At 52.5% G+C, this 86765-nt stretch carries 89 protein-coding genes and 1 pseudogene; 61 read left to right on the forward strand and 29 right to left on the reverse strand.

The window, feature by feature from the left end; translation table 11 throughout:
• The 3 genes from CW267_RS10470 to CW267_RS10480 all read left to right on the forward strand — a co-directional run.
• Positions 1-701, forward strand: a 701-nt coding sequence (locus tag CW267_RS10470; protein ID WP_308149054.1) for a transketolase-like TK C-terminal-containing protein, incomplete at its 5' end; no start/stop codon positions are given.
• Positions 702-938: 237 nt separating this feature from the next.
• Entirely contained in the window at positions 939-2567 is a 1629-nt protein-coding gene (locus tag CW267_RS10475; RefSeq protein WP_023322319.1) for a long-chain fatty acid--CoA ligase, read from the forward strand.
• On the forward strand, positions 2564-4288 hold the full coding sequence (locus CW267_RS10480) for an aldehyde dehydrogenase family protein (protein ID WP_064160823.1): 1725 nt from the start codon (positions 2564-2566) through the stop codon (positions 4286-4288). The genes CW267_RS10475 and CW267_RS10480 overlap by 4 nt, the downstream gene beginning before the upstream one ends.
• A 44-nt stretch (positions 4289-4332) precedes the next feature.
• Here CW267_RS10480 and potD read toward each other — a convergent pair whose 3' ends face one another.
• The 4 genes from potD to potA are packed head-to-tail and all read right to left on the reverse strand — an operon-like array spanning position 4333 to position 8135.
• Entirely contained in the window at positions 4333-5379 is a 1047-nt protein-coding gene (gene potD, locus CW267_RS10485) for a spermidine/putrescine ABC transporter substrate-binding protein PotD (protein WP_023297371.1), read from the reverse strand.
• Entirely contained in the window at positions 5376-6161 is a 786-nt protein-coding gene (potC, locus tag CW267_RS10490) for a spermidine/putrescine ABC transporter permease PotC (protein ID WP_012968557.1), read from the reverse strand. Before potC ends, potD begins: the two co-directional genes overlap by 4 nt.
• Positions 6158-7015 (reverse strand): spermidine/putrescine ABC transporter permease PotB, encoded by an 858-nt coding sequence (gene potB / locus CW267_RS10495; protein WP_008806020.1) that lies wholly within the window; start codon positions 7013-7015, stop codon positions 6158-6160. Before potB ends, potC begins: the two co-directional genes overlap by 4 nt.
• The gene (potA, locus tag CW267_RS10500) at positions 6999-8135 is read right to left on the reverse strand and encodes a spermidine/putrescine ABC transporter ATP-binding protein PotA (protein WP_012542217.1); all 1137 of its coding nucleotides are present in this window, start codon (positions 8133-8135) and stop codon (positions 6999-7001) included. Before potA ends, potB begins: the two co-directional genes overlap by 17 nt.
• A gap of 257 nt (positions 8136-8392) precedes the next feature.
• On the opposite strand from potA, the gene pepT reads away from it, so the two are divergent.
• Both pepT and CW267_RS10510 read left to right on the forward strand, forming a co-directional pair.
• A complete protein-coding gene (pepT, locus tag CW267_RS10505; protein WP_016160629.1) occupies positions 8393-9625 on the forward strand; it encodes a peptidase T in 1233 nt (410 codons plus the stop codon).
• A gap of 165 nt (positions 9626-9790) precedes the next feature.
• Positions 9791-10282 (forward strand): REP-associated tyrosine transposase, encoded by a 492-nt coding sequence (locus CW267_RS10510; RefSeq protein ID WP_008806023.1) that lies wholly within the window; start codon positions 9791-9793, stop codon positions 10280-10282.
• Positions 10283-10537: 255 nt separating this feature from the next.
• Here the strand turns inward: CW267_RS10510 and CW267_RS10515 are convergent, their stop codons facing one another.
• The 3 genes from CW267_RS10515 to phoP all read right to left on the reverse strand — a co-directional run bounded on the left by CW267_RS10515 (position 10538) and on the right by phoP (position 13882).
• Positions 10538-11659, reverse strand: coding sequence for a cupin domain-containing protein (locus CW267_RS10515; RefSeq protein WP_012542214.1), 1122 nt, complete (start codon positions 11657-11659; stop codon positions 10538-10540).
• A gap of 85 nt (positions 11660-11744) precedes the next feature.
• Positions 11745-13211, reverse strand: coding sequence for a two-component system sensor histidine kinase PhoQ (gene phoQ / locus CW267_RS10520; protein WP_046622359.1), 1467 nt, complete (start codon positions 13209-13211; stop codon positions 11745-11747).
• Positions 13211-13882 carry a two-component system response regulator PhoP gene (gene phoP, locus CW267_RS10525; RefSeq protein ID WP_004150807.1) on the reverse strand — a complete coding sequence of 224 codons (672 nt, stop codon included), beginning with the start codon at positions 13880-13882 and terminating at the stop codon, positions 13211-13213. The genes phoQ and phoP overlap by 1 nt, the downstream gene beginning before the upstream one ends.
• A 283-nt stretch (positions 13883-14165) precedes the next feature.
• Between phoP and CW267_RS10530 the strand changes: the two genes are divergently transcribed.
• Both CW267_RS10530 and CW267_RS10535 read left to right on the forward strand, forming a co-directional pair.
• Positions 14166-14972, forward strand: a complete 807-nt coding sequence (locus tag CW267_RS10530) for an AraC family transcriptional regulator (RefSeq protein ID WP_046622358.1) — start codon at positions 14166-14168, stop codon at positions 14970-14972.
• A gap of 83 nt (positions 14973-15055) precedes the next feature.
• Positions 15056-15418, forward strand: a complete 363-nt coding sequence (locus CW267_RS10535) for a cupin domain-containing protein (RefSeq protein WP_012542212.1) — start codon at positions 15056-15058, stop codon at positions 15416-15418.
• Between the two features lie 54 nt (positions 15419-15472).
• Here the strand turns inward: CW267_RS10535 and purB are convergent, their stop codons facing one another.
• Genes purB through rluE form a run of 5 tightly spaced genes read right to left on the reverse strand, consistent with a single transcriptional unit; the run spans position 15473 to position 19831 of the window.
• The gene (gene purB, locus CW267_RS10540) at positions 15473-16843 is read right to left on the reverse strand and encodes an adenylosuccinate lyase (protein WP_004176557.1); all 1371 of its coding nucleotides are present in this window, start codon (positions 16841-16843) and stop codon (positions 15473-15475) included.
• 3 nt (positions 16844-16846) lie between these two features.
• Positions 16847-17488, reverse strand: a complete 642-nt coding sequence (gene hflD, locus CW267_RS10545) for a high frequency lysogenization protein HflD (RefSeq protein WP_004140557.1) — start codon at positions 17486-17488, stop codon at positions 16847-16849.
• 54 nt (positions 17489-17542) lie between these two features.
• Positions 17543-18649: a tRNA 2-thiouridine(34) synthase MnmA gene (gene mnmA, locus CW267_RS10550; RefSeq protein WP_012542211.1), complete on the reverse strand. Its 1107-nt coding sequence runs from the start codon at positions 18647-18649 to the stop codon at positions 17543-17545.
• A gap of 56 nt (positions 18650-18705) precedes the next feature.
• Positions 18706-19164, reverse strand: coding sequence for an NUDIX hydrolase (locus tag CW267_RS10555; protein ID WP_008806030.1), 459 nt, complete (start codon positions 19162-19164; stop codon positions 18706-18708).
• Positions 19165-19180: 16 nt separating this feature from the next.
• Positions 19181-19831: a 23S rRNA pseudouridine(2457) synthase RluE gene (gene rluE, locus CW267_RS10560; protein ID WP_023339894.1), complete on the reverse strand. Its 651-nt coding sequence runs from the start codon at positions 19829-19831 to the stop codon at positions 19181-19183.
• Between the two features lie 240 nt (positions 19832-20071).
• Here rluE and icd point away from each other — a divergent pair, with 240 nt between their 5' ends.
• The gene (gene icd, locus CW267_RS10565; protein ID WP_008806032.1) at positions 20072-21322 is read left to right on the forward strand and encodes an NADP-dependent isocitrate dehydrogenase; all 1251 of its coding nucleotides are present in this window, start codon (positions 20072-20074) and stop codon (positions 21320-21322) included.
• 117 nt (positions 21323-21439) lie between these two features.
• On the opposite strand, the gene CW267_RS10570 is transcribed toward icd, so the two are convergent.
• From CW267_RS10570 to CW267_RS10595, 5 genes are all read right to left on the reverse strand, one after another.
• The gene (locus tag CW267_RS10570) at positions 21440-22567 is read right to left on the reverse strand and encodes a site-specific integrase (protein ID WP_032418030.1); all 1128 of its coding nucleotides are present in this window, start codon (positions 22565-22567) and stop codon (positions 21440-21442) included.
• Positions 22548-22793: an excisionase gene (locus CW267_RS10575; RefSeq protein ID WP_012542206.1), complete on the reverse strand. Its 246-nt coding sequence runs from the start codon at positions 22791-22793 to the stop codon at positions 22548-22550. The genes CW267_RS10570 and CW267_RS10575 overlap by 20 nt, the downstream gene beginning before the upstream one ends.
• 52 nt (positions 22794-22845) lie before the next feature.
• On the reverse strand, positions 22846-24984 hold the full coding sequence (locus CW267_RS10580) for an exonuclease (protein ID WP_100781324.1): 2139 nt from the start codon (positions 24982-24984) through the stop codon (positions 22846-22848).
• Positions 24985-25125: 141 nt separating this feature from the next.
• On the reverse strand, positions 25126-25464 hold the full coding sequence (locus CW267_RS10590) for a hypothetical protein (protein WP_072123312.1): 339 nt from the start codon (positions 25462-25464) through the stop codon (positions 25126-25128).
• A gap of 159 nt (positions 25465-25623) precedes the next feature.
• Positions 25624-25818 (reverse strand): DUF1482 family protein, encoded by a 195-nt coding sequence (locus CW267_RS10595; RefSeq protein WP_099217174.1) that lies wholly within the window; start codon positions 25816-25818, stop codon positions 25624-25626.
• Between the two features lie 389 nt (positions 25819-26207).
• On the opposite strand from CW267_RS10595, the gene CW267_RS10605 reads away from it, so the two are divergent.
• Entirely contained in the window at positions 26208-26522 is a 315-nt protein-coding gene (locus tag CW267_RS10605) for a hypothetical protein (RefSeq protein WP_040234937.1), read from the forward strand.
• 281 nt (positions 26523-26803) lie between these two features.
• On the opposite strand, the gene CW267_RS10610 is transcribed toward CW267_RS10605, so the two are convergent.
• On the reverse strand, positions 26804-27193 hold the full coding sequence (locus tag CW267_RS10610; protein ID WP_032429384.1) for a helix-turn-helix domain-containing protein: 390 nt from the start codon (positions 27191-27193) through the stop codon (positions 26804-26806).
• 109 nt (positions 27194-27302) lie between these two features.
• Between CW267_RS10610 and CW267_RS10615 the strand changes: the two genes are divergently transcribed.
• The 5 genes from CW267_RS10615 to CW267_RS10635 are packed head-to-tail and all read left to right on the forward strand — an operon-like array spanning position 27303 to position 30852.
• Positions 27303-27530 (forward strand): helix-turn-helix transcriptional regulator, encoded by a 228-nt coding sequence (locus tag CW267_RS10615; RefSeq protein WP_072041862.1) that lies wholly within the window; start codon positions 27303-27305, stop codon positions 27528-27530.
• A gap of 2 nt (positions 27531-27532) precedes the next feature.
• Complete coding sequence (locus CW267_RS10620; RefSeq protein ID WP_100781326.1) at positions 27533-28087, forward strand: toxin YdaT family protein; 555 nt, start codon at positions 27533-27535, stop codon at positions 28085-28087.
• Between the two features lie 44 nt (positions 28088-28131).
• A complete protein-coding gene (locus CW267_RS10625; RefSeq protein ID WP_074439630.1) occupies positions 28132-29151 on the forward strand; it encodes a DnaT-like ssDNA-binding domain-containing protein in 1020 nt (339 codons plus the stop codon).
• On the forward strand, positions 29063-29608 hold the full coding sequence (locus CW267_RS10630) for a replication protein P (protein WP_227521835.1): 546 nt from the start codon (positions 29063-29065) through the stop codon (positions 29606-29608). The genes CW267_RS10625 and CW267_RS10630 overlap by 89 nt, the downstream gene beginning before the upstream one ends.
• A 14-nt stretch (positions 29609-29622) precedes the next feature.
• Positions 29623-30852, forward strand: a complete 1230-nt coding sequence (locus tag CW267_RS10635) for a DNA cytosine methyltransferase (RefSeq protein WP_227521836.1) — start codon at positions 29623-29625, stop codon at positions 30850-30852.
• Here the strand turns inward: CW267_RS10635 and CW267_RS30020 are convergent.
• Together CW267_RS30020 and CW267_RS10640 are read right to left on the reverse strand one after the other, a co-directional pair.
• Positions 30813-31817, reverse strand: coding sequence for an O-methyltransferase (locus tag CW267_RS30020; RefSeq protein ID WP_133124644.1), 1005 nt, complete (start codon positions 31815-31817; stop codon positions 30813-30815). The two genes, CW267_RS10635 and CW267_RS30020, sit on opposite strands and share 40 nt — an antisense overlap.
• Positions 31810-33312: an ATP-binding protein gene (locus CW267_RS10640; protein WP_165787433.1), complete on the reverse strand. Its 1503-nt coding sequence runs from the start codon at positions 33310-33312 to the stop codon at positions 31810-31812. The genes CW267_RS30020 and CW267_RS10640 overlap by 8 nt, the downstream gene beginning before the upstream one ends.
• 351 nt (positions 33313-33663) lie before the next feature.
• Here CW267_RS10640 and CW267_RS10645 point away from each other — a divergent pair, with 351 nt between their 5' ends.
• From CW267_RS10645 to CW267_RS10670, 5 genes are all read left to right on the forward strand, one after another.
• Entirely contained in the window at positions 33664-33897 is a 234-nt protein-coding gene (locus tag CW267_RS10645) for a DinI-like family protein (protein WP_100781329.1), read from the forward strand.
• 44 nt (positions 33898-33941) lie between these two features.
• Positions 33942-34199, forward strand: a complete 258-nt coding sequence (locus tag CW267_RS10650) for a hypothetical protein (RefSeq protein ID WP_227521837.1) — start codon at positions 33942-33944, stop codon at positions 34197-34199.
• A 40-nt stretch (positions 34200-34239) separates the two neighbouring features.
• A complete protein-coding gene (locus CW267_RS10655; protein WP_032418037.1) occupies positions 34240-34632 on the forward strand; it encodes a DNA-binding protein in 393 nt (130 codons plus the stop codon).
• 199 nt (positions 34633-34831) lie between these two features.
• On the forward strand, positions 34832-35863 hold the full coding sequence (locus CW267_RS10665; protein ID WP_100781330.1) for a DUF968 domain-containing protein: 1032 nt from the start codon (positions 34832-34834) through the stop codon (positions 35861-35863).
• Positions 35864-35875: 12 nt separating this feature from the next.
• Positions 35876-36223 (forward strand): antiterminator Q family protein, encoded by a 348-nt coding sequence (locus CW267_RS10670; protein ID WP_100781331.1) that lies wholly within the window; start codon positions 35876-35878, stop codon positions 36221-36223.
• Here the strand turns inward: CW267_RS10670 and CW267_RS10675 are convergent.
• Positions 36220-37437, reverse strand: coding sequence for a hypothetical protein (locus tag CW267_RS10675; protein ID WP_131876676.1), 1218 nt, complete (start codon positions 37435-37437; stop codon positions 36220-36222). The genes CW267_RS10670 and CW267_RS10675 overlap by 4 nt on opposite strands.
• On the reverse strand, positions 37430-38581 hold the full coding sequence (locus tag CW267_RS10680) for a nucleoid-associated protein (protein WP_100781333.1): 1152 nt from the start codon (positions 38579-38581) through the stop codon (positions 37430-37432). The genes CW267_RS10675 and CW267_RS10680 overlap by 8 nt, the downstream gene beginning before the upstream one ends.
• Positions 38582-39435: 854 nt before the next feature.
• On the opposite strand from CW267_RS10680, the gene CW267_RS10685 reads away from it, so the two are divergent.
• The 4 genes from CW267_RS10685 (at position 39436) to CW267_RS10700 (ending at position 41882) form a co-directional block, all read left to right on the forward strand.
• Positions 39436-39651: a class II holin family protein gene (locus CW267_RS10685; protein WP_021462597.1), complete on the forward strand. Its 216-nt coding sequence runs from the start codon at positions 39436-39438 to the stop codon at positions 39649-39651.
• Entirely contained in the window at positions 39651-40148 is a 498-nt protein-coding gene (locus CW267_RS10690) for a lysozyme (RefSeq protein ID WP_023159886.1), read from the forward strand. The genes CW267_RS10685 and CW267_RS10690 overlap by 1 nt, the downstream gene beginning before the upstream one ends.
• Positions 40145-40495, forward strand: coding sequence for a hypothetical protein (locus CW267_RS10695; RefSeq protein WP_041168977.1), 351 nt, complete (start codon positions 40145-40147; stop codon positions 40493-40495). Before CW267_RS10690 ends, CW267_RS10695 begins: the two co-directional genes overlap by 4 nt.
• 949 nt (positions 40496-41444) lie before the next feature.
• Positions 41445-41882 (forward strand): hypothetical protein, encoded by a 438-nt coding sequence (locus tag CW267_RS10700; protein WP_065888617.1) that lies wholly within the window; start codon positions 41445-41447, stop codon positions 41880-41882.
• 38 nt (positions 41883-41920) lie between these two features.
• Here CW267_RS10700 and CW267_RS10705 read toward each other — a convergent pair whose 3' ends face one another.
• The gene (locus tag CW267_RS10705; protein ID WP_032749552.1) at positions 41921-42145 is read right to left on the reverse strand and encodes a hypothetical protein; all 225 of its coding nucleotides are present in this window, start codon (positions 42143-42145) and stop codon (positions 41921-41923) included.
• Between the two features lie 178 nt (positions 42146-42323).
• Between CW267_RS10705 and CW267_RS30495 the strand changes: the two genes are divergently transcribed.
• The 31 genes and pseudogenes from CW267_RS30495 to CW267_RS10855 all read left to right on the forward strand — a co-directional run bounded on the left by CW267_RS30495 (position 42324) and on the right by CW267_RS10855 (position 77059).
• Positions 42324-42488 (forward strand): hypothetical protein, encoded by a 165-nt coding sequence (locus CW267_RS30495; protein WP_162838183.1) that lies wholly within the window; start codon positions 42324-42326, stop codon positions 42486-42488.
• Positions 42472-42834: an HNH endonuclease gene (locus CW267_RS10710; RefSeq protein WP_032428746.1), complete on the forward strand. Its 363-nt coding sequence runs from the start codon at positions 42472-42474 to the stop codon at positions 42832-42834. The genes CW267_RS30495 and CW267_RS10710 overlap by 17 nt, the downstream gene beginning before the upstream one ends.
• Complete coding sequence (locus CW267_RS10715; protein WP_023289183.1) at positions 42786-43109, forward strand: hypothetical protein; 324 nt, start codon at positions 42786-42788, stop codon at positions 43107-43109. The genes CW267_RS10710 and CW267_RS10715 overlap by 49 nt, the downstream gene beginning before the upstream one ends.
• On the forward strand, positions 43106-43537 hold the full coding sequence (locus tag CW267_RS10720; protein ID WP_014907818.1) for a hypothetical protein: 432 nt from the start codon (positions 43106-43108) through the stop codon (positions 43535-43537). Before CW267_RS10715 ends, CW267_RS10720 begins: the two co-directional genes overlap by 4 nt.
• Before the next feature lie 247 nt (positions 43538-43784).
• A complete protein-coding gene (locus tag CW267_RS10725) occupies positions 43785-44219 on the forward strand; it encodes a phage terminase small subunit P27 family (protein ID WP_012542168.1) in 435 nt (144 codons plus the stop codon).
• Positions 44219-45940, forward strand: coding sequence for a terminase large subunit (locus CW267_RS10730; protein ID WP_012542167.1), 1722 nt, complete (start codon positions 44219-44221; stop codon positions 45938-45940). Before CW267_RS10725 ends, CW267_RS10730 begins: the two co-directional genes overlap by 1 nt.
• Complete coding sequence (locus CW267_RS10735) at positions 45934-46113, forward strand: hypothetical protein (RefSeq protein ID WP_017898992.1); 180 nt, start codon at positions 45934-45936, stop codon at positions 46111-46113. The genes CW267_RS10730 and CW267_RS10735 overlap by 7 nt, the downstream gene beginning before the upstream one ends.
• Positions 46113-47372, forward strand: a complete 1260-nt coding sequence (locus tag CW267_RS10740) for a phage portal protein (RefSeq protein ID WP_012542166.1) — start codon at positions 46113-46115, stop codon at positions 47370-47372. Before CW267_RS10735 ends, CW267_RS10740 begins: the two co-directional genes overlap by 1 nt.
• A gap of 36 nt (positions 47373-47408) precedes the next feature.
• Positions 47409-48329 (forward strand): S49 family peptidase, encoded by a 921-nt coding sequence (locus CW267_RS10745; RefSeq protein ID WP_064147921.1) that lies wholly within the window; start codon positions 47409-47411, stop codon positions 48327-48329.
• Positions 48330-48406: 77 nt separating this feature from the next.
• Positions 48407-49693 (forward strand): phage major capsid protein, encoded by a 1287-nt coding sequence (locus CW267_RS10750; RefSeq protein WP_100781334.1) that lies wholly within the window; start codon positions 48407-48409, stop codon positions 49691-49693.
• Positions 49694-49751: 58 nt separating this feature from the next.
• Positions 49752-50012, forward strand: a complete 261-nt coding sequence (locus tag CW267_RS10755; RefSeq protein ID WP_080930068.1) for a hypothetical protein — start codon at positions 49752-49754, stop codon at positions 50010-50012.
• Positions 49993-50310: a head-tail connector protein gene (locus CW267_RS10760; RefSeq protein WP_100781335.1), complete on the forward strand. Its 318-nt coding sequence runs from the start codon at positions 49993-49995 to the stop codon at positions 50308-50310. The genes CW267_RS10755 and CW267_RS10760 overlap by 20 nt, the downstream gene beginning before the upstream one ends.
• Positions 50307-50645, forward strand: a complete 339-nt coding sequence (locus tag CW267_RS10765; protein ID WP_014228910.1) for a head-tail adaptor protein — start codon at positions 50307-50309, stop codon at positions 50643-50645. The genes CW267_RS10760 and CW267_RS10765 overlap by 4 nt, the downstream gene beginning before the upstream one ends.
• Positions 50626-51006, forward strand: a complete 381-nt coding sequence (locus CW267_RS10770) for a hypothetical protein (protein ID WP_100781336.1) — start codon at positions 50626-50628, stop codon at positions 51004-51006. Before CW267_RS10765 ends, CW267_RS10770 begins: the two co-directional genes overlap by 20 nt.
• A gap of 4 nt (positions 51007-51010) precedes the next feature.
• Positions 51011-51424, forward strand: a complete 414-nt coding sequence (locus CW267_RS10775) for an HK97-gp10 family putative phage morphogenesis protein (RefSeq protein ID WP_181940492.1) — start codon at positions 51011-51013, stop codon at positions 51422-51424.
• Between the two features lie 20 nt (positions 51425-51444).
• Entirely contained in the window at positions 51445-51924 is a 480-nt protein-coding gene (locus CW267_RS10780; RefSeq protein WP_049013950.1) for a hypothetical protein, read from the forward strand.
• Positions 51925-51938: 14 nt separating this feature from the next.
• Complete coding sequence (locus CW267_RS10785) at positions 51939-52283, forward strand: hypothetical protein (protein ID WP_016160678.1); 345 nt, start codon at positions 51939-51941, stop codon at positions 52281-52283.
• A gap of 228 nt (positions 52284-52511) precedes the next feature.
• Positions 52512-55508 (forward strand): phage tail tape measure protein, encoded by a 2997-nt coding sequence (locus tag CW267_RS10790; protein WP_100781337.1) that lies wholly within the window; start codon positions 52512-52514, stop codon positions 55506-55508.
• A complete protein-coding gene (locus CW267_RS10795) occupies positions 55508-55858 on the forward strand; it encodes a phage tail protein (RefSeq protein ID WP_044650396.1) in 351 nt (116 codons plus the stop codon). Before CW267_RS10790 ends, CW267_RS10795 begins: the two co-directional genes overlap by 1 nt.
• Positions 55859-55870: 12 nt before the next feature.
• Complete coding sequence (locus CW267_RS10800) at positions 55871-56230, forward strand: hypothetical protein (RefSeq protein ID WP_100781338.1); 360 nt, start codon at positions 55871-55873, stop codon at positions 56228-56230.
• A gap of 92 nt (positions 56231-56322) precedes the next feature.
• A complete protein-coding gene (locus CW267_RS10805; RefSeq protein WP_100781339.1) occupies positions 56323-57072 on the forward strand; it encodes a phage minor tail protein L in 750 nt (249 codons plus the stop codon).
• 2 nt (positions 57073-57074) lie between these two features.
• Positions 57075-57782: a C40 family peptidase gene (locus tag CW267_RS10810; protein ID WP_012542161.1), complete on the forward strand. Its 708-nt coding sequence runs from the start codon at positions 57075-57077 to the stop codon at positions 57780-57782.
• Entirely contained in the window at positions 57772-58371 is a 600-nt protein-coding gene (locus CW267_RS10815; protein WP_100781340.1) for a tail assembly protein, read from the forward strand. Before CW267_RS10810 ends, CW267_RS10815 begins: the two co-directional genes overlap by 11 nt.
• Before the next feature lie 1959 nt (positions 58372-60330).
• A complete protein-coding gene (locus CW267_RS10820) occupies positions 60331-71022 on the forward strand; it encodes a DUF1983 domain-containing protein (RefSeq protein ID WP_227521838.1) in 10692 nt (3563 codons plus the stop codon).
• Between the two features lie 61 nt (positions 71023-71083).
• Positions 71084-72508 carry a tail fiber domain-containing protein gene (locus CW267_RS10825; RefSeq protein WP_100781342.1) on the forward strand — a complete coding sequence of 475 codons (1425 nt, stop codon included), beginning with the start codon at positions 71084-71086 and terminating at the stop codon, positions 72506-72508.
• A 422-nt stretch (positions 72509-72930) separates the two neighbouring features.
• Positions 72931-73989: a diguanylate cyclase gene (locus tag CW267_RS10830; RefSeq protein ID WP_100781343.1), complete on the forward strand. Its 1059-nt coding sequence runs from the start codon at positions 72931-72933 to the stop codon at positions 73987-73989.
• A gap of 356 nt (positions 73990-74345) precedes the next feature.
• Complete coding sequence (locus tag CW267_RS10835; RefSeq protein WP_100781344.1) at positions 74346-75038, forward strand: EAL domain-containing protein; 693 nt, start codon at positions 74346-74348, stop codon at positions 75036-75038.
• 5 nt (positions 75039-75043) lie between these two features.
• The gene (locus tag CW267_RS10840) at positions 75044-75367 is read left to right on the forward strand and encodes a hypothetical protein (RefSeq protein ID WP_100781345.1); all 324 of its coding nucleotides are present in this window, start codon (positions 75044-75046) and stop codon (positions 75365-75367) included.
• A 317-nt stretch (positions 75368-75684) separates the two neighbouring features.
• Positions 75685-75852: pseudogene (locus tag CW267_RS10845) on the forward strand (isocitrate/isopropylmalate family dehydrogenase); the annotation flags it as partial.
• A 398-nt stretch (positions 75853-76250) separates the two neighbouring features.
• Positions 76251-76589, forward strand: coding sequence for a hypothetical protein (locus tag CW267_RS10850; protein ID WP_032730034.1), 339 nt, complete (start codon positions 76251-76253; stop codon positions 76587-76589).
• A complete protein-coding gene (locus CW267_RS10855) occupies positions 76586-77059 on the forward strand; it encodes a hypothetical protein (RefSeq protein WP_100781346.1) in 474 nt (157 codons plus the stop codon). The genes CW267_RS10850 and CW267_RS10855 overlap by 4 nt, the downstream gene beginning before the upstream one ends.
• A gap of 337 nt (positions 77060-77396) precedes the next feature.
• Here the strand turns inward: CW267_RS10855 and CW267_RS10860 are convergent, their stop codons facing one another.
• From CW267_RS10860 to CW267_RS10875, 4 genes are all read right to left on the reverse strand, one after another.
• Entirely contained in the window at positions 77397-78110 is a 714-nt protein-coding gene (locus CW267_RS10860; protein ID WP_012968544.1) for an ArsR/SmtB family transcription factor, read from the reverse strand.
• Entirely contained in the window at positions 78107-78499 is a 393-nt protein-coding gene (locus CW267_RS10865) for an amino acid-binding protein (protein ID WP_012542152.1), read from the reverse strand. Before CW267_RS10865 ends, CW267_RS10860 begins: the two co-directional genes overlap by 4 nt.
• Positions 78492-78815, reverse strand: a complete 324-nt coding sequence (locus CW267_RS10870; RefSeq protein WP_008807712.1) for an antibiotic biosynthesis monooxygenase family protein — start codon at positions 78813-78815, stop codon at positions 78492-78494. The genes CW267_RS10865 and CW267_RS10870 overlap by 8 nt, the downstream gene beginning before the upstream one ends.
• A 136-nt stretch (positions 78816-78951) precedes the next feature.
• Positions 78952-79425: an OsmC family protein gene (locus CW267_RS10875; RefSeq protein WP_046622288.1), complete on the reverse strand. Its 474-nt coding sequence runs from the start codon at positions 79423-79425 to the stop codon at positions 78952-78954.
• Between the two features lie 321 nt (positions 79426-79746).
• Between CW267_RS10875 and CW267_RS10880 the strand changes: the two genes are divergently transcribed.
• Positions 79747-80292 carry a cysteine hydrolase family protein gene (locus CW267_RS10880; protein WP_100781347.1) on the forward strand — a complete coding sequence of 182 codons (546 nt, stop codon included), beginning with the start codon at positions 79747-79749 and terminating at the stop codon, positions 80290-80292.
• 44 nt (positions 80293-80336) lie between these two features.
• Here the strand turns inward: CW267_RS10880 and CW267_RS10885 are convergent, their stop codons facing one another.
• Entirely contained in the window at positions 80337-80528 is a 192-nt protein-coding gene (locus CW267_RS10885) for a DUF1272 domain-containing protein (RefSeq protein WP_072023763.1), read from the reverse strand.
• A 53-nt stretch (positions 80529-80581) separates the two neighbouring features.
• The gene (locus CW267_RS10890; RefSeq protein WP_064160807.1) at positions 80582-81775 is read right to left on the reverse strand and encodes a zinc-dependent alcohol dehydrogenase; all 1194 of its coding nucleotides are present in this window, start codon (positions 81773-81775) and stop codon (positions 80582-80584) included.
• Positions 81776-82385: 610 nt separating this feature from the next.
• On the opposite strand from CW267_RS10890, the gene CW267_RS10895 reads away from it, so the two are divergent.
• The 6 genes from CW267_RS10895 to cydB form a co-directional block, all read left to right on the forward strand.
• A complete protein-coding gene (locus CW267_RS10895) occupies positions 82386-82571 on the forward strand; it encodes a general stress protein (RefSeq protein WP_004150795.1) in 186 nt (61 codons plus the stop codon).
• Positions 82572-82660: 89 nt separating this feature from the next.
• Positions 82661-83155, forward strand: coding sequence for a ferritin-like domain-containing protein (locus CW267_RS10900; RefSeq protein ID WP_008807707.1), 495 nt, complete (start codon positions 82661-82663; stop codon positions 83153-83155).
• A gap of 26 nt (positions 83156-83181) precedes the next feature.
• Entirely contained in the window at positions 83182-83688 is a 507-nt protein-coding gene (locus CW267_RS10905; RefSeq protein ID WP_008807706.1) for a ferritin-like domain-containing protein, read from the forward strand.
• 16 nt (positions 83689-83704) lie between these two features.
• Positions 83705-84592: a manganese catalase family protein gene (locus CW267_RS10910; RefSeq protein ID WP_043875502.1), complete on the forward strand. Its 888-nt coding sequence runs from the start codon at positions 83705-83707 to the stop codon at positions 84590-84592.
• A 55-nt stretch (positions 84593-84647) separates the two neighbouring features.
• Positions 84648-86054 (forward strand): cytochrome ubiquinol oxidase subunit I, encoded by a 1407-nt coding sequence (locus tag CW267_RS10915; protein WP_012542145.1) that lies wholly within the window; start codon positions 84648-84650, stop codon positions 86052-86054.
• The coding region (gene cydB, locus CW267_RS10920) for a cytochrome d ubiquinol oxidase subunit II (RefSeq protein WP_101148625.1) at positions 86051-86765 on the forward strand (715 nt) is incomplete at its 3' end. The genes CW267_RS10915 and cydB, both read left to right, overlap by 4 nt.

Consider the following 86765-nt stretch of genomic DNA (forward strand, 5'->3'; position numbering starts at 1 on the left):
CCTCCACCTTCCTGATGTTCGTGGAATACGCGCGTAATGCGGTACGTATGGCCGCGCTGATGAAACAGCGTCAGGTGATGGTCTACACCCACGACTCCATCGGTCTGGGTGAAGACGGCCCGACTCATCAGCCGGTAGAGCAGGTGGCTTCCCTGCGCGTGACGCCGAACATGTCCACCTGGCGTCCGTGTGACCAGGTTGAATCCGCGATTGCGTGGAAATATGGCGTAGAGCGTCAGGACGGCCCGACCGCGCTGATCCTCTCCCGTCAGAACCTGGCGCAGCAGGAGCGTACCGCAGAGCAGCTGGCAAACGTCGCTCGCGGCGGTTACGTGCTGAAAGATTGTGCCGGCCAGCCGGAGCTGATCTTCATCGCCACCGGTTCCGAAGTGGAGCTGGCAGTGGCCGCGTGGGACAAACTGACTGCCGAAGGCGTGAAGGCGCGCGTGGTCTCCATGCCGTCCACCGACGCGTTCGACAAGCAGGATGCCGCTTATCGCGAATCCGTACTGCCGAAAGCCGTTTCTGCCCGCGTCGCGGTAGAAGCCGGTATCGCGGACTACTGGTTCAAATACGTTGGCCTGAACGGCGCTATCGTTGGCATGACCACCTTCGGTGAGTCTGCGCCGGCTGAGCAGCTGTTCGAAGAGTTCGGCTTCACCGTCGACAACGTGGTCGCTAAAGCGAAAGCGCTGCTGTAAATCCCCACTGCTATCGCCCGGCCCGCTGCCGGGCGATAGCCGCCCTAAGCAATGACCTGCCTGTTATGATTTCGTCTTTTTCCTCCTGAATCATTTCTTACTCTATTTTGTGCGTGACCGCTGATTTCTGTACGTTTTTTTGTGCAGACCGGCAAATGTAGACCAGATTCAATAGGCGCTCGCACGATCGCGCCGCGACCCTGTTCCCTGCCGGAAGTCTGTAAAGGAGACCCCGTAATGCCGTCACCGATGATTTATCAGGATCTCACCACTGCCGCGCTGCTCGGCCATGCGGCGCAATATCACAGCGAGACCGAGATTGTCTCGGTGAGTACTGGCGGTGAGCAGGAGCGCAGCAGCTGGGGGGAGGTGGCCAGCCGCGCTCAGCGGCTGGCGTCGGCGCTGGCGTCGCTGGGGCTGCCGCCAGGCGCCCGCTGCGCTACCCTGGCATGGAACAATCGCCGCCACCTGGAGATCTATTTTGCCGTCGCCTCCGGCGGCTGGGTGACACACACTGTCAACCCGCGGCTGTCGGTTGACCATCTGCGGTATATCCTCAACGACGCTGCCGACGAAGTGCTGTTTTTTGACCAGACCTTTCTGCCACTGGTGGCGCAGCTGCTGCCGCAGCTGCCGACGGTGAAACACATCGTGCTGATGGAACCCCGCAGCGAAGCGGCGCTCAGCCAGTTGCCCTCATTGCTGTTTTTTGACGATCTGTTGCAGCAGGGGACAGTAGACTATCGCTGGCCGCAGCTCAATGAACTGACCCCAGCTTCGCTCTGCTACACCTCGGGAACTACCGGCCGGCCGAAAGGGGTGTTGAATACCCATCGTTCGCTGGTCCTGCACGCCCTGAGCGGCAACCAGCCGGACGCCGCCGGCATATCGGCGAAGGACAGCCTGTTGCCGGTGGTGCCGATGTTCCATGTCAACGCGTGGGGGACGCCGTTTATCGCCGCCATGGTCGGCGCGCGGCTGGTGCTGCCGGGGCCGCACCTCGATGGCGACAGCCTGCTGCAGCTGCTGGCCGCCGAGAAGGTAACGGTGGGGTTTGGCGTGCCGGTGATCTGGGCCGGCTTGCTGGCGGCGATGCGCCGGACAGAGGTCCGGCTGCCTGAATTTAAACGTGCACTGGTTGGCGGCTCCGCGCTGCCGCCGTCGATGGCCGAGGCCTTTCAGCGTGATTACGGCATTGAACTGACCCACGCCTGGGGAATGACCGAAACATCGCCTATCGGCACCATCAACACGCCGTTGAGCAAACATGACGCGCTCCCGGCACAGGAGCAGCAAAAGCAGCGCGCCGGTCAGGGGCGGCCCATATTCGGCATCGAACTGCAGGTAGTGGACGTGGATGGCGAACCGTTGCCCCGGGATGGTCAAAGTCAGGGGTATCTGCAGGTCAGAGGGCACTGGGTGGTGGAGCAGTACTATGGTCAGGACGCGAGCGCCCTGACCGCGGGAGGCTGGTTTGATACCGGCGATATCGGTACGCTCGACGCCAATGGTTATCTGGTGATCTGCGATCGGGCAAAGGATATTATCAAGTCCGGTGGCGAGTGGATCTCCACCGTTGAGCTGGAGAATATCGCCATCGCGCATCCGGCGGTGCGCAGCGCGGCGGCCATCGCCGCCCGTCATCCGCGCTGGGACGAGCGGCCGGTGCTGCTGTGCGTTCGCGCGGAAGGGGGCGAAGTGGAAGAGACCGATCTGCTGACCTGGTTTGAGACGCGGGTACCAAAGTGGCAGATCCCGGACCGGGTGATATTTGTCGACGCGCTACCGGTCAGCGCCACGGGTAAGGTGCTCAAAAATCAACTGCGCCAGGCCTACGGAGAGATTTTAATGAGTGAGGGAAAATGAGCCATGCGCGACCCGGTCTGACGACCTGCTCTCAGTATGATGCTGCCCTGTACGCCTTGTCGGCGGCGCGCCAGCGTTGGGCGGAAACCTCGGTGAACCGTCGTCTGGCGCTGCTGCGCCAGATCAAGGATGCCCTGGCTGGTATTGCCCCGGCGTGGGTGGCCGCCGCGGCGGCGGCCAAAGGGCTGCCGGCGGGCGATCCGCTGGCGGGGGAGGAGTGGCTGGCGGGCCCCTGCGCGCTAATGGTCGGCTGCAACGGGCTCATCGCCACCCTGGAGCAGCTGGAAGAGAAGACCTTTCTGCGGCGGATCCCGCTGCGGACGCTGGCGGACGGCCGCCTGGCGCTGCGGGTGGTGCCCGGCACGCTCTGGGATCGACTGTTGCTGTCTGGGGTTCGCGCTGAGATATGGATGCAGCCAGGCGTCACCCGGGCCCATCTTGACCGCTATGCGGCGCGGGCATACGACATCCCGCCGGCCGCGCGGCAGGGCAAGCTGGCGCTGGTGCTTGGCGCCGGCAATGTGGCCTCGATTGCGCCACTGGATGTGCTACACAAGCTGTTTATTGAAAATCAGGTCTGCCTGCTGAAGCTCAACCCGGTGAATGATTATCTGCACGATCTGCTGGCCCAGGCCCTGGCACCGCTGATTGCCATGGATGCGCTCCGCATCGTCACCGGCGACGCCCAGGCGGGAGCATGGCTGACCAGCCATCCCGCTGTCGATGAGATCCATATCACCGGCTCTCGCGAGACCCATGACGTCATCGTCTGGGGCGACGGTGAAGCGGCTCGCCAGCGTCGGGCCGCCGGGACGCCGCTGAACCCGCGTCGGGTGACTTCGGAGCTGGGCGGCGTCAGCCCTACCATTATCGTACCCGGGCCGTGGAGCGAGGCGGATATCGCTTTTCAGGCGCAGCAGCTGGCGACGCAGAAGATGAACAACGGCGGGTTTAACTGCGTGGCCAGCCAGGTGCTGATCCTGCAGCAGGGCTGGGAGCCAGCGACGGGCTTGCTGAATCAGCTGTACCGACTGATCGCCGCGAATACCCGCCCGGACTACTACCCCGGCGCTGAAAAACGGCTAACCGACTTTCGCCTGCGCGCCCGCCAGCCGCTGGAGATAGCGCGCGGCGACGCGCTGCCGTTGATTGTGGCGAACACCGACGATGACCCGGCGCTCTGTCAGCAGGAGGTCTTTGGCCCGGGGCTGTCGGTCACTCGTCTTGAGGCCGACAGTGCGGAAAGTTTTCTGCGCCAGGCGATCGGCTATGCGAATCAGCGGCTGCAGGGCACGCTGGGGGCCAATATTGTGATCCATCCGCGCACCCGCAAAGCGATTGGACGTAAGCGTTTTAACGCGTTAATCGCTGAGCTGCGCTACGGCACGGTGGCGATCAACTGCTGGAGCGGGGTGGCCTTCCTGTTGGCCTCTTGCCCGTGGGGCGCGTTTCCCGGCCACACGCTCGACGATATTCAGAGCGGGCGGGGCAAGGTGCATAACAGCTTTATGCTGGAGAAAACCGAGCGCACGGTGATTGAGGCGCCGTTTCGGCCGTTTCCGCGCAGTCTGTGGCATGGCGAACTGACGCTGATGCCCCTGCCGCCCTGGTTTATTACCCACCGGGGGCAGGAAGCGGTGGCGCAGAAGCTGGTGGATTTTTATCATCGGCCGCGCTGGCGCAAGCTGCCGGCGATCCTCTGGCGCGCGCTGAGGGGCTAAGGTGAGAGCAAAAAAAGGCGGAACCGCGGTTCCGCCCTGCGGGATTAGCGGCCCGCTTTCAGCTTCTGGTAATACTCTTCATAAATGGCGCTGGCGCTGCCGACGTCATTCTGCCATTCGCCTTTCTCAATGGTCGCAGCGTCCGGATAGAGCGATTTATCGTTGGCCACTGCCGGGCTGAGCATTTTGCGCGCCGCCAGGTTTGGCGTGGGGTAGCCGATGGTTTCCGCGACCTGTTTGGCGACATCCGGGCGCAGCAGGAAGTTAATCAGCTTCAGCGCGCCGTCGACGTTTTTGGCATTCGCCGGGATCGACAGGCTGTCCATCCAGAAGATGCCGCCTTCTTTCGGCCAGATCACCTCCAGCGGGGTACCGGCCTGGCGTGCGACGTAAGCCGAGCCGTTCCATACCATTCCGAGGTTCACTTCGCCTTCCATATACGGGTTCGCCGGGTTATCGGAGTTAAACGCCGCGACGTTAGGCATTAACTTTTTCAGCTCGTTATAGGCGGCTTCAATCTCTTTCGGGTCGGTGGTGTTGCCGGAATAGCCCAGCTTACGCAGCGCCATCTGGAACACTTCGCGCGCGTCGTCGGTCAGCAGCAGGCTGCTTTTGTATTCCGACTTCCACAGGTCGGCCCAGCTGGTGATGGTTTTCGGATCAATCGCATCGCTGTTGACGCCGATAGCCGTCGCCCCCCAGATATAGGGAATGGAGTAGTCGTTATTCGGATCGAACGGTTTGTTCAGCATCTGCGGATCGAGGTTGCTGAAGTTAGTCAGCTTACTCTTATCGATCTTCTGCAGCATCCCTTCTTTACGCATCTTGTCGACGAAGTAGGTCGACGGGACGACCAGGTCGTACGCGCCGTCTTTATAGGTCTTGAGCTTGGCATACATGGTTTCGTTCGACTCGTAGGTCGAATAGATGACCTTGATGCCGGTCTCTTTGGTGAACTGCTCCAGCAGGCCCGGCGGTACGTATTCGGTCCAGTTATAAAAATAGAGCGTTTTGCTATCGTCCGCGTGCGCGGCGCTCATGCCGATTGCCAGAGCGCCGGCTGCGAGCAGGTGGCGTGACCATTTTTTCATTTTAACGTCCCCTGAGTTTTATCACGTGCAATTAACTGACTGGCGATGACCATCACCAGCGACAGAACCAACAGAATCGTGGCCAGGGCGTTCACCTCAGGCGAAACGCCAACCTTGACCATCGAATAGATCTTCAGCGGCAGAATTTCATATCCCGGACCGGTCACGAACGAAGAGACCACCACGTCATCCATCGACAACGTGAAGCTCAGCAACCACCCGGCGGCGACCGCCGGCAGGGCCAGCGGCAGGATGATTTTGCGCAGGATGGTCATCTCGCTGGCGCCCAGATCTTTCGCTGCCTCCAGCATCCGCACATCAAAGCCTTTCAGTCGGGAGAACACCGTGACCACCACAAACGGCAGGCAGAAGGTGATATGCGAAAACAGCAGCGACCAGAAACCAAGCTGAATACCGATCAGCATAAACAGCACCAGCAGGGAGATGGCCATGACAATATCGGGCGACATCATCACCACAAACAGCATGCCGCTGACGAACGGCTTGCCGCGAAAGCGGTAGCGGTACAGCGCCACGGCGGTCAGCGAGCCGATAAGGGTGGCGAAGGTTGCCGACAGCACCGCCATGGTCAGGGAATGCTGGGCGGCCTGCAGCAGGCTATCGTTGTTCATCAGCAGGCTATACCAGTCGGTGGTGAACCCCTGCCAGTTGATACCAAAGCGCGACCGGTTAAACGAGTTAACGATCAGAATAATAATAGGGATGTAGAGATACGCGTAGATGGCGGTCATAAAGCCGCCGCGCAGCAGTCGACCGATCATTCCAGCTCCACCTTTTTATTCAGCAGGCGCGCCGCGCGCCAGTAAATCAACAGCATCAGGCCCATCACCAGGGTTAAGGTAATGCTGGTAGCCGCGCCGAACGGCCAGTCGCGAATATTCAGGAACTGACTCTTGATCACGTTGCCGATCAGCAGGTTCTTGGCGCCGCCCATCAGGTCGGAAACGTAGAACAGCCCCATCGCCGGCAGCATCACCAGCAGACAGCCGGCGATGATCCCCGGCATGGTCAGCGGGATGATAATGCGGATAAAGGTCTGCAGCTTGCTGGCGCCGAGATCTTTCGCCGCTTCCAGCAGCGGGCGATCCAGTTTCTCAATGCTGGAGTAGAGCGGCATCACCATAAACGGCAGCAGGATATATACCAGGCCGATAATCACCGCCGAGGGGGTGAACATAATGCGTATCGGCGTGTCGATCACCCCTAACCACAGCAGGAACTCGTTCAGATAGCCTTTGGTACTGAGGAAAATCTTCAGCCCGTAAATACGGATCAACGAGTTGGTCCAGAAGGGAACGATCAGCAGAAACAGCAGCAGGGGGCGCACCTTCTGCGGCAGCCGGGCGAGGAACCACGCAAACGGGTAGCCCAGCGCCAGGCAGGCGAGGGTCGCCAGCAGCGCCATGTTCAGCGAATGCAGCAGCACGTCGTAGTAGAGCGGATCCAGCAGCCGCGAGTAGTTGTCCAGCGTGAAGACCAGCTTGACGAAGTTGGCGTCGTCGCGGGTCAGAAAGCTGGTGGCGATGATCATCAGGTTGGGCAGGAAGACAAACAGCACCAGCCAACCGACGATGGTGGCGATCACCACATTCTGGAATTTACTGGAGTTCTTCATCGGCCAGCACCACCTCCCAGCTCTCCACCCAATTGATAGACATTTTCTGGTCAAGAGAGTGGTCGAAATCCGGGTCGTCTTCGTTAAAGAACTCGCTGACCATCACCATTTTGCCGTTTTCCAGCTCGACCACCGACTCAAGGGTCATCCCCTTATAGTTACGCTCTCGCACATAGCCGATCAGGCCGTCGGCGTCGCTGTTGTGGTGGATCTCATCGACGCGCAGATCTTCCGGGCGCAGCAGGACGTGCAGACGCTGGCCGGCCTCCACGGCAAAATTGACGGTGATATTGCACTCACGTCCTTCGACGTTGGCGCGCACGCGCTGCTCGTCGAGGCGCTCGATCACGGTGGCGTCGAAGATATTGATCTCGCCGATAAAGCTGGCGACGAACAGGTTTTTCGGCTCTTCGTAGATCTCTCGCGGGGTGCCGTCCTGTTCGATTTTGCCATCGCGCATGACCACGATGCGATCGGACATGGTCAGGGCCTCTTCCTGATCGTGGGTCACGAAGACGAAGGTGATCCCGAGCTTACGCTGCAGCGCTTTCAGTTCGTTCTGCATCTGCTTGCGCAACTTGTAATCCAGCGCCGAAAGGGATTCATCGAGCAGCAGCAGGCGCGGTTTGTTAACCACCGCGCGGGCGATGGCCACGCGCTGCTGCTGGCCGCCGGAGAGCTGGTGCGGTTTGCGCTGGGCAAAGTCTTCCAGCTGCACCATCTTTAAGGCATCCAGAACCCGCGGGGTGATTTCCGCCGCCGGGGTTTTCTGCATCCGCAGGCCAAAGGCGACGTTCTCGAATACCGTCATATGCGGAAACAGGGCGTAGCTTTGAAAGACGGTATTGACGTGGCGGTTTTCCGCCGGGACATGGGTGATATCGTGATCTTCGAGATGGATCCGTCCGCTGTCGACGTTTTCCAGGCCGGCGATAAGGCGCAGAACGGTGGTTTTACCGCAGCCAGAGGGGCCAAGCAGGGTGAGAAACTCACCATTGTTGATGGTCAGGTTAAGGTTATCGATGACCGTTTTACCATCAAAGCTCTTGCGAATTCCCGCCAGTTGCACCAGCGGCGAACGCGAACGCGGTTGTATATTCAATTTTTGACTCTGTCCCATGTAGACGCAACGGAAACTTCCGACCGCTGCGGGGTTTGTGATTAACCACCTTTGGGGTTGCACTTTTTTAATAAGGGCCAGCATTCTACGGCAAACAAGGGTAATCGCCAATCCTTGATACGCCTGCATAGTCTACCTTTACACCATAACGTCGGTTCCGTTATTAAATTTCGCTTTACGGGCTAAGAATGACCTGACGCAATATTTGTCTTTTCTGGCTTATGAATAATGTTGTCACAAAAGAAGAGGGTGGCTACATGGATAAATTGCTTGAGCGTTTTTTGCAGTACGTTTCTTTGGACACGCAGTCGAAGCCTGGCGTTCGTCAGGTCCCCAGCACGGAAGGGCAGTGGAAGCTGTTACGCCTGTTGCAGGCGCAGCTGGAAGAAATGGGACTGATCAAGGTAACGCTGAGTGAAAAAGGGACGGTAATGGGAACCCTGCCCGCCAACGTGGAGGGCGATATCCCGGCCATCGGCTTTATCTCTCACGTCGATACTTCCCCGGATTTCAGCGGTAAAAACGTTAATCCGCAGATTGTCGAAAACTATCGCGGCGGCGATATCGCGCTGGGTATCGGCGATGAGGTGCTCTCCCCGGTGATGTTCCCGGTTCTGCATCAGCTTTTGGGGCAGACGCTGATCACCACCGACGGGAAAACGCTGCTGGGGGCGGACGACAAGGCCGGCATCGCCGAGATCATGACCGCGCTGGCGACCCTGCAGGCGAAAAACATCCCTCATGGCGATATCCGCGTGGCCTTCACCCCCGATGAAGAGGTCGGAAAAGGGGCGAAGCATTTCGATGTCGAGGCCTTTGATGCCCGCTGGGCCTATACCGTCGACGGCGGTGGCGTGGGGGAACTGGAGTTTGAAAACTTCAACGCCGCCTCGGTGACCATTAAGATTGTCGGCAATAACGTGCATCCCGGCACCGCAAAAGGGGTGATGGTCAATGCGCTGTCGCTGGCCGCGCGCATTCATGCCGAAGTGCCGGCCGACGAGGCGCCGGAGACTACCGAAGGTTATGAAGGCTTTTATCACCTCACCAGCATCAAAGGCAGCGTGGATCGGGCCGAGATGCACTACATCATCCGCGATTTTGACCGCAAGCACTTTGAGGCGCGTAAACGCAAGATGATGGAGATCGCCAAAAAGGTCGGCAAGGGGCTGCACCCGGACTGCTATATCGAGCTGGTGATCGAGGATAGTTATTACAACATGCATGAGCAGGTGATCGCCCATCCGCACGTGGTCGATATTGCCCGCCAGGCGATGGTGGACTGCGATATTGAACCGCAGATGAAGCCGATCCGCGGCGGCACCGACGGCGCGCAGCTCTCGTTTATGGGACTGCCGTGCCCGAACCTGTTTACCGGCGGCTACAACTATCACGGCAAACATGAGTTTGTCACCCTGGAAGGGATGGAGAAGGCGGTGCAGGTGATCGTGCGTATCGCCGAGCTGACGGCAACACGAAAAGGGAAATAGCCTTCGCAACCAGGCCGCTCATTCTGCTTGTCGCACAAGATGCCGGATGGCGGCTTCGCCTTATCCGGCCTACGGTTCAGCCGGAGACCGCAGAACCCGTAGGCCCGGCAAGCGCAGCGCCGCCGGGCAAAAGCGATAAGGCTAATACTGAGGAGGGAACCTCACATGTCTGATTATCGTCGCAGTTATATCCCCGGCGGCTGCTGGTTCTTCACCGTTAACCTGCAAAATCGCCACAGCGATCTCCTGACGCGGCATATTGCTCATCTGCGTGCCGCTACAGCGTTTGTTAAAAGCAAAAAACCTTTTCTGATTAACGCCTGGGTGGTTTTACCAGAGCATATGCACTGCATCTGGACCCTGCCTGAGGGGGATACCGATTATTCCGGTCGCTGGCGGGATATTAAAAAAATGTTTACCCGAGCGCTGGCGCAGCGCCATATCTGGCAGCCGCGCTTCTGGGAACATGCCATCCGTAATGAAGAAGATTACCGGCGGCATATGGATTACGTTTATATCAATCCCGTTAAACACGGTCATGTCCGTCGGGTGCAGGATTGGCCGTATTCGACCTTTCATCGCGATGTGCGCCGGGCATGGTATCCGCCAGATTGGGCGGGTGAGGTAAGCGAATTTGATGCAGGCGAGAGGCGATAATGCTCGGGTAAGACATTGCCGCCATCGAAACCACAAAGTGCCGGATGGCGGCTTCGCCTTATCCGGCCTACGGTCCAGCCGGTGACCGCAGAACCCGTAGGCCCGGCAAGCGCAGCGCCGCCGGGCGGTGAACAGCAGAGCGGGTGCCGGTCTTTATGCCGGATGGCGGCTTCGCCTTATCCGGCCTGGAGTCCAGCCGGTGACCACAGAACCCGTAGGCCCGGCAAGCGCAGCGCCGCCGGGCAGGATGATGGCTCAGTCGCCAAAGAACCAGTAGCCGCTGTTGACCAGCGCTGCCAGCATGGCGAGGAATGACGGATCTTCCAGCGCATCGCCAAAATGGTCGGCGCGCAGCGTCAGATGGGTGGCTAAGGCGTCCAGCGCCGGGCGGTGCGGGGAGTTGATCTTCTCGCCATTGACGAACACCTCGCCGTCAATGCGCAGCACCCGCAGGCCACCCAGGCGTTCCAGGGTATCGCCCTGCTGCAGGGCATCGTAAATCTCATCTGGCTGATACGGCGGCTCCGGCGGTGCGACGTCGAGCTCATGACGCGACTGGGTGATAAACTCGCCAAACCACTGTTTAAAGTGCTCTGGTTGATTAATCAGCCCCAGCATCATCTCGCGCAGGCGGTCGAGTTCGACGGGTAAAATATCCGCCGGATGGTCGCGGGACGGCACGTCCGGATCGGCGTAGCGCTGGCTGCCCAGTTCGCGCTGGAGAACGTAGTCGGCAAAGCCGCTGAACAGCTCGCGGGCATTCGGCGCGCGATAGCCGACCGAATAGTTGAGCGAGTTTTCCAGCGAATACCCCTCATGCGGGAATCCTGGCGGAATATAGAGAATATCCCCCGGCTCCATCTCTTCATCGATGATCGCCTCGAAGGGGTCAACCTGCAGCAGGTCCGGATGCGGGCAGTGCTGTTTCATCGGCACCTTTTCCCCGACGCGCCAGCGCCGACGGCCGGTGCCCTGAATGATAAACACATCATACTGATCCAGATGCGGACCGACGCCGCCCCCGGGTACCGAGAAGGAGATCATCAGATCGTCGATACGCCAGTCCGGCAGAGCGCGGAACGGATGCATCAGCGCCGCTGAGGGTTCATGCCAGTGGTTAACCGCCTGCACCAGCAGGGACCAGTTGTTTTCACTCAGGTGATCGTAGCTTTCGAAGGGACCGTGACTGACCTGCCATTTTCCATCCTGATGGCTGACAAGGCGGCTATCGACCTCGCTCTCCATGGCCAGTCCAGCCAGTTCGTCCGGGCTTAGGGGGTCGATAAAATTGGCGAAGCCGCGCTTCAGTACCACCGGCCGTTTTTGCCAGTAGCGTTCGATAAAGTCGGGCCAGTTAAGCGTTAATTGATAATCCATATTGATATTCCACTGCAGGTGTCTGACAGGGATTATAACGGATGCGGCGCCCCGGCGATGCAGGCGCCGTTAAAAAACTCAATGATTAACCCTGTTTATCTTCCATCAGCTGGCGGCCAAACACCACCTCCATGCAGGCGCCGCCGAGCAGGCTTTCGCTGGCGATAATCTCCCCGTCATATTGCTCGACGATTTCGCGGGCGACGGAGAGCCCCACACCCTGGCCGGGGCGCAGCGTATCTGCCCGCTGGCCGCGGTCGAAGACGGCGCGGCGCTGGCTCTGCGGGATCCCCGGGCCATCGTCTTCCACCAGAATATGCAGATGGCTGTCGGTGGTTTGGCGCACGGAAACCTCCACGAACTCCAGACAGTACTTACAGGCGTTATCGAGAACGTTACCCATCACTTCCATAAAATCGTTCTGCTCGCCGACAAAAGTGATCTCCGGCGAGATGTCGAGCGAGATATTGACCCCTTTGCGCTGATAGACCTTGTTGAGAGCGGAGGTCAGGCTATCAAGCAGCGGGGCGATCGGATGCAGCTCCCGGCTCAACAGGGTGCCGCCGCTGCGCATGCTGGCGCGATGCAGATAGTAACCAATCTGCTGCGAGATGCGGCTTATCTGCTCCAGCATCACCGGCTCCGCCTCATCGACGCTAATCTTCTCGCCGCGCAGCGAGCGCAGGGTGCTCTGCATCACCGCCAGCGGCGTTTTCAGGCTGTGGGTGAGATCGGTGAGGGTGGTGCGGTATTTGTCATAGCGTTCACGCTCGCTGCGAACCAGGCGGTTAAGGTTGCTGACCAGCCGGGTCAGCTCGCGGGTGGTGTTGGGATTGAGCTTTTCGCGGTGGTGCTCCTCCAGCTCACGTACCTCTTTCGCCAGCGACTCGATAGGCCGCAGGCTCCACCATGCGGCGACCCACAGCAGGGGGATCACCAGCAGCAGGTTGGCGGCCAGCACGTAGATAAACCAGCTCCACACCATATAGCTGCGCTTGAGCTCCACCGGGATGGTATCGACCACCACAATGCTGAGCTGGGGCATTTTGCTGGTGGCCGGATAGAGGTTGATCGCCACCGAGTGGGTCATCTCCGAATCGTCGCCCTGCTCGCGGATGGCGTCCAGCTGTTCCTGAATCTCGTGGTTGTTGCGCAGCAGCATGCTGCTGCTGTCGACATCGGCTTCGATCTCATGGAAACCATTGCGCTTCAGCCATTCCGGTTGAATGCGTTTCGCCAGCCAGGGGACATTGCGCTGTGCCCACAGCAGTTTACCCTTCTCATCGTAGATAAGGGTCACCGTCGGGCTTTCCATATTCAGGTTTTCCGGGATATCAACGTCAATAGCGCCGTTCTCCCATTTCGCCAGCATATAAAAGAGATTGCTCTCGCCGCGCAGCAGGCGGAAGGTGGTTTTATCAAAGCTGACGCTGTAGCCCACCAGCGCCACCATGCCATAGGCCAGGGAGAGCACCAGTACGACCCCGGCGGTCGCCAGCAGGAAGCGAACCCGTAATGACAGGGGGAAGATATGCCGCAACAGTCCCTTCATCAGCGCAGTTCGAACAGATAGCCCTGGCCGCGCACCGTGGTGATGACGTCCTGCGGGTATTCAGCCTGAATTTTCTTGCGCAGCCGGCCCATCAGTACGTCGATGGTATGGCTCTCACGCAGTTCGGCATCCGGGTAAAGCTGGAGCATCAGGGAATCTTTGCTGACCACTTTGCCGCGGTTGCGGATCAGGGTTTCCATAATGGTGTACTCAAAGGCCGTCAGCTTGATCGGCTGATCGTTGACTGACAGCTCGCGCCGGGAGAGGTCGACCTGGAACGGCGGCAGGGAGATCACCTGTGAGGCCAGGCCGCTGTTGCGGCGCAGCAGCGCCTGCATGCGGGCGGCAACCTCTTCAATATGGAAAGGCTTGGTGACGTAATCATCCGCCCCGGCGCTCAGCACTTCCACTTTATCCTGCCACCCTTCGCGGGCGGTCAGCACCAGCACCGGCAGCGACACATCGTGGCTGCGCCAGCGGCGGATCAGCGATAGTCCGTCTTCATCCGGCAGGCCGAGGTCGACGATGGCGATATCCGGGAGATGTTCGCCCAGATAGTAGTCCGCTTCCCTGGCATCTTCCGCCGCATCGACCTGATGGCCCAGCTCCTGCAGCTGAACTTTGAGGTGGTGACGCAGCAGGGCGTTATCCTCAACCACGAGTACGCGCATGACTGTTCTCCCTTCCTGTGTTGATAGTAATCTGACGCTCATTATATACGCAAAATATAAACAGCTGTTAAATAAAGCTTTTTATACCAACGGCGCATAACACCGCCAGGCAGGTCAGCCTTCGGCGATGCCCTTTGCGCATAGTGCATGGAACTCCTTCATTCTATGCGTAATTTCAGCAAACGCCCAGCGGCAGAGCGCGGGCAGAGCGCGGGTTGGTGATGTTAATTTTTTGTGTAATAGTGCTGGGATCACCTCTCAATGACGCCGCAGGTTATCCATTATGTCTCAGCAGAAAAGTGCGGACTGGGTCAGGCTGGCGCAGTCGCCCAGTCAGACGGAACGCATCGAAGCCTTCTTCGGCGGCCACGGCTATGAGCCCCACCGGCATGATACCTATGCTATCGGCCAGACGATCGCCGGCGTGCAGAGCTTTCACTATCGCGGCGGACTCCAGCACAGCCTGCCCGGCGGAACGATGGTGCTTCACCCGGACGAAATACATGACGGCGAGGCGGGCACCGAGGCGGGGTTTCACTACCGCATGGTCTATATCGAACCGGCGCTGATCCAGAAGATACTCGGCGGCAGGCCACTGCCGTTTATTCCCGGCGGCCTGTCGGCGGATCCGCGCCTGCGGTGCGCCGCGCTGCCGTTATTAAAAGCGGTCACGGACACCTTCGAGCCGCTGGAGGAAGAGGATGCTCTGTACGACCTGGCGCAGACCCTGGCTGTGGTCGGCGGACAACGTTCCCGTCGCCAGGCGTTTGATTATCAGGCGGCGGAGAGGGCCCGGGAGTATATCCATGCCTGTTTTATGCAGGATATGACCCTCGACACCCTGTCGCAGGTCAGCGGCCGGGACCGCTGGAGCCTGAGCCGGGATTTCAGAACGCTGTACGGCACCAGCCCGTGGCGTTACGTCATGATGCGCCGGCTCGATTTTTGCCGCCAGCGGATGCGCGCCGGGGAGCGTCTGGTGGATATTGCCGCCGACGCGGGGTTTGCCGATCAGAGCCACATGACGCGCCAGTTTATCAGCCGCTTTGGTCTCTCTCCGGGCCGCTGGCTGCGGGCGATCCGCGGCTAGCGCGGTTCAGGTTGCACAATCGTTCAAGCGTGACCGCGGCGAGGCGAACTATGCTGACTGCCTTTATCACAAGGAGACAGCCCATGTATCAACTCGTTAATCTTGCTCAGAAATTTTCCCTGTTCAGCGAACAATGGCAGCCCAAAGTGGTGGCTGAGATGAACGACTATCAGTTCAAGATCGTGCGCATCGCCGGCGATTTTATCTGGCACAGCCACCCGGAAACCGATGAGACATTGATGGTGGTGGAGGGGGTATTACGCGTGGACTTCCGCGACGGACATGTGCTGGTGAAGGCCGGGGAGATGATCGTCGTGCCGCGCGGGGTGGAACATAAGACCTCGGCGGAGACGGAAGCGAAGCTCATGCTGATTGAGCCGCGCGGCGTACTGAATACCGGCCATGAGGGCGGCGAGCGGACGGCGGTGAACGACGTCTGGATCTGATTGCTTTCCGGCGACAAAACGCCCCTCTTTCCGGCGGAAAGAGGGGCAGGGCGATTATTTCAGCTCGTCAACCATGGTGGTTGCCCGACCAATATAGTTGGCCGGAGTCATCGCTTTGAGGCGCACTTTTTCCTCTTCCGGCAGGGCGAGGCTGTCAATAAACTGCTTCATCCCTTCCGCGTCAACGCGTTTGCCGCGGGTCAGCTCTTTCAGCTTCTCGTACGGTTTTTCGATACCGTAACGGCGCATCACGGTCTGGATCGGCTCAGCCAGTACTTCCCAGTTGTGATCCAGTTCGTCCAGCAGGCGATCCTGGTTCAGCTCCAGCTTGCTGATCCCTTTGAGGGTGGACTGATAGGCGATCAGCGCATAGCCGATTCCCACGCCGAGGTTACGCAGGACGGTGGAGTCGGTCAGGTCGCGCTGCCAGCGGGAAACCGGCAGTTTGCTGGCCAGGTGCTGCATGACCGCATTGGCCAGGCCGAGGTTGCCTTCGGAGTTTTCGAAGTCAATCGGGTTCACCTTGTGCGGCATGGTGGAGGAGCCGATTTCCCCGGCGATGGTCTTCTGTTTGAAGTGGTTGAGCGCGATGTAGCCCCACACATCGCGATCGAAATCGATCAGAATGGTGTTGAAGCGCGCGATGCAGTCAAACAGCTCAGCGATGTAGTCATGCGGCTCGATCTGGGTGGTGTACGGGTTCCACTGAATGCCCAGCGAGGTGACGAACTCTTCGCTGAACTGATGCCAGTCGACTTCCGGGTAGGCCGCGATGTGGGCGTTGTAGTTACCCACCGCGCCGTTGATTTTACCGAGGATTTCCACCTGGTTCAGCTGACGGTACTGGCGCTCCATACGGTAGGCGACGTTCGCCATCTCTTTACCCATGGTGGACGGCGTTGCCGGCTGACCGTGGGTACGGGAGAGCAGCGGCACATCGCGGTACTGGGTTGCCAGATCTTTTACCGCGTCAATCAGCTTGCGCCAGTAAGGCAGAACCACTTCGTCGCGGGCGGTTTTCAGCATCAGCGCGTGGGAGAGGTTATTGATGTCTTCAGACGTACAGGCGAAGTGAATAAACTCAGATACCGCGTGCAGCTCGGCGACGTCAGCGACTTTCTCTTTCAGAAAATACTCTACCGCTTTCACGTCGTGGTTAGTGGTGCGCTCGATGGTTTTGATGCGCTCCGCGTCTTCGACGCTGAAATCGGCGACGATTTTGTCAAGGAAACCGTTTGCGTCGGCAGCAAAAGCAGGAACTTCCTTGATCGCTGCGTGGGCGGCCAGTTTTTGCAGCCAACGTACTTCCACCTGAACGCGGAATTTCAGCAAACCGAATTCGCTGAAGATACCGCGCAGCGCGCTGACTTTATCGCCGTAGCGGCCGTCTACAGGGGAAACGGCGGTCAGTGAGGATAATTCCATAGATCACAACTCCGGGGTTAAATGAGCAAGAATTTGCTTTGCCTGGTTAACCAGACGATTACGGGAAAACATAAGCTGCAGACGTCCGCCGCCCACCTGATGCCAGAGCACCGCGGCGCGAATACCCGCCAGCAGCGCTGAGCGAACTTTCGCCTGCACCTGCGGGCTTTGCAGCACGGCAGGGGAGCCGGTCACCTGAATACGCGGCCCCAGCGGGCTTATCACGTCAACATAGATGCCTGCCATGGCGCTGAGCAGCGTTTCGGACTGCAGGTCAAAGTGTTCCAGTTGACGGTGCAGGCCGGCGATGCGGTTGCCGAGCGTGTCCATCGCCCCTTTACTGGCGGCGAGCTTGCGCTCCAGCACCATCAGGCTCAGGGTATAGCGCGTCAGTTCAGCATTGAGGCCCTGACGGCTGCTGGTATTGAGCACCCCGAGCAGCGTTTCAAGGCCGAGGCGAAGATTGGCTTCACTGCCACCGAACACCGCCAGCGTCGACTCGGGATCGAGGTCGATGATGCTGTTCAGCGACACATGCAGGGCATCGCTGTCGCAATGTCCCTGATGCGCCAGTTGCTGAACCAGTCGTGCCGCCTGGCAAACGCCAGCCAGCGCCAGCGTGATGTCATAGTAATTCTTCGCCACACATACTCCTTGTCAGCCGTCGGGGCGGTTCGTCCCGACGGAAATAACGCGCGTTCAGGACTGCAGAGGCAGTCGTTGTTCAATAATTCCGCCGCCGAGGCACACTTCACCCAGATAGAACACTGCGGACTGGCCCGGGGTGACCGCCGCGACCGGCTCATCAAAGCGAACTTCGATACGGTCTTCATCCAGCGCGGTGACGGTGCAGGGGATATCGGTCTGGCGATAGCGGGTTTTCACCGTGCAGCGCAGGGTGCCCTGCAGCGGTTCACGGTCAACCCAGTGCAGCTGTTGGGCAATCAGGCCGACGGACATCAGGCGCGGGTGGTCATGGCCCTGGGCGACGATAAGAATATTATTCTCAACGTCTTTATCCACCACGTACCACGGATCTTCGCTACCCTCTTTGGTGCCGCCGATGCCCAGCCCTTTACGCTGGCCCAGCGTATGGTACATCAGCCCCTGATGGGTACCGATCTCCTCGCCGTCGACGGTGAGAATTTTGCCCGGCTGCGCCGGCAGATAACGGCCAAGGAAATCGCGGAATTTACGTTCGCCGATAAAGCAGATGCCGGTGGAATCTTTTTTCTTCGCGGTGATCAGATCCAGCTCTTCGGCGATCTTACGCACCTGCGGTTTTTCCAGCTCACCCACCGGGAACAGGCTCTGGGCAATCTGCTCGTGGCTAAGGGTATAGAGGAAGTAGCTCTGATCTTTGTTACCGTCGAGGCCGCGCAGCAGCTGGCTTTTGCCGTCGACATCGGCGCGGCGCACATAGTGCCCGGTGGCGATGTAGTCGGCGCCGAGGTCTTCGGCGGCAAACTCGAGGAAGGCTTTAAACTTGATCTCTTTATTGCACAGAATATCCGGGTTCGGCGTGCGGCCGGCTTTGTACTCTTCCAGGAAGAGCTCAAAGACGTTGTCCCAATATTCGGCGGCAAAGTTAACGGTGTGCAGTTCAATGCCCAGCTTATCGCAGACCGCTTGCGCATCGGCAAGGTCGGCGGCGGCGGTGCAGTATTCCTCGCCGTCGTCTTCCTCCCAGTTCTTCATGAACAGGCCTTCCACCTTATACCCTTGCTGCAGCAGCAGGTACGCGGAGACCGAGGAGTCGACGCCGCCGGACATGCCGACGATCACTTTTTTCTGGCTTTCTGACATGGAAATACTCGCTACATTGAACTTCGAGGCGGCGTATTCTAGCACGCGCTCACCGTTCATTCACCCCCTGTGAACGGCCAGTTAAATGCGCCAATCAGCGACAGCGGCTGGCGCGGGTCCTGCAGGTAGCAGCGAATGCTTTCGGCAACCAGCGGTGAGCGCAGGTTCGGTGCGTTAAGAATTTCCTCAGCACTGAGCCACAGGCAGCGATCGATATCGCTGTCATGCGGTTCGGTGGCGCACAGATCGCTAAGTTCGATGGCGAACAGGAAGCGCAGAAACGGCGTGTTATCGGGAGCGACCCACTGGTGCATGCGGATGAAGTGCTGCGGCGTGGCGCGAATGCCGGTCTCTTCCCACAGTTCGCGTTCGGCGGCCTGCAGCAGCGTCTCATTGGCCTCCAGGTGGCCCGCCGGCTGGTTCCACAGCGCTTTGCCGTTAATGGTCTCTTCGACGATGAGGAATTTATCCTCGGCGTGAACCACGCAGGCAACGGTGACATGAGGTTTAAACATCGCTTTTCCTTTTTAGTTATTCGGCTTTACGCCATTCGCCGTTGGCCAGCCCGTCAAGCGTATAGCCGCCCATGGCGTAGCGGATCAGACGCAGGGTGGGGAAGCCGACGTGGGCGGTCATCCGGCGCACCTGACGGTTACGTCCCTCGTAAAGGGTGATTTTCAGCCAGCGGGTGGGGATCGATTTGCGCTCGCGAATAGGCGGGTTACGCGGCCACAGCCACGCGGGCTCCTCCACCACTTCCACGCCTGCAGGCAGGGTGGGGCCATCGTTGAGCGTGACGCCGTCGCGTAGCGCGGCCAGCGCCTCGGCGGTGGGTTCGCCTTCCACCTGGACGTAGTAAATCTTGCCGGTGCGTTTACCCGGCTGGGTTAGCTTCGCCTGCAGCGCGCCATCGTTGGTCAGCACCAGCAGCCCTTCGCTGTCGCGGTCAAGACGACCGGCGGCGTAGACGCCCGCCACGGGGATAAAATCTTTCAGCGTGCTGCGCCCGGCTTCGTCGGTAAATTGCGGCAACACATCATAGGGTTTATTGAACAAGATCACAGTTTTTGGCTGGCGTTCTTTACGTTGTCTGGTGACTTGTTGTGTGCTGAATCGCTCAACGCGATGTTTTCTAAATGAAGTTTTCTGCATGGTATTTTCAGGCTCTATCAATTGCCGCATTATAGCCTAATTACGAATGCCTTTCATGGACGCAAACATTCAGGTAGTATTGACATGCTCATTACAAATTATTAACAAAAAATTGCTCAAACCGATTCGCACTACAGGCAGGAAGGCGACACGGACGCGATAGCTCCGCTTAGCGGGAAAACCCGGTACGCTGGAGCTGGCCGACTCAGCCAACACCAGGCTCGCGTGAAGAGGGAAGAGCAGAACCAGAAGCGCTCGAAGGAGAGGTTAATGGAAAGCAAAGTAGTAGTTCCGGCGGAAGGTCAAAAAATCACCCTGCAAAACGGCAAACTGAACGTCCCTCACAATCCGATTATCCCGTTCATTGAAGGCGACGGTATCGGCGTTGACGTTACCCCAGCGATGCTGAAAGTGGTTGATGCCGCCGTTGAGAAAGCCTATAAGGGCGAGCGTAAAATTTCCTGGATGGAAGTTTACACCGGTGAAAAATCGACCCAAGTCTATGGCCAGGATGTCTGGCTGCCAGCTGAAACCCTCGATCTGATTCGTGACTACCGCGTTGCTATCAAAGGTCCTCTGACCACCCCAGTCGGCGGCGGCATCCGTTCTCTGAACGTGGCGCTGCGCCAGGAGCTGGACCTCTACGTCTGCCTGCGTCCGGTACGTTACTACCAGGGCACCCCGAGCCCGGTTAAGCACCCTGAACTGACCGATATGGTTATCTTCCGTGAAAACTCAGAAGATATCTATGCCGGTATCGAGTGGAAAGCCGACTCTGCTGAAGCAGACAAAGTCATCAAATTCCTGCGCGATGAGATGGGCGTGAAGAAAATTCGCTTCCCGGAACATTGCGGTATCGGCATCAAGCCGTGCTCTGAAGAAGGCACCAAACGCCTGGTTCGCGCCGCGATTGAATACGCGATCACCAACGATCGTGATTCCCTCACCCTGGTGCACAAAGGCAACATCATGAAGTTCACCGAAGGCGCGTTCAAAGACTGGGGCTACCAGCTGGCTCGCGAAGAGTTCGGCGGCGAGCTGATCGACGGCGGCCCGTGGGTGAAAATCAAGAACCCGAACACCGGTAAAGAGATCGTGGTGAAAGACGTGATCGCCGATGCGTTCCTGCAGCAGATCCTGCTGCGTCCGGCGGAATACGACGTTATCGCCTGTATGAACCTGAACGGCGACTACATCTCTGACGCGCTGGCGGCACAGGTTGGTGGTATCGGTATCGCCCCGGGCGCCAACATCGGTGACGAGTGCGCGCTGTTCGAAGCGACTCACGGTACTGCTCCGAAGTATGCTGGCCAGGACAAAGTGAACCCGGGCTCCATCATCCTGTCCGCAGAAATGATGCTGCGCCACATGCAGTGGTTCGAAGCCGCAGACCTGATCGTCAAAGGCATGGAAGGCGCTATCGCCGCCAAGACCGTGACCTATGACTTCGAACGTCTGATGGAAGGCGCTAAGCTGCTGAAATGTTCAGAGTTTGGCGACGCGATTATCGCGAACATGTAATCTGGCCCTCAGATTATGTCAGAACGGGAACCTGGTGGTTCCCGTTTTTATTATTAGCTTTCGAACGGTTATCAAAATTTTATCAAAACAAGTTATCAAAACCCCTCCCGAAAAACCTCATAAGGCCACCGTTGTCCACCCCTTACCTCGATCATCATGGTACCTATCCGTTTGTTGTTGAGTTTTATGTCCAAGTAAATCTTTCGTGTTTATACCCTGGGCTTTATATAACCGCTCGGAAAGCGATCTTTGTTCATGGAAAGTTGCCGGTGTACCTTGTCCCCAGTCAATATCTGCACTGTCTCTTGCCTTGCTGAAATTCATGGTCAGTGTTCTGGGTTTCACCTGCGCTCCTCGCTCAGCCTGTGAGGTGGTTCTAAAGAAATGAACCAAATAAGGGCTTACTGCATAATCCCGGCAACGACTGATTACATCTCGGAGGCTCCAGTTGATTGCGTTGCAACGCAGAGCTAATGGTATAGCGATTTTGCTTCCGGTTTTCTCTTGCTCAACGTGTAGATGATCGTCCCAGATGTCCGAGAATTTCATACGGGATATATCACCTAGTCGCTGTCCTGTTACTATGGCTAAAAGCATGGCGTTCCCCATGTATTTGTGATTTTCATCGGCTATATCAAAAATCTTTTGCCATTCCTCCAGAGTGAGGCGCTGGCGAGTGATCTTTCTACGAGGTTGTTTAGTTGCTAGTGCAGGGTTATAACCAGGAGGTACTTCTCCCGCATGCTGAGCTTCTTTAAAAACATCTATTAGGACAGAGCGAATGACCTGAGCCATTCTGGGTTGTCCCTCCGCTAAATATTCATCAAGAATTTGCGCAACATCTCGAACATTGACAGCGGATATTAATTTCATTCCTACACGTTCCTTAAGCAGAGATACTGGTTTTGCTTTTTGTTTGATAGTGTTTTCTTTAATATCTCCGGACTTTAATCTTTCCTGCTGAATCTTCCAGTAACGTTCAAGCCAGGTGTTAGTTGATATTGATTTTCCTGAGTTGGTGGATATTCTGTCAGTGATTGCCATTATCTGGCGGGTTTGTTGTTCCGCCAGTCTTTTATTTGCTTCAATAGCTATTGCCGTGGCCTCTGCTTCATCTGTACCTAGACTATGAAACTTACCAGTTATCGGGTGCTTATAACGCCAGTATACTTTATTAACCTTTCTACTGTAGAGCGGGTATAAATTTGGAATAGATATATTATTTTTACGTGGTCTGGCAGCCATCGTTCAAAATCCTCTGCAAAAGAACAGGGTCGCTTTTCTTTACTACAGGAGTGGTCAATGTACCGACCAACTCAGCATCCTCCCTGACGCGCCAGAATCGACCTTCTTTTTTGGCTGGGGGAGAAAACATATTCTGTTTAGCATAATTCCTGAGAGTGGAAACACTTGGAGGATTGCTTCTGTATTTCTCGTTTGCCCACTCTTCAAGGGTTAACATCTGGAGCATATGTTTTACCTCATTATGACCCATTGCTGGGCCAGTATCTGAAAATAAAAAATCAGTTTTGCATCAATTTTTGCAGCACCTGATTGCCGGAAATTATTCGCTGCCAGATTGCTGACACATAGCGGGCCTGATGAATAGCATCAGCGAGGGCATTGTGACGATCACCTTCAAACGGGATCGTTGTTTTGGGGTCGAAGCCAATGGCCTGGCCGAGCTCTACCATTGTTCGTACGTCCCGATCGTTCCAGTATTCCCACGGATAATCTTCAGCAATGCAATCGTAAGAAGAACGCAGAATGGAGTTATCGAATGACGCACCGTTACCCCATACCTGTGCCTTTTTGCTCCCGCCAGCAACATTATCAGAGACAAATTCTCTGAACTGGAGTAATGCATCCAGCAACGGGATAGCATCATCATTTACGATCGCAGAGCGTGCTTCGGAGGACTGCTTAAGCCACCAGATAACAGTAGATGGATCGATTACGGCGCCCCAGTTCACAGAGGATTCAAGGCATACGACTTTATAGAAACTTTCTCCAATAGAGCCGGTTGCCGGGTCAAAAACAACCGCACCAATAGCGACGATAGGGGCGTTATGTTTTTTACCCATGGTTTCCAGATCAACCATAACGTGAACATAATCAATAGGCTGATCTTCCTCCTTATTATGAGGACTGGATTCAATATCTACAGCATCCGTTTGATGAACAACTTCATCTGTTTTTTCTTTTTGGTTAACCTTGCCCGTAACGTCAACAAGACCGTCAATGGAAAATACTCCGTCCCCAATTTTTGAAACCTCAGGTTGCCTTGATTTGGGAAGGTCTTCGGTTACCCACTTCGGATCAGTAGGGTCGCTAATCCCTTCGACATATTCGCCGCGCTCGGCGGCCAGAACCTGATTAGCGTTCGGACGCTGCTTTTGAGCTTCTTTTACGAGTTCGGTGCCAACTGCTTTAAAGTCAGAGGAGAGTGTTTCCATTTTTGCGCTGCTATCCTCTCCGGCGATTGCTTGGTTTATTGCATCCAGAGTGACTGCAGCAGATGGAATATGTCCCGCCTTGGCAAGCATTTCAGCGCTTGGGGTATCATGCTTATGTTCAGTCAGATTCGCGTTGATGTAGCCACGCAACCGATCTGGAAAAGGAGTTATTCCACTGGATGCTTCCCTGATCAGTGCAAAAATCGCTGCACGGGAATAATCAAGGATGCCTGGTGTGCTCCGTAATGCTGCAGACCATTCTTTAAATGGACTTTCTTTCTTCTGTACTATTTCCTTCGCGCGGCGGTGGACTGATGCCGGAAAATTATAGATATCAAAATCCATAGGCATCGTCGCAAGGGCGATCTCTATATCCAGAGTATCCAGCGAATGCTGATAATCCGGATTGCGGTCAGTTTTGTTACCGCCACCAGCATTGGCGCCAGTATCGGTTTTGTTTATTGAGGTGATATAGTTTCCAGCAGCCCATTCCTTTGTAAGGATCCCGCGGTCAATGTGAGACGTTTCAAGCCACAATTTGGCGAACTGAATTTGCTTGCCGAGCTCATGGCGTTTCCCCGCAGGAAATACGCTCTTAAATGCACTGGTAAATTTCCACAGGCCAGGCATATCATATTTTTTAAGCTCCGGAATATTTTCTGCCGTCAGCAGCAGATTCTGCACACCGTGATTATCCGTATCCATTTCCATCGCTGAAAGGCGGTTACGATGAGGAATGCTAATGTGATACACGTGACGTTCGTCGGCCATATACTGGGCAAGCAGCTGCGTGCGGAAAGACATTTCCGCCAGGTTGAAGAGTGCTTCTTCATTGTTCGAATAGTCTTCTTCATCACTATTTGCAGGAGAGATATCGTTTTCTGGTTTACTGGAGGGCTGTGGTTCAGCAGCCGCCGGCGCAACGATTTTTTGCCATGTCAGCCCGTCTTCACCACCAAGCTCGTAGCGATCGCACCAGGTGTCATCCAGTACACCTTCTTCCGGTAAGTCATCAACGATGAGCCAGTTGGTGCGGATCGGCAGCTGATGGCTGGCGCCGCGGCCAACGTTAATTTCAGCGTCTTCCAGGATGTCCAGGATTTTGCGCTCGGCGCGAGAATCGGATTTAGCAGAGAACCAGCAGAAGAGGCTTTTCGCTTCGTTTGCTTTTGCCTTAGCTTTAATGAGATACGGGTAGTTGTTCATTGCGTTTGGGCTCCTTTGGATTGTAAGATACCCGGCAGCTGATGGCAGCCGCCCTGGTGGTGGTCATTGGTCAAAACTCGATTCCGGAAAGCTTTGGTCGGCTGACCGGGTACTTAACCCGCCTTGCGCGGGTTTTGTGCTTTATGAGGCTTCTGCAGGCTCTTTGCCGTAACCAGGGTATTCCTCTAGCACTTTTATCAAGGTTGCTTGCGCTTCCTGATGCTGCTGCGTAAGAGCCAGTTTTATTGCTGTTCCAAAGGATTCGGCAATCAGCTCAAACTTCCTTGCAAGCCTGGCCGTTTCATCGACTTGTTCGCCCATGGCTTCCATTTCGAAGTTATGTTCAGTCCACACTTCGTCTAAAACATCCTCTTCAACTTCATCACGCAGTGCCTCTTTCACCTCGAGGACCGGCAGGATACCGATGAGTTGCTCAGCTGGTGTGTTACTGAATTTCAATGCCAGATCATTAGCTGACATAAAGCCTCCGGAAAAAGGCCCGCCTTGGGCGGGCAAAGATAATTTTTCCAATTTAACCAGAACAGGCCTCGCCTCCTGTTTGGTTACGATGGCGGTATTACCATCACAATGCCCTGTGCACCGGGCATTAGGCTGGTAAGCCATTGGTCAAAACTCGATTCAAAAACTCACTGCAGGCTGTTGGTCGTCAGCCATTTTTTGTGCATTTCGGTAAGGGAGGCACTGGCCCTGTATTTTTTGTTCATCGGCGTTGCTGTTGCAGCTGGCCTCTGATGGATAAACACCGATCAGAACATCAGAGCATTCACCAGTGAGAGCACATACGCTGATGACAAGGGCAAACAGGGTATTCATGCCTCAGCCTCAGGGTTTCCTTTCTGCGCCAGCAAGTAACACAGCTGGCGTAGTCTCACCTCGAACCAGTTCAGGCGGGTCGCCTGGTTCCCGGTAGGTACTCGGGCAAAATCCTTCATAGTTATCTCCAGTTAACTCAGTATTAGGATGTGGTTTTGCAATGCGGCGCCGGGTGCCTCCCGGTGACGGCAGCCAGTTAACAACTACCGCCGACAACTTTTTCCCCACAACATGTGAATAACCGCCATGTTTATTTTTTAACTGTGCCGCGTGCGCATAGCCGCATTCACCGCATTGCAAAACCTACTAGTCGTGATGCCTGTCTTTTCACCACTTCAGGCTCGGTGGTATTCTTGGCGCTCTCACACAGCCAAATAAAAGAGAGCAAAATGTCTCGTAGCCCTATACCTGTCTTCTGGTACGAAAATCCCGCTCACTATGAAGAATTCCAAAAAATCCTTTCAGATGCTTACGTCCTTCCCTTTGACTACCACGACTGGCGTATCCGCACCGATAGCATGGTGGAGCGCTACGAAAACAGCGGTATCCAGGCTGTGAAGGTGGTAGCCAGCACTTACGATTTCATCACCTGGTGCCAGGCCCATGGACGTGATATCAGTACCAAAAGCTGCAATGATTACGCGGTCTCCGAATCGGGCCTCCAAATCCTGCGCGACAGAGAGTTTGATTGGGGAGACGAGTAAAAAGTAAATTTTCCCTATCTTGGATATATCTATTCTCATAGTGATGTCCTATCTCATGCCTGTAACGCCGGCCGGCGGAACGTTTAAACCTGCTGCGAATTCTTCTGGTCGTCATCTCATCCGGTGTTTCGTATGCCGCCGGCAGCTACTTCGTGGGCTTCCTGCCTCGATGACGTGTTTCTGTGTGATTATTATAGTCACGATATGTGTTGTGTTGTCAATACACAATATGTGTCCAGTGGGGATAAAATAAAACCAGCATCTAGCTGGCTTTATCAAAGTTATTCGGAGTCTTTCTTGAATCTGCCTTGGAGGTATCGCTCAACGTATTCATCAATCTCTTTTAAACGAACTTCGAAGAGATCTAGCATTCTGTCTTGCTCAGTATCAGGTAACTGATTGAAAAGATGAAGCATCCTGCGTTGTTTTGGGGGGAGTTCTTGTCCTTTATTAAGTTCATCACCAAAAAGAAGATAACTCGGGGTAGTGTCCAGCACTCTCGCCAAGACAACAGCATCGTCGATACCTATGTTTCTCACGCCTAGCTCATAGTTACCAACGCGTGAGGCCGTAGCCCAGCCGCACAGCTTAGAAAGTTGCGCTTGGCTTAATTTTTTCCTTTCGCGAAGAGCTTTAAGTCTCTCGCCGACAACTTCAGACATGCTTTTCATATGCAAAATGTTACCACGCTTTGTGGCATCGTATTGATCACGTTTTGAGATTGACAATAGACACATATTGTGACTAAATTAGTTGCATCAAATAGCAAGGAGAAATCAAGTGAACAACATTGCTTCTGAGCGTCAAAAGCTGGGCATCTCTCAAGCACAGCTTGCAAAAACTCTCAATTGGGGTCGTTCGCGTCTATCAAATTATGAGGCCAACCTTCGCGAACCTGGATTGACGGAGTGCCGTTCTATTGTGGATGCACTTAACAAACTAGGAGCTGAATGTTCGCTTGATAGCGTCTTCCCGACTGATAAAGAACTGAGTGGGAGGCAGGCTTAACCATGCAAACCATCTCTTTTAAAAATCATAACCCGGTAATGGGGCTGCAACTGAACTCAGAAAATCAGTTTTCCGGTCTACGCCGGGCTCGGATGAAAAGTAGAGCAATTTTTGCTGCCGTTCAGGAATGGGAGTCGACTTTACCTGGACGTGCACAGGACCACATCGCGCAGCTGGTGGCTGAGCAATGGAGAAAACAAAACGGGCGCGGAATTAACGTCAATAAACAGAATCTGTACCGCTACCTGAAAAACGAATCCGGTTCAGATAAGTACGCCAGTTACGTCATGCAGCTTTCAGGAGCGATCGCTGATGCAATGCCTATTGAGATTGCGCGCAAACACGGATTGAAACGTGGATTGACTGAAAGCGAGCTGGTGGCTCAAGCAATCAAAGAGTGTAGCGAAGCGCACCAGGCAAAATTGCTTGGCGCTCCGTTGCAAAAGTTAGAGCGTGAAATTCGGGAGGCAGCAATTGCACTTTTTAACATGCTTCCTGCAGATACGGCGGGACCACTACTGGCGAGCATAAGCGCCGTAGCGCCACAGTTTTTTTAATCGAGTTTTGACAATGAGTACCGTACAGAAAATAGGGGGGCTTCATGAGCATTGACGCAATGCGATGGGCCAAAAAAGTCAAGACAGGGAAGTCCTCTGCAAAAGCTGTTCTGACCTGGATGGCCGACATGTGCGGAGCTGATCTCTGTGCTTTTCCATCCATTCCTGCGCTGGCAGAAGCAACTGAGCTGGATAAGAAAACGGTCCAGTCGAGCCTGCAGTATCTGATTTCGATCGGGCTTATTGAAGATACAGGTGAACGGCGTGGAAAGACTAAACAAATCCCGGTTTACCGACTTCTTGGTGTGGAAGAAAGCGTTGCTGAAATTGAACACACCCAAAAACGGGAACATTACCAAAAACGGGATCGTTTAAACATTCCCGAAAACGGGGTTGTTACAGCTGAAAAGGCACCCGAAAACGGGACTGTTTCCTGTACGCAAAACAACCAAACGATCCCGTTTTTTCCGTCAAACGATCCCAAAAACGGGATCCGGAATCTACCAGAGGAACCAAAAGATATAACCCCCACACATAGGGTTCTGGTCGAACCAGTTGTGCCTGACTATCCGAATCAACCGGGAATAGTTCCTGGTGAAACACAAGCATTCGGAAAATTTGCGATGTATTTCGGGTGGAAACCTTCCGAGGATTTTCCCCGACTGGCAACGATTTGGGGAATGCCATTAAGACCGGGGATAAATCTTGCTGCCGAGTTAAGCAGCTTCATCGCGTACTGGCAGGTTGAAGGCAGGGCGTTTCACCAGGTCCAGTGGGAGCAAAAACTAGCAAGACATCTTAACCGTGCGGAAGTCCGCCAGAAAAAACCAGCGAACGGGAGTAACGATCATGTGGGAGTACGAGCAGAGCCAGCAGCATCCAGAGCTGTTCAACAGATTCGAGCCGCCCGTGAGCAGCGGTTGCGAGTTGCAGGAACAGACGGCCGTAGAAACGGCGTGGCGCCTATGGGAAGTGATGGGCGAAATCTTTTCGAACCGATGGATCCTGAAGAACGGAGAGGAACCATCAGAGCTCTGGATCGCTCAGATTGGGTCGATGAGTGAAGCCCAGATTACGCTGGTTTGCCGGCAGTGCATGGAGCGTTGCGCCGCGGGCAGCACATGGCCGCCGGATCTCGCTGAGTTCGTTGCGCTGGTATCTGCCAGCGGTGCTAACCCGTTCAATCTGACATCCGATGCAGTGATGGCGGAGTACAAACGCTGGAGAAACGAGTCTTACCGATATTCGGGAAGCGACAAATACCCATGGAAGCAGGATGTTCTGTATCACATTTGCATTGAGATGCGCAGAACCGGAGTTGAGAGGAACCTGACGGAGGGAGAGCTGAAAAAACTGGCAGAAAACTTACTCACGAAATGGACCAAACACCTGGCTAACGGGTTTTCGATTCCGCCAATTCGTCAGCAGTTGGCAGCACCGAGACATCCTGCAGGACCGACGCCAGCACAGCTTCTGATGGAAGAGTACAAACGCCGCAAAGCGGTAGATTTAACCAACTGATCGCATACTGGCCAATGACCAAAACATTAACCCAAAAAGAGCAGATAGAAGCATGTTATACTAACATAAAGATAAAAATGGGTATGCTTAATTATATGAAAGTAATAGATTTATTCGCGGGAGTTGGTGGGCTTAGCTTAGGCGCTGCTAGAGCAGGGTTTGACGTTTCCGCCGCTGTTGAGATTGATTCGCATGCTATTGAAACGCATCATGTTAACTTCCCAAATTCACGACATTTTATGAAAGATGTATCTTCCATTGATGGAAAGGAATTACTAAAAAGTATTAATTTGGAATCACTTGATTGTTTAATTGGTGGTCCACCTTGTCAAGGTTTTAGTAGCATTGGTAAAGGAAATGTTGATGACGTAAGAAATGAATTATATTTTCATTTCTTTAGAATTATTAACGAAATACAACCATTATGCTTTTTGGCCGAAAATGTGCCAGGTATTATGAATGAGAAATATGATCCAATTAGAAATAAAGCATTATCTTTAATTAAAGATGATTATTATATTTTGCCACCTTTGAAAGTGAAAGCTTCAGATTATGGTGCACCAACAACAAGAACTCGTATATTTTTTATTGGCTATAAAAAGACACTTGGTAAAGACCTACTGGATATAAAGCAATTCACCCCGAAAAAAGCTGAGCGTATGATTACAGTCGGTGATGCCTTAGCAGGCATTAATTTTATGGTAGAACCAAGTTGGCAGACTGATGCTGAGGCTTGGCATAAAGTAGAACGCCATTTTAAAGGCTCTTTTTACGATAAATTGTGGGGTGAGATACCTTCTGGGGTTGGGGATAAAGAAACGCTGTATAAATTGAAACAGGGAAAAGTTTCTGGATTTTTGGGCACTCTGCATAGCCATGAAGTTCAGAAGCGTTATAACAATTTACAATTTGGAGAGATTGATCGTATATCTAAATCTAAACGTTTAGATCCTAATGGATTTTGTCCAACATTAAGGGCTGGTACAGGGAAGGAAAAAGGCAGTTTTCAAGCAGTTAGACCTATTCATCCATATCAACCACGTGTTATTAGCCCAAGGGAAGCTGCTCGGCTTCAAGGCTTCCCTGATTGGTTCAAATTTCACCCAACAAAATGGCATAGTTTCAGACAAATTGGTAACAGCGTTTGCCCTATAGTTGCTGAAGCAATGCTGTTACCATTAGCTGAACTGTGCAAAATGTTTAGTCAGAATTGCACCTTAGAAAACCAAGGTATTGCTCTTTGATACTCAATAAAGGTTTTTAATTGATTAATTGTTTTGGGTTCTGTCTCAGAGAGATAGAATCCCATAGACTCAATAATTTCTTCAGGGGTGCTATTTGGAAGTTTCGATTCAATTTCAAACCGCTCTTTTAAAGACATCGTAGGAATACTTATATTTCTCGGCTTATCCCACGTTTTATCGATAAATGGCCAATGTTCTAAGCGAGACCTTTTAAAGAAACGATTGATTTTTGATTCATCATTTTCTAACAAAATTCCAGTAGCTGTGAGCATTGTTTGGCCATCAGCATAAATAAAAGATGATAATGGTTGCATAAATATATCAGACCTAGTGGATAATCCCATATTAACTGCTTTACGAATTGCGTGAAGTAATGTTGTTGGATACCTTTTTGAATTCGTATGATCTGGAGTTATTGGATAAGGTGCATATCTATCTAATATGGAACTTAAATTTGATGCACGATAGTCTTGGGGAGTTGCAGAGTACGGTGCGTTGGGATCGCGACCAAGCGTTTCAGCGTGAGCGTTAACAGTAACTTTTAATATGTCGTAGGCATTAAGTTTGTTGCAGAGTAGTTCAATTTCGCCTAATTGGTCGTTCAACATAGAAGGCAAAGTGTAATCGAGCCATACTACATGCCGAGTTCTTTTTTTAAAGTTATAATTTGTAAGGAAATTTTGACTTGTTTGTGGCTCTTTCCCGATATCTATACAAGAATTCGGCATATTAAATTTCTGACGCTTATGTGTATTTTCAACAATCTCAAGAGAAATCATTTTTTTTATTTTTAGAACGCTATGCATTACTTTGAAATCCTCAAGAAAAGGTCCTCCAAAACCAGCGTATACATAGTCAGATATATTTTTACAATTATTTACCTTTCCTAATAGATCGATAAACAGATTCCGGTCAACGGCTTTATTATGCCTAAGATGGTAAGGTATGCTGTTTCCATTACTCATTTTCTAAAGCCTCTTTTAGCATTTTATCAAATGTTTTTCGCCCAACGTCAACAGCCGGTACATTCACATCATCGAATAGATATTCTGCCACTTGGTTAAACTCGTCAATTTCAACGCTATATTTTATGAGTTTGGTTTTGTTAATAACTTTTGGCAATGGAAGTGAGGGTTTGTATATTTTCCCTCCAAATGGCTTAGGATTCGCTTTGAGTTGTTTTTTAGGAATTATATTAATAAGTTCGCTTGAAGTCGCAGGGAGCGACTTATTACTCATCGATTTTATAGTGTTATTACTGTTACCGTAGGATTTCCATTTATTAGTAAAGTTAATGAAGGTTTTAAGACCTTCACGCATATAGTCTTTTACGGCTAGGTAAAGGTCTGAATTGCCATCAATTCCGCGTTTTGTAGTGGTTACGGGTAATAAACTGGCATCATTTGAAGTGAATTTTACTACGCCTGCAATGCCAATAAATTGGGTGTGATATGCAGGTACTCCCGCTTCCCCCCACCCTGTTAATCTTGTTTTATCAGAATAAATGACAACGCGGTCATTACAAATAACCGTCCAACCAGCCTTTTCGCTAGAAGTTTTAGATTCTAAATACTCTACATCTTCATCATCAGTTGTAAGATCTCTATAGAACCCGACAGATAACTCTATACTAACTCCATTTTGTTCATTAGTGTAAACATAAGGAGTTATTCCATCCCCGTTTTTAAAAGCATTTTCATCATAAAGAAGAGTTGTGAGACTTGGTTTAATCACTTGGCCGTTTAAACTAATTTTAAAACCTTTGTTTATAACTATTGCGAAATGATTGGATATGACATTCATTAGATCTGATTGGAAAACAATCTTATCTCCTAATAGTCTAGATATACCATCTCTTATCTGGGTTATTTCAATTCTAGTGCCATTATGATTTAATCCGGTGGCTTTGTGTGTTAATGGTAAGTACCAATTACTATCATCGATTAACCAGTCTGGGCGAATCTCGACCTCATATTCATCTTCGTCTGTTTTTGTCGAAACAATGGAGTGAGAACCCATTTTAAACATTGCTCTTTTCATACCAATACCATATACACCTATGGTGGGTACTGTTCTTTCTTTACCAAAATTTGTGTTACCTAATCGGAATGCCTCATTTTCCGCACGTTCAGCAGATATCCCGCCACAGTTATCCTCGATAATGAATTTATCCTTGTCCATTATCAAATTTGTGTAGAACCCGTTATAGTTTTTAACGGGATTGGTTGATATTGATCTCATTGCGCCGTCAAGACAGTTATCAACAAGATCAAGTATTGCATCTGTAAGTTCTATATCTCGTGTCAGCATATCCACAAAAAACTTTTTCGCTGGCGAGGCATTAACTGGAGTGTTGTTCAATTTCATTTCCTTAGTAGATAATTGAGACATTACTGCTTGATAATACATTACTAGTAATGCGCCTTCATAGCCAAAAAAAATTTTTATGAATGAACGCATTGATTGTATCGAGAATCCATATGTCATTGATATCTAGGCGTAAATCTAATGCAACGCTAATTATAACGCATTGTGACTATTATTTGATAATCCTTCTCGTTTTGTACACATAGGCTGAATATGAACTGTATATAAATACAGCATTTAAATTTCACTTTTACACTCGTTACGGTTCTTATCGGAGCACCTCTTGTTATTTTTACGCACGTAAGAAACCGTATCGTAAATTGGTGTTTTCGATGTGAAATTATTATCCAATCAAGTTTTTAACAATTCGTGCTGTTAAGCCGTTGATCAATCTCACTCAGAAGTGTACTGTATAAACATACAGTTAAAGCAGCGGAGGCAATTATGAAGATTGAATTAACCATTGATCGCACTAAAGAACTTCCTAAGGGCTCGGTCTTGGCACTAGAAAAAGAGTTATTTAAACGACTCCAGAATCAGTTCGAAGGATGCCGTCTGGCTATACGCCGTGCATGCTCGGATAGACTAAGTGTTTACGGTGGCGAAATGGAAGTTGAAAATAAGGTTGAGGAAGTCCTTCAGGATACCTGGGAAAGTGCTGACGACTGGTTCTATTGAGTAGAGGTCCAGTGGCTGACCTGGTTTATTTTGAGGATTTTGCTGTGGCTAAAAAACAAAAAATGCCGAACACCGGCTATGTAGTAATCAGATGCGATGACGGGGTAATTGTTGCCCGTCTCACCTCTTTTCCCGTATGTGAGCGCGCTTTAATGTACCGTCGCGGTGATACTGTTTCGTTTATGCCTCTGCAGCCCGATGAGATCGTGGGGACTCTCTCGCTGTTTTCGCAGATGATTGAAAGAGCAAAGACCGGAGGGGGTTACCAGATTCCTCCTGGCTCTGTTACAATCCCGTCATAGGCCTGAACAACCTATACCTGCTGCGTCGCGGAGAGAAACCATGACGCAAACCCCCGAAGTATCAAAATCCCATCAGACTGGTGCTCCTTCATCGAGCGCCGGTTTGCTTTCGTCTTCAAAACTAACTTTTCGACAGCAGGAAGTTTTCGATCTGCTTGTGGCCTACATCAATCAGCATGGCTACCCACCTACGCTATCTGAGCTGGCCGATATGCTCGGCGTTAGCTCGTCTAACGCTGTCCTGTTGCATCTGCGTGCGTTAGAGAGAAAAAATTTTATAAAACTCTCTCGCCGCGTCTCCAGAGGAATTTCCATCGTCGGGCGAAAGGAGCCTATGCTCGCCGTGCTGCTGCTGCAGGAAATGATCGCTGAAGAACCCGGCGCGCGTGAAAGAGCGATTGAGTTTTTGCGACTGTTCGGTGATCAGCCATGAAGAAAAGTTGGTTTTTACACGAGCAACTTTCAGAGGCTGAGGCTACAGAGCTGGTGGAGCGATACCGTAAAAATAACTGTGTGGTTGAGAAAAGCTTGTCCAGAGACTTTACATCGTGGGAGATCCGCGTGCTGTTGCCGGAATCGAAGAAGCCGCCACGGATTGACAGGACCTACATACAGAAGATGTGGAGGGACTGATGCGAGCTTTGCTTAACGTCGATATTGCACGCCATCTTGGAATTGTGCTGCTTAAGCCGGGTAGTGAATTAATGCCGTTATTCGGTGCCGGCCGGGTTCTTGTTGAAATGCCGCCGGCAAGCATGAAAAAGATACCCAGTGGACGTCTTCCTGATGCCCGGCAGCTGTTGCGGGATGATATGGGGATCAGACCTTTTTTCATGAAGAAGGCAGTTATCACTGCAGCTGGTGGGGTTAGTGCCCTCGAGTCATGGTTGCGTAGGCAGGTTAAAAACTGTCAGTGGACACATTCCGATTACCATCACCATGAGCTCGTCCCGTTTCGCCATTCGACGGGTGTAATAATCGCATGCTGGCACTGTGATAATGAGCTGAAAAACCAAACGGAACACACCCTCGATCAACTGGTAGGTGTTAATAACGCTGACTGGGTAATCGACACTGCCCGCATCGCGCTTGGTCTGGACGCTCAGCGCTCATTGTCACTGGCGGAGCTATGCTGGTGGGCGGTAGGCGCCGGGATTGGAAATGAAATTACAGAAGAAATGGCGCGCCGATCCCTGCGTATTAAAGACGATGGCATTAAATCGGTTTACAGGGAGAGTGAGATTGTTCCGTCGGTACCGGCCACCAGCATTCTTTCTCCTCGTATCGAAAAAGCAATCAGGCCAACGGCAATAGCAACGCCGGACAAACCTCTGTTACCTGTGAACGTCGATCCTGTTGCACCGGCGACACTATTCGCCAGACCTAAGCGGATTCGATGGTTATCAGCTGACTTTATCTCATGGGTTAAAAAACAGCCGTGTATGTGCTGCGGGCAGCCGGCAGATGATGCACACCACCTTATTGGCTGGGGGCAGGGCGGCGTAGGCACCAAGGCCCACGATATTTTTACGATCCCATTATGCCGCAAGCACCATCGCTCTTTGCACCATGACCCAGCCGCTTTTGAGCGTGAATACGGCACCCAGCCGGTATTGATTATTAAATTGCTGGATCGGGCTTACTCGCTCGGCGTTCTATCCTGAGGAGCTTTAAAAATGAGAGATATGTACGAAATAATGGACCGTTGGGGAGCTTGGGCGGCATCCGATAATAGTGGTGTTGACTGGCAACCCATTGCTGCGGGGTTTAAAGGTTTGCTACCTCATGGAAAGAAAACACGCCAGCAATGCGATGATGATGAAGGTATCATGATCGACGGATGTGTAGCGCGATTGCGAAAATATAAGCCGGAAGAGTATGAGTTGATAATTGCTCATTTTGTAATAGGCATCTCATTAAGAACCATCGCGAAGAAATGGAAATGTTCTGATGGTACCATAAGAAAAGAGTTACATGCAGCATTAGGATTTATTGAGGGCGTCAAATCGACATTAACGATTTAATTAAATATCTTGAATAATATTCCAGTGGTGCCAATACATACTGGCACCCAACTTAGTGACATAAGGAAATCCAAAATTAAATTAGAAAATTTGACGTTTTTTTTAAGTTCGCACTTCGCTTCTGTTAAACGTATTTTAATATCGGATTGCTCATCAAAAATTTTATCTTCGATAGACGAGAATACAATGTCTTTTGCATGAGTTATCCGTGTTAGCTGTTTCTTTTGAGAAAGTAGTGTTAATGTCATAATTATACTTGTGATTGTGAGCCCCATAAAAGTAATATATATTTCCATATTTGATTTTAATTGATATATTGCAATGGAACCTATTAGAGAAATTGGTATTGCTAAGGCTTTGTTAGTTATGTCGGTTGTTATTTTTGATATTTTATCTGCGTAGTCGATTTCAGTTTCGGCTATTTCTTTTCTTGCTTTTTGAAAAGAAAATGCAGACATATAGACAGCAAGGTTATTACGATATAAATCACATATTAAAGGCCAATTTTTGATTATTTCGCAGAAGTCGTTATCAGCTGATTTAATATATTCAATCAAAGTGTTTCGGAAGGTGTTTATTTTTTCGTCATAGTGAAGGTCGGTGTTTGGATCAATTGAAACCAAAGAGTTTATTAAGGAATAATCAATTTTCGGGTAAGATAAAACTTTGTCGTTTAAGACGGTTTCTATTACTGCAGAAGATGACTTAGATTCGGAATTCAAAACGAACACTAAACGGTAAAAATTTGAATTTCCATTCTCTTTGATGTCATGAAAATGTGATAGTTTTGATAGTGCAGTAATCATACTACATATGGCTTCAATTTTTTCAATTTCTTCTGGCTTGTTGTTTTCGCCATAAAGGTAATCAGAATCAATGAGATAGAACTGGCTCGGTAGAGAGCCACGCATTATTTTGTTTACTTTTAATAATTCATTTGCTGTCGTGTAAAAACGTTCAGAACTTGATTGACTGACAAGGAAAGTAAAGTTGATTATTTCACCATGCGATGGTATTTCATCTATACTTTGTATCTCTTCATCATCTATATCTAGGTCAATAAAACGTCCATAAGAAAAATCTCCAGATAAGATCGGTTTAATTATTGCTATGATGTTATCAGAAAATTCTAAAGACGCAGAAAATGTTTCACCATTGCAATCAGGTGTGCCGGATATTCTAAATAATTCGACAACAACTTTTAAACTATTCACTTTCATTCTCAGTATTAATTAATTTTGTTTTCTCTTTAAGAGCTGCTCTTATTTTAGATCTTGCTTCCTCAGGGAGGTTATTAAAACAAAGATTGCCAGTTTTTTCATCATAAAAAATTCTAGCATCAGCATTATCGCCAAGAAGTTCTTTATCGAAATTGAAACTATATAATGGGTTTTTATACATTACTTTTTTGAGTTTGTCTAGGGATGTTTTATTTATTACGAAATCAGTCGGTATACCAACCCCCTCACTATTGAGGTGTTGCATTAATCCAGATAATATTTCATTCCTTTTCTCATCTGGGAAAATAGACAGCTCTTCAAAGCCAATAGCTTCTATATCTGACAAGCTGGCTGGCAAACTGGACTCACATTGCTTTTCGAGATATTTTATTATTTTGTTCCTAAATTCTTCAGCGATAGGGAGTGTTTCAGTGTTTTTTTTGAAAAATTTCCTAGCTTCATTAGGAAGTTTTCGCGTGGCTCCTGCTGAAGCTAATCCTTTATCACAACCAAGCGCAGCAATAAAATATGCAGAAGCAGACTGCCCATTTGTTTTACTTATGAAGCTCAAGTAATTTATTTGCGATTTTTTATCATCTGGAGCTGAGTTGTATTCGAAATAGCGATGAAAGTTGACTCTTGCTGCTTGGTTAATATAGTTGAGCTCTAGGTGTATCATTTCTTCAGGGTTTAAGTTGGCGCTTATGGTAACACCATTTTTCTTTTTTATCATCGTCACTAAAATAAATCGTAAACCTTGCAATATATAATCAGTAAAAACAACATAACCACCTGATGACCAAGGTTGCTTTTTTGCCTCCACGTACATTTGTTTCATGATTTCTTTGGTGAGGTTTATAAATGAAGAGGAATCAGATTTTTTATCATTGTAATATTTATCAAACAAATCTGGAACGGGGCCTCTGAGTGATGGATCGTCTTTGAAAATACCATGATGTGCTAGATTACCACGAGTCCCATATAATTCGACAACACCATCTACCAGTTGTTGAACAATTTTGTTTGATTTATCAAGTTCAGTGTCACGAAGATTATACCGTTTCGAGTGATCAAAATCCTTTTGGGCTTCTTTGAGTAACTCGTGGACAATGACATGGTTGATTGAAAGTTTGGTCATTTTTTGTTCTTTCCCATTGTGCAAGTCGCTGTGTATTTCTAAGAGTAATAAAATATTAACGCGTACGCAAAAGATGTTGTACTCTGCTAAGAGTGGTCACTTCGACACACAGCTTAACCATTAAAATCTCCTCAGACGTCACATTTTTTGCATTTTATGCCTAGGATCAAACTTTCAGATCATGCATATGAGATGAAACTCAGGCCTTTTATCTTTCCAGGCCCACGTTAACCCAGAGACAGTGACTATGAATATGCTGGAGAGTTCAAACAACGGGCTTGATCTACTGGAGTTCCTACAGAGTTGGGTCTTGGAAATACAACTCTGGATGCAATGCTTCGGACATTGACGATTTGAATGGTTCGGACATAAATTATGGATGTGGTGAATCCCCCTGTGCGGAGGGGCGACCAGTCAGTTACAGAAACCTGTAAATGCAGCGCGGGCCATGCCGACTGGGGTATGCTCACCGGGAGGCACCCGGCACCACACTGCCACTAAACATATTTAAGATTTATGGCAGGTTTACTTTTGCGGTGCCCTTCTATGTTTATAGAACGTAACGGCAAAAGTGAATGCTTCCTGGTAAATCGGTAGCTCGGACTATTAGGAGTGCCTTCGTTTCGTTACTACCTAGAATGCCTACTTTCTGCCCGCCTTCAGGCGGGCTTTTTTACGCCATCAATAGTGCGCTTCAGAAAGAAAAGGTAAACATCATTTGAAGGCTGCGCTTTGCGTGGCCTTTCTTATTTCAGGCTCACGGGAATCATCATCGATACGGCTCGTTGTTAAATCAGCCCGATGGGCCTGACCCCCTACACGCACAAAGCACCCCGTTAACCCGGAGGTGGAGTATGTATCGAATGGACAAGCTAACAACAGGTATTGCCTACGGAACTTCCGCAGGTAACGCGGGGTTCTGGATGTTGCAATTGCTCGACAAAGTATCCCCATCCCAGTGGGCCGCTATCGGTGTTCTGGGAAGTCTGGTATTCGGCTTGCTGACATACCTGACGAATCTGTTTTTCAAAATTAAAGAAGACCGGCGAAAAGCTGCTCGAGGTGAATAATGTCTCCGACACTACGTAAAAGCGTTCTTGCGGCGGTCGGCGGCGGGGCCTTGGCGATTGCCTCTGCACTCATCACTGGCCCGACGGGTAATGATGGGCTTGAGGGAGTGCGATACGACCCTTATCAGGATGTGGTAGGTGTCTGGACGGTTTGTTACGGCCACACAGGGAAAGATATCATGCTCGGCAAAACCTATACCGAGGCAGAGTGTCGGGCCCTACTAAATAAAGACCTGAACACCGTCGCCTGGCAGATCAACCCTTACATCAAAAAACCGATCCCAGAAACAATGCGTGGGGCTCTGTACTCATTCGCCTATAACGTCGGAGCCAGGAACTTCCAGAACTCTACTCTGCTTCACAAAATCAACCAGGGGGACCAGAAAGGTGCGTGTGATCAGCTGCGCCGCTGGACCTATGCCAAAGGTAAGCAGTGGAAAGGACTTATTACCCGGAGGGAAATTGAGCGTGAAGTGTGTTTATGGGAGCAAAGATGAGTCGCTTAACCGCCGTTATCATCGCAATAGCAATCCTGCTAATGTCCTGTGCCATTTCATGGCGTATGGGATGGAGTTCCCACGCTGATCACATCAATGCTCAGGCTGCGAAGAAGAGAGAGAAGGCCGAGAATGCCATTAAGCCTGTAGAGGAAAAGGCCGCTACTGCTAACGAAGCGGGTAAGGTCATCTACAAAACAATAACCCGCGACGTGGTGAAATATGTTCAGTCTCCGAATCGTACTGTGTGTAGGTTTGATGCTGCTGCTGTGCAGTTGCGTCAGCGCGCCATCGATGCTGCCAACTCCATCCCCGGATTTGATGAGCCCGCCGTGCAAAGCAAGTGACGCAGGAAATGACAGCGATGAAGATTTACAGTCTGATATAGAAACCGCTCAGTGCCTGCGCCAGCTCCGTTTGGATAAGTATCGCTGGCAGGCGTACTATCGGGCGGTGAGTAAGTAACAGGCATAGCACATGAAATAAGTGGCCTTAAGTGAACAAAAAATCTGAAAACAAGACATTCAAGCTTTCAGCATCGAAATGTTTGTATCTAATTCAGGGGGTGTCATGCACTATAGGATCTCAAACCACTCTTAACTAAGTAGCCACTCATGACAGTAAACTTACTACCACAACTACCATGCGGTTATCGTTACGGCATTGAGCGCTCGATCCGGCCCCAGACTGGTGCGGAATTTTTTCCGCCACAAGGGTGTGTTATCAAATCTGTTAACTTTGGGGATGGTGTGGTTATTTGTGTGCCCATCCAATTGTACATTAAACAATTAGATTTATGGGTCACTGTCTAAGGAACCATCGAATAATATGTTAGTTACCAGCCTCGTTAGGGCGAACTGATAATTGCTCTCAAAAGACCAGCATAGAAGCCTGTTGCTCTGGTTGAATGTTCCGGCAAGTTGAAAATGATTGGATCAATGAGCTCTTTCGATATTTAAATGCTATCGATAACTTAAATGAAGCTATCATCACGTTATCACTGCCAGCCAACACCGAAACGGCAGTGGTCAGTTAAAAAGCAGAAAAGCCTCTCTTGGGTGGCTCCTGAGAGATTTTAGTTTTCTAACTGGTACTAACCAAAGGTCGCATATCTATGCGGCCTTTTTTTTAGCCGGTTTCATGGCTTGAGGACATCCTGGACGAGAATATGTGACAAAACCAATCAGGGGAAACAGGAATGCCCTGTGAGCGGATTTACGAATCGGTGCGAAAGTCTATCCCCTCTAAGGGATAAAAAAACGATATCCCTTTTAAGAGATAATGAGGAGAAGCAACTTGAAAACGTTGAAAGTCACTATTACAAACCTTCAACAGATTAATGATGGCATTGTCTGTGGGGTCAAAGTCAGATTTAAAGTCATTCAGTCTGGTTGCGTGCTGGTCGAGAAGGTTATATCAGGCAAGGCTACCGCTCCGTTTACCTTATCTTATGATGTCAATGCGAATGATGAATCTCTGGTGGTGGAACATGATCGCCCAGACCTGCAGGAGCTTGTAGTCTCAGCGGCAATTTCCTCTGCAGAGTGTTATAAACCGGATAATACCCTGACCTCTGTCAGTGCTTGGAGCATTCAAACGCAGGGTAAGATATACGCTTCAGGTATGCAGCCAAACATTGATGAGGTATTCAAACGGTTAGATGCTGCTGAGGCACTACTACACTTTATGGACTGTAAGATTGCGGAACTACAATTAAGATATCGAAATAAATAATAGATCGGCAGACAGCCTGTAACCGTCTGCCATAGCTATTAAGGTCGGTTATGGATATGTTGGATTTGCTTTAGCATCTCCAAGTTTTTCTGGTTGTATTCATCATCAATCTGCGAAAGTTGATGTATTACGACACCCTTCATATCCTGATCAAGGCAAACAAACATAGTTGCCAGAAGACCTTTGAGAGCTCTTATTTCTTTTGCTGCAGACTCCAGAGTTGAGCAATCCACCTCGATGTTATATTTAATTTCTTCTTCCATTTTAAAGTTCCTTAAGCAGAGCTAATCAGCCATTCCTCTGCAAGTAGAATATTTAACTGTGTCCCACCACAGATAGGCTGAGCCGCAACCTTACACTCTGAGCTTTCACAGTAACACCCTGATATTTAACCAGTAGCCTCGCATCTGCGGGGCTTTTTTATTCGCAAAAGGTAACGCGATGAAGAACTTAAAAATTGCATACGTAGACGAGAAGCTGGTGGCGATTGAGTGTGACGGATTGTCATGCTCATCGCTGCCCGTTTCAGAGTTTCCCATCGACAGTGCCGCTTTAACTCTTCTCCCTCAACTCATGCTCGAGGATGTTTATGCCGCCACGAGCTAAACGACCTTGCCGGCACAGAGGATGCACGGCTGTGACCAATGATGTCGGAGGATACTGTGAGATGCATAGGCAGCAACACGCTGGTGATGGCTGGCGTAACTATCAGCCCGGAAAAACTCGGCAGGAACGTGGTTATGGTCGACCGTGGGAAATTAAACGGGCCCGTATCATGAAGAGGGATAAATACCTTTGTCAGAACTGCAGGCGAGACGGTATTGCCACGAAAGCCTCAAGTGTCGACCACATCATTCCTAAAGCTCATGGCGGTACCGATGATGACTTTAATCTGGAGTCATTGTGCTGGACCTGCCACAGCAAGAAAACAGCAACAGAGAGAACCCGATGAAGAGTTTCAAAATTGAATACGTTGATGGTGTTTTGACCGTTCTGGAGACGGATGGTCAGTCACGAATGAATGAAGCCGTACATGGCATCCATTTTGAGCATGTCCAGGGCGGCCGCCCACTGCTGAAACTGACGATTGCACATGATATTGCTCCGGCCCCTGTTTCATCACCTGTACTGGATCAGGAGCCTTTAGAGGGGGAGTTGGTGCAGGAACAACAGACAATGGTTCCCGGTGGTCGCCGTTCACGTCATCGTCGTGGAGGTAAGCAATGATGTATCAACGCACGGATCTGACGCTTTCCATGTTCTATGCATCCAGCGCTGATGCAGACGGGAACAAAGTGGCTACGTTGACGATGCAGGTCATCGCTGCAGAGGCTGGGGCCGTCCAGACCAGCCAGCTGCGATGTATCACCGATAGCGCGAAGAAAAAAACGTATAGCGTAGGTGAACAATCTGTCAGTAATGGTTCCGATCCGTTGCTGGTCGCGATTGAGAATTACTGGCGTCAGAGTACGGATGTCGTCGTTAAAGGATTGATCGCCGAGGTGACCGACTTCATCGCAGGGAACATCAACTCAGTCAGCACCTGGATCGGTCAGTTTGGCATGAAGGTGTTCGAGAACCAGCCATTAGATGAACGGCTACCAGAAAGCGTACTGCAGGCCGATGGAGGCTCCGCTACCGAGACAGGATCCTGATCGCCGGTATAACAACTGGTGTTCATTGAACGTCTGAGATACGTCGGCCCACCAATGCGAACCGTATTCGCCGCCGGCGCAGCCGGAATGACGACCTCCACCTCGACAGAGGCAGCTGCAGCCAGGGGTAGGGGGGAGCAAATCCCTGACCCCTTTCGCGCTTCGGGACTGCCCGTTGAAGTCTATTTTTACACGCCAGAAATAAGAAACTTTTTTCCGGAAGGTTTCATCTATCAAAGGAACGTTTATGGCCGGAGGAATTCGATCGTCCGGTGGTGGCCGAAAACCCACTTTACCCACCGGGCAAAAAAGCAAATTAACACGTATTGCGCCTCCCGCTGAGTTAATGGGGGAGGCGGCAATAAGAATGTGGAAGACGCAAAGCAAAATACTCATCGACCGAGGGGTGTTTGAGCTGGAGGACGCACCTTTGTTGCTGGCTTACTGCAATGCTTTTCATCTGATGCTCGAAGCCGAAAAAATGCTGGCCAGCGGACTGACCTCAGAAAGTGAAATGGGGGGCCTGAAAAAACACCCTGCAGTTAATGTCCGGAATGACTCGGTTTCCCAGCTTGCCCGCCTCGGCTCTCTGTTGGGGTTAGATCCGCTCAGTCGTCTTCGCATGACCAGCGGACAAAAGGATCCGGACGATGACGGGAATGAATTCGATGAGTTTGACTGATGGCTACCTATCCGAACGTCAATGCGGCGAACCAGTATGCGCGGGATATCGTTGGCGGGAAGATTCTGGCGTGTCAGTTAACGGTACTTGCCTGTCAGCGACATCTGGACGACCTCGAACGAGCAAAGGATCCCCACTGGCCCTACCGCTTCGATAAAAACAAAGCAGAACGATTTCTTCGTTTTGCCCAGAAAATGCCTCATACCTCAGGGGAATGGGCCCGGCGTAAACTCCGGATTGAATTTGAAGCCTGGCAGAAGTTCGCTCTTGGCGTACCGTTTGGATGGGTACACAAGAAGACAGGCCTGCGTCGTTTCTCTGAAATCTATATCGAGGTGCCCAGGAAGAACGGGAAATCCGCTATTGCCGCTGCTGTAGGAAATTATATGTTTTGTGCAGATGGCGAGCATGGTGCAGAAGTCTATTGCGGCGCCACGACTGAAAAACAGGCATGGAAGGTATTTTCTCCGGCGCTGCAAATGGTGAAAAAGCTGCCGGCATTGCGGCAAAAATTCTCGATAAAACCTTGGGCAAAAAAAATGACGCGCCCTGACGGTTCGGTTTTTGCGCCTGTGATCGGTGACCCGGGGGATGGTGATTCGCCATCATGCGCCATCATTGATGAATATCACGAACATACTACTGATGCGCTTTACACCACCATGACCACCGGTATGGGGGCTCGTGAACAACCGATGACACTGATCATCACCACCGCCGGCTATGACATTACATCCCCTTGCTATGAAAAGCGTACTCAGGTTGTCGAGATCCTGCGGAGAACCCGTAATGGCGAGGAAAATGAAACCATATTTGGGCTGATTTATGGCCTTGATGACGATGATGACTGGACGACTCCTGAGGCATTAATCAAGGCAAACCCCAACTATGGCATTTCGGTAAAAGCAGATTTTCTCCGGGCTAAACAATTATTGGGTATGTCGACGCCCGGGCAGACAAACAAGATTCTGACCAAGCATTTCAATCGCTGGGTAAGCGCAAAATCAGCTTATTACGACCTGAGAAAATGGATGGATGCAGCCGATAAAAACCTTAAGTTGTCAGATTTTGAAGGGGAAGAATGCTGGCTGGGTATAGATCTGGCCTCGAAAGTTGACCTCAATGCCGTGGTTCCAGTTTTTCGTCGTGAAATAGACGGAATAACACATTTTTACTGTGTTTCTCCTCTGTTCTGGGCACCAGAAGAAACCATTTACTCGCAGGAGACCGCGCTGAAAAGTACCGCAGAACGTTATCAGTCCTTTGTCCGGCAGGGTAAGTTGATCCCGACCGATGGTGGCGAAGTTGATTACAGGCTGATATTTGAAACGATCCTGAAGCTGCGGAATACCGTAAAAATTGCCCAATGCCCCATTGATCCTTATGGCGCGACTTCATTACGTCACATGCTTGAGGAAGAGGGGCTTGAGCCTGTCGAGATAAGACAAAATTTTACCCATATGAGTGATCCTATGAGAGAGATTGAGGCTGCGCTCATCTCGGGGAGATTCCATCATGACGGACATCCTGTCATGAACTGGTGTATTTCCAATATCGTCGGCCAGTACCTTCCCGGAAGTGACGATATTGTGCGTCCCGGGAAAGAAGGGCGGCAGAACAAGATAGATGGTGCGGTTGGTTTAATGATGGGGCTGGGGCGCGCCATGCTTAACAGTTCAGTGATGACATCCGTATACGATGAGGAGGATATAGCATGCTAATTTCAGTTCTGAGTTTTATTGTCGGCCTCACTGGTGCTGGATTGTTATCCGCAGGTGCCTGGCTTATTTCTCCATCAGTGGGATTGATAACAGGAGGGATTATTTGTCTGGGCTGGTCATATATGACAACCCGGGCCTTTTCCTCCGGCGTCAGCAATGGCGGAGGTAAATAATGTTCCTACCCCAGATGTTCAGGGGCCGACAATACTCGGGTAATAGCTTCTGGGAAGCCATGCTGGGCGGGGTTCGTTCAAGCCAGAGCAAAACTGGCATCATAATCACGCCGGAAACCGCTCTGGGACTTTCAGCGGTCCGGGCCTGTGTCACCCTCCTGGCGGAGTCAGTCGCGCAGCTGCCGTGCGAACTCTACCGGCGGGATAAAAATGGCGGGCGCCAGCGTGCGACGGACCACCCGGTTTATGACCTGATTCACTCCCAGCCCAACAGGAAAGACACCTCATTCGAGTATTTCGAGCAGCAGCAGGGGTTGCTGGGGCTTGAGGGAAATTGCTACTCGATCATCGAACGGGACGGAAAAGGCTACCCGAAAGAGCTGATCCCCATTAACCCGAAAAAGGTCATTGTGCTGAAAGGGCCGGACGGTATGCCGTATTACGAACTCCCGGAAGTCGGTGAAATTCTGCCGATGCGCATGATGCACCATGTGAAGGTCTTTTCTCTGGATGGCTATATCGGCAGTTCCCCCATTCAGACGAACGCCGATGTCTTGGGGCTGAATCTGGCCGTTGAGGAGCATGCGGCAGCGACATTTCGGCGCGGGACAACGATGAGCGGGGTGATAGAGCGTCCGAAAGAGGCCGCGACCATTAAAAGCCAGGATGCTATTGATCGCCTGCTGGCGAAATGGACCGAACGCCATTCCGGTATTCACAATATGTTCTCTGTGGCACTGCTGCAGGAGGGCATGAGTTACAAACAACTGTCTCAGGATAACGAAAAGGCGCAGCTGCTACAGTCGCGGCAGTGGGGCGTGGAAGAGGTCTGCCGGCTCTATAAAATCCCGCCACATATGGTGCAGATGCTGGCGAAAGCGACCAACAACAACATCGAGCACCAGGGCCTGCAGTTCGTGATGTATACGCTGCTGGCCTGGCTGAAACGCCATGAGGGTGCGCTGCAGCGCGATCTGCTTCTGCCCAGCGAACGCCGCGATTTGTACATCGAGTTCAACGTTTCCGGGCTGCTGCGAGGCGACCAGAAGTCACGCTATGAATCGTATGCGCTGGGCCGCCAGTGGGGATGGCTATCCACTAACGATATCCGGCGTATGGAGAATCTGCCGCCAATTGCTGGCGGGGACAAATACCTGACGCCGCTCAATATGGTCGACAGCGCGAAGATCCTTCCTGGCGATAAGTCGCCGACAGCGAAACAGCTGGCCGAAATCGAAACCCTTCTGGCCAGAGCCTGATTATTTCCCGCCGCGCGGGATGACCTGGAAGACAACATGACAACGAAATTAATTAACCTGCCGCACCTGGCAGATATGGTCTTTGGCGTGCCGCATTACGTGACGCGGCAAACAATGGACTCCGTGAAAGCGGTGCTCATCCCCCGTATTCAGGGGATCACCGAAGATGCCGCCATTCAGATGGCGCTGAATCCGGGTAAATCACCTGCTGCTGAGCAGGTCCAGCCCACCGGCGGGGTGGCGGTGATCCCCGTTCACGGCATTCTTGTTCCACGCCGGGGGCAGATTACGGCGATGTGCTCCGAGCTGACCAGCTACGAGCGGATCCGCGGGCAGTTGCAGGCGGCGTTAAACGACCCCTCAATCAGCGAAATCGTTCTGGATATTAACTCCGGCGGCGGCGCAGCGGTGGGGTGCAAGGAGCTGGCCGATTACATTTATCAGTCTCGCGACACGAAACCCATCACGGCGATTGTGAACTACAGCGCGTATTCCGCCGCGTATTTCATCGCATCGGCCTGCAGCAAAATCATCGTCAGCCAGACCAGTGGCGTGGGGTCGATTGGTGTGATCATGGAGCACCTCGATACGTCGAAGATGGAAGAAAAAATGGGGCTGACGTTCACCACCATTTACCGGGGAGATAACAAAAATAACGGCACCCAACATGAACCACTGAGTGAAGAGTCGCTGGGTATGTTCCAGGGCATGATCGACGAAATGTACGAGACGTTTACGGGGTCGGTGGCCGAATATCGCGGCCTGAATCAGCAGGCCGTCATTGATACGCAGGCGGGGCTGTATTTTGGCCCTGGCGCTGTGTCCGCCGGCCTGGCGGATGAAGTCTCTGACCCCCAGGCGGCGATCAATGCTATCGCGGCAAAGTATCAGCAACCCCGTCAAAAAACCTCCATTCAGATGCAGGCAGCCGCGATGGACCTGCAAACCAAAATGTAACCCGGCGCAAACACAAACCGCGTCACCTTAAGCAGCCAGCAGGCTGCTTTTTTTATGTCTAAAAAGAGAGAAATAAAATGCCACATATTGAAGAATTGCGTCGTCAGCGTGCGGGTATCAACGAACAGGTTCAGGCCCTGGCAACCATTGACGCCAGCGGCGGCACGCTGACTGTGGAGCAACTGACGGAGTTTGCGAACCTGCAGCAGCAGTTCACTGATATCAGCGCCAAAATTGAACGCCTGGAAGCCGCCGAACGTGCTGCGGCGCTGGTCGCAAAGCCCGTGAAAGCGACTCAGCAGGCCCCCGGCATTATTGTTAAGCAGGAGCCGAAACAGTACACCGGTGCCGGCATGACCCGACTGGTTATGTCTGTCGCCGCAGGCGCAGGTAATCTGCAGGATGCGGCAAAATTCGCTTCAGAAGAGCTGAATGACCAGTCCGTATCGATGGCCATTTCCACCGCAGCGGCGTCCGGGGGTGTGCTTATTCCGCAGAACCTCCACAGTGAGGTGATCGAGCTACTGAGCGACCGAACCATCGTCCGCAAGCTGGGTGCCCGTCCCGTTCCGCTGCCTAACGGTAATATGACGCTACCACGCGTAGCCGGTGGCGCAACGGCAAGCTACACAGGAGAAAACAAAGACGCCAAGACATCAGAAACACGCTTTGATGATGTAAAACTGACGGCGAAAACTCTGATTGCGATGGTGCCTATTTCCAATGCACTGATTGGCCGCGCCGGATTCAACATCGAGCAGCTGGTCCTGCAGGATATTCTGACCGCCATCTCAGTGCGTGAGGATAAAGCCTTTATGCGCGATGACGGTACCGGCGATACACCGATTGGTATGAAGGCGCGCGCGACGCAGTGGAACCGCCTGCTGCCGTGGGAAGCTGATGCAGCGATCAACCTGAACACGGTTGACGAGTATCTGGACAAGATCATTTTGATGGCGATGGACGGCAACAGCAATATGATCAGCAGCGGCTGGGGCATGTCGAACCGTACCTATATGAAGTTGTTTGGGCTGCGTGACGGCAACGGCAACAAAGTCTATCCGGAAATGGCTCAGGGATTACTTAAAGGATATCCGGTTCAGCGTACCAGCGCGATCCCTGCGAATCTGGGGACCGGGGGTAAGGAGACTGAGATTTACTTTGCTGACTTCAATGATGTGGTTATCGCTGAAGACGGCAATATGAAAGTCGACTTCTCGAAGGAAGCCTCTTACATCGATGCCGATGGCACCCTGGTATCTGCGTTTTCCCGTAACCAGTCGCTAATCCGCGTTGTTACTGAGCATGATATTGGCTTCCGTCATCCGGAAGGCCTGGTGCTGGGTACCGGCGTCCTGTTCTAACCCATCCCTCAGTAAATACGGCCCGCATATGCGGGCTTTTCCCTTTCAGGAGAATGTTATGGCTGCGAAAAATAAAGCAGTGGAGCCGGAAGAAACAGGCACACAGGACAACCATGCGACCGTGGTCGCACAGGCAGAGCGTAAATCCGTTGTGTTCCTTGGGCCGCACCACCGTTATTCCCGTGGAGATATCGCGTGCTTTGAAGGATCGCGCGCCGAAGAACTGGTTAAGCGGTGTATCGCGGTATGGTCGGAGGATGCCGAACGTGCGCTGAAACCGAAGCCGGGAGACAGCGATTTTGATACTGACATTGGATGATGTGAAAACCCAGCTACGCCTGGAACTGGATTTCACGGAGCATGACGCCATGCTCACGCAAATGGTGAACGCCGCGCAGCGGAGCATCGAGCGTGATTATTACTGCAAGCTGGTCACCAGTGATGAAGAGCTGCAGGCACTCCCGGAGACCGTCCGCGGATTTATCGCGGATGAAGATATCCGGCTGGCCATTCAGTTTCTGGTCAGCGATGCGTATCTGAATGGCCATACCGGACAGTGGCTGGAAACCGCTTCGGTGAGGCATCTTCTTTTCCCCCTGCAGGAGCATACGCTATGAGCCTGAAACCGGGTGATATGAACTGTCGCATTGCGATTAGCTACGTACAGTCCGGTCGGGGGCCGCTGGGCGAACCGCTACCGGAAAAGCAGGTTGAATCGGGAAAAGCGTGGGCAAAACGGGAGCTGGTATCGGGGCGGAAAGTCCGCACGCTGGATCAGCAGCAGGTGGTGGAAACCTGCCTGTTTACGGTCTATCCGGGTGTGCTGGTTGATATCGACTGGAAAATCACGACGAAAAATCTGGTTTATACCGTCCGTAATATCGACCGCAAAACGGACCGGATCATTATCACGGGGGAGGCTGACGGTCGGCATGATAGAGCTGGCGATTAAGGGGGCGCTGGAGCGCATCACCGGCATGAATGCGCATCCCCTTTTACTGCCGGACACGGTCCAGGAAGGGGTGACATATCAGCGTATTTCGGATGCGCCGGTAGGGGCTGGCCTGGCCAGAACTGGGCTTTCCTCTGTCCGCATACAGGTGGCGATTTATCTGATCGATAACTACAGCCGCCTGCTGATGCTGGATAAGCAGATTTGGTCAGAATGGAAAGCCATTGTGCAAAGCCGTCTTGAGGATTGTCCGGTCAGTTACGTGACGCGCGGCAGTATCCAGCAGGACAAGATCACGCTGACCAGTGGTCGCATCCAGTACCGTCTGGCGCGCGACTTTATATTCACCACTCCGGAGTAACCCCATGCGCATTGAGATGAAATTCCCATCGGGGAAGGATTTTGAACGCCTGATTTCCGATATGGACAAGAAAGTCAGCACCAAGTTGTTGCGTGATGCCGGGCGCCGGGCGCTGGCCATCGTGCAGGAAGATATGCAGCAAAACGCCGGCTACGACGAGTTAAGCGGCGGGCCGCACATGCGCGACACGATCAAAATCCGTAGCTCAACCAGCGCAGCAAAGAGCGAGCGCTACGGGACTCTCATCACGTTTCGAGTCGGTCCCAGCAAAGCGCATCACATGAAAGCGCTGGCGCAGGAGTTCGGCACGGTGAAACAGGTGGCTAAGCCGTTTATTCGTCCGGCGCTGGATTACAACGTCGAAAAAGTGCTGTCGATACTGGCAGCTGAAATTCGCTATGGGCTGGAAGGCCGGTAGTCAAAAAGAGAGAGAAAAAAATGGGTGAAGACGTCATTAAAAGCCCTTCGGAATATGCAAGCATTCCGGCGGGAACCCGCACGTACTGGGGTATGAAAGGCACGCTGAAGGCGGCCGCAAAGCTACTGCAAAGTACGATGGCCATCGGTGCCGTAGGCAAAAAGGGTACCTTCATGAAGGTGACACGCCTGATTGACCGTGATCCGAAATACATGGCCGATATGGGCGAGGGTGAGGATAAAACCCTGGTGTTTATTGCCGATCCGACGGATGCGAATCAGCAGGCGTTGCTGGAAGCGGCGGAGGCCAATAAGACCGTGGTGTTTTTCTTCGACTTCCCAAATGGGCGCTCGGCGGAAATGGAGCTGGTGCTATCCGGATGGGCGCAGCAGGCCGTTGACCAGCCTGATGGTAAAGTCCTGCAGGACGAGGTATACGGCAAGCAGAACGGCGGCGTGAAATGGACTACCACGAACGCCGCCAATAGTGGTAGTGAATAAAAGGAATAACGACTGTGAATTATCAAAACCTTCTCAACCCTATTATCAAAGCCCATCCGATTACGCTGCTTGGTCAGCAGATCTTTATTCGCCGTCTGACGCAGGAGGAACTATGGGATTATGAAGCCGATCTGCAGGCGCTGGAAAAGAGCGATGACAACGCTCGCCAGACCTCTATCCGTGGCATCACACTGTTTCTTTCTGCGCTGGTAAATGAGGACGGAAGCCGCCCGGCAGCGGATGAACTCCCGGCCGCAGAGGCTTTTCTGTCAGCCCATTCGGGAGCAGATCTGCTGGAGGCGGTCATTGCCGTACAGCGTCATGCTATCGGCACACTGGAAGATGCCAAAAAAAACTAACCGAATCACCCCAGCTGCGCACCCTGTTTACGCTGGCAGATCGCTGGGGTGAGCCGGACCCCACGAAACTGGCCGCCATGCCGGCGAACATCCTGACCTACTGGGAGGCGTACTTTGCGCTCCTTAAAGAAGAGGGAGAACCACCACTGGCGGCTCCACAGTCATCTACAGCACCCTCTGCCGTAGCCCGGGATGATGATTTTGAAAACTGCCTGAGGGTTCTTGGAAATGGCTGATGTAGCATCACTCGCTGTCGCGTTGCACCTCAACCGTGCGACGTTTAATTCGCAGTTCGCTGACGCAATGCGTCAGGCGGATGGCAACGCACAGCAGTTTAACAAAAAAGCACAGGCTGATGCGGCAAAAACTGAGGCTGCCTTTAAGGGGATCGGCGTAGGTGTAAAAGCCGCTGATGCTGAATTTTCCAGGCTGGATAAACGTATCGAAAAGCTGGGGTCACTACGGCTTACCGGGCTGGATGAGATGCGTAACGTACTGGCGAATCTGTCTGCCGGTAGTGGCGTTACCGGCAGCAGTTTCACCACTGCGGCGATCTCGGCGCTGACCGAAGGTATGAGTACTGCGCTGACCAGTAGCACCCAAAGTCTGGAGCTACAGCGACAGGCTCAGATTGCCGCATCGCAGGCGGCGGTAGATGGCGCGCAGGCGTCTATCAACAATGCCCGCACGCTGCGAGAAGAGGCACTGGCGCGGCAGAAAGCAGCCGTACAAACCATTCAGGCGGCGCAGGCGGAGCGCGAGAAGGCGTTTGCGCTGGATGAGTATTATGCCAAACAGGCAGAGGTGAATAAGCAGTATGGCATCACGGCCAGCTATGAAGCAGAGCATGCGAAAAACGCCCGCACCATCAGCGAGGCCAATATAGCTGAGGCCCGCGGGAAAAAGAGCCTGGCAGAAGCCACAAAAGAGGTTCTGGCCGCAGATATCGCTGAGTCTGACGCCAAGCGTACCCTGACTACCTCAACGCGAACGCTGGCCACGGCCAGCCAGGAGCTGACGTTCCGGCAGCGCGCAGCGGCGGCGGCGGCGGGAACACTGCGTGGCGCCCTGGCGCTGGTCGGTGGCCCGGTCGGGATCGGTATCATGGCGATCGCCGGCGCGGTGACGATGCTCTATTCGTCGTTTTCAAAGTCTCAGGAAACTATCAGCGGCTACAGCAATGCGTTATTCAAATCAGGGCAGCAGTCGATTATGTCGGTTCAGTATCTCCAGAGCCTGCAGTCGCAGCTGGGAGATACTGACGGTGCCGTAAAAGCTATCACCGCGTCTGTTAATGCCGGATTCGGTGGTGAAATGCTGGACCGCGTTGCCGGACTTGGCGCCCGGATGGAAGAGCTGGGGCAGAGTTCGGGGGATCTGGTCTCGATGCTCACGAATCTGCAGGGCGATCCTGTCCAGGCGATGGAGAAGCTGAACAATCAGGGAATTCAGCTAAACGCGACGTTTATCGACCAGATAGTCACGCTACAGCGCCAGGGCAGGGAAAGTGAGGCTACGGCGCTCCTGCAAAAGCAGGCGATGGCCGAGCTGGAAAAGCAGATAAAGGATCAGGAAGATAAGGTTGACGGGCTGAAAGGGGCCTGGAGATCGCTGAAGTATTATGTCAGCAGCGCGTTTAAAATAATGGGTGACGCCCAGATGGCCACAGCCCAGGCGCAGGCGTCAGCATTGGGAATAAACCTGACACCCAGTCCGGACCCGGCGATAAAACAGCGCGAAGAGGTGGAAAGGCTGCGGAAGGAGCAAGAGAAGCTGCGGAAAGATACAGCTGATCGCCTGAAGGCCGAAAATACCGTGCAAGGACTGATGGCTGCTGGCGTGACAAAAGAGAAGCAGCGCGCCGATGCACTGGCGGCTCTCAATCGCACTCTCAAGAAAGGAACGGAAGAGTACGCGCAGGCGTTACGCGGTATAGATAAATTGTACGGGGAGAAGCAGAAGAAACCAGCGGCGTACAAAGATGACCAGGCCACCCAGCGTCTGCAGAGTCTGCGCGAGCAGGAATCGGTTCTTCGTCAGCAAAACCAGCAGACCGTTAACCTGACCGGTTCAGAGCGAAAGCTATTGCAGTTCAACCAGGAGATCTCCGATCTCAAGGCAAAAAAAATCCTGACCGCCGGGCAGCGCAGCATTCTCAATGCTGAGCAGGAGCTGCGCGCTCAGCTGAACATCAACGTACAGCTGGAGAAGGCGAACGTGCAGCGCCAGCTGTCGCTGAAAATTCAACAGGAGAATAATGAGCTGTACCGCTCAACCATTCAGCTACAGGCCGAGATGGATGCCAACGTGGCCAGGATGACGATGAGCAGCGCTGCCTATGACCAGATGGCGAAGGAGCAGCAGGTCAGGTCGAAATTCGCGAAGCTGCGTGAGGATGCAGAGAAAACAATCAAACCAGCTGATGAGGCTGCTTTTCAAGAACGAACACGCCTTCTTAATGCAGAAGAACAAAAGCAACTGAGCATCGTTCGCAATGGTGCCCGGGATAAAGCGCAGGTTGAGGGGTCCTGGACCGAGGGGTTACGCGCCGGGCTGCGTGAATGGGGCGCCGATGCAACCAACATTTATGCCCAGGTTCGTGACACCTCCGTCAATGCAATGGACGGCATGGCCAATTCTATCTGGCAAATGGCGTCGCGGGGGAAATCGTCATTCAAGGAGATGGCGCTGTCTATCATTGACGATATTGGGCAGATGATAACAAAAATGCTCTTTTTTCAGTCTATCCGATCTGCAGGCTCAGCTATGTCGGGGTCCGGGATTGGCATCCTCGCGGATTTTGGCGGGTTTCTGTCTGGGTTCTCCGGCGGCGGGTATACCGGTGATGGTGGGAAGTATGAGGTTGCCGGGCCAGTCCACCGTGGTGAGTGGGTTGTGCCGCAGGAGGTGGTTAAAAGGCCAGGCATGCTCAGCTTTCTGAACCAGTTAACTTACGGCAGTGGCTACGCCAACGGAGGGCTGGCTGGCGCGCCGAGCGGGCCGCTTCCAATGAGGGGTGAGAGCCAGCGCGCAGCAGGTGGGATAACGGTTAATATCCCGTTACAGGTGGTCAATAGTAACGGTAATCCGGATCAGTCCGGGAAGCGGTCAGAGAGTGGTATCGCTCAGATGAAGCAACAGATCGTTCAGATAGTTTTGAGCACCCTGGATAAGGAAATGGGTAACGGTGGGATGATCGATGTAAAACTGAGGAGCATGCGCTAATGGCCGCACTGGAAACGTTCGACTGGTCGCCGCTGAATGGTCCCACTGCGGATATTAAATATGCGACGCGGTCCGTGAAATATGGTGATGGTTATGAGCAGGTCACTGGTGATGGTATTAATCCTGAATCGCAATCATGGCCACTGACATTCACCGACTACAGGGAGGAGGTCATGCCGATCCTGCAGTTTTTGCGCCGTCATGGCGAAACACGTGCATTCATATGGGTTAATCCGCTGGGCGAGCGGGGGCTATACCGTGCGACACAGATAAAGCCTCAACTGCTTGATTTTGCGCGCATGACCGTTACTGTTACGTTTGTGACGGCATACAGAGCCGCACCGATATAATGGAGAATGATAATGCAAAAAATGGTACTGGCGCTGGCAAGCATCGCCGTTCTTTTTTCCGGTACAGCAGCAGCACGTGAGCTAACGGTGTCGGAAAAAAAAGTCATCGAAGAGTCTGCGAAGCAGAAGCTGAAAGATCCGGATAGCGCCAAAATTTATTGGCAGCCAGATATGGGTGGGGATATTTACTGTGCTCAGATAAATGCCAAAAACTCTTATAGTGGCTATGCAGGAAAAGCGCTCTTACTGGTTGGCCCGAGGAGAAACAACTCTGGGATAATAATTAGCGCGGACACCATTATCCATAGTGATGATATGGAAAGAATGATGATGCCAATTTGCACTGATGCCGGCTACCACTTTCCCCGTTAACCTCCCGTGCCGTCCGGCACCCACACCATCAATTTAACCCCGCTTAGCGGGGTTTTTTATTATTGGGGCTTCGGTCCCGCAGCGAGGACATTATGGGCATTGCAGCCGACGATCAAAAACTGGAACCCGGTAACGTCATCACTCTGTTCGAAGTGGATGGCACCACTTTTGATGCAGACGTACTGTATTTTCACAACCACGCTATCCCGTATACCGAAGAAGAAATTATCGCCGCTGGCAGCGATGCGGAAAAGCTGACGGGCAAACCGATTTACTGGCAGGGCGTGAAATATACGCTCTGGCCATGTGAGATCGAGGACGTTGAGTCCAACGGTGAAGGTTCGCCAGCTTCCCCCAAGCTGTCCATTGCGAACCTGGATGGCTCAATCAGTGCGTTATGCCACATGTTCCAGGATATGAAGCAGGCGAAGGTAACGGTTCACCGCACGTATGCGCACTATCTCGATGCCAGGAACTTCCCTGACGGCAACCCACAGGCTGACCCGACAGCAGAGCAGATTGATGTTTTTTACATTGACAGTAAATCCAGCGATGACGATGAACAGGTCCAGTTCAAGCTTAGCTCGCCGGTGGATGTTACCGGACAGAAGTTGCCTGCACGCCAGATGACCAACCGTTGTGCCTGGTGCATGCAGGGCCAGTACCGTGGTGCTGACTGTGGCTATACCGGCACGCGTTATTACGACAAATTCGGCAATCCCGTAGACAACCCGGCACTGGACGTCTGCCCGGGAACGGTCGCGGGCTGTAAGTTACGTTTTGGTGATGATGCCATGCTGCCGTTTGGCGGATTCCCGGCTATTGGTCTGCTGAGGATGTAGTCATGCTGAGCCAGAGACTGAAAACCGCTATTGAGGCGCACGCCGCTGATGTTTACCCGAACGAATGCTGTGGCCTGATTACCCGGGTCGGGCGGCAGCGCCGATATATTCGCTGCGAAAACAGTCATGAAATGCCGACGGAGCATTTTCGGATCGCCGCCGGTGACTGGATTGCCGCAGAGGATGCCGGCGACGTGCTGGCCGTGGTGCATTCGCATCCGGATGCCGGTCCGCACGCATCCGCCGAGGACCTGCAGGGCTGCCAGAAAACAGGCCTGCCGTGGATCATTATTAGCTGGCCAGGTGGCGACTACACCGTCACGACGCCGGATGATTCCCCGCCTCTTCTGAACCGTCCGTTTATCCACGGTAGCTGGGACTGCTACGGACTGGTCCGCGACTGGTATATGCAGGAGCGAGGTATCGAACTGCCTGATTTTCCCAGAGAGGACAACTGGTGGACCCGGGGGGAAAACCTGTATGTGCGGCACTATGCGGAGGCCGGGTTTTATTCTCACGCCAGCGAGCTGCAGGCAGGCGATGTGATTCTGATGCAGTACAGAGCGGACGAAATCAACCACGCCGGCATTTACCTGGGCAACGGAAAAATGTTGCACCACATGTATGGCCAGCTGAGTGGTGAGGTTCCATACGGTGGGATCTGGCGGGAGCGAACCATGCTGACGCTGAGGCATAAAAATGACGACTAATACGATAGAGAAAATGGTTCTGGTTCGCCTGTACGGCAAGCTGGGCAAGCTGTTCGGCCGGGAGCATCGCCTGTCGGTATCTTCTGTACGGGAGGCTATCCGCGCGCTGTGCATCATGGTTCCTGGACTGGAACGATGGCTGGAGACCAGCGAGGGACGTGGAGTCACGTACATGATCTTTAACGGTGAAAAAAATCTGAGCCAGGATGACCTGTTTCTGAATGGTGTGCATGACGTAATCAAAATTGCGCCTGTGATTATTGGCAGTAAAAAAGCCGGGGTGTTCCAGACCATTTTTGGTGCCGTACTCGTTGCCGTTGGTATGGTGCTGAGTTTTACCCCTGCCGCCGCTGCCTCGCCGTTCCTCTACAAAATGGGGGCGGCGATGATGCTGGGCGGCGTTGTACAAATGCTGGCGCCCAGCGGTACCCAGGGTATGACAACGGATCGGGATACGAAAAAATCGTACTCATTTGGTGCGCCTGTTAATCAGGTCGCTGCCGGCAACGGTGTACCGATCTTGTATGGCCTGCGTGAAATAGGCGGCGTCATTATCAGTGGCGGTATTTATACCGAAGAACAGCAATAAAAAAATGCATTTTACCCTTCCCGCCACGGCGGGATTTTTTTTGCCCGGAGTTTGAGAATGGCTGAAATAAAAGGAATCGCTGGCGCTAAAAATAACGGTGGTAACAAGGATAACGGGCAGAATCGCGGGACGGAAATTGCCTCGGTCGCCTATATGAAAATCTTGCTGGCACTGTCAGAAGGTCAAATTGCCGGTCAGTTTACCGGTCAGGATATTTGCCTCGACGGTACGCCGTTGCTCGATGCCGATGGCCATGAAAATTTTCCGGGCGTGACGTGGGAGTGGCGCAGTGGTCTGGTTGACCAGGATTACATTCAGGGTTTCCCGGCGGTCGAAAACGAAATCAGCGTCAGCACGGAAATCAAGTCTGGCACCCCGTGGGTAAAGGCGATCAACAACACGCAGCTGTCGGCTGTTCGCTTGCGTATTAAATTTCCGAACGGGGTCTACAGCCTGCGTGACAGCGGTGGCAAAGATGGTTACCGCATTGAGTTCGCTATCGATGTTTCAACAGACGGCAGCACGTATACCGAATATGGCCGCGATACCGTCGATGGCATAGCTAACACGGGCTATGAGCGCAGCTACCGCATCGATTTGCCGCGGGCAAACTCCGGCTGGCAGATCCGCGTTCGCCGTCTGACTGAGAATAAGAATAATAACAAAACGGCGGACGTGAGTCGTATCGAGTCGATAACGGAAATCGTTGACGCCAAACTGCGCTATCCGAACACCGCGCTGTTGTTCGTTCAGTTCGATTCAACGCTTTTTGATGGCCGGACACCGACCGTGACGGTCAAGGCAAAGGGGCTGGTCATTCGCGTACCGTCGAACTATGACCCTGTCGAACGTACCTACAGCGGAAGCTGGGACGGGACCTTTAAGTGGGCCTGGTCGAATAACCCCGCCTGGATTTTTTACGATCTGGTGCTGAACAAACGTTATGGACTTGGAAAGCGTATTTCGTCCGACCAGGTGGATAAATGGACCCTGTATCAGATCGGCCAGTATTGCGATGCGCCGGTCTCAGATGGTGCTGGCGGAAAAGAGGCCCGTTATCTCTGCGATCTCTATATATCCCAGCGGACTGACGCCTGGACCGTATTAATGGATCTCGCGAACATTTTTCGGGGCATGATTAGCTGGTCGAATAATCTGCTGTCGGTTGATGCCGATATGCCGCGTGAGATGGACCCCGATTTTGTTTTCAACAAATCGAATATTGTCGGCTCCTTCACGTTCTCCAGCACGTCCGAGCGGACCAACTATAGCGCGGCCATCGTCACTTACAGCAACCCACAGAATAACTATCAGGACGATCAAGCCAGCGTCTATTCGCAGGAGGTTGCAGACCGCTTCGGATTTAACACTATCGAGCTGTCCCGGATTGGCTGTACACGTGAATCCGAGGCGCAGCGCCACGGCGCCTACGCCATCGAGACAAACCGCGACGACAATGGCGTTGAGTTTAAAACGGGGATGGAGGGTCGCATTCCCCGTGTTGGCAAGGTTATCGGTATCAACAATGCCCCTATGGCTGGCCGGCAGAACGGCGGTCGTGTGGCGGCAGTCTCAGGAAAAAGGATTACTCTCGACCGCGCGGTCGCGGCAAAAGCCGGGGATACGCTCATCATTAACCTGCCGGACGGAAAGTCGCAGGGGCGTAAAGTTCAGGGTGTGCAGGACCGTATTGTTACGGTAGAGCAGGAGTATAACCCGGCACCGCAGGCGGAGGCGGGTTGGATTCTGGATCAGTCAGACCTGGCCATTCAGCAATTCAGGGTTAAGCGCGTTGTGAACAATAACGATGGCACGGTCACTATTAACGGCCTGCCGTATAACCCGAACAAGTTTCCCCGGGTGGATGATGGCGCGGTGATCGAAGACCGTCCTGTGACCGTTGTTCCCCCACGGGGACAGGAGGCACCGGACGACATTACCATTTCCAGCCTCTACCGGGTGTCGCAGGGGATTGGCATCACCACCCTGGTTGCCACCTGGTCGCCGGTGAAAAATGCGATTGCGTATGAAATGCAGTGGCGTCAGAACAATGGTGACTGGATTAACCTGCCGCGCACCGGCAATACGCGGTTTGAGGTCGATGGTATCTATACCGGTCGATACGTTGTGCGTGTGCGGGCGATTAACGCGCAGGATATCGCGTCCGTATGGGGGATCTCGAAAGAAACCGAGCTGACCGGTAAGTCTGGTGCCCCACTTCCGCCGCTGGCGCTGGCAACCCGTTCGCTGGTTCATGGGGTCCAGGTTAGCTGGGAATTCCCGACCGGCTCGGGGGATACGCTGCGCACGGAACTGCAGTACAGCAAAAATCAGGACGGCAGTGCGCCGATGCTGTTATCAGACGTGGCCTATCCGGGGAAAAGCTATCAGCAGATGGGCCTCAGTATGGGCGCAGAATTCTGTTATCGGGCGCGCCTTGTGGATCGTCTGGGCAATGAAAGCCCGTGGACCGGCTGGGTCCAGGGGATGGCCAGCGATAACTTTGATGATTACTACGAAAACCTGACCGACGCGATCAAGGATACGGCCGCCTGGGAGGAAACGCAGCGTACCATTAGCGAAACGCAGGAAGGTATCCGCAATACGCAGCAGGAACTGGAGCAGACCGCTGGAGCTCTGCGTAAGGAAGCCGAAGACCAGGCGAAGCAGGTCAGCCAGGATATTGATGCATCGGCGGAAAGCATCACGGCTGATGTTGACGGGAAGATCTCCGCCGTGAATAAAACCATCACGGATGAGATCACCTCGGTCAATGAGGCTCTCGATTCTGGTCTGGCTCAGGCAAACAAAGGCGTTCAGGAGGCAAAATCCGCCGTCGCAGATGCGAACAAGCAGATCGCAACTGTGAACAAGTCGCTAACCGACAGCATCACCCAGGCAAGACAGTCAGTCACCGATACGGCTGCGGAAATCAACGCCACCATCGACCTGGAGATTGCCAGGGTCAGCAAAACGCTGGCCGACGGCGATGCCGCATTGAATGCGCAGATAAAGACTGCCGAGAATGGCCTGAAGCAGTCGCTGTCTCAGGTCAACACCACGCTGACCAATGCGGTGAAGCAGGAGACCGCGGATCGTATCGCCGATGTTAACGCGAAGGCGTCACAGGCCGCTGATGAACTGCTGGCGGCAACGCAGGGGATTGAGGCGAGTATCGAGAGCCTGACTCAGGTGATGAAGACCGCCGATGAAAATCTGGCGCGGGAAATGTCCAGCCTCGCTGCCGGCGCTAATATCCAGTTCGATTCGCAGGTTATCTGGCATTTCAACAATCAGACGACCGAGGGCTGGACCGGCAGCGCCGGCGTACCGGGTGTTTCACAGGATGGCTGGTTACGCCCGGCGGACAGCGCCACCGATCCGTACATTACCTCTCCTGGCGGGCTGGCTGTCGATGGTGCGGCGTACCGTTTCATCATGCTGCGCTTTCGTAAAACCGGCAAACCAGTCTGGGCGGGTGAGATCCGCTGGGTGTCTGCCGGCGAAAACTTCAATAACACGAAGCGATACATTGTTGCTGAGCCGGAGTATGCCGATGGGGTGGCAACCCTGACGGTGCGTGATATTCCGTGGACAGGGAACATTGATCGTATTCGCCTGGACCTGACGAACCAGCAGGATGCCAGCAACTTTATCGAATTCGACTGGATCGCCGTTGGCCGGCCAGCACCCGGCGCCAGTACGGCGGCTTTGCAGGATGTGCGCAGTACGCTGAGTAACGCGCTGACCGCCGAAGCGCAGGCACGCAGCACGCTGGCGGCGCAGATGCGTGGCTCCTATGATGGGAGCGATCTGGAGAAAGTCACCTCCGGGCTGCTGTACCAGGAAAAAACCGCGCGCGTTACCGCCATCTCAGCGGAAGTTAAGGCCAGAGAGTCCCTGCAGACGCAGTTTAACGACAACAAAGCTGCTGTTTCTGGTGAACTGAGTTCTCTGACGACAGAGCAGAGCGCGCAGGCGAGCCGTATCGGTGGCCTGGAAACCAGCCTCGGGAAAAAAGCCGATGCGGCCGCGCTGACGTCCCTGACGCAGAAAGTTGAGCAACAGGGCACCACGCTGACATCGCAGGGCGCTGCGTTAACATCGCTCACTAACCGGGTTGGCCAGACGGAAACGGGCCTGGATGGTACGAATGAGGCACTGAGCGGGCTGCAGTCTGTTGTTACCCGGCAGGGTGACAGGATAACCAGCCAGGGTCAGTCCATCACGAAACTGACGAGCGATTTGGGCACGACAAATGCCGCGCTGGCGAAGAAAGCCGAAGCGGCTGCGGTCACTGCCTTAACGCAGCAGGTAGAGCAAAACGGGCAGGATATTCGCAGCAATACTGACAGTATCACCAGCCTGTCGAATCAACTGGTCAATGGCCAGCCGAATCGCTGGTCCCGTCGACTCTATCCGGTGCAGCTGGCTAACGCCGGGACAGTCCCGTCATTCAGCGATATTCGCGCCGTGGCGCCAACGGTCGTGGATGAGGTGGCCGACGCGGCCAAACTGGACTTTACGTCCGCCGGCAGCTATCTGATCGCGCTGTATTCCTGCCAGGTGAAAGTGGCCGCAGATACCACCATCACACTGGCGCCCGGCGCCAGGGTTTTTGACGATACCGGCGCCATATTTGTGAATGGGGTGCAGGTCGCCTGGGGTAACGCCAGCTGGAATACCGTCAGTTTTGAACTGAAAGCCGGCTGGAACACCGTTGAGTTTCTGGTGAATCAGTGGACCGGCCAGGCGTATATCAACCTGGGTCTGAAGCTGTCAGACAAGGTTGCTGAGATGTACTCCGGTCTCGGGGTTTCCGCGCTGGCAAACGCAGCCGGCGTGCTCAGCTCGAATGTCAGCCAGATTGGCAACGATGTGGTCAGCAATTCGCAGAACATCACCCAGCTCCGGAATGCGCTGACGCAGACAGACGCGAACGTGGCCAGCAAAGCGGATCAGACGGCGATGAACTCGCTAACCGGACGAGTGGAGAAGACAGAATCCGGGCTGACGGCTGCTAACGCCAACATTACCTCGCTGAAATCCGCTGTACGGGCCGGAAACGCATCAGGCGGGGATTTAATTCCCAACCCGACGTTTGACCCGGCGTATGACCAGATGGGGTTCAGCGTGGTAGCCACGACGGCTGAGGAGGTCCCGCCGGGCTGCCCGTATGGTTATGCGGCCCTAATTGCCAGCCGGGATCACCATCCTAACTTTGCCGCGTTCCCGGCCACGCTTAACGATGTGATTGAGATCAGCGCACTGGTTGCCTGCGGCGCCGGCACGGCGAATTTTAATCTGTATGTTGGCACCGCCGTTCGGCCAGATACGAGCACCGGTGCGCCACTCATGGCGGGGGGCGGGAAATCACCCTCCGCGACCTGGCAGAGAACCACCTGGCGCTTCAAGGTCACGCAGGCGATGGTGGACAGGGGTTATATCCGCCCGTTCCTGCAGATCTCGCAGAACAGCCCGTATGGCACCGTATGGTTCGTTACGGACTGGCATATGCGAAATGTGACAGCGGCGCAAAAGGTTCAGGATACTGCGGATGCCACGGCGGCGGCGGTTGACTCCCTGACCACCACCGTGACGCAACAGGGTAATCTGCTGACCTCGACCGGCAACCGGACAACTCAGCTGGAAAACGGGCTGGCAACCACCAATGCCGCAGTGGCCAAAAAGGCTGATGCGACAGCGGTGCAGGATTTGACCAATACCGTTACACAGCTGGGCAACGACCTGACTGCTGCGAACAGCGCCATCACGAAACTGACCGGAAATCTGGCGAATACCGATAAAGCGCTGGCGCAGAAAGCCGATGCGACTGCGCTGGCCACGCTCGACACGAAAGTGACGCAGCAGGGCAAAACGCTGGAGAGCCAGAGCAATTCGCTGACGAACCTGTCGAACAGCCTCTCGCAGGTCGCGGCAGATATCGATGCCAGCGGGCAGATACCGGGTAACCTGGTCGTGAATCCCTCGTTTGAACGCGGGCTGGATGGTTACACCGGGCGGTCAACCGCGACCAGTGTGGTGGAGGTTTCCGTTCCTCACAGCGGGACGCGGGCGCTGAAGGTTGATCCGGGGAATGTGACTCCGGGGCAATACATCCCGTTTGTTCACGGGCGAACCTATGAAATCGGGGTGTGGGTCAAGGAACCCGGAGCGACGACGGATAATGGCGCGGGGAACAACAAGCTGCGGATCGGCAACTCTGCCGGCCAGCCGGTTTTTGAGCGTCCATACAACAGCGGTACGGTGGGGACAAACTGGACCCTGATTTCCGGTCGCTGGAAAGCGACGGAGACAGCCAGCCTGCCGGTGACGCTGAGTAACTATCTGATTAGCGGCAGCCGCTACTTCGATGATTTTTACGTCACTGACGTTACCGACCGGGTGGACATCGATGCCACCGCCGGCGCCGTGACCGGACTGACGAGCCGGGTCAGCACAGCGGAAGGGGCCATCACCTCACAAAGCCAGCATCTGACGAACCTGCAGAACAGCCTGAACACGACCAACAGCAATGTGTCGAAGAAGGCCGATGCAACGGCACTGACTTCGGTCGATAACCGGGTGACAGAGGCGGAAGGGAAACTGACCACACAGAGCCAGCAACTGACAAATCTGGCGAATGTGCTGACGGCCACCCGCAACGCCGGCGACAACCTGATCCCGAACTTTGATTTTCTGCAGGGCAGCACTGCCTGGGATATTCAGTATCCAGCCGGTGTGACCTTTGGCGATTTCGGGGACGGGAAAGCGGGGGTCCGGCTGAACCGGACGACCACTACCAGCCCAGGCATTTTCTCCAACAACAACAAGCCGGTGCCACTGAATGGCCAGCGCAAGTATCGGGTGGTGGTGAAGGCCAAAGGTGTTTCCGGCGCGATGAGTCTGCTGATCCGTCGCCAGAACAAAATCGGCCAGACGGACAGTACGTATGAGGATAAAACGGTCACGCTGACCACTGACTGGCAAACCATCACCTGGGAAACCGGATTGACGGCTGCCGGCACGGACGGGCAGAACTTCAAACTTTATTCTCATCCGACAAACGGTGAAATCTGGCTCGATTCCGTCCGGGTGTTTGATATCACCGATGAAACCAACATCAAGGCGACCAGCGATGCTGTTTCGTCTCTGACCGGGACGGTGACGAACCAGGGGAACACCCTGACATCACAGGGGCAATCCATCACGGCGCTGAATAACGCGCTGGAAGGGGTCAAAGGCGATGTGGCGAAGAAGGCTGATGCGTCGGCGGTCAGTTCACTGACCAACCGGGTTACCCAGACTGAAAAGGATATCCGTAGCCAGGCCGACAGCCTGACCAGCCTGAATACATCGCTGAAGCAGCAGGCGACACGGGGAGCCAACGTACTGCCGGACGGCAGTTTTGAATCCTATGCCGTCGGCGATGTTCTCAGTAATGCCCGCGCCGTTATCACCAGTGAAGCTGCTCACAGCGGGACCAAAAGCCTGCGTGTTACGCGCAGTACGGAGTACAACCCGAACGCGACGGATAATAACGATACCCATATCTTTTCAGGCATGCAGGTTCGCGATAACGCGGTCTATTACGTGGAGGCGTGGGTTAAGTTGCCGGCTGGCTCGACCGCCGATCCGACCGTTTATATGGTGCTCGGATTTTCCTTCCAGGATTCTGCCAATGGCTGGTCGTGGCCTGGCCTGAATGTGAAAGTCTCTGAGTTGTCGGTGGACAACTGGACAAAAGTCAGTGGCTATCTGACCAACAACCGAACCGCGCTGAAACAGGCAATGGTGAGGATCTCCATCCCGAATACACCAAAAGTTCGCCTGGGTGACGCCTTCCTGATTGATGATCTGATCATCACTGACGTGACCGATGCGAAAGCGGCGCTCGATGCCGCCGATGCGAATGCGCAGGCGCTTTCCAGTCTGTCCGCATCAGTCACGCAGAACGGGAAGAATATTACGTCTCAGGGCAGCGCGATCACGAAACTGCAGTCGGATGTGACGCAACTTGGTAAGGATATCAGCGGCAAGGCCGATGCCAGCGCGCTGACGAATCTGACGACCCGCTTGACGGCTACCGAAGGCAGCCTGAAATCGCAGGGAGACAGCCTGACCAGCCTGCAGAACAGCCTGAACACGACCAACAGCAATGTGGCGAAGAAGGCTGATGCAACGGCGCTGCAGAGCCTGCAGAACACCGTTGAACAGCATGGCAGGGATCTGACCACGCAAAGCAGCGCGCTGACGAACCTGGAAAACAACTTTTCCTCCCTGGCCGTGGGCGGGACCAACCTTATCCGCAATGCGGACACACTGGGAGGATGGAGCAGCCGCCACGCCACAGAGACCTATCTGGGCGACCGCGTGGCCTACACCCGGCTGGCGAAAGGTGCATCCGGTTATACCCAGCTGGATGAACAGACGCTGGACGTTACCGGGCGTACGGAATTTGTATTCAGCTTCTATGCGAAAGGGGCTTATGACGGGCAGGAGATGGCGAGCTATTTCTATAACCCGTCGAACACCACCACCACGGAAACCAGCCAGGGCGTTAAAGGCGGGGCCGGTGACGGCAAGGCGGTCACGAAACTGACCACCGCATGGGCGCGTTACTGGGTGAAATGGGTTATTCCTGCCACCAGTGGCACCAAACGGCTGATTGCCGCGCGTCTGGAAAGCGCGACGTCTGCCGACAAAGAAGTCTGGCTCTGCCGCCCTCAGCTGGAAACCGGGACCGTGATGACCGACTGGTCACCGAGTCCGGATGATGCGGCCAGCGGTATTACCGCGAACACATCGGCCATTAACAGCCTCACCAGTCGGGTGACGAATGCCGAGGGGCAGCTGACCGCGCAGTCTCAGAGCATCACGAATCTGCAGAACAGCCTGAACACCACCAACAACAACGTGGCACAAAAGGCCAGCGCGCAGTCGGTGAGTGATCTCACCAGCCGGGTCACCAGTGCGGAAGGCAAAATCACCTCCCAGGGGCAGGCTATCACGAAGCTGCAGGGCGATTTGAGCAGCACCACCGATAAGGTCAACACCAAAGCGGATCAGACGGCGCTTAACGCGCTGACTGGCCGGGTGGAGAAAACCGAGGCAGGCCTCACGGCAGCCAACAGCAACATCGTCAGCCTGACGGCAGCGGTGAACGCCGGGAATGCTGCCGGGGATGATTACATTCCAAACCCGTCATTTGATCCGGCGTATGACCGCATGGGTTATGACGTGGTGGAGACCACCGCCGATGGTGTGCCGGCTGACTGCCCGTTCAGGTATGCCGTCCGGCTGGCCGGGCGAGACCATGTGCCAAAAATTAACAACATCGCCGTGACGCCGGGCGACGTTTTCGAAATGTCTGCTCTGGTAGCGTGTGGTACCGGCAGCGCTGACTTTAACTTCTATATCGGTCGGGCCACCACCGCCACCGGTGGCATCGGAGCGAAAGCGTCCGGGGGTAACACCAAGACCACCACCGCGTGGAAACGAGCCACCTGGCGCTTTACGGTGCCATCCGATACCAGCTTGCTGCGGCCGTTCCTGCAGGTTAATCAGAGCAGCCCGTTCGGCACCGTCTGGTACGCTGCCGACTGGCATATGCGTAACGTGACGGTGGCGAACAGTGCGCAGAAAACCGCAGATGCGACCGCAAAAGCGGTGGATTCACTGACCACCACGGTTAGCCGGCAGGGCGATACGCTCAGCAGCATCGGCACGCGTACCACCTCGCTGGAGAACAGCCTCCGGTCGACAAACGATACGGTGAGTAAAAAGGCTGACACGACCGCGGTGACGCAGCTGCAGGGCACGGTGACGCAGCAGGGGAATGACATCGCGGCAGCTAACAGCGCGCTGACAAAACTCAGCAGCGATCTGGCCACGACGAATGCGAACGTGAACAAAAAAGCGGACGCAAGCGCGATGAACACCCTGCAGAATCAGGTCACGGAGCAGGGCAAAACACTCAGTGCGCAGGGGGATTCTCTGACGCAACTGAGTAACAGCCTGAGCCAGACGTCAGCGGATATTGACGCCAGCGGGAAAATGCCGGGCAACCTCATTGTCAACGGCAGTTTTGAGCGCGGCGCAGCGGGCTTTACCGGCTGGAGCAGTACCGCAACGGTGGCCGATTTACAGGTTCCGCACTCGGGTAACAAGGCGCTGAAAATGTCCGCCGGCCAGTCGAACCTGGTCGGACAGGAAATCAGTATCACCCAGGGTCGTACCTACCGCATGGGGGTATGGGCGAAGCAGGATCCGGGTACCACGATTAAAGATGCGGGTAACACGAAGTTTCGTGTGGCCGACAACACTGGTCTGCTGGTCGGCTCAAACTACGGACCGTTTAGTTCTGGCTGGCAACTGGTAACGTTTGACTGGAAAGCCACGAAGACCACAATGGCCAGTTTCCAGCTAACGACCTTCCTCAGCGCGGGGGCAATGTATTTTGATGATTTTCATGTCCTCGATGTTACGGATGAAAAAGATATCGCGGCTAATACCGGGGCCATCTCTCAGATGAATACCCGCGTCACCGCTGCGGAAGGGGCTATCACCACCCAGGCGCAGCAGCTGACGAAACTCAGCGGCGATCTGGCCGTCACGAATGCGGCGGTCAGTCAGAAAGCTGAGCAAAGCGCTGTCACCGGGTTGACCACCCGGATGACGTCTGCCGAGGGTAAACTGGATTCGCAGTCGCAGCAGCTCACCAGCCTGCAGAACAGCCTGACCACGATGAATACTGAGTTGGGTAAAAAGGCTGACACGTCCGCGGTGAGTTCACTGACCGGTCGCGTAAGCCAGGTGGAAAACACCATCACCAGCCAGTCGCAGAGCATCACGTCGCTGACCAGCACCATCAATACCATCCGCACTCAGGGAGCTAATCCGTGGGTTGACGGTACGTTTGAAAGCTACAGCGATGGCCAGGTGCTGGGCGGGAGCGGCACCGCCGTTGTGGTGGCGTCTCAGAAATTCACCGGCGATAAGAGCCTGAGGTTGAGACGGGATGAGAACAACGGCGGCAACAGCGATAAACAGCTTGGCACCTGGCAGTCAGTCCGTGAGGACGCGAAGTTCCGGTTTGAGTTTTGGGCCATGATGCCGGCGGATCAGGCACCCTCCTCCGGGTGGACAACGCTGGTCGGTATCCAGTCGCAGAATGCTGCCGGGCAAAATGCCTGGCAGGCGGCGGTCACTGTCAGCGAAGCCTCTCTGGGCGCGCGCGATAAATGGGTGAAATTCACGGGGATCGCCAGTAACAACGGGGCAGGCAGAACACGCGCGGTGGTCTGGATCTCCACCCGTGGCGCCACCGGCAACGGTACCCCTGGCTATTCACTGTATATCGACGATCTGGTCATCACGGATGTTACCGATGCGAAAGCGGCACAGGATGCCTCTGACGCGACGGCGAGTACCGTGAGCGGCCTGACGGCGCGCGTAACGGATGCCGAAGGGAAAATCACTGCCCAGGCGCAGCAGCAGACGGCACTGGCCACGAAAGTGGATAACGCCAACTCCCGCGTCGATAACATGGCGAAGACGCTAAGCGACAGCCAGAGCACACAGGCCAGCCTGAATACCTCGCTTCAGTCGCAGATTGACGCGCAGGCGGCCGCCAACATCAAAAACCAGACGACGCTGGACAATACGATTAAATCGGTGGCCAGTATCACCAGTACCCAGCAGACGCATGCAACGGCACTGGAGGCGCTGGCAACGCAGCAGACGACCCTGACATCCAGTGTCGGGGATCTCAGCGCTTCCGTTCAGAACACCGCTAAAACCGTGGCGGATGTGAATGGTACGGTGAGTTCGCTGTGGTCGATGAAGGTTGAGACGGTTAACGGGAAGAATGTTGGCGCGGGGATTACGCTGGGCAGCAATGGTGAAACGAGCGACATGATCCTCTACGCCGACCGGTTCTCGCTGTTTAACCGTAACAATGCGACGGCAGTTCCGGTGATGATTGCCGAAGGCAATGAACTCTATATCGATACGGCACGTATCAAAAACAGTTCCCTGACCTCAACCAAAATCGCGGACGGTTCCATCACGAATGCGAAGATCGGCAACGTCATCCAGTCAAACGACTATGTCGACGGGTCACGCGGCTGGAGCATCAACAAGGATGGTGGGGCGCAGTTCAACAATGGGATCTTCCGTGGTCACATTGAGGCGGCAAGCGGCAAGTTCAAAGGCACCCTGGAAGCTCAGTCATTTATCGGTGATATCGCAGTAGCTCGCCGCTACGATGATATGGCTTTCCGCCGCAACCAGACTGTTCAGCGTAACGGGGCATACCAGAACCGTGGATATGGGATGACGATTGTTCTGTCGTGCACACTGGTTTACCACCTCACTGGCGCGGGCAATGTCCAGCAGTCGTATTCTGTTGATATCACGTTCAACATTGGCGGGCAGGAAGTAACGCGTCGCTTCTTTGCCAACGCCGGCGGTTTCCAGGCTGGCGACTTCACTCAGGAATTCCGCTTCGCTGCTGATCTGCTGGCTGATAACAACAATGTCAGCTTCTTTATCAAGGCGCGCGGCAACGATGCTTCGATTGACTATAGCTGCTCGATCCAGAACATCACCGCCACGGCGTTCCGTACAAACAGCAACTCATTCAGCTAACAGAGGCCCCGCAAGGGGCCTTTTCTTTTTCCAGGGATAATCATCCAGGAGGAACTTTATTATGGCGATGTATGAAGTCGGCACCGTCACGGGCGCAGCATCTCAGGCGCGGGTGACAGGAGCGACAACAAAGTGGTCACAGGTGGCGCTGGGGATACAGCCGGGGTCGATTCTGGTGGTCTACCGCAGCGGTAGTGCTGACCTGTATGCGATCAAATCCGTGGACAGTGACACGCAGCTGACGCTGACCCGGCATATCACCACCGCATTTTCCGGCGCCAGTTACGGCATTATAACCGCTGAAACCGCCAGTACCTCGTCGTTTGCTAACCAGCTGGCCAGCGCATTTGCATTCTGGCGTAGTGTGGTGGAGGGCTGGTCGATGGCCCTGACCGGCAGTGGCAATATCACCCTGACTGACCCGATCACCGGAAAGCAGGTGACCGTGCCGGCGATAGGCGGGATGGCGAAGGCATCGGATCTTAACGCGCTGGAAAAACTCACCGGAGGAAACAAACTCGACGGCTCGCAGGTTATAACCAGCGATAATGCCGGTTTTATTCTCGGTAAGAACTCAGATCTGGCTCTGCTCAAAAAACAGGGGCAAGGCGGGACAATTGCCGTTGGCTCGGGAACACCGTTCAGGGTTCAGCGTTCAAGAGCGACCACTGTGTCACCGTCAGATACCTTTGATGACATCCTCGTTATTGGGACCGATAACCAGACCACTTTGCCCGGTGGGTTATCAGCTGGCGGCAACATCGATAACACGTCAAAGGGGAAGGTTCTGACGCAGGCGATCGAGCTGTCAATGAACACGCCTTACATTGACTTCCACTACAACGGCAGCAGTGCGGATTATACCGCTCGCCTTATCCACGACAGGCAGAACCGCCTGAACGCGCAGGTACAAAGTTTTTGGGTCACGGACGGGAGGATCACAGCATCATCGACCATGCCAGCAAACCCAGCCATCGGAACGCAACTGACCTCCAATCCGGTACGCTCATTGATGGCCGGGCGCGGGGCCTATGGTGACGTGGACGGGGCTTACGTACAGATGTACATGGAAGAGCAGGTCGGGACTGAGCACCGGCTTGTGCTGTACGCGGATGGGTTCGGACGTACTGACGCATGGATATTCCGTGCTGGCGGCACCATTTCCACTGGCAAAGGGGACGTCCTGACTACCGGCTCAGACGTGCGGCTGAAAGAGGATTTTACGGAATCTCAGGAAGGTGCCTCCAGGCGCATTAACGCGCTGGGGGTATGCGAGTTCAATATGAAGGGCGAAACACGCAGGAGGCGTGGGTTTATAGCCCAGCAAGCTGAGAAAGTTGATGACCTGTATACCTTCCCCGGCATCGAGCAGGAGATTGATGGCGAAAAATTCACGGTGATGAATGTGGATTACACGGCCATCATCGCCGATTTGGTGACCGTGGTACAGGATTTGATTAGGCGAGTTGACGACCTAGAAAGTTGAGGAGCATAAAAAATCCCCCGGAGGCACTTGCCGGGGGCAACTGAAACGACATTAATTGCTGTGTACATCACAGAATAATTTGCAGTAAACGATAAGTAAGTTCAAGTAAAGTTCTACTGGTCAGATGTTTTGTTGTTTTTTAATAATCTACCAAAATCAATAATAAAATAGTGCTAAATCCTGTTGGCTTTTCATGTTTAAGGATATAACCCTAAACTATTGTCTTTCATCAGATTTAAAATGTACCGATAGATTCAAGAAAATGGATGTCAAATGTTATTATTGATACGTTTATCATTAATTGAAGTGCCATCTTGTAATTTTCACATCTATGTTATAAGTTTGTAATGCAGGACGGTTTTATTTTGTAATTTAGTGGTTTAAAGTGATAGCGGTTCTTAGTGATTTATAATAGGCTTTCTATGTTAACAAAATTCCCAGATGAAAAATACATATCTGACAGAAATTCATCGTTTATTAAACGAGTATATTTTTTACGTCAGATAGGTGTCGTTCTTTGCTTTCTTCCTATATATTCAGTCCTCCAAGAACAGTCACATCAAAAAATAACGATAGCCCTGTTAATTTTGAATGCACTCATCTGGCCATCGGTTGCTTATCTGGCAAGCATGATGTCGAAGGATATGCTGAGTACTGAAAAAAAGAATATGGTACTCGATTCATTCTGGGCTGGTATCTGGATAGCCGTAATGCAAGTTAGTCCAATTCCATCATTATTCATAATTTCAGTTCAAATAGCTGATCGCTATGCTGCTGGTGGATGGAAAATTTTAAAACCAGCATTAACGTGTATGATGATTAGTTTCCTGGCAGTTTGGTTAGCAAATGATTTCAGATATACGATTGAATTCAGTACCCGAACGGTATTGCTTTCTTTACCCTTGGCAACCTGCTATCCCATTGTATTGAGTGTAGTTTCAAGACATTTATCTATAAAGTTGAGGAAAAGAAGGGAGTTACTGGAAAAGCAGGCCCTGATGGATCCTGGTCTAGATCTTCCAAATCGCCGTTTTTTTGAGCAGAAAATGGAAAGTGCTTTTCGTGCGACGCGTAAAAAAAGAATTCATTCATATCTTATGCTCATTGATGTTGATAATTTTAAAAAAATTAATGATACCTATGGTCATGAAGTAGGCGATGCGGTGTTATCTCGTATATCAACAATATTACGAGAGTGCGCTGGTGAGAAGGACGTGCCAGCAAGAATTGGTGGCGATGAGTTGGCTATAATTGTTAACAACAGTAATAGCAAGCTTGTTATAGCTATGGTTCATTTAATTCAAAAAAATATTAAAGATCTTTCATTACCTTCTCACAAAGATATTTACTGTACTGTCAGTATCGGTGTTTCTTGCGCAGAAAATAAAGAATCAATCATCGAGTGGATCAAAGAGGCTGATGAAATGCTATATGAAGTTAAACGTAACGGGAAGAATGGATATTGCATGCCGAATAATTGAAGATGATATGATTTCTTTTCTCATGATTTTATGCTTATAAATTTTAAAGATAGTTTATGATCGGCATTACCAATACGGATAAATTTATTCGGAACCACAGACACCATCTCAACTAACGTTTGATACCTGCCACCAAATCAGTGTCACCGCTTAACTGTATGATTTTATTATAATTAATGACTGGCTCGTGTTAATTGATTTTCCCTTTTGAGTCATTTGATTTGAATAATCGATCAATTTATGAAATGTGATAGGTTTCGCCTATTGTTCGATCGTTATCGATCATTTTAAACTATTTCTCTTTCATTATTAATTATGACACGATTAGGATTATTCCTAGTTCCGGTGTTTTTTTAATGACAAAGAACAGTGTGGAAATAGATTCCTGTAGATTTGTTTTAGAACCATCTTTTAAAAAAGATGGTTCTATTCATTCTTGGGAAATTCTCACGAAAAATGTTAAAGAAAAGTATTGCAATGATTACCTTGCTAATGAAGTTGGTTTTTGTTTCACTTCATTAAGCGATAAAGAAAAAATCGATGTGTTTAAGAAACAGATATTGACAATTGAAAGGCTTGACACATCAAAATTGAAGTTCAAACCAGTTTCGTTGAATGTTGATAGTCTTATTAGCGATTGTATTTTGAACGATAAATATATTGGTGATTACTTAAAAAACCAAAAAAACATTGCTTTTGAGATTAACGAGCATTTTCATGAATTCAATACTAAATGCTCTATGGTTGACTTAAAGTGTCTTTCAAAATTGTGTCCAGTATGGCTGGATGATTTTGGGAGCGGCTTAACAAGCTTAACAATTATAGATATGTTTAATTTTGAATGTATAAAAATTGATAAAGATTATTTCTGGGAAATACAGAGTGAGAGCGAATTCTTTAACGTAATAAATAAAGTAAAATCATACTGCAATTTCGTGATTGTTGAGGGAGTTGAGACAATAGAACAAAAAAATAAAGTACATTCTGTTGTTAATTGCGCTTGCCAGGGAAGGTTGTGGATGAGTGATTACTATTATATTGAGATTTAAAATAAATGACAACAAAAGATGATAAATGTCCATTTTGTGGTGCAAATTTAATTAATGAGGACCGCTGCCACAGTTGCCATGCATTTCAGATTAAAGGGTATGTATCAAGAGACGCTCGCAAAAGAATTAATTTGGTATCTATCGGTACGTCTTTACTGGTAGCGCTCTTTGGAATCTTAGTTGTGTTTCTGGTATCTTTCGGTATCGGTGCATATATTACTATAATTGCGCTTTCTCTTGTTTTTTATTTTATTATGAAAAAGATTCTGTATGTAAAAGAAGAGAAAAAAGGGAAGATAGTTTGGAAAAGAGCAATAATTACATGGTAGATAATTATTGAAATAATATTATAGTGATGGCGCTTTCAATCAAAGCCTCGAATTTCGAGGCTTTTTTATAGTATTTTTATAATGCTTTCAAAGCATGAATTAGAACATCCGAAATATTTAACCCGACTCACAGGGAGTGAGTATTATTGGCTAATAATTCACTATCCAGATGAGCTGAAAAACTCAAAGCCAGTTATCAAAACTGAAAATATACTAATGAATTTCAATAGGTTAGGGCTTAGGCTAAAAACATTAACCACATATCAAAAATACCTATTTTTCTTTTTAAATCAATAAGTAATAATGTTATTAGTTAACTACTGCTGCGCCACATGCAGTGGTTCGAAGCCGCAGACCTGATCGTCAAAGGCATGGAAGGCGCTATCGCCGCCAAGACCGTAACCTATGACTTCGAACGTCTGATGGAAGGCGCTAAACTGCTGAAATGTAGCGAGTTTGGCGACGCGATTATCGCGAACATGTAATCCCCTTGGTGGATTAAGCAAAAGCGGGAGCCGATGGGCTCCCGTTTTTTTTGATTTTCAGTCAATGATTCCCCCAGGTGCTCATCGGATCGTGTAGTGACAGATATCATGCTGCACGACGTCAACCAGTTCAATGCTGCCTTTCTAACTGAAGTATTTGCCATGACCGGGTTATGAACTCAGAAAAATATCAGGTTAGGAAATATCTTGGCAGTTTGCCATTGCCAGAAGTGTATATATAGAATCTCTTTTTCTTTAAAAAAACATTCATAGCGAAAAAGAATGCGTTGCATTGGTGAAATTCCCTAAAAATCTTGTTCTTCTAATTTTCTTCAATACAATGAAGAAGTCTTACTTTATCTATACAGACTCTAATTCATACATCAAGGAGAGATACTATGGCAGTCCAAACTTATAAGGAATTAGCAGAAATATATGCTGCTCGCATATCTAAATGCAAAGATGGAGATATGCGAGTGATAGAATTGAATAAAATCTGGATGGAAATTCAGACTTTAACAGTAGGTGGAAACCCTCTTACTGAGCATCAACGGGTTCGTATGCTCGAAGAGCTAAAAAAGGCCCTGACGGACATGGGGTATGACGATGATGTTATCGCCCTTGAACACTACAGTGGTAGGGAGGATTATGAGGCGTTAGCTAAATCAGGCTCATCCATTAGCAATGATGAAATACTAGCAATGATGAGAATGGTAGCAAAAGGACCGAAACCATGAATCAAGAACAATTAAATATTGTAACGCTTACGCTTTCATGTATAGCTTTGGTGGCTTCTATCTATTCAGCACTTCAATATCGCAATGCAAACGTTATTTCCAAAAGAGCGCTGAAGTTACAGGAAGCTGCTCTCGAAAGTCAGATTACAAATAGTATTGCTACTGCAACAGTACAGCTGCGCGAGGCATTGATGAAATACGCAGAAGCTGATAGCTCTGCTGTCAACTATCCAATCATCAGCAAAAATTATAATTCAGCACAAGAAACTTGGCTCAATGCATATGATCAAGCCTGTATGAGTTATCGTGAAGGAAAACTAAACAAGGAAACGTTTAAGAAAACTTATCACGTTCCAATCAGAGAGTTGTACGAAGATAAGGAGTTGCAGTTTTTCTTCAGTCCTGCTGACACATCTAAATATCAGTCAATTATATCGGTTTACCGGGAATGGGAAACATATCATCACTGACAGTTTCGACAAGAGTCGGGATTTGGCAAGTTATTGTTTTTAGATTAAAATATAAAAAATTAATCTTACTGAACAGGTTTAACTTATTGATTTTAAATTTATTATAGAAGAGGTAGTGAAACATATTATTTGTTTCTGGTTAGGAATGAGCACAGATTAGCTTATCCTCACATGGCGCCCTTAATCCCCCGTCACACGTTCCCCGACATAGAGGTGCGGAATTTATGCGGACATGCAAACAGATGCACCAAAGTTAGAGGGTGAGTTCGGGGAGAAAATGCAGGTTAAAACCGCGCCGAACGGTAAGGCGCCAAATGGGTGACTGAAAAGCAATACGCTATCCGCTCACTTTCAGATTAAACAGCCGGGACAGCGCCGCTCTGCCGCTATCCGTCACTTGCACTTCCCGATATCCCGGCGTGCGGGTTATCCATCCTTTCTGCTCAAACAGCGCCATCAGCGACGAACCGGCATCGCCGCCCAGATGAAAACGTCTTTCACTCCAGTCAAGACAGGGGCAGCAAGGCTTACGTCGCGGGCGGGTGTTCAGTACTGCGCCAAGGCGTTCAAGCTGGGCTTTACCGGCTGATGTCAGGGCCAGTCCATCGGCCGCCAGCCATTTTTCCCGCAGCATAAATTCATAAATGTTCACCGCCAGCTCGCCCGCCAGATGGTCGTAGCAGGTGCGTGCGTAACGAAGATTAACCGGGGTGCTGGGGAGAAGCGTCTTATGCGCCTGCATAGAGACGCCCATCAGGTTTTCCAGCAGCGCGGCGATATGCGCGCCCGCCAGGCGGTAATAGCGGTGACGCCCCTGCGCGAGACACACCACCAGCCCGTTGCTGAGCAGTCGGGCAAGATGCCCGCTGGTGGTGGAGGCAGACACCTCGGCAACCGTACTGAGTTCGGTTGCCGTCCATGCGCGCCCATCCATCAGCGCGCACAGAATACTGACCCTTGACGGGTCAGAGAGGGCGGAGGCCACCATCGCCATAGCGGTTTCCAGCGCCTCCTCTGGCTCACTGTCTTGCTGCGTTTTCAGGAGATTCATTCAGAAAGTATGGCCCATTTTTTGGTCACTTCCGCTGCCCGGGTGTCATCATCGGTAATGAGAATGAGCCGGTTACGGTGGTCGCTGTACTGTACCAGAATATTAATGCCATTGCGGGCCAGGGTGTCTGCGATGTCTCCCAGTTCCCCAGGTCGTTCCTGAGGTAACTTTCTGATCAGAGGTCGGCATACGCTGCTGACGGCAAAACCGGCCTCGGTCAGTACCCTGCGGGCTTTCTCACCGTCTTCCACCAGAAAATGCGCATGTCCGGCATCAGGCGTGGTGAATACGCCACCGCCTTCGAGCCCCACGCCGTTGTTACCCAGCGCCATACCCATTGCGCCAAGCGAGCCCGGCGTGTTGCTGAGAATCACGTGAATGTCATACATCTGACTGTGCTCCCCGATCCGATGCGTAATCCCGGAACACGCGGGCGACGCGTATTCTGTAGTATGAAAAAATCGATGCTTTGCCTTCGCGCTGGGCAGCCAGATGCCGCTCATTTTGCTGCCAGTTGGCCACCGATGCTTCATCTTCCCACCAGGATAGCGAGAGGATTTTGCCGGGCGTACTCAGGCTCTGAAAGCGCTCAATGGCAATAAACCCCGGCGTGTCTGAAAGCAAAGGCGTCAGCCCGGCCGCAAGCTGTAAATATCTTTCCTGTGCTTCTGGTAAGGCGTCGGCTTCAAAAAGTACCGCAATCATCAGTCTGCTCCGTGGTGAATGTCCCTGCAGTCTACTGACGGCCACAGCAGAATGCTTCGGTCTGCAGCGAAGTATGGCTGAGGGGGGATACCCTCAGCCGCCGTCCCTGCGCACCGGATTACCCTTCAGAAACGCGTTACTCTGCGTTAAAGATAATAAATTCAGGCTGGTAACTGACCGGGAAATTGACCGAACGGGCGATAAAACAGACGTGATGGATCTGCTGATGAATGGCCGTGGCGGCGTCGAGATCGGTACCTGGTAGTACGGTGATTTTCGGCCTGAGGGTGGCAGAAATAAAGCGACCCGCGCCCCCTTTTAATACTTCACCCATTGCCACCGGTGAGTCCTGATATTCCATGACCGTAATGCCGGCATCGGAGGCCAGATGTAAGTACCACAGCATGTGACAGGCTGAAAGAGAAGAGAGCAGGAGATCTTCCGGGTTCATTTTGCCGGGATCGCCGCCCAGTAATGGGTCATTTGAACAATGAATGGGTTCTTTTCCCTTTACCGCGATATCCCAGGTCCGGGCATAAGCCTTGTAACCCGAAGTACCCGTGCCCTGATTGCCGGTCCATGTGATATTGCTGGTATAAGCATGTTGCATAGATTTGCCTTTTCTCTGTGGAGGGGGGATTTATATGCTGGCGGCTGCGTTGATCGCGCATAAATTGCCATCCGTATCTGCTCAATGCTATAAGAAAAGAGCCGTTTTAATCGTGCTTATCTTTTATCGGTAAGGAATCAGTGAAGGTCAGATAATGATTACGTCAGTGCAGCCAACCACCACCGTCACCACCACCACGACCGTAACCTGCGGTGGTGTGGGCGTATCTGTGACCGGCTCCTGACAAACAGATCCTCACTCCCCGCCAATGTGGACGGGGAGAGACCTCTCCGTTCGTGACACACTGAATGGAGACCCATCATGATTTCATCTGAGCATGCCCTTTTAATTATCGATATGCAGCAGGGGCTTTTCCATGGCCCGGTTTCTCCGTATCAGGCCGATGCGCTTCTGGCGAACGTTTGCCTGCTGATTGAAAAAGCGAGACAGGCTGAGGTGCCCGTCTTCTTTGCCAGCCATACCGGGCCGGACGATTCTCCGTTCTCAGCACAAAGTCCATTAACCCAACTGCTGCCTGAGATGGGTGTTAACGGCGAGCGGGATATCGTCTTTATTAAAAGGTACCCCTCCTGTTTCCAGCACACTGACCTTGCGCATCGGCTCGCCCAGGCCGGCGTAAAACAGCTGGTTATTGCCGGGATGAAAACCGAATTCTGCGTGGACACGACCTGCCGTGCGGCATCGGCGCTGGGATGGCGGACGGTGCTGATCTCGGATGCGCACTCAACCATGGATAACGAACGGTTGTCAGCGCCTGACATTATCGGCCATCACAATATCACGCTTGCCGGGCCATTTGTGACGCTATCGACCGCCGCAGAGTGGCACTTTTCTGCAGAGAAATAAGGATGAAGAAAGGGAGCTCGATGGCTCCCGTTTGCCACGCCAGTTCATCCGGTTTTACTGTGCATGGCGGCGCAGGGTGGAGGCGGGGTGCCGCCGCAGTTTGGGCAACGACCGTGCAGCCGCGCCGTCATGCAGTCCCGGCAAAAAGTACACTCGAACGAGCAGATAAACGCCTCGGGTGAGTCTGGCGGCAGATCTTTATCACAGCATTCGCAATTCGGGCGTAACTCGAGCATTAACTTCTCCTGTGGTTAACGGCTGTATCAGCGAGGGCGGATTAACTTCCGCCTCAAAGCGTTGCCTTCCCGGGCTGCATCCCCGGCACAAGGATGACTTTGCGGCATGCCTCTTCGCGTTTCTCAAAGATCTGATAGCCGCGCGCGGCCTCCTCCAGCGGCATATGGTGAGTGACGATCTCCTCAGGGGTGAGCAGCCCTTGCTCAATCAGCGCCAGCAGGTCCGGCAGCCAGGCATGGACGTGGGTTTGCCCCATCCTGAAGGTCAGCCCCTTATCAAAGGCATCACCAAACATAAACCCATGAATGAAACCGGCGTAAACCCCGGGCACGCTGACGATACCGCCGCGGCGCACGGCGGCGATGCACTGGCGCAGGGCTTTTCCGCTGCTGCCCTCGATTTTCAGGTTGCTGAGGACGGTTTCCGTGAGGCTGCCTTTCGCCTCGAAGCCCACGGCGTCAATCACCGCGTCGACGCCACGATGTCCCGGCGTGTTATCGATAATCCACTGCGCCGGGTCGTCATGGGTGTCGAAGTTTATCGGGATCGCGCCATAGCGCTGCTGCGCGAAATCGAGTCGGTAATCGTTATGATCGATGATAAATATCTGCTCTGCGCCATTGAGCCTGGCGCAGGAGGCGCACAGCAGGCCTACCGGGCCGGCGCCAAAAATAGCCACGCTGCTGCCGGGTTTGACCTCGGCGTTTTTTACTGCCTGCCAGGCGGTGGGCAGAATATCTGACAGAAACAGCACCTTTTCATCGGGTAAGGTGGCGGGCACTTTAAATGGACCGGTATTGGCTTTGGGGACCCGTACATATTCAGCCTGGCCGCCCGGGATGCCGCCGTACAAATCGCTATAGCCAAACAGGGCCGCCGGTGGCGAAATGCCTTTTCGGTTGAGCGTTGCCCCCTGGCCGCTATTGGTGCTTTCGCAGGCGGCATACTGCTGCAGGCGACAAAAGAAGCAGTCTCCGCAGGCGATCACAAACGGGATAACCACCCGGTCGCCTTTGCGGACCGCGGTGACCTCGGAACCCGCTTCCACCACTTCCCCCATAAATTCATGGCCGAAAATATCGCCGTGGTGCGTGCCGGGGATCTTTCCGCGGTAAAGATGAAGATCGGAACCGCAAATCGCCGTCGCGGTGACGCGCAGTATAATATCGTCCGGCGCCTCAAGGGCCGGGTCGGGCATGGTGTCGACGCTGACATGATGGGGACCATGATAAGTGAGTGCTTTCATTGCATATTCTCCTGGAGAGAACGGCTGACCGCATCAGGCGCAAAGGCATATTGACCTGACGCGATGGCCACCGATAAACCACCGTAAAAATAAAGCGTAGAGTACAAGTAATGGAACTGCGTGATATTTCAGTTGTTGGGTGTATTTTACGCTTCGCTTATTTCACGTTTGGTTTGTTGGGTTATTTGCATATTCGGATGAAGAAGGCTAGCCTTAATCAGGCATGATATTCGCTCCATTTTTTTATTTGATAGCCGCTCCCCCAGCGGCTTTTTTTATTGGTTATCTTTAGAAAAGTTCTGAATTTCATGCCGACGAAGCCTCGCCGCGCCGCTTCGTTATATACCTCAACAGGAGTACTCCGATTGTATCGATAATACGAGGGCTGCAGGTATTATTTCCCCGCACACAGTAAGTTAGCGGTGATGTGCCGTCTGGTTATTTTTAATGTGTGTTGTAGAATTATTCCGAATTACTGCTGAAAGACGTCGGGAAAACGGAATAATAATTTGACTAACCAGCATTACCCGCTAGAGTTAAATATCGAACGACGAGTGATACGGAATATTTTCGTATCGTACTGACATAACCGATATACATGAGGTGAAATATGGCAGAGCATCGTGGTGGTTCCGGTAATTTTGCTGAAGACCGTGAAAAAGCTTCTGAAGCAGGTCGTAAAGGTGGTCAGCACAGCGGCGGGAACTTTAAAAATGATCCGCAGCGTGCGTCCGAAGCGGGTAAAAAAGGCGGACAAAACAGCCACGGCGGTGGCCGCAAGTCCGATAATTCCTGATTATCCTTTTCCTTGCACCCTGAAGTGAAAGTATCTCCTGCGAGTCTGTATAGACTCGCAGTTATTTTCTGACTCCAGAAGGTATTTCTATGAATATGAAAAGCATTGAAGATGTATTTATTCACCTGCTCTCAGATACCTACAGCGCAGAGAAACAATTAACCCGCGGGCTGGCTAAACTGGCCAGAGCGGCGTCCAGTGAAAAACTCAGCGCGGCGTTCAATGCTCATCTCGAAGAAACCCAGGGCCAGATTGAACGTATTGACCAAATTATTGAGCAGGAATCCGGCCTGAAAATCAAACGCATGAAATGCGTGGCCATGGAAGGATTAATCGAAGAGGCCAATGAAGTCGTTGAGAGCACGGAAAAAAATGAGGTACGAGATGCTGCGCTAATTGCCGCTGCGCAAAAGGTCGAGCATTACGAAATTGCCAGTTACGGCACCCTGGTCACCCTGGCAGAACAGCTGGGCTATAAAAAAGCGGTCAAATTGCTGGCCGAAACGCTGGAAGAAGAAAAGCAAACCGACGTTAAATTAACCGATTTGGCGGTAGGTAACATTAATAAAAAAGCGGAAAAATAAACGCTCCCTGACACGAGGAAATGACCATGAATCATGTTGAACATTATCATGACTGGCTACGCGATGCGCATGCCATGGAAAAGCAGGCAGAATCCATGCTGGAATCGATGGCTGGCCGTATCGATAATTATCCGGATCTCCGTGCCAGAATTGAACAGCATATTAATGAGACCAAACGGCAAATTACCGTGCTGGAAGAGATCCTCGACCGCAACGACATTTCGCGCTCGGTGATTAAAGATTCGATGAGTAAAATGGCGGCTCTCGGCCAGTCCATCGGCGGAATGTTTCCTTCCGATGAAATCGTCAAAGGCTCGATCAGCGGGTACGTCTTCGAACAATTTGAGATCGCCTGCTACACCTCTCTGCTGGCGGCGGCTGAAAAAGCGGGCGACACCGCCTCCATCCCGGCTATTGAGGCTATCCTGGCGGAAGAGCGGGAAATGGCCGACTGGCTGATCAAACATATTCCTCAGACCACGGAGCAGTTTCTCCTGCGTTCAGATGCTGACGGCGTAGAAGCGAAAAAATAACCCAGGAGGCAGGCCTATGTTTCGTCATGTGAAACAACTGCAGTATACCGTGCGCGTTGCTGAACCCAATCCGGGGCTCGCGAATTTACTGCTCGAACAGTTTGGCGGCCCTCAGGGCGAGCTGGCCGCCGCGTGTCGTTATTTCACCCAGGGATTAAGCGATGACGATCCCGGCCGCAAAGACATGCTAATGGATATCGCGACAGAGGAGCTGAGCCATCTGGAGATCATTGGCACCCTGGTCGGCATGCTGAATAAAGGCGCCAAAGGAGCTCTGGCTGAGGGCACCGAGAGCGAGGCGGAACTTTATCGTTCACTCACCGCCAACGGCAATGACAGCCACATTACCTCGCTGCTGTACGGCGGCGGTCCCCCGCTGACCAACTCGGCGGGCGTGCCGTGGACGGCGGCCTACATTGATACTATCGGCGAACCCACCGCCGACCTGCGGTCGAATGTCGCGGCGGAGGCGAGGGCGAAGATCGTCTATGAACGCCTGATTAACGTGACCGACGATCCCGGCGTGAAAGACGCGCTGGCGTTCCTGATGACCCGCGAAGCGGCGCATCAGCTCTCTTTTGAGAAGGCGCTGCAGTCGATTCGCAACAACTATCCTCCGGGCAAACTGCCGCCCATTAGCGAGTACGCTAACACCTACTACAATATGTCTGAAGGTGGAGAAGTACGCGGCAGCTGGAACAGTGACAAACACTTCGATTATGTCAAGGATCCGCAGCCGGCCGTGGATGGCGGAGATGGCGGCGCTACTGTCGGCCTGACGCCAGAGCAGGAAGCGCTGTGCAAAGCGATGCTGAAGCGAACGCAGTCTGACCCGCAGGGCGATCCTTTGACCGGCGCCGAACTCGGCGCCGGTAAGCAAAACACTTCCTCATCGGCTAAGTGATGTTCGCATGAGCCCCGGCTGCGGCCGGGGCGATTCACAATGATGGGTGCGGAATATGTTTGAATTCGACGCGTTTCATCTGGCCCGATTGCAATTCGCCTTTACCGTTTCCTTCCATATCCTCTTTCCGGCCATCACCATCGGCCTTGCCAGCTACCTTGTGGTGCTTGAGGGGATGTGGCTGCGAACCCGGGATAACGTCTGGCGCTCACTCTACAATTTCTGGCTGAAAATTTTCGCCGTCAATTTTGGGATGGGTGTGGTCTCCGGATTAGTGATGTCCTATCAGTTCGGCACCAACTGGAGCGGATTTTCCCAGTTTGCTGGCAGCATAACCGGCCCGCTGCTGCTGTACGAAGTGCTGACTGCCTTTTTCCTCGAAGCGGGATTCCTCGGGGTGATGCTATTTGGCTGGAATAAGGTGCCGCCGGCGCTGCATTTTTTTACTACCTGCATGGTGGCGCTTGGCACCCTGGTCTCCACTTTCTGGATCCTCGCCTCCAACAGCTGGATGCAGACGCCGCAGGGTTTTACCATCGAAAATGGCCATCTCATTCCGCAGGACTGGCTGGCGATTATCTTTAACCCCTCGTTCCCGTATCGTTTGTTTCATATGGCGATAGCCGCGTTTCTCAGCAGCGCCATGTTCGTCGGGGCCTCTGCCGCGTGGCATCTTCTGCGCGGCAACGACTCGCCGGCCATCCGCAAAATGCTGTCGATGGCGATGTGGATGGCGCTGCTGGTAGCGCCAATCCAGGCGGTGGTGGGGGATATGCATGGTCTTAACACCCTTGAGCATCAGCCAGCGAAGATCGCCGCCATCGAGGGGCACTGGGAAAACCGACCCGGCGAGGCCACGCCGCTGCTGCTGTTTGGCCTGCCGGATATGGAACAGGAGCGCACCCGCTATGGCCTCGAGATCCCCGCTCTCGGCAGCCTGATCCTCACTCACAGTCTGCATAAGCAGGTGCCGGCGCTGAAAGACTTCCCGAAAGAGGACCGACCCTATTCGCCCGCCGTTTTCTGGTCGTTTCGCATCATGGTTGGGATGGGCGTATTGATGATCGCCTTAGGGATCTGCAGCGCCTGGCTGCGCTATCGGCGGCGACTGTATCACTCGCGTCCCTTTCAGTGGTTTGCGCTCTGCATGGGGCCTGCCGGCCTTATTGCCCTGGTCGCCGGGTGGGTGACTACCGAGATGGGCCGCCAGCCGTGGGTGATCTACGGCTTGCTGCGCACCCGGGATGCGGTGTCGTTGCACAGCACGCTGCAGATGGCCATCAGCCTGCTGGTGTTTATCGTGGTCTACTGCGCGGTATTTGGCGTGGGGTATTACTATATTTTCCGGCTGATTAAAAAAGGGCCGCAACCGGTGACGGAGCTGACCTCGCAAACCGCAGGCACCCCGGCGCGTCCGCTCTCGGCGGCAGAGCCGGTGCGTGATGAGGAGAACGCATCATGAGCATCGATATCTCGGTGATTTGGTTTGTCATCATCGTCTTCGCCACGCTGATGTATATCGTGATGGATGGTTTCGATTTAGGTATTGGGATGCTGTTCAGCGTGGTGCATGATGGCGAAGAGCGCGATGTGATGGTCAACAGCGTGGCGCCCGTCTGGGATGGAAATGAAACCTGGCTGGTACTCGGCGGGGCTGGGCTGTTCGGCGCCTTTCCGCTGGCCTATGCGGTGATCACCGATGCGCTGGTCATCCCGCTGACGGCGATGCTCATCGGCCTGATTTTTCGCGGCGTGGCGTTTGAGTTTCGTTTTAAAGCGGTTCCCTCGCATCGTACCTTCTGGGATTATGCCTTCGCCGGCGGCTCGCTGCTGGCGACCTTCAGCCAGGGGATTGTCGTCGGCGCGTTTATCAACGGCTTTGCGGTGGCTGACCGCCGCTTCGCCGGTTCAACGCTGGACTGGCTTACCCCCTTTAACCTGTTCTGCGGTCTGGGGCTGGTGGTGGCCTATCTGCTGCTCGGCACCACGTGGCTGATCATGAAAAGCGAAGGCGCGCTGCAGCAGCGGATGCGCGAGCTGACCCGCAAGGTGCTGCTGGCACTGATGGTGGTGATCGCGGTGGTCAGCGTCTGGACGCCGTTGGGCTGGCGCTATGTGGCGGAGCGCTGGTTTACGCTACCCAATTTCTTCTGGTTCGTGCCGGTGCCGATTC

It is taken from the genome of Klebsiella sp. X1-16S-Nf21, assembly GCF_002837615.1.
GTDB classification, from domain to species: Bacteria; Pseudomonadota; Gammaproteobacteria; order Enterobacterales; family Enterobacteriaceae; genus Klebsiella; species Klebsiella variicola.

Coding starts and splice junctions, on each gene's coding strand:
- CW267_RS10475 (WP_023322319.1), top strand. CDS start 939: ATGCCGTCACCGATGATTTATCAGGATCTCACCACTGCCGCGCTGCTC.
- CW267_RS10480 (WP_064160823.1), top strand. CDS start 2,564: ATGAGCCATGCGCGACCCGGTCTGACGACCTGCTCTCAGTATGATGCT.
- potD (WP_023297371.1), bottom strand. CDS start 5,379: ATGAAAAAATGGTCACGCCACCTGCTCGCAGCCGGCGCTCTGGCAATC.
- potC (WP_012968557.1), bottom strand. CDS start 6,161: ATGATCGGTCGACTGCTGCGCGGCGGCTTTATGACCGCCATCTACGCG.
- potB (WP_008806020.1), bottom strand. CDS start 7,015: ATGAAGAACTCCAGTAAATTCCAGAATGTGGTGATCGCCACCATCGTC.
- potA (WP_012542217.1), bottom strand. CDS start 8,135: ATGGGACAGAGTCAAAAATTGAATATACAACCGCGTTCGCGTTCGCCG.
- pepT (WP_016160629.1), top strand. CDS start 8,393: ATGGATAAATTGCTTGAGCGTTTTTTGCAGTACGTTTCTTTGGACACG.
- CW267_RS10510 (WP_008806023.1), top strand. CDS start 9,791: ATGTCTGATTATCGTCGCAGTTATATCCCCGGCGGCTGCTGGTTCTTC.
- CW267_RS10515 (WP_012542214.1), bottom strand. CDS start 11,659: ATGGATTATCAATTAACGCTTAACTGGCCCGACTTTATCGAACGCTAC.
- phoQ (WP_046622359.1), bottom strand. CDS start 13,211: ATGAAGGGACTGTTGCGGCATATCTTCCCCCTGTCATTACGGGTTCGC.
- phoP (WP_004150807.1), bottom strand. CDS start 13,882: ATGCGCGTACTCGTGGTTGAGGATAACGCCCTGCTGCGTCACCACCTC.
- CW267_RS10530 (WP_046622358.1), top strand. CDS start 14,166: ATGTCTCAGCAGAAAAGTGCGGACTGGGTCAGGCTGGCGCAGTCGCCC.
- CW267_RS10535 (WP_012542212.1), top strand. CDS start 15,056: ATGTATCAACTCGTTAATCTTGCTCAGAAATTTTCCCTGTTCAGCGAA.
- purB (WP_004176557.1), bottom strand. CDS start 16,843: ATGGAATTATCCTCACTGACCGCCGTTTCCCCTGTAGACGGCCGCTAC.
- mnmA (WP_012542211.1), bottom strand. CDS start 18,649: ATGTCAGAAAGCCAGAAAAAAGTGATCGTCGGCATGTCCGGCGGCGTC.
- CW267_RS10555 (WP_008806030.1), bottom strand. CDS start 19,164: ATGTTTAAACCTCATGTCACCGTTGCCTGCGTGGTTCACGCCGAGGAT.
- rluE (WP_023339894.1), bottom strand. CDS start 19,831: ATGCGGCAATTGATAGAGCCTGAAAATACCATGCAGAAAACTTCATTT.
- icd (WP_008806032.1), top strand. CDS start 20,072: ATGGAAAGCAAAGTAGTAGTTCCGGCGGAAGGTCAAAAAATCACCCTG.
- CW267_RS10570 (WP_032418030.1), bottom strand. CDS start 22,567: ATGGCTGCCAGACCACGTAAAAATAATATATCTATTCCAAATTTATAC.
- CW267_RS10575 (WP_012542206.1), bottom strand. CDS start 22,793: ATGCTCCAGATGTTAACCCTTGAAGAGTGGGCAAACGAGAAATACAGA.
- CW267_RS10580 (WP_100781324.1), bottom strand. CDS start 24,984: ATGAACAACTACCCGTATCTCATTAAAGCTAAGGCAAAAGCAAACGAA.
- CW267_RS10590 (WP_072123312.1), bottom strand. CDS start 25,464: ATGTCAGCTAATGATCTGGCATTGAAATTCAGTAACACACCAGCTGAG.
- CW267_RS10595 (WP_099217174.1), bottom strand. CDS start 25,818: ATGAATACCCTGTTTGCCCTTGTCATCAGCGTATGTGCTCTCACTGGT.
- CW267_RS10605 (WP_040234937.1), top strand. CDS start 26,208: ATGTCTCGTAGCCCTATACCTGTCTTCTGGTACGAAAATCCCGCTCAC.
- CW267_RS10610 (WP_032429384.1), bottom strand. CDS start 27,193: ATGAAAAGCATGTCTGAAGTTGTCGGCGAGAGACTTAAAGCTCTTCGC.
- CW267_RS10620 (WP_100781326.1), top strand. CDS start 27,533: ATGCAAACCATCTCTTTTAAAAATCATAACCCGGTAATGGGGCTGCAA.
- CW267_RS10625 (WP_074439630.1), top strand. CDS start 28,132: ATGAGCATTGACGCAATGCGATGGGCCAAAAAAGTCAAGACAGGGAAG.
- CW267_RS10630 (WP_227521835.1), top strand. CDS start 29,063: ATGGGCGAAATCTTTTCGAACCGATGGATCCTGAAGAACGGAGAGGAA.
- CW267_RS10635 (WP_227521836.1), top strand. CDS start 29,623: ATGACCAAAACATTAACCCAAAAAGAGCAGATAGAAGCATGTTATACT.
- CW267_RS30020 (WP_133124644.1), bottom strand. CDS start 31,817: ATGAGTAATGGAAACAGCATACCTTACCATCTTAGGCATAATAAAGCC.
- CW267_RS10640 (WP_165787433.1), bottom strand. CDS start 33,312: ATGCGTTCATTCATAAAAATTTTTTTTGGCTATGAAGGCGCATTACTA.
- CW267_RS10645 (WP_100781329.1), top strand. CDS start 33,664: ATGAAGATTGAATTAACCATTGATCGCACTAAAGAACTTCCTAAGGGC.
- CW267_RS10655 (WP_032418037.1), top strand. CDS start 34,240: ATGACGCAAACCCCCGAAGTATCAAAATCCCATCAGACTGGTGCTCCT.
- CW267_RS10665 (WP_100781330.1), top strand. CDS start 34,832: ATGCGAGCTTTGCTTAACGTCGATATTGCACGCCATCTTGGAATTGTG.
- CW267_RS10670 (WP_100781331.1), top strand. CDS start 35,876: ATGAGAGATATGTACGAAATAATGGACCGTTGGGGAGCTTGGGCGGCA.
- CW267_RS10680 (WP_100781333.1), bottom strand. CDS start 38,581: ATGACCAAACTTTCAATCAACCATGTCATTGTCCACGAGTTACTCAAA.
- CW267_RS10685 (WP_021462597.1), top strand. CDS start 39,436: ATGTATCGAATGGACAAGCTAACAACAGGTATTGCCTACGGAACTTCC.
- CW267_RS10690 (WP_023159886.1), top strand. CDS start 39,651: ATGTCTCCGACACTACGTAAAAGCGTTCTTGCGGCGGTCGGCGGCGGG.
- CW267_RS10695 (WP_041168977.1), top strand. CDS start 40,145: ATGAGTCGCTTAACCGCCGTTATCATCGCAATAGCAATCCTGCTAATG.
- CW267_RS10705 (WP_032749552.1), bottom strand. CDS start 42,145: ATGGAAGAAGAAATTAAATATAACATCGAGGTGGATTGCTCAACTCTG.
- CW267_RS30495 (WP_162838183.1), top strand. CDS start 42,324: ATGAAGAACTTAAAAATTGCATACGTAGACGAGAAGCTGGTGGCGATT.
- CW267_RS10710 (WP_032428746.1), top strand. CDS start 42,472: ATGCCGCCACGAGCTAAACGACCTTGCCGGCACAGAGGATGCACGGCT.
- CW267_RS10720 (WP_014907818.1), top strand. CDS start 43,106: ATGATGTATCAACGCACGGATCTGACGCTTTCCATGTTCTATGCATCC.
- CW267_RS10725 (WP_012542168.1), top strand. CDS start 43,785: ATGGCCGGAGGAATTCGATCGTCCGGTGGTGGCCGAAAACCCACTTTA.
- CW267_RS10730 (WP_012542167.1), top strand. CDS start 44,219: ATGGCTACCTATCCGAACGTCAATGCGGCGAACCAGTATGCGCGGGAT.
- CW267_RS10735 (WP_017898992.1), top strand. CDS start 45,934: ATGCTAATTTCAGTTCTGAGTTTTATTGTCGGCCTCACTGGTGCTGGA.
- CW267_RS10740 (WP_012542166.1), top strand. CDS start 46,113: ATGTTCCTACCCCAGATGTTCAGGGGCCGACAATACTCGGGTAATAGC.
- CW267_RS10745 (WP_064147921.1), top strand. CDS start 47,409: ATGACAACGAAATTAATTAACCTGCCGCACCTGGCAGATATGGTCTTT.
- CW267_RS10750 (WP_100781334.1), top strand. CDS start 48,407: ATGCCACATATTGAAGAATTGCGTCGTCAGCGTGCGGGTATCAACGAA.
- CW267_RS10755 (WP_080930068.1), top strand. CDS start 49,752: ATGGCTGCGAAAAATAAAGCAGTGGAGCCGGAAGAAACAGGCACACAG.
- CW267_RS10765 (WP_014228910.1), top strand. CDS start 50,307: ATGAGCCTGAAACCGGGTGATATGAACTGTCGCATTGCGATTAGCTAC.
- CW267_RS10770 (WP_100781336.1), top strand. CDS start 50,626: ATGATAGAGCTGGCGATTAAGGGGGCGCTGGAGCGCATCACCGGCATG.
- CW267_RS10775 (WP_181940492.1), top strand. CDS start 51,011: ATGCGCATTGAGATGAAATTCCCATCGGGGAAGGATTTTGAACGCCTG.
- CW267_RS10780 (WP_049013950.1), top strand. CDS start 51,445: ATGGGTGAAGACGTCATTAAAAGCCCTTCGGAATATGCAAGCATTCCG.
- CW267_RS10790 (WP_100781337.1), top strand. CDS start 52,512: ATGGCTGATGTAGCATCACTCGCTGTCGCGTTGCACCTCAACCGTGCG.
- CW267_RS10795 (WP_044650396.1), top strand. CDS start 55,508: ATGGCCGCACTGGAAACGTTCGACTGGTCGCCGCTGAATGGTCCCACT.
- CW267_RS10800 (WP_100781338.1), top strand. CDS start 55,871: ATGCAAAAAATGGTACTGGCGCTGGCAAGCATCGCCGTTCTTTTTTCC.
- CW267_RS10805 (WP_100781339.1), top strand. CDS start 56,323: ATGGGCATTGCAGCCGACGATCAAAAACTGGAACCCGGTAACGTCATC.
- CW267_RS10810 (WP_012542161.1), top strand. CDS start 57,075: ATGCTGAGCCAGAGACTGAAAACCGCTATTGAGGCGCACGCCGCTGAT.
- CW267_RS10815 (WP_100781340.1), top strand. CDS start 57,772: ATGACGACTAATACGATAGAGAAAATGGTTCTGGTTCGCCTGTACGGC.
- CW267_RS10825 (WP_100781342.1), top strand. CDS start 71,084: ATGGCGATGTATGAAGTCGGCACCGTCACGGGCGCAGCATCTCAGGCG.
- CW267_RS10830 (WP_100781343.1), top strand. CDS start 72,931: ATGTTAACAAAATTCCCAGATGAAAAATACATATCTGACAGAAATTCA.
- CW267_RS10835 (WP_100781344.1), top strand. CDS start 74,346: ATGACAAAGAACAGTGTGGAAATAGATTCCTGTAGATTTGTTTTAGAA.
- CW267_RS10840 (WP_100781345.1), top strand. CDS start 75,044: ATGACAACAAAAGATGATAAATGTCCATTTTGTGGTGCAAATTTAATT.
- CW267_RS10850 (WP_032730034.1), top strand. CDS start 76,251: ATGGCAGTCCAAACTTATAAGGAATTAGCAGAAATATATGCTGCTCGC.
- CW267_RS10855 (WP_100781346.1), top strand. CDS start 76,586: ATGAATCAAGAACAATTAAATATTGTAACGCTTACGCTTTCATGTATA.
- CW267_RS10860 (WP_012968544.1), bottom strand. CDS start 78,110: ATGAATCTCCTGAAAACGCAGCAAGACAGTGAGCCAGAGGAGGCGCTG.
- CW267_RS10865 (WP_012542152.1), bottom strand. CDS start 78,499: ATGTATGACATTCACGTGATTCTCAGCAACACGCCGGGCTCGCTTGGC.
- CW267_RS10870 (WP_008807712.1), bottom strand. CDS start 78,815: ATGATTGCGGTACTTTTTGAAGCCGACGCCTTACCAGAAGCACAGGAA.
- CW267_RS10875 (WP_046622288.1), bottom strand. CDS start 79,425: ATGCAACATGCTTATACCAGCAATATCACATGGACCGGCAATCAGGGC.
- CW267_RS10880 (WP_100781347.1), top strand. CDS start 79,747: ATGATTTCATCTGAGCATGCCCTTTTAATTATCGATATGCAGCAGGGG.
- CW267_RS10885 (WP_072023763.1), bottom strand. CDS start 80,528: ATGCTCGAGTTACGCCCGAATTGCGAATGCTGTGATAAAGATCTGCCG.
- CW267_RS10890 (WP_064160807.1), bottom strand. CDS start 81,775: ATGAAAGCACTCACTTATCATGGTCCCCATCATGTCAGCGTCGACACC.
- CW267_RS10895 (WP_004150795.1), top strand. CDS start 82,386: ATGGCAGAGCATCGTGGTGGTTCCGGTAATTTTGCTGAAGACCGTGAA.
- CW267_RS10900 (WP_008807707.1), top strand. CDS start 82,661: ATGAATATGAAAAGCATTGAAGATGTATTTATTCACCTGCTCTCAGAT.
- CW267_RS10905 (WP_008807706.1), top strand. CDS start 83,182: ATGAATCATGTTGAACATTATCATGACTGGCTACGCGATGCGCATGCC.
- CW267_RS10910 (WP_043875502.1), top strand. CDS start 83,705: ATGTTTCGTCATGTGAAACAACTGCAGTATACCGTGCGCGTTGCTGAA.
- CW267_RS10915 (WP_012542145.1), top strand. CDS start 84,648: ATGTTTGAATTCGACGCGTTTCATCTGGCCCGATTGCAATTCGCCTTT.